The following is a 114984-nucleotide window of genomic DNA, read 5'->3' as shown; positions in this document are numbered from 1 at the left end:
TATCGCTATAATTTCTGCGTGTTTTAGTCTATTGCGTTAGATTTCGGTATTGTCGATGCTTTGAGGGGGTTATTATTATTGTTTTGACTTAAGAACAGTAGGTTAGGGGTAAATCACGACGTATATTGCGAATATTGCCATGAACACGTCAGAAATGAATTATTGCATTTAATGCTATCCATGACGTTAATATTCGCAGTTAATTAATTTCATGGTGTTGTCAGTTTGTGTCAATTATCTTTTCGGCCGTTTACAGAAGACGGTAAATATAAACCGAATTTAAACGGAAATGCGATAATTATGATAAATATTGCGAGGAGCGATCACACTTTAAATTTATGTTAATTATGTTGCCGGGCTGAAATTCGCCCGGCCGTTAGAGAAGCATTATTTTCTTGTTGCGTACCAGCAGAGCAACGACCCGGCGCAGACCATCAGCGCGCCTTGCCAGAACGAGAATGAGAGGGGCGAACTCAGCACTGCGGCGGCAAGCGCGGCGGAGAGGACAGGGGTAAAATAGGATACGGCAGCGAGTACCGTGACGTTACCGTGAAGGATGCCAATATTCCATGCGGCGTAACCAAATCCAAGCGCAATACCGCACATGACCAGTTTCACGACCACCGGAAGCGTGAACACCATCTCGGGCTGATCGCTCAGGAAATATTTCACCCACAGGCTCAGCGCGGTCAGTAAAACAAACAGGGTAATGCCGTTTTGTCCTTTCGCAAATTTGCTGGTGACCGTGCAGTAGGCGGCCCAGATAAATGCCCCGGCAAACGCCAGCGCGTAGCTCAGCGGGCTGGAGACGATATTGCGGGTTATTTCATCGAGATGTAAACCCTGTTCACCGCCCAATACCCAGCATACGCCCAGCAATGAGACGGCTAAGCCGGGGATCACCCACAGGGTCGATTTCTGCCCGTTGAACAAGATGGCAAACACAATGGTCAGGCTTGGCCAAAGGTAATTGACCATGCCCACTTCAATAGCCTGCGATCGCGTGGCGGCATAACCCAGCGACAGCGCCAGGCATATTTCGTAGCTGACAAATAAAACGCTGCCGGCAATAAGATAGCGGGGTGAAAACCGCCTGATATCAGGAAATCCTACCGTCACCAGACACAGTAATCCGCTCAGCGTGTAGATCATTGCCGCACCGCCTACCGGGCCGAGTCCCTCACTCACGCTGCGAATAAGGCCGACCATGGTGCTCCATAACAGTATTGCCGCCAGCCCAATAAGCGTTGCTCTCTTTCTGTCCATTACTTCGCCATTGCAATAAAAATCAGAGGAAAAATGTATCGCATTCATCCTGACGCTGTCGCCAATTATTCTCTTAAACCGTTAATCAAAAAGGAGTATTTAAAGGTTCCGGGGGTGACTATTAAGGGGGTGAAGGCAGATGACCTTGATTTGACGCAAAAAAAACAGGGGCTTTGCTGTTAGTTTGCGGCGCGAAGTCTTATATGAAAACGAGGACAACAATGGACGTCAGCCGCAGACAATTTTTTAAAATCTGCGCGGGCGGTATGGCCGGAACAACGGCAGCCATGCTGGGATTTGCTCCCAAAATGGCGCTGGCTCAGGCACGCAACTATAAGCTGCTGCGCGCAAAAGAGATCCGTAACACCTGCACATACTGCTCCGTAGGTTGTGGGCTTTTAATGTATAGCCTGGGCGATGGCGCGAAGAACGCCAGAGAAGCGATTTACCATATTGAAGGGGATCCGGATCATCCGGTGAGCCGCGGAGCGCTTTGCCCGAAAGGGGCGGGGCTGCTGGACTACGTTCACAGCGAAAACCGCCTGCGCTACCCGGAATACCGCGCGCCGGGTTCCGACAAGTGGCAGCGTATTTCCTGGGATGAGGCCTTCTCCCGTATTGCCAAATTAATGAAAGCCGACCGCGACGCCAACTTTATTGAAAAGAACGCCCAGGGCGTAACGGTTAACCGCTGGCTTTCCACCGGGATGCTGTGCGCGTCTGCGGCGAGTAATGAAACCGGCATGCTGACGCAAAAATTTGTGCGCTCTCTCGGCATGCTGGCGGTAGACAACCAGGCGCGCGTCTGACACGGACCAACGGTAGCAAGTCTTGCTCCAACATTTGGTCGCGGTGCGATGACCAACCACTGGGTTGATATCAAAAACGCTAACGTCGTGGTGGTGATGGGCGGTAACGCCGCGGAAGCCCATCCGGTGGGGTTCCGCTGGGCGATGGAAGCGAAAAACAACAACGATGCGACGCTTATCGTCGTCGATCCGCGCTTTACGCGTACGGCATCGGTGGCCGATATCTATGCGCCGATCCGCTCCGGTACGGACATTACGTTCCTGTCCGGCGTGCTGCTGTACCTGATCGAAAACAACAAAATTAACGCGGAATACGTTAAGCACTACACCAACGCGAACCTGCTGGTGCGGGATGATTTTGCCTTCGATGACGGGCTGTTTAGCGGCTATGACGCCGAAAAACGCCAGTACGATAAAACGTCCTGGAACTATCAGTTCGATGAAAACGGCTATGCGCTGCGTGATGAAACCCTGACGCACCCGCGCTGCGTGTGGAACCTGCTGAAACAGCACGTTTCCCGCTATACGCCGGAGGTGGTGGAAAACATCTGCGGCACGCCGAAAGCGGACTTCCTGAAGGTGTGTGAAGTGCTGGCCTCCACCAGCGCCGCCGACAGAACCACGACGTTCCTGTACGCGCTGGGCTGGACGCAGCACACCGTCGGCGCGCAGAACATCCGCACCATGGCGATGATCCAGCTGCTGCTCGGCAACATGGGCATGGCGGGGGGCGGCGTAAACGCGCTGCGCGGGCACTCCAACATTCAGGGGCTGACCGACCTCGGTCTGCTCTCCACCAGCCTGCCGGGCTACCTGACGCTGCCGTCGGAAAAGCAGGCCGACCTGCAAACGTATCTTGAGGCCAATACGCCGAAAGCGACGCTGCCGGACCAGGTGAACTACTGGAGCAACTATCCGAAGTTCTACGTCAGCCTGATGAAATCCTTCTACGGCGACGCGGCGCAGAAGGAGAACGACTGGGGCTTTGAGTGGCTGCCGAAGTGGGACCAGGCTTACGACGTCATCAAGTACTTCAACATGATGGATAAGGGCGACGTCACGGGGTATATCTGCCAGGGCTTTAACCCGGTGGCCTCCTTCCCGGACAAGAACAAAGTCGTTCGCAGCCTGAGCAAGCTGAAGTACATGGTGGTTATCGATCCGCTGGTGACCGAAACGTCCACCTTCTGGCAGAACCATGGGGAATCAAACGATGTCGATCCGGCGTCGATTCAGACCGAAGTGTTCCGCCTGCCGTCCACCTGCTTTGCGGAAGAGGACGGTTCTATTGCCAACTCCGGCCGCTGGCTGCAGTGGCACTGGAAAGGCCAGGATGCGCCGGGCGAAGCGCGTAACGACGGCGAAATCCTGGCCGGGATTTACCATCGCCTGCGCGAAATGTACCGCACCGAAGGCGGCAAGGGCGCTGAGCCGCTGCTGAAGATGGGCTGGAGCTACAGGCAGCCTGACCATCCTGAGTCAGAGGAAGTAGCCAAAGAGAACAACGGCGTGGCGCTGGCGGATCTCTATGACGCCAGCGGCAACCTGGTGGCGAAGAAAGGCCAGCTGCTGAACAGCTTCGCGCTGCTGCGCGATGACGGCACGACGGCGTCGTCATGCTGGATCTACACCGGCAGCTGGACGGAGCAGGGCAACCAGATGGCCAACCGCGACAACGCCGACCCGTCCGGGCTGGGCAATACGCTGGGCTGGGCATGGGCGTGGCCGCTGAACCGTCGCGTGCTGTACAACCGCGCGTCTGCAGACGTAAACGGTAAGCCGTGGGATCCGAAACGCATGCTGATCCAGTGGAACGGGGCGAAGTGGGCGGGGAACGATATCCCGGACTACAACACCGCCGCGCCGGGCAGCAACACCGGGCCATTCATCATGCAGCCGGAAGGGCTGGGACGCCTGTTTGCCCTCAACAAGCTGGCGGAAGGGCCGTTCCCGGAACACTACGAGCCGATGGAAACGCCGCTGGGCACCAACCCGCTGCATCCAAACGTGATCTCCAGCCCGGTAGTGCGTATTTACGAAGACGACGTCCTGCGCTTAGGCAAAAAGGACAAGTTCCCGTACGTAGGGACGACCTATCGCCTGACCGAGCATTTCCATACCTGGACCAAGCACGCGCGGCTTAACGCCATCGCGCAGCCGGAACAGTTTGTGGAGATCAGCGAGACGCTGGCGAAGGCGAAAGGCATCGCCAACGGCGACCGCGTGAAGGTAAGCAGCAAGCGCGGCTTTATTCGCGCGGTGGCGGTGGTGACGCGTCGTCTCCAAAGCCTGAACGTGCACGGCCAGCAGGTGGAAACCGTCGGGATCCCGCTGCACTGGGGCTTTGAGGGCGTGGCGCAGAAAGGCTACATCGCCAACACCCTGACGCCAAACGTCGGCGATTCCAACTCGCAAACGCCGGAGTACAAGGCGTTTCTGGTCAACATCGAGAAAGCGTAAGGAGCGATTAAATGGCGATGGAAACACAAGACGTTATCAAACGCTCCGCGACCAACCCGATTACCCCCGCGCCCCGCGCGCGGGACTACAAGGCAGAGGTCGCCAAGCTTATCGACGTCTCCTCCTGCGTGGGCTGTAAGGCCTGCCAGGTGGCCTGCTCGGAGTGGAACGATATCCGCGACGAGGTGGGGCACTGCGTGGGGGTCTACGACAATCCGGCGGATCTGAGCGCCAAATCCTGGACGGTGATGCGCTTTAGCGAAACCGACCAGAACGGCAGGCTGGAATGGCTCATCCGTAAAGACGGCTGTATGCACTGTGAAGATCCGGGCTGCCTGAAGGCGTGCCCGTCTGCCGGCGCAATTATCCAGTACGCCAACGGGATCGTCGACTTCCAGCAGGACAACTGTATCGGCTGCGGATACTGCATCGCGGGCTGTCCGTTTAATATCCCGCGCCTCAATAAAGAGGATAACCGGGTATATAAATGCACCCTGTGCGTGGACCGCGTCAGCGTCGGGCAGGAGCCTGCGTGCGTGAAAACCTGTCCGACCGGGGCGATCCACTTCGGCACCAAAAAAGAGATGCTGGACGTGGCGCAACAGCGCGTGGACAAGCTGAAAGCGCGCGGCTACGAGAATGCGGGCATTTATAACCCGCAGGGCGTGGGCGGTACGCACGTGATGTATGTGCTGCACCATAACGACCAGCCGGAGCTGTACCACAACCTGCCGAAGGATCCGGCGATCGATACCTCCATCAACCTGTGGAAAGGGGCGCTTAAGCCGCTCTCGGCGGCGGGCTTTATCGCCACCTTTGCCGGACTGATTTACCACTACATTGGGATCGGGCCAAACAAAGAGGTGGATGAGGACGAGGAGGAGCATCATGAGTAAGTCGAAAACGATCGTGCGCACGAAGTTTGTTGACCGCGCCTGTCACTGGACGGTCGTGATTTGCTTCTTCCTGGTGGCGGTGTCGGGGATTTCGTTCTTCTTCCCGACGCTGCAGTGGCTGACCGAAACCTTCGGCACGCCGCAGATGGGGCGCATTCTGCACCCGTTCTTCGGCGTGCTGATTTTCGTGGTGCTGATGTTTATGTTCGTGCGCTTTGTCCATCACAACATCCCGGACAAGCAGGATATCCCGTGGGTGAAAGGGATCGTCGAAGTCCTGAAGGGCAACGAGCATAAGGTCGCGAAGGTGGGAAAATACAACGCCGGGCAGAAGATGATGTTCTGGACCATCATGAGCATGATTTTTGTGCTTCTGGTGACCGGCGTGATTATCTGGCGTCCGTATTTTGCGCACTATTTTCCGATTCAGGTGATTCGCTACGCGCTGCTGATCCACGCCACCTCGGCCATCATTCTGATCCACGCCATCCTGATCCATATGTATATGGCGTTCTGGGTAAAGGGATCGATTAAAGGGATGATTGAAGGGAAGGTGAGCCGCCGCTGGGCGCAGAAACACCACCCACGCTGGTATCGTGATGTGGAACGACTGGAAGCGAAACAGGAAAGCACGGAAGGAATGAAGTAAGACCTGCGCCGTCGGCTTTGCCCGGCGGCGCTGAGTTTGCGCAGACAGGGCAAATGCCTGACCGGCTGGCGTCATGTATTAGTCAATAAACGATCAACTGCCGCTATAACGTCATGACGTGCGTTGCGTAAGTTACAAGCAAAGTCTTTAGGATTTATTTTGTTATTGTTAAGGTTGGTTATCATTGGCGAATAAATCAGAAATGTTTCAAAATCGATATTTACGCCTGGAGCCAGATGGCTCTGCCATAACGGTAATTTATTATTTCTCGCGAGCGGCACAATGACGCGCGTGGCAAGATCATCATAACAATCATCCTGAATGAGCATATAATAGGGAAGCTTATCCCGGGTGGCCGCAGATGTATTTCGGAAAACATTAAATTGTCTCAGCATTAAAGCACCCTGAAAAACTCATCATCAGTAATGGTTCCATGTTTTTCGACAAACTCATTCATTGAGCGGATAAATGAACGATCCGCTTCTGATGACTGACGCGGGTCAGCGGAGTCTGGTGCGGTGTTGCTCGACGGTTTTGCCGATTTTATGCGTTGGGAGGGTGTGTGCTCTGCTGGGTATGTCATAGTATCTCCTTTGTTGGTGCGGTCATTATCAACCGCAGCCAACAAAAAACAATACCGTATCCCCTGGTAATCTACATTCTGCGAGGCGTATTCCAGTAATTTCAGAACCGCTCCTCCACATACCGGAACGGATATTTTGTGGGTTTGACTTTACCAATTTTACGTTTCGGTAAATCCACTTTTTCGACGTGAATTTCTTTATAGGGGATTTGGGTGAGCAGGTGAGAAATAATATTCAGACGCACGCGTTTTTTATCTTCTGAACGCGCTACAAACCACGGCGCCCAGGCGGTATCTGTCGCTTCAAACATGGCGTCGCGCGCGAGAGTATACTCGTCCCACAAGTTAAAGGACTTAATATCCATCGGCGATAGCTTCCATATTTTACGACCATCGTTAATACGGTCGCGCAGGCGGCGCTCCTGCTCTTTAGGCGTGACCTCCAGCCAGTACTTCAGCAGGATAATCCCGGCATCCACCATCGCTTTTTCCATCACCGGCGCACCATCAAGAAACTTCTCAACCTGCTCGGGGGTGCAGAATCCCATTACCCGCTCGACACCCGCGCGGTTGTACCAGCTGCGGTCGAAAATGACGATCTCCCCGGCGGCAGGCAGATGGGGAACATAACGCTGAAAATAGAGCTGGGTTTTCTCTTTCTCGGTGGGTGCAGGGAGGGCAACAACGCGAAACACGCGAGGGCTGACGCGTTCGGTGATCGCTTTAATGGTGCCGCCTTTACCCGCTCCGTCGCGTCCTTCAAAAACAATACACACCTTTAGCCCTTTGGCGACGACCCACTGCTGGAGCTTAACCAGTTCAACGTGGAGGCGACGTAGCTCTTGTTCGTACTCTTTGGTCTTTAACGGAGCATTCTTTACGACATCAACAGCGACACTGGTTTTCTTTTTGCTTCCCATGATGGTCATCCTCAGATTGTCCGGCGCGGAAAAAAGCGAGGCCGCACTATGAAGTGTAATCCACCTGAATTAATGGATTAACCTGCCAGCCAACGGATTTGAACTGGCTCACCATACAAGATTATTCAATAATGTCCGTCGCGTGTGATTAACCAGTGGTTGAAGTATGAAAAAGACAATTTTTTCGTTGGCGCTTGGCACATTTGGCCTGGGAATGGCCGAATTTGGCATTATGGGCGTGTTAACCGAGCTGGCACATGACACCGGTATTTCGATTCCCTCCGCCGGGAATATGATCTCGTTTTATGCGTTCGGCGTAGTGATTGGCGCCCCGATTGTGGCGCTGTTCTCAGGCAAGTTTTCGTTAAAGACCACGCTGCTGTTTCTGGTGGCGATGTCCGCTGTCGGCAATGCCCTGTTCACGTTTTCCACGTCCTATTTATGGCTGGCGGTGGGGCGGCTGATTTCCGGCTTTCCGCACGGGGCTATTTTTGGCGTCGGGGCGATTATCCTGTCTAAAATTGCGCCTCCGGGTAAGGTGACGGTCGCGGTGGCTGGGATGATCGCCGGCATGACCGTGGCCAACCTGATGGGCGTTCCGCTGGGGACCTGGCTCGGGCACCAGTTTAGCTGGCGCTATACCTTTTTTCTGATTGCCGTGTTCGATGCGCTGGTGATCCTTTCGGTTCTGCTCTGGGTGCCGGACATCCGCGACACATCAGAAATCAAATTAACCGAGCAGTTCCACTTTCTGAAAAAACCAGAACCCTGGCTTATCTTTGCCGCCACCATGTTTGGCAACGCCGGGGTGTTCGCGTGGTTCAGCTTCGTTAAGCCGTTTATGGTCAACGTCTCCGGTTATTCAGAAGGGATGATGACGGCCATCATGATGCTGATGGGGCTTGGCATGGTGTTGGGCAATCTGCTGAGCGGTAAGCTCTCGGGGCGTTTTAGCCCTCTGCGCATTGCGGCCACCACCGACATGGTGATTGTCGCCTCGCTGCTGCTGCTTTTCGCCTTTGGTGAACTGAAAACGGCCTCGCTGATCATGGGCTTTATCTGCTGTGCCGGGCTGTTCGCGCTCTCTGCGCCGCTACAAATTCTGCTTCTGCAAAATGCGAAGGGCGGTGAGATGCTGGGGGCGGCAGGGGGACAGATGGCGTTTAATCTCGGCAGTGCGATTGGCGCGTACTTTGGCGGGATGACGATCGTCCTCGGCTTTAGCTGGCGTTACGTCACGCTGCCGGCGGCAATACTCTCTTTCTCAGCCATGAGTGCACTGCTGATCTACGGTCACCTGCGGGCCAGACGGGCTCAGGCTAACGCTCGCGCGCTAGCCTGACAGGCTTCAGGCAAGCCAGGGCTCACCCAGGGTCAGCATCAGGCGGTTGGCCCAGGCGAAGAACGCGGCGGACTGCACCAGATCGAGCTGCGCTAAGGTATCCAGCCCCTCTTTTTCCAGCGCGGCCAGGTGCAGCGGCGTGGCGGCAGGCGGCGTGACCGACAGCGCCGCCGCAAAATCGATTTCCGCCTGCCAGCGTGCGGATTGCCCCTCGCTCAGGGACCGCCCCGACCGCACGGCCAGCAGGGCTTCTACCGCCGCGTCATCCTTTGACAGCTGGCTGGCTTTACGCGCATGGACAGATGCGCAGTAAATGCAGCCGTTGATTTTACTGGCGACCGTTGCGGCCAGCTCGCGCTCGGCGCGCGGCAATCCCCCCGATGTATAAAAAATGCCTTTATCCGTTAACGTGCGCTGTTCAAGCACCGGCAGGTTGCGCGCCAGCAGGCGGAAGTACTCGGAATCGGTATGGCCAAATTTCGCCAGGATGGCAACCTCATCGTCACGGAAATCCGCCAGCGGTTTGGCCGCTATCCACGGTTCCCATCCCAGCTCCTGCTGGGTGAACGCGACGGGGGCCGCCTTTCCGGTGACCGTTGTTGCGGTCGTGTGCCAGATGCCTGCCGCCACCGGCGCATCGCTTTTGGCGACGGGCCTGTCATTCAGCAGCCGCAGCCCGGTGATGAGTCGGCTCTGGAAGCTCACAAACGCAATAAGCTGCGCCAGGGTAACAATGCCTTCCTTGCTCCATCCCGCCTGGGTCAGCGCCTTTAACGCTGCGGGCGTCGCTTCGACGGGGGAGAACGTCAGCAGGCGCGCGAAGTTCAGCGCCGGGGTCAGGCGTTCTGAGGTGGGATCGGCCAGGCCAAACCCCGCATAGTGCGCGGCCAGCGCCTCCGCGCTGTGCCACCTGGCGACTTTTGCCGCCACGGCGAAGCGCTCGTCGAGTGCAAAATCAGCATTCTGCTGGCTAAAGAGAATTTCGTAGCTGCCCTGCGCGTGGCGCGTGGCGGCATCACGCGTGGCGCGCGCCTCTGCCAGAGGGGAACCGGGTTTAATTTCCGCCAGCTCGGCGAGAATGTCCTGACTTAACGACATAGGTGTCTCCTCAAAGGATGTGGGGGGCAATACGTTCGGCGATCAGTTCGATGGACCGCAGCGTGTCGCGATGCGAGGGTTCGACCGAATGGACCTGGAATGAGATATCCGTGGCGCGCCTGAGAATGGAATCAGCATTCAGCGAATGCAGCACCGTGTCGGGCGAACCAATATGCGCGTCAAACTGGCGGCGATAATCGGTGACGTTGTCACCTTTAACCACGTGCCCGGCAGCGCGATGCTGCTGGGCCTGTTTCGTGAGGCCCGGCGTTGCGACCCTGAGCGCATAGTCGTCGCTGTCGGCGACGAACGCCGTACGGGAGGCCAGAATGCGCGGTGCGATGCCCGCAGGCAGCGCCTCAAGGTAGGCATCCACAATCGGGTTCTGGATCTCGTCGAGCGTTAAATCCAGCCGATCTGCCGGGCGCGGCTGCGTGCGGGAGAGCATTAAACCGTGTCCGGCCCGGGCGGCGCGAACGGCTCCGTCAACAGAGAAGGTGGCAATCCAGATACGGTCGGCCAGCTGTGGCGCAGGCGGGTAAAGGTGGTTATCCGGATGGGTAAGCGAATCCCCGCGCCAGGCGCTTTGGATCACATGCAAATGGTCAGCAAACGCCGCGCCGCGCTCCTCGAACGTCAGTCCGAACGGCAGAAATGAGGTCGGTGTGCCGCCCGAACCAAAACCGACCTCAAGACGGCCATCGGCGAGTAAATCGAGCACGGCGGCATCTTCCGCGACGCGCAGCGGGTTTTCCATCGGCAGGGTGATGATGGCCGTGCCCAGCCGGATGGTTTCGGTATGCGCGGCTACGTGCGCCAGAAACAGCAGCGGCGACGGCAGGCCGCCTTCACTTTCGTGGAAGTGGTGCTGGGCAATCCAGGCGCTGTCAAAACCGTGGCGTTCGGCGTGGCGGATCTGTTCAGTTGCCAGACGATAGCGCTCCTTCGGCGCAGCGTCGTCAAGCAGGCGGGTGAAAAATCCCAGGCGTTTTCGCGTCATGCGAACTCCTCCGTAGCGGGTGAAAAATGGGGAATGGCGTCAATCAACTCGCGGGTATAGTCGTTCTGCGGCGACGCGAATAAAGTTCCGACGTCGCCCTGTTCGACCACCTGACCGCCGCGCAGCACCGTGACGCTGTGGGCGATCCGGCGGACGGTTGACAGATCGTGCGTGATAAAGAGGTAGGTCAATCCCAGCTGCTGCTGCAGCTGCTGAAGCAGAGCCAGGATCTGCGCCTGTACGGTGACGTCCAGCGCGGAGGTGGCTTCGTCCAGCACCAGAATGGTCGGCTCCAGGATCAGCGCCCGGGCAATGGCAACGCGCTGGCGCTGTCCGCCTGAAAGCTCCCGGGCGGTGCGGGTCAGGAATTCGACGGGCAGGGCAACCCGCTGCGCCACCGTCTCCACCCGGAGCTTTCGCTGCGCCTTACTGAGTCGAGAAAAGTTCTTCAGGGGCTCCTCGATGATCTCGAACAGCGTCTGTCGCGGGTCGAGAGAGGCAAACGGGTTCTGGTAGACGAACTGGATCTTCTGGCGCAGCTGACGGCGGGCCTCGCGGCTGAGCGTGGTGGCATCAATATCATCAATGATGACCTGTCCGCTGTCGGCCTGTTCAAAACCCAGCAAAATACGGGCGAGGGTGGTTTTCCCGGAGCCGGATTCACCGACCAGCGCATGCGTGCTGCCGCGCCTGACGTCAAACGTCACCCGATCCAGCGCCTGAAGCTGATGACCTTTGCCCAGGGAGAATTGCTTGCTGATGGCGCGGGCGCGAATGGCCGGCGACGCGAGCGGGCGACCGGCTACCGGGGCGATGGTCAGGCGCTGGCCCTGGAGATCGCTCAAGAGCTGGCGGGTGTAGGCGTGCTGCGGCGTGCGGACGATATCGCCGGTGTTGCCCTGTTCCTGAACCTCGCCATCGCGAAACACCAGCAGCCTGTCCGCGCGCTGTGCGGCCAGCGCCAGATCGTGGGTGACAAACAGAACGGCGGTACCCGACTCCCGGCGCAGGATATCCAGCAGATCGAGAATACGTTTTTGCACCGTAACATCCAGCGCGCTGGTGGGCTCATCGGCAACGATCACGTCCGGACGCAGGGCAATGGCGATGGCAATCAGCACGCGCTGTTTCATCCCGCCGGAGAGCTGATGGGGATACTGCGTCATGCGCTGTTCGGGGTGGCTCAGGCCGACCTTTGTCAGCAGGGCGAGCACCTGCTCGTCGCGCTCGGCGCGGGTCACCTTCTGGTGGAGCTGAACGATCTCTCCGACCTGCGCCCCGATGGTCTTCACCGGGTTGAGCGAATTGCCCGGATCCTGCGGTACCAGGCTAATTCGCGCCCCGCGAAGGGTATCGAGGCGCTTCGCGGACCATCGGCTAATCTCCTCCCCGTTGAGCGATATTTTTCCCGCATCACGCCGGGCGTTATCGGCCAGCAGGCCAATGATCGCCTGCGCCGTGGTCGTCTTGCCGGATCCGGATTCGCCGACGAACGCCAGCATTTCCCCTCGTCCGAGCGTGAAGCTGACGTTATGCACCACCTCTCGCCACTGGCGAGCGGAACGGTAGCTAATCGTCAAATTTTCCACTGAGAGAACGGTCATTAGCGACCTCCGCTGAACTGTTGGCTGATGCGGTTGGTGGCCAGCACCACGGCGATGACGACCACGCCGGGGAAGGTGGTGAGCCACCAGGCGGTAGAGAGATAGTTACGACCTTCGGCAATCAGTAAGCCCCATTCCGGCACCGGCGGCGGGGTGCCGTAGCCGAGAAAGCTCAGCGTGGAGAGCGCCAGGATGGCCTGACCAAACTGCAGCGTGGCAAAGGCCAGGACGGCGGTTAACGCGTTGGGCAGGATGTGTCGCCACAGCACGGCGAAAAACGTCCCGCCGCTGCCGAACGCCGCTTCGACATAATCCGTATGGCGGATACGCACGACTTCACCGCGCGCGAGGCGGGCGAAGCTGGCAATGGAGGCAACGCCGACGGCAATCGCGGCGTTAACGGTGCCAAAACCGAGCAGAATAATCACCGTCAGCGAGAGCAGCAGAGACGGGATGGAGAGCAACACGTCGACGAAGCGCATCAGCAGAGACTCGACGCGCCCGGCGAACGCTCCGGCAATCACCCCTAAGCCGGTGCCGACCACCAGCCCCATCGTCACGGCGGCCAGCGCCGCGCTCAGGGAATGGGAGGCGCCATATACGATACGCGTGTAAACATCGCGGCCAAGCTGATCGGTCCCGAGCCAGTGACCGGCCTGCGGTGCCAGGCGCTGTGCCCCGGCGATGCCCTCAATCGGGCTGTAGTGGGTTAACAGGCCGGGCGCTACGGCGGCAAAAGCGGCGAGAATAATCACCCCCCATGCCAGCCACAGTCCCGGCTGCCATTCCACTCCCTGCCAGGCAGGAACGCGTTTTCGCGCGGCGGCAGCGTAATCGACCAGACTCATGATGCACCTCCGGTAACGGTTTGCAGACGGGGATCCAGCAGCGGCATCAGCAGATCCACCAGCAGATTGATCAGGACAAAACCGAGGGCGGAAATCATCACTACCGCCTGAAGTACGGCGATATCCTGGTTATTCACCGCCTGCTGGGTCAGCTGTCCGAGCCCGCTGCGGCCAAAAACGGTTTCGGTGATCAGCGCCCCGGCAATCAGCTCGCCCAGCAGCAGCCCGGCAATGTTCAGGACCGGCAGCAGGGCGTTGCCGGTCACGTGACGCCACAGGACGGCGGTTTCACTCAGCCCTTTGGCACGGGCGACGGCGACAAAAGGCTGCGTCGCCACCTGGTCCAGACTGCGCATCAGAATTTGCGCCAGCGGGGCGGAGATCGGGATCGCGACGGTCACGATCGGCAGGATCAGCCCCTGCAGCGGCGTCGGGTTAATCACCGGGATCAGCCGCAGCTGAAAAGAAAAGAGCTGGATGAGGGCAATCCCCAGCCAGAACGTCGGTAAGGAGATAAACAGGACCGGCAGAGACTGAAGGGTATTGCTCAGCCAGCGCAGACCCGGCAGACGCGATGCAAAGGCCAGCGCAAAGGCCAGCAGGACCGCGAGTACAAACGCGGGCAGGGCGAGGCTCAGGGTATCCGGCAGATTGCTGGCAATCAGCTCGCTGACCGGCACGCCGGCCTGTAGCGAATAGCCGAAATCCCCGCGCAGCATTGCCAGCAGCGTGTGGCCGTATTGCTGCCACAGCGGGCTGTCCGCGCCGTAGGCCACGCGCATCTCCTCGATTTGCGCCGGGCTTAAGCCCAGGTCCGGGTTCTGAAATTTAATCAGCACCGCGTCGCCCGGCAGCACCTGGAGCAACACGAACGAGAGGGTAAAGGCGGCCCACAGTACCAGCAGCCCGTGCCCAAAGCGTTGAAGAAGTGCGTGGCGCATCGTCAGCTCCTCAGTGTTTCTCAATCCACGCGCCGTAGAACGACGGGCGGCCTACCGCTTCAAAATTGACGCCTTTCAGCCACGGCGCACCGGCAAAGACCTGCGGCTCTTCGAAAATCGGAATGACGTAGGCGTTATCCAGCAGGTAGCGCTGGGCGTCCCCCGCCAACTGCAGGCGTTTTTGCGGGTCGACCTCAGCCGAAATGTTCACCAGCAGCGCATTCAGCCTGTCGTCACGGAAGTTTTTGACCTTGTCGCTGGATCCGCCTTTTTGCAGCAGCGCGTCGCGGTTAGCCGGGTAGAACATGCTTTTCACCACGTCCGGATCGGCGCGGCCCACTTCGGAGACGGTTAACGGGGTTTTCAGCGGGTCAAGGTTATCCAGCGTGCGGCTGCCTGCGTCTCCGGCTTTGACGCTCAGCGCCACGCCCACCTGGCGCCACTGCTGGGCAACCAGCTGCAGCACCTCTTTGTTTTGCGGCTGCGGCAGGGATTCATACACCGTCAGCGCCAGACGTTGGCCGTCTTTGGCGCGGATCCCGTCGCCGCCTGCTTTCCAGCCCGCCTCGTCCAGCAGCTGGTTGGCTTTTGCCGGGTCAAAGGTCAATTTGTCGCTGAGATCGACAAAGCCTGCGGCGGAACCGGCAATCACGGACTTCGCCTGCGGATAGTTGGCCGAGAAGAGGGTCTCGACCACCTGTTTTGCATTGGTGGCATGCAGCAGCGCCTGGCGAACGCGAATATCGGAGACCAGCGGGTTATCCGGGCGGAAGCTGATGCTGTCGTTCACCCCGCGCGTCGGGGCGGCGTAGATCTTATAGCCCTGATCGGTCGCCTGCTTTTCGTCATACGCCTGCACCTGGCGAATAAAGTCGGCCTGACCGGCCAGCAGGGCGCCCACGCGCACGCTGTCTTCCTGGGTCACGATAAACTTGATGCCATCGAGATTGGCTGGCCCCTGCTGCGCCAGATTTTTCGGCCCCCACTGGTAGTCTTTGCGCGCTTCGAGCGTCACTTCACGACCCAGCTTCTCGTCCTTCACCACAAACGGGCCGGAACCAATGATGTGGCGGGCATCTCCCAGCTCTTCGAAGTTGCGCTTCAGCGTGCTGAGCGAGACCAGACCCGAGCCAATGGTGGCGGTGCCCTGCAGGAACCCCGGCGACGGTTTTTTGAAGTAGAACTTCACGGTCAGCGGGTCGATGACTTCGCTGCGATCGTAGTTATTGATCACTTCTGACACCGGCAGGCGCTGCGCCTTATTGCCTGAACCGTAGGTATCAAAGTTTTTCGCCACGGCGTTGGCGTCCAGCGGCGTGCCGTCGGAGAAGGTGATGCCGGAACGAAGCTTAAAGGTGTATTCGGTTTTATCGGCGTTGGTGGTCCAGCTTTCGGCCACCCAGGGTTCCACCTGCAGCGTTTTTGGGTTCTGCCACGTCAGTTTGTCGGTGATTTGATTCAGAATGCCGCCGTTCGGGTAAAAGCCACCGGCAGGCGGATAGAGGTTGGTGTGCGCCTGTTGCTCCAGATAAATCAGCGTGCCGCCTTTGACGGGCGCATCTGCGGCCCAGGCTGCGGTTGTCGCCAGAATCAGCGCCGTCAGCAGTGGCAGACGAAATGGGGTTTGCATGGTGAATTCCTTTGTTATCTTCTTGTTAGCGTCGGATTCATCATCGGGCGCGGGGGAAAACAAGGGAACAAAGGAATTAAGATAAGGATTGCCGGAAAATGGCTATAAAAAAACCGCCCCAGCGAGGAGCGGTAATGAAAGATGAACGATTATGAACGTAGGTCGATCACCATACGGCCGCGGATCTGGCCCTGTTCCATCTCTTTAAAGATGGCGTTGATGTCCTCGATTGGACGCATCGTGACTTTCGGCACCACCTTACCTTCAGCGGCGAACTGGAAGGCTTCCTGCAGATCCTGACGGGTGCCGACCAGCGAACCCACCACCTGGATGCCGTCCAGCACCAGACGCGGAATGTCGAGGCTCATCGCTTCCGGCGGCAGGCCAACGGCGACCACGCGGCCACCGGCACGCACGGCGTCAACGGCGGAGTTAAAGGCGGCTTTTGCGACGGCAGTAACGACTGCGGCATGCGCGCCGCCGGTTTTCTCCTGCACAATTTTCGCGGCGTCTTCGCTGCGGGAGTTGATGGTTAAATCTGCACCCATGCTGGCAGCCAGCTTCAGCTGTTCGTCGTTAACGTCGAGAGCGATGACTTTGGCGTTAAAGACGTTTTTGGCGTACTGCAGCGCGAGGTTGCCCAGCCCGCCCAGACCGTAAATCGCGATCCACTGGCCTGGTTTGATTCCGGACACCTTCACCGCTTTGTAGGTGGTAACGCCGGCGCAGGTGATGCTGCTGGCCGCAGCGGATTCCAGACCGTCCGGCACTTTTACGGCGTAATCCGCGGTGACGATGCACTCTTCCGCCATGCCGCCGTCAACGGAGTAACCGGCGTTTTTCACGTCGCGGCACAGGGTTTCGTTGCCGGTATTACAGTATTCGCAGTGGCCACAGCCTTCAAAAAACCAGGCCACGCTTGCGCGGTCGCCGACTTTCAGCGACTTCACGCCGGGGCCGACTTCTTTTACGATACCAATCCCTTCGTGGCCCAGGATAACCCCAGTTTTATCGCCGAAATCACCGTTCTTCACGTGGAGATCGGTATGGCATACGCCACAGCATTCCATCTTCAGCAGGGCTTCCCCGTGCTTTAGCGGGCGTAAGGTTTTTTCGGTGATATTGACCTGATGATCCTGAGTGACAACAGCAGCCTTCATGTGTATCTCCTTGTTCATGATGAGTATCTGCATAGCAGGTGTAATACCCCTCAAGGATTAGTGGTTTGGCGCTGTAATGCAAGGCAACGGCAACATAATGTCATTATTTAATCCATTTTCAGAATAAGAATACGGCGTTCCTCTAATAATTTAGGGGGAAAATACTGGCCCGACGAGAGACTCGCCGGGCGCAGACTTACAGCTGTGCCTCTATCTCCTCAATCTCTTTACGCCATTGCGCCTGCAGCTGCGGCTTTTGATGCTTCGGCTTACGCGCCAGATCGTCTTCCAGCAGCGCTTCCAGCGCGACCAGCCGTTCGAGCAGATCGTCATACGGCGAGGGTTGAACCGTCGCCGCGTCGATGGCGGGCGCGGTGGATGTCGCCAGCCCCGCGCTTTCACGCAGGCGCTCAAACACCGCTTCTGCATCGTGCCACTCGCTCAGCTTTCCCTCTTCAATCAGCCAGAAACGGTTGCAGCTTTGGCTAATTAACTGACGGTCGTGGCTGACCAGCAGAACGCCGCCTTCAAACTGCTGAAGGGTTTGCGCCAGCGCCTCTTTGCCTTCCATGTCGAGGTGGTTGGTCGGCTCATCCAGCATCAGCAGGCTGTAGCGGGCAAGCGTCAGGCCAACGAACAGCAGGCGCGAGCGCTCGCCGCCGCTGAGCGTGCTGACCGTTTGCCCGTGACGCGCCCACGGGAAACCCGCGCTTATCAGCGCCATTTTGCGGTTCTGCGGATCCGGCGCGAAAGGCTCCAGCGCGTCGAGCAGCGTGGCGTTGTCCGCAAGCTGGTGAAGCGTCTGGTCGTAATAGCCTGGCGACACGCGCGGATGGATTTTCAACCCGCTGTCTGTGGTCTCATCGGCAAACTGTTGCCAGATAAGCCTCATCAGCGACGATTTGCCGCAGCCGTTACGACCGACAATCGCCACGCGATCGCCGCTTTTTAGCCGCGCCATTTCGATGCTGAACAACGCCGGCAGGCCAGGTGCAGGAGGCACGTCGAGATTTTCCATTTCCAGCAAACGGTCGGCCCGCAGCGCGTCGCCGCGCAGGGTTAACGTCCACGGGCTGCCTGCCGTGAGCGCCGTCTGGCTCTCCTTCAGCCGTTCGACCTGTTTTTCCATCTGTTTGGCTTTGCGGGCAAGATCTTCGTTGTCGTAAACCTTGCCCCAGGTCGCCAGCCGCTTCGCGCTGGCGGACACGCGGTCGATCTCCTTTTGCTCCGCCTTGTGGCGCTGCGCGTCGCTTTCATCCTTTGCTTCAAGCGCCTTGCGGGCGGCCGTGCAGGGAAGGGCGAAGTAGTGCAGCGTTTTATCGCGCAGGATCCAGCTGCCGTTAGTGACGGCATCCAGCAGCTGTCGGTCGTGCGAGACCAGCACGAAGCTGCCTGACCAGTTCTGCAGAAAGTGTTCCAGCCAGAGCATGGTCGGCAAATCAAGGTGGTTGCTGGGTTCATCGAGCAGGAGCAGATCCGGCTCGTGAATCAGGGCCCGCGCCAGCAGCAGGCGCGTGTGCTGTCCGCCGCTCAGCGTGGCGGATTGCAGCGCCATATCCTGCGGCGTGAAGCCCATGCCTGCCAGCAGCGTTTCGGCTTTCCAGCGCAGGCTATCGCGCTCGGCTAAAGGCAGCTGTGCGAGTACGGCATCCAGCATGGTCAACGGGAAAATGGCGTCCGGGAGATGTTGCTCCACGCGCGCCATCAGGCAGTGCCCGGCCAGCGCGACCGTTCCGGCGGCGGGGGAGTCAGTGCCGTCCAGCACCTTCAGCAGCGTGCTTTTGCCGCAACCGTTGTCGCCCAGCAGGCCAATGCGGTCGCCTTTTTTCAGCGTAAAGGAGAGTGAGTCGAAGAGCGTGCCAAACGCCGTATCAACGCGTAAAGATTGTGCAGTGAGTAAAGTGCTCATTGTTGCTTACCCAAGAGTTACAGGCATGTTTATGCCTCGTCAAACATCGCTGACGATAACTCAGTAAGCCCGAGAGAAGGGATTTCAGGGGTTGGTGTCTTCGCTCAAGCAGAAGTTATCGCAGCACGATACCGATAACGCTTGAGCTGGTGCGATCACCAAATGTATGTGAAACATTGAAAATTTCACAGTACAGCATAATTGGCCTCCTTATATATTCAGTAGGTTAATGGATGAAGGGAGTGTAGCGGGGGGAAAGGAGTTTGGCTAGTGGGGGGCGAATCTAATTCCCTCTCCCTTTGGGAGAGGGTTAGGGTGAGGGGAACATACGGCTGTAGTGGTCATTCCGTTCACTTTATGTTCCTTGCTACTCTGTAACGACATGACCTGTGAACGTGCCAGGGTGGCTCAGTCGCCACCACCCTGGCGACCCGGGCTCCCGGCGGTAAATCGCCGCTTCGCGGTGCCCTCGGCTTATTCCTTCCGGCTTATCGGGGATGGGCTGAGGTAACATCCCTGTAAAGCCCGCCCTCTCGGCGCATCCCTGCGCCTCGCCCCGGCCTGCAGGAAACGCCTCGGCGATTTACAGCCGGACCAGGGCGTGGCTGCAAGTTAATCATTTCGCTTCGAGAATCTGAATCGCTACTGGTTAATGAATTTATTGAAAGTCCCTCTCCCGAAGGGAGAGGGACCGGTCGGAGCGGATTAAATCGAGGTACGACGATAGCTGCGGTATTCAGGTTTCCAGAAGTTGTCGTCGATGGCCTGCTGCAGCGCGTCGGCAGAGGTTTTCACCGCCACGCCCTGCTGCTGCGCCATTTTACCTACCGCAAACGCGATAGCGCGCGACACCTTGTGAATGTCTTTCAGCTCCGGCAGCACCAGCCCTTCACCGTTGTTGACCAGCGGCGAGTAGCCCGCGAGGGTTTCGCTCGCCGACATCAGCATCTCATCGGTAATGCGGGACGCGCCGGAGGCGATCACGCCCAGCCCAATGCCCGGGAAGATGTAAGAGTTGTTGCACTGGGCGATCGGATAGGTTTTATCCTTCCACACCACCGGGTCGAACGGGCTGCCGGTCGCGACCAGCGCGTTACCTTCGGTCCAGGCGATGATGTCCTGAGGCGTCGCTTCCACGCGGGAGGTCGGGTTGGAAAGCGGCATCACGATAGGGCGTTCGCAGTGCTTGTGCATCTCGCGAATGATCTCTTCGGTGAAGAGGCCAGTTTGCCCGGAAACGCCGATCAGAATATCCGGCTTCACGTTGCGCACCACGTCCAGCAGGGAAAGGACTTCGTTGTCGGTATCCCAGTTTTTCAGGTTATCGCGCTTCTGCACCAGCTTGTTCTGGAACGGCAGCAGGTTCGGCATAGCGTCGGTCAGCAGGCCGAAACGGTCAACCATAAAGACGCGGGAGCGGGCCAGCTCTTCGCTTAAGCCTTCGCGCTGCGTCTGGGCGATGATCTGCTCGGCGATACCACAGCCCGCAGAGCCTGCGCCCAGGAAGACGATTTTCTGGTAGCTCAGCTGGCTGCCGGCTGCGCGGCTGGCAGCGATAAGCGTACCCACGGTCACGGCCGCGGTACCCTGGATGTCGTCGTTAAAGGAGCAGATCTCATCGCGATAGCGGTTCAGCAGCGGCATCGCGTTTTTCTGCGCGAAGTCTTCAAACTGCAGCAGAACGTCCGGCCAGCGGTGCTTCACGGCCTGAATGAAATCGTCGACAAACTGATAGTACTCGTCGTCGGTAATGCGCGGATGGCGCCAGCCCATATAGAGCGGATCGTTGAGCAACTGCTGGTTGTTGGTCCCGACGTCCAGCACCACCGGCAGGGTATACGCCGGGCTGATGCCGCCGCAGGCGGTGTAGAGAGAGAGTTTACCGATTGGGATCCCCATCCCGCCAATGCCCTGGTCGCCGAGGCCGAGAATACGTTCGCCGTCGGTCACCACAATCACTTTGATATTGTGGTTTGGCACGTTCTGCAGAATATCGTCCATGTTGTGACGGTTCTGATAGGAGATGAATACCCCGCGTGAACGACGGTAGATCTCTGAGAAACGCTCGCAGGCCGCACCCACCGTCGGGGTGTAGATCACCGGCATCATCTCTTCGAGATGGTTCTGCACCAGGCGATAGAAGAGGGTTTCATTGGTGTCCTGAATGTTGCGCAGGTAGATGTGCTTGTCGATTTCGGTTTTGAAACCCTGATACTGGATCCACGCGCGCTCCGCCTGTTCTTCAATGGTTTCAACCACTTCGGGCAGTAAACCCAGCAGGTTAAAGCTGCTGCGCTCTTCCATGCTGAAGGCGCTGCCTTTGTTGAGCAGGGGGAATTCGAGTAAAACCGGTCCGGCGTATGGGATGTATAAGGAACGATGTTTTTTCAGTTTGTTGTCCATGTCACTCACTCTTTTTATGAAGATCCGTCCCTGACACTGCTGTTTGTCATCTTTCTGGCCTGTGCGATGGGGTGCGGTCAGGCGGTATTATAAAGGAGCTAAATATTAATTACCGCAACACATAAACAAAAACACCATCGGGATTACCGATGGTGTTCTGGATCTCAGTCTGGAACTTACTTGCCGGCGTGGCGTTTTCTGCCGGTGGCGTGAGTGACCTGCGTTTCGTGGTCGCCTTCAATCACCACTTTACGCTGATTTGAAAGCTTGTAATTCAGTCCCAGAATATGGCGTGCCTGACGGTTCGATTTCATGTTAACTCCTCAATCCTGTTGATAGTTTTAAGGACCAGTTTGCTCACGCAAACGAAATGTAACCCCTTAGGTTGCAGATCCAGCTTAGCAGGTTTTTACAAGGGTGCGTTTTGCCCGCTGACGACGTAGTTAATAGTCTGCTGGTAGATGTCACTGAGGATGTCATTATCCGTGGATTCCACCCACTTGGTCAGTTCCATCAAAATGTCATCTTCAGTCACAGCACCGTGCTCGGCGTGAAGACCCTGCGCAATCGCGTTAACGAGTTCAGGTTGTGCTGCTGCAGTATTAGCCGGGTAATAAGTAAACATGCTGCCTCCGTGTCGTTGTCTGTTTAATGGTACGGCTCGCAAAAAATTTAATTCATAAACAGAATGGCAAATATTTTCCCGGTTGTGGTTCAGATTCATCTTAGAAATAAAAATGACATAAGTGCATGCTTTTATGCGCTTTTAAAAGGTGTGGCTATATCGACGGGTAACGGCGGGGATATTTTGGTGGAGCTCCTGCTATCGCGGAAATATAGCAGGAGCCGTTTTTAAATTACCACTTCATTTCGCCAGTATTCACTTTGGCGCTTAATTCCAGCGAGCTTTCATCCGCCAGGCCCGGATACTGTTTTTTCAGGGTGCTGATAACGCCTGCGGAATCTTTATGCTCGGCTAAAGCCTTTTCAAAGCGCTGCAGATAGTCGCGGGTAAATTCAATCGCGCCAGTGCCCGCTGGTGGGGTGCCCAGATAGTGGCCCGGGATCACGCGTTCAGGTTTGTGCGCGGCCATATTCTCCAGCGTTTCCTGCCACTGCTTGCGGCTTTCCGGCGTCTGGGTGTCTGCCGTCCAGACGTGAATACCCCAGGCTACCCCGGTGCCGCCGAGGATCGTTTTTGCTGACGGGATCCACACATAGGCCGCGTAGCTGTCCGGCTGTTCGATGTCGATCTTTTCCCCGTCAACCATGAACGTGGTGGAGGCAAGCACCTGCGGGACGACCAGCTCCGTTGGCGCGCCGTCCTTCATCTGCGGCCCCCAGAAGGCGAGCTTGGCGTCTTTGGTGGCTTTAATATGGTCAACCACATGCTGCGTGGCCACCACTTTGGCATTCGGGAAGGCTTTGACCAGAGGCTGCAGGCCAAAATAGAAATCCGGATCGCCGGAGGTGATCACAATCTTGTTCAGGGTTTTACCGCTGCGGCGAATTTTCTCTACCAGCGCTTCGCCATCCTTCACGCTGAACTGCGCGTCAAACAGCACCGCCTCTTTCGGGCCGGAAACCAGCGTGGAGGAGACCGGGAAAATGCCTTTTTCCTGCGGGTTATAGGTATCAATGGTTAACGGCGCGGCAAAAACCGCAGGAGTGAAAAGGGTGGAAAGCAGGGCAAGGTGAGTGAATTTCATGCTGTTGTCTCTGTTGTTCAGGAATGTCTCTATTGTACGGATATTCTCATTTGCCAGAATTCCTGAAACAAGACATGCTTAGTTTCATAAATCGAGCAAATGGAGCTTATATGGATCGCGTTATCGCCGCTCAGGTCTACAACCGGATATGCGAGCTGGGCAGTTTGAGCGCGGCGGCCCGCGCGTTGGGCATTTCCCGACCGATGGTGAGCCGCTACCTTGAACAAATGGAGAAGTGGGCGGGAACGCGGCTGGTAAACCGCTCCACGCGCAAGCTGACGCTGACCGCGGCAGGGGAAAAGGTGCTGCAAAAAACGCGGACGCTCTCGCAGATTTCGCAGGAAATCGAGGGCCAGTCGGAGAAAGATCTGCCGTCCGGCACGCTGCGGGTGGCCTGCGCCCATTTTACCGCCATGCACCTGATTGCGCCGGTCCTGCCTGAGCTGCTCTCGCGCTACCCGCAGCTGCGCATCGAGCTGGACGTGAATAATCACCCGGTCAGCCTGGTGGGAGAGCGCATTGACGTCGCCGTGCGCATTACCGACAACCCCGAACCCGGCATGATTGCCCGCCGGCTGGGTGAGTGTCGCTCGGTGCTTTGCGCCTCGCCGGCGTATCTGGCACAGCACGGTATCCCCGTCAGCCCTGAAGAATTAGCGCAGCACAACTGTCTGCACTACAGCTTTTTTGCCGGGCAGTCCTGGCACTTTCTGACGCCGGAAGGGGAAAGCCTGAGCGTGGCCGTCAGCGGCAACCTGAGCGCCAGCATCTCTTCGCTGTTGATGGACGCGGCGATTAAGCACTGCGGTATCGCCATGCTGCCGGAGCGCGAAGCGTCTGCCGCGCTTGAACAGGGATTACTGGTGCCGGTGCTGGAGGCGCTTGAACCGAAACCGCTTGCCATCCATGGCATTTATCAGTCCCGGGAATACCAGCCTGCCGCGCTGCGCGTGTTCCTTGACGAACTGTCGCGCTACCTGGCATAAGAAGGGATTACTTCGCCTTTAGCCAGGGAGACGTCGTGCTCCAGAAAATAATATCGGCACCGAGATAACTTTCGCCGAAGCGGACAAATTCCGCTTTGGTGAACGGTTTTCCGGTCTGAGGATCCTTATAGGTCAGGGTCGGCTCCTGAACCGCCATGGCGATGAGCGGCAGCGTCTGTTTATTTTTATGGAAGAAGGGATAGGCATTCTTCATGTGGGCCTTGCGGTTGGGAACAATGTCCGGCCCACCCAGGCCGACGTTGTTGGCGCTGGCATACGCAAACAGACGCCCCATGTAGTTGTGGTCGTTATCCCATTCGCACGGCCAGAAGTTCACGTACTGCACCACGTGTGATTTCTGAAAAGCCTTTCGCGCAAAGGCCAGGTTTTCCATTTCACCCGCGAAATAGCCGTCGCAGGTAAACCCGACGGGCGGATTTTTTTCGTCGAGATCAATGGCGGTTTCGGGCAGGTTTACCCCATACACCTCGCCATCAAAGCGTTTCGCGAGGGCGGCCAGCAGTGCCTGGTAGCGCTGGCGCACGGCGGGATCCCACTGACGCGCCACCCATCCTGAACCGACCGGCTTGCCTTCGCCGGGGTTATCGAACTGCGGCGCAATCCCGCCACCGTATTGTGTGTCGCGCATGAGATAGTCCGGCACGTATCGGGCGTCCGGCTCAAAGAAACGGTCCTGGATTTGAATAAATAGCTTTTTTCCGGCGGCCTTAACGCGCGCCAGATCCTGTTCAATCCGCGAGAAGTCATAGCTGTCCTTCTCGGGTTCCAGCAGGCGCCAGTTGTAAACGATCTGCACGCCGCCGATATCGCTTCGCGCAACAAGCGGGAACGCCGCGTCGAGATCGCCCGAGCTGGTATAGATAAAGTTCTCCGGCGTTTTCGCCAGTGAAGAGAGCGACAGAGCCAGCGTGGTCACGGCAATGGCCATCCTGATTTTTAGCGCCATATCATTATCCTTTTTGTTGGTACAGCAGGTGAAAGTCCTGGAATTGTCTGTGTTCCAGGGTGGGTCAGATGCGTAGTCTATACTTAACCCTTTGTAAGCCAAAAGGAGAGCAAGAATGACTATTCATAAGCACGGTTCGGCACACTGGTCTGGCGACATTAAGCGCGGAAAAGGAACGGTTTCCACCGAGAGCGGCGTTCTCAATCAGCAGCCTTATGGTTTCAATACCCGCTTTGAGGGCGAAAAGGGGACCAACCCCGAAGAGCTGATTGGCGCGGCACATGCGGCCTGCTTCTCAATGGCGCTGTCGCTGATGCTCGGTGAAGCGGGCTATACCGCCGATTCCATTGATACCACCGCGGACGTCGCTCTGGATAAAACCGACGGCGGCTTTGCCATCACTAAGGTTGCCCTGAAAAGCAAGGTGACCGTTCCCGGCATCGCCCCGCAGCAGTTCGACGGCATTATTCAGAAAGCAAAAGCGGGCTGTCCGGTCTCGCAGCTCCTGAAAGCTGAGATTACGCTGGACTATAAGCTCAATTAAGCCCCAGCCGGGTTTGCGCCCGGCTATCCCTTTAGCGCGGCGGGGAACACCTCCGCCAGCCAGGCAATAAACACCTTCAGGCGGTGCGTCAAATGCCGGTTCTGCGGGTAAACCACATGAAACGGATACGCGGCAGGGCGCCAGTCGCCCAGGATCGCCGCCAGCGTGCCCGCCTGTAAATACGACTTTGCCGAATACTCAAAGGTCTGAACGATCCCCAGCCCCGCCGCGGCAGCCGCCAGATGGGCATTACTTTCATTGACCCCGAGATAGTGCGGAATGTTGATTTCCAGCGCCTCGCCGTTCTGCCGGAAGCGAAACGGAAACGGCCGTCCGGTGACGGGCGAGAGATAGCTAATCAGCTTGTGGCCGTTGCGCAGCTCCTGCGGATAGGCCGGGACGCCGTGATTTTTCAGGTAACCCGGCGTCGCGCAGGTGACCATCTCAGCGTTGCCAATATGACGGGCGATGAGGGTTGAGTCGTCCAGCGGCCCGCCGCGGATCACGCAGTCTACGTTACCGCTGATGAGATCGACCGGCCGGTCGGCCACGCCTAGGTCGATGCGGATCTCCGGGTAGCGCCGCATAAAGTCCGGCAGCAGGGGGATGAGCACGTCCCGGGCGGTGGAGCCGCCCACGTCAACCCGCAAATGCCCTTTTGGCGTCGCGCGGGAAACGCGAAACGAGGTGTCGATATCTTCGATATCAATCAGCACCCTGAGCGCTTTTTCATAGTATTCCATCCCTTCAGGCGTCGCGACCACCCGGCGAGTGGTCCGGTGCAGAAGGCGTATCTCAAGGTGCGACTCAAGCGATTTAACCAGCTTGCTCAGCGTGGCGATCGGCATATTCAGCGAGTCCGCCGCGCGGGTAAAACTGCCGGACTCCACGACCCGCGTAAAGGCGCGCATTGCCATGAGCTGGTCCATGATGACCTCGGATTATTTCTGTTTGTGAATAGTCATTTTCATTTTTGCCCGTTTTTCACTAATGCCGCAAGGGCTAAAGTTTGTCCAACGCAAACCCAACAAAAGGTAAATGACATGAACACGACTCTCTCAGGAAAAATTGCACTGGTCAGCGGCGGCAGCACCGGTATTGGTCTTGCCACGGCGCAGGAGCTGGCGGCGCAGGGCGCGAAGGTCTACATCACCGGCCGTCGTCAGGCCGAACTGGACGCCGCGGTAGCAGAGATTGCTTCTGACGCCGTGGGCATTCGCGCGGACGTTTCAAAGCTTGCCGATCTGGATGAGGTTTATGCCCGGATAGCCAAAGATGAAGGCCGTCTTGATATCCTGTTCGCCAATGCCGGTGGCGGCGATATGCTGCCGCTGGGCGCGATCACCGAAGAGCAGTTTGACCGGATTTTTGGCACCAACGTGCGCGGAGTGCTGTTCACGGTGCAGAAGGCGCTGCCGCTGCTGTCCGCCGGATCGTCGATTATTCTGACCGGATCGACGGTGTCCATTAAAGGGACGGCAAACTTCAGCGTCTACAGCGCCAGCAAGGCCGCCGTGCGCAACTTTGCCCGCTCCTGGGCGCTGGATTTGCAGGGCCGCGGGATCCGCGTCAACGTGGTGAGCCCGGGCCCGATCAAAACGCCAGGTCTCGGCGATCTGGTGCCGGAAGAACATCGTCAGGGGCTGTACGACGCGCTGGCCGCGCAGGTACCGCTGGGGCGTTTAGGCGCGCCGGGTGAGGTGGGGAAAGCGGTGGCGTTTCTGGCCTCCGACGCGGCCAGCTTTATTAACGCCACCGAGCTGTTCGTGGACGGCGGGATGGCCCAAATTTAACCCAGACTGCGCCAGCAGCGCACGTTACGGCCCTCGCGTGAGGGCTGTAGCGGCTGCGGCTGTTCACACTCCTGCGCTGCCATCGGACAACGGTCGCGGAAAAAACAGCCTTCGGGCAGATGACGGTTGCCGGGAAGCTCCGTTTTGCGCAACGCCAGATTTTCATCCAGCGGTTCACCGGTGCGGGGAACCGAGTCGAGCAGCAGACGGGTATAGGGATGGCGCGGCTCGCCAAGCACCTGCGCGGCGCTGCCCAGCTCCACTATTTGCCCGAGGTACATCACCGCCACCCGGTCGCTCATGTGTCTGACCACCGAGACGTTATGCGAAATTAACACGTAGGTCAGATTACGCTGCTGCTGCAGGTTCACCAGCAGGTTGAGGATTTGCGCCTGCACGGAGATATCCAGCGCGCTGGTGGGTTCATCAAGCACGATAATATCGGGGTCGGAGGAGAGCGCCCGGGCGATGGCGATGCGCTGGCGCTGCCCGCCGGAGAAGGCGTGCGGAAGCCTGTCGAGATATTCCGGGCGAATGCCCACCTGCAGCGCCAGATCCTCCGCCAGCTGACGGCGCACGCGCTCGCTGCTGCGTTTTTGCACCCATACCGGCTCGGTGATGATGCGCCAGACCGGCAATCGCGGGTCGAGGGAGGAGAGCGGATCCTGAAACACCATCTGCATGCCGCCCGCGTGGTGCGCCCGCTGGCACGCGCCGGTGCTGGGCTTAAGCATGCCCATCAGCAGCTGGGCCAGCGTGCTTTTCCCGCAGCCGGACTCACCGACAATGCCCAGCGTTTCCCCGCGACGGATCTGGAGATCGAGCCCGTTGAGGGCATGGACCTGTTCCGTTACGCGGCCCAGCCAGTTTTTGCGCGCCGCAAAGTTCACGTGCACGCTATCCAGTTCCAGCAGTACATCAGACATGGTGTTTCTCCCGTTGTGGATACCAGCAGGCAGCCTGTTGGCCTTCTGCGCCATTGGGCTGTAAGCGCGGCGTTTCGCTGCATTTCGCCCCAGCGGCAAAGCAGCGCTCGCGGAAGGCGCAACCCTGCGGAAGCTGGCTGAGGTTGGGCACCGTGCCGGGAATGGCGGGAAGCAGGTCGCGCGGCTGGCCGTTTTCCGGGGCGCACCGCAGCAGGCCGATGGAATAGGGATGCACGGGGCGGTGGATCAGCGTTTGCGTGGCACCGCTCTCGATCACGCTGCCCGCATACATCACGTACATTCTGTCGCAAAGCTGCGACACCACGGCCATATCATGGCTGATAAACAACACCGAGGTACCGCTGGCCCGCGCCTTATGCTTCAGCAATCGCAGCACCTGGAGCTGGACGGTAACGTCCAGCGCGGTGGTCGGTTCGTCGGCGATGATCAGCTCCGGCTCGCAGGAGAAGGCAAGGGCGATCATCACCCGCTGACGCATGCCGCCGGAGAGTTCAAACGGATAACGCTCCATGACCTGCTTCGCGTCCGGGATTTGCATCTCTTCCAGCAGGGTAATCGCCTTCTGCTGCGCCTCGCGCCGCGAAAGCGGCTGATGCTGGCGGATCACCTCCACCATCTGTTTGCCAATCCGCCGCGTCGGGTTGAGGGCGGTCATGGGCTCCTGAAAAATCATCGCCACTCGTGCACCGCGCCACTGGCGAAGCTGCTTCTCGGACGCCGTCAGGACGTTTTCACCGAGTAACTTCACCTGACCGTGATGAATGCGGTAGCTCCCTTCCGGCAGCAGCCGCATGGCGAGCATGGCGGTCACGGATTTACCCGACCCCGACTCGCCCACCACGCCGACAATTTCCCCCCTGCCGATCTCCAGCGAGACGTGATTCAGCGCGTGGACCTCACCGCGAAAAACCGGGAAGCTCAGGTGCAGGTCCTCAATACGTAATACCGGTTCGGTCATTACTGTTTTCCTCCCGACTTCGGATCCAGCAGATCGCGGATACCGTCGCCAAACAGGTTAAAGCCCACGGCGGTAATTAAAATCGCCGCACCGGGAAAGGCGCAGTACCACCACTGGTCCAGGACGTAGTTACGGCCCACGGCCACCATCGCGCCCCATTCGGCGGTCGGCTGCTGCGCACCCAGGCCGATAAACCCCAGCGTGGCGGCCATCAGAATGGCGCTGCCAATATCCAGCGAAGCCTGCACAATCAGCGGCGGAAGGGCGTTGCGCAGGATATGCCAGCGGATCAAATGCCAGCGGGACGCGCCGAACGTGCGGGCGGCCTGAACGTAGGTAAACTGGCGCACCACCAGGGTTTGCCCGCGCGCCAGGCGGACGTAAAACGGGATGCGGACAATCGCAATCGCCAGCATGGCGTTGAACAGGCTCGGTCCGAGCGCGGCGGCCAGCGCCATGGTCAGCACCAGGGAAGGAATGGATAGCATGATATCCATCACCCGCATGATGATGGCGTCGCCGCGCCCGCCCAGTACGCCGGAAAAACAGCCCAGCAGTGAGCCAATGCCGCCCGCAATCGCCACCACCGCCAGCCCGGCGGTAATCGACTGCTGGCTGCCCGTCAGCACGCGGCTGAACAGGTCGCGTCCCACCTCGTCGGTACCAAACCAGTGTTGTGCAGACGGCGCCTGCAGGCGGGCGGTCAAATCCAGCGCGTTCGGGTCATGCGGAACGATCCACGGCGAAGCCACCATCAGGAAGAGCATCGCAATCATAATGACGCCGCCAACGATCGTGAGCGGGCTTTGACGCAGCATCCAGAACAGCTTTGCCCAGTTGATGCGTTGTCCGGCGGTTTTAGCCGGGACGGGCGTTTCCTGCGTTAACATCATTCGGCACCTCCGCGCCCGATTCGCGGGTCAATCCACAGGTAAAGCAGATCGACCACCAGATTAACCAGCACGTAGGCCAGCGAAACGACGACGGCAAAGCCCATCACGGCAGGGAAATCGAGCGCCTGAATGGACGTCACCACCCACGCGCCCATGCCCGGCCAGGCAAAGACGGTTTCGGTCAGCACGGCGCCGTAAAGCAGATCGCCCAGCGCCAGCCCGAGCACGGTAATGGACGGGATCATCGCATTCGGCAGGGCGTAGCGCAGGACGATGTACCAGCCGGGCAGGCCGCTGGCGCGCGCGGTGCGGATGTAATCCTCGCTAAGCTGCTCCAGCATCGCCGAACGGACCTGGCGCGCCACGATCCCCAGGTGAACAAACGCCAGCGTCAGCGAGGGTAAAATCAGGTGCTGAAGCGCGTTGAAAAAGACCTCACCGTTGCCCTCCAGCAGCGCGTCCAGCAGATAAAAGCCGGTGACGTGCGTCGGCGGATCGAGCCAGTCGTCCAGCCTGCCGCCGCCCGGCAGGATCTGCAGGTGCCCGTAGAACAGCACGATGACGCCCAGCCCGAGCCAGAAGGCCGGCGTGGAGATCCCGGTCATCGCCATTAAACGCACCAGGTGATCCAGCCAGCGGTTGCGGTACACCGCCGACAAAATCCCCAGCGGCACGCCGATGACCAGCGCCAGCAGCAGAGAACAAAAGGCCAGCTCCAGCGTGGCGGGGAAAAAGGCCTTCAGGTCTTCCGCGACCGGGCGTCCGGTACGGATGGACGTGCCTAAATCACCGTGGGCCAGAGCGTCCACGTAGCGGCCAAACTGCACATACAGGGGCTGGTCCAGCCCTAACTGCTGGCGGATGTTCTGCACGATTTCGTCGCTGGCGCGGTCGCCGGCCAGCAGACGGGCCGGATCGCCGGGGATCAGGTGTGAAATAATAAAGGTGATAATACAGACACCGGCCACCACCAGGATTAACCCCCAGCAGCGCTGGCGCACTATGCTCCAGAACGTCATACGCTTTCCCCCGGCGAGAACCGTTATTTGCTCATGGTGGCGATGTTGAACACCTGCTCGAGCATCGGATTAAAGGTGAAGCCTTTGACCTCTTTGTTCATCGCCAGCTGGTAGTTTTTCTGGAACAGATAAACGTAGGCCGCCTCGTCGATAACCACCTTCTGCGCCTGCTGGTAATCTTTGGTGCGTTCCGCCTGGTCGGTGGTTTTCAGCGCGGCCTGCAGCAGCGAATCAACCTCTTTGTTCTCATAGAACGAGCGGTTGCCCGGCAGCCCTTTTTTGTCCGATTCGAACCAGTAGTTCATGAACATGTACGGGTCGGCAAAATCCGGGCTCCAGTTGCCGATGGCAATGTCGTAATCGCCTTTTCCGACGCGGTCGCGCATGGTGGCGTTGGCCAGTTTTTCCAGCTTGACGCTAATGCCGATCTTGCCGAGGCTGGCCTGAGTGGAGAGGGCGATAGGCTCCCAGTTCGGATCGTTGTCCGAATAGAGGAAGGTCAGGCTGGCGGGTTTGTCTTTGACCTTCTCCAGCGCGGCTTTAGCTTTGGCCTCGTCAAAGCTGTACTGCATTGCCGTGGCATCAAAGCCCCACATGCCTTCCGGGATCGGGCCGCGCATCTGCTTGCCGTTGCCGCTCAGAATACCTTTCACCATCCCCTGGTAATCCGTAGCCCAGGAGATGGCCCGGCGTAAATCCACCTGATTGAGCGGCGCTTTGCTGTTGTTGAGATAGAGGTAAGTCACGCGCAGGGACGGGTATTCCGCGACGGCGACTTTACCTTCCTGCTTCAGGGCCGCAAGCTGATCGACCGGCAGGGAGTCGGCAATGTCCAGATCGCCGCGGGAAAGCTGCAGTCGGCGCGAGGCGCTCTCACCGATAATTTTCACCGATACGCGCTTAAAGTGCGGCTTTTCACCCTGCCAGTGGGGGTTAGGCACCAGGATCAGCTGCTGGCCTTTCTGCCAGCTTTTCAGCATAAACGGCCCGGAACCGGCGGTGTTTTGCGCCAGAAAACCGCGAGCATCGTCTGCCGCGTTGGCCTTCAGCACCGCCGGGTTAATGATGGACGCCCCGTCGTTTGCCAGCGTGTAGAGGAACGGTGCGAAAGGCTGGCTGAGGGTGAACTTCACCGTATGGTCATCGACGGCATCAATTTTCAGGTCTTTCGGGAAGGCTTCAGACGGCCCCTGGCCGAGCTTCAGCAGGCGCTGAAAGGAGAGCTTTACCGCCTCGGCGGTGACCGGCGTGCCGTCGGAAAATTTCGCGTTATCCGCCAGGGTAAAGGTCCACTCTTTCTGGTCTTCAGACGCCTTCCAGCCCGTCGACAGATCGCCTTCCACCTCGGTAGAGCCTGGCTTGTACTTGACCAGACGCTGGTAGGACGGATAGGTGACGGTCCAGTCGTTGTTATCAATGGTGATGGCAGGATCGAGCGTTTGCGGGTCGGCGGCTTTACCGATCGCCAGCATATCTTTCGGGACGGCAGCCAGCGCCAGCGGTGCGATCAGGGTCAGCGTGGCGGCGATCAGCGTCGAGAGAAGCGATGTTTTCATGGCAGTGCTCCAGGTTTAGAGAGAAGTGTGCGTCAGGGGAAAACAGGCAAAACGGTCGTCAAGCAGCGGGTAGCTGGCGGCGTTCGGCAGTTCGAAGTGCCACCATTCGCTGCTGATACCCACAAAACCACCGCCGAACATGATGGCGTTCAACAGCAGACGGTTGCGCTGGGCGTGCGGCGGCACGGAGGGGTGATACGGATGCGAGCGGTCGTGCATTTCGTCAAAACCGGCCCCCATATCCAGCACGGCGTTATGTTCATCCATCAGGGTGACGTCGATGGCCGTACCGCGGCTGTGATTGGAGCCAATCGCGACGTCGACCACGTATTCCGGGTTCGGGCAGGCATCCCACAGCTGAGCCTGCGCCTGCTGCGGCCGATAGGCGTCGTACACCACCAGCTTCAGCCCGGCCAGCGAGGCAATGCTGATGGCTTTTGCCAGCGCGGTGGCCGCGTCGGTATGCAGCAGGCACAGCGCCTCCTGATAGATCGGGCGGCCGGTGATGTTGTCGGCGGTGGCGTACTTCAGATCGATATGCAGCGTGGGAAACGTCTTCGCCACATCAATCAGTTCACTCTCTTCGGGCATAGCTCCGCTCCTTTAGCGTTCGAATTGACCAAACTCTTGTTGTAATTGCCGGTTTACCGCCAGACGCGCCGGGAGCGTCTCACCCAGCGCCTCCACCACGCCCGACAGCAGCAGGTTGAACAGACAGCTCACGGGGGCAAGTGAATCCCAGAAGTGACCGGTATCGGTTTTCACCTGCAGTAAATCCATCGGGTAATCCCGCGCCCACGGGCACCAGATATCGGTGATTAAGGCCAGCGGAATGCCTTTCTCGCTGGCGACGCGGCAGTACTGGCGGGCCATCGCGGAGTAGGTGCGCGTATCGGTCAGCACGACGTACGGATGCGAAAAGCCCGAGTTAAGAGATTCCACCCAGCTGCCGGAAGCGCCTTCCGAATAGCTCACGCGCGGGCGGAGGTACTCGAGGTGGCTGAAGAAGGCGTTGGCAATCCCGCGCGTGGACTGGATCCCCAGCACAAACACCGCGTCGGCGTGGGCGAGGTTGTGTACCACCTGACGGAAGGCGTCCGTTTGCGCCAGCTGGTACACCTGCGTGATGGCATCCACTTCCAGCGACAGGGCGTGCTGAAGGCGGCTGGAAAGGGGGCGCTGCTGCTGCCAGGAGTCCAGCCGCTCGTTCATACCCCAGGGCTGATACGGATCGCGCAGGCTCTTTTTGGCATCTTCCAGGTTGCGATACCCCAGCTTGCGCAGGAAGCGTCCGACGGTAATTCCGCTGGTCCCGCTCGCCTGACCGATGCTCTCCGCCGTTTCAAACGGGATTTGCGCAGCGTGCGCCAGCAGCCAGCTTCCGACCCGCTTTTCGCTGGGCGTGAGCTGGCTGAACGTCGCTTCGATACGGCTCAACATCTCAGGTTTCGTCGTCATACCGCCTCGCTGTTAACAGGCTGTCAATGGCCGATTTCTTGTTACCTTGTTAACAATGCATGACGCGTGCCATGTTCACAGGGCGGGTGAAACCCGCTGTGCAGTAAACTTCATGCAATATTTGTTTAACCAATGATCAACATTTGTGCAGCGTAGTTCACTTTTGGTGCACTGTCTGACGCGGCAGGTATGAATTTGGTGAATACGTCAGTCCGTTCACATTTTTGATAAGATAGATGTACTTTGAATATAAAAGGGATCCCGGCATGGCAAATCTGCCCTGGCGAGTCAGCGTGCGCCTGATGGCGCTTGCAAAGAAAATAGGGATGGTCGTAGGGATCGTGCTGGTCGTCCTGCTGGCGGTGCGGGTCTATCTCTCGCAGAAGGGACCGGAACTGCACCTGTGGCATACCTGGCGGGCCGATGAGATGTCCGTGCGCGAGATGGATAACGCCGATTTTGCCCGGTATATCGCCCGGGAAAACGCCATTTTCGCCGATCTTGATAATACGGTGACGGCGAAAACAGAGGGCGAGGAACGCACGCCGTTAAACCGCTATTATCGCCAGAGCCTGGTATGGCCGGGACAGTTTACGCCCGATGCCAACCGCTCCTTTGTGCTGATGCCTGCCGGAAAGCCGCGCGGCGCGGTAGTGCTGCTGCACGGTCTGACGGACTCGCCTTACAGCGTCCGGCGGCTTGCCGTGAACTATCAACAGCACGGCTTTGTGGCCGTGGTCCCGCGCCTGCCCGGGCACGGCACCGCGCCCGGCGCGCTGACGGACGTCGACTGGGAGATGTGGCTCGCGGCGACGCGTCTTGCGGTGCGGGAAGCCACGCGTCTGGCGGGCGAGGCTGCGCCTCTGCATCTGGTGGGCTACTCCAACGGCGGGGCGCTGGCGATGAAATACGCCCTCGATGCGCTGGACGCGCCTGCGCTGCGTAAACCGCAGCAGGTGATACTGCTCTCACCGATGATCGGCGTGACGGCCTTTGCGCGCTTTGCCGGTTTCGCCGGGTTACCGGCGCTGCTGCCGGCGTTTGCCAAAGCGGCGTGGCTGAATATCTCTCCGGAATATAACCCGTACAAATATAACTCGTTCCCGGTGAACGCCGCCCGCCAGTCATGGCTTTTGACGAAGGCCCTGCAGGAGCAAATCGGCCGCGAGGCGCGGGAGAACAGGCTGGCGAATTTGCCGCCGATCCTGGCGTTCCAGTCGGTCATGGATTCCACGGTCAGCACCCGCGCGGTGGTGACCGGCCTATTTGACCAGCTTCCGGCAAACGGCAGCGAGCTGGTGGTGTTTGACATCAATCAGGCAGCCAGCTTCCGTCCGCTGTTCAAACCGTCGTCGTGGACGGCAACCTCGGCGCTGCTGCCGGTTGCGCAGAGGCGTTACGGTGTCACCATTATTACCAATGCGGACGCACACAGCTTCTCGACGGTGGCGAAAATCACTCCGGCAGGCAGCACCCGGGAGACGGTCGTGCCGCTTGCGCAGTCCTGGCCGCAGGATGTCTATTCCCTGTCGCACGTTGCGGTGCCGTTCCCGCCGGATGACGATCTCTATGGCCGTGAGCCTCGGGTGAAAAACCGCTACGGTATCAGCCTGGGGACGATTGCGCTCTGGGGCGAAACGTCCGTGTTGAGCGTCGGAAAAGAGGCGCTGATGCGGGTCACCTCGAACCCGTTTTACGACTACATGCAGGGGCGGATAGACAGCCGAATTGGCAGCGGGGAAAAGTAACGTTCCCCTGCGGTGTGAATATGTTAGGTCGCATTGATTAAGTATGTTAAATAGTAGCTTCAAGGCACCTCTCTTTCTCATCGGAACCCATTTTTGTGCTGACGACTCTGATTTACCGAAGCCAGTTGAATTTATCCCGCCCCTCCACCGAGCTGCGGGAACTGGTGGAGCGCGCCCGGATCCGCAATGCCAGTCTGAATATCACCGGGGTTCTGCTCGCAAAAGGCAGCGACGTGCTGCAAATACTCGAAGGGTCGGAAGAGAGCGTGCTTAAGCTGTTCCATAAAATCCGTGACGACAAGCGGCACAGTGGAGTGGTAGAGCTGATGCGGGACTATGGCCCGCGCAGGCGCTTCGAAAACGTCGGTATGCTGCTGTTCGATCTGCAGACGCAGTCACCGAAAGAGGTGCTGCAGTCGGTTCTGAATTACAGCAAGCTGGACAGCTATCTCACATCCGATGACCGGGTGTTCAAATTTATCCAGACGTTTATCACGGGTAAACGTCCGGCCCTGTCGGGCGCACGCTACGTACCTGAAAAATGGACGCTTTCACCCGAGGTGTTGCCCTTTGGCGAACACCTGGGGCTGATGGCCAACCAAACCTGTCAGTTTGCGCTCCAGCCCATTGTTGAGCCCTCGGAAGGGAAGATCAGTTCGCTTGAAGCCCTTATTCGCGGCAACGACGGCGGCAGCCCGGAGCATTTCTTCAGCGCCCTCGACCCGGACAAAATCTACGAAGTCGATCTCCAGACGAAAGCGTATGCCTTTGCTCTCGCGGAAAAGCTGGGCATTGGCAGCCATAAGATTGCGGTAAACCTGCTGCCGATGTCGCTGGTGAATGTCCCCAACGCCGTGGAATTTCTGGTCAGCGAGATAAAAAAACATGGCCTTCAGCCGGAGCAGGTAGTCATTGAAGTGACGGAAAACGAGATGATCTCCGGCTTCAACCAGTTCAATAGCGCCATCAAGCAGCTTCGCGGTGAGGGGATTGGCCTGGCGATCGATGATTTCGGTTCCGGCTATGCCGGTCTTTCGCTGCTGACCCGCTTTCAGCCGGACAAAATTAAGATCGACCGGGAGATAGTTAGCGATATCCACCTCAGCGGCCCGAAGCAGGCGATTGTGCGCTCCATCGTCAGCTGTTGCTCCGATCTGGAAATTACCCTGGTGGCCGAAGGGATCGAGAAGATAGAGGAGTGGTGCTGGCTCGAGTCTGCCGGGATCCGGCGTTTCCAGGGCTTTCTGTTTGCCCGCCCGCAGCTTAATGGCGTCGGTGATATTCACTGGCCGCATCTGGTGCGTTAGCCAATTTTCCTCCCGCGTTATTTCCCCTTCGTCCTGCCTGTGCTTAAATAGCTAAAACGGTTTAACATGGTTTAGCTAAGAGGATCACATGAAAAAAATCTGGGTACTTGGCGATGCGGTGGTGGATTTGCTGCCCGATGGAGAAGGCAGATTGCTGCAGTGTCCCGGCGGCGCACCGGCAAACGTTGCGGTCGGTATTGCCCGGCTGGGCGGCCAGAGCGCCTTTATCGGCAGGGTTGGCGACGATCCCTTCGGGCGCTTTATGGCGAAAACTCTCGCTGACGAAAAGGTTGACGTGAAGTCTATGCGCCTTGACCCGGCGCACCGCACCTCAACGGTGGTGGTCGATCTGGATGACCAGGGCGAACGCTCGTTTACCTTTATGGTGCGCCCGAGCGCCGATTTGTTTCTCGAATCCGCCGATCTGCCGACATTCAGCGCGGGGGAATGGCTACACATCTGTTCCATCGCATTAAGCGCAGAGCCGAGCCGTTCTGCGACGTTTGAGGCGATGGCCGCCATTCGCGAGGCGGGCGGTTACGTCAGCTTCGACCCCAATATTCGCCCGGATCTCTGGCCGGATGAGAACGCGCTGCGTCGCTGCCTGGAACAGGCCCTGCAGAGCGCCGACGTGGTGAAACTCTCCGTCGAAGAGCTGGCGTTTTTAACCGGAAATGTCGAGGTAAACGTCGGTCTGGACGCGCTGATGGCGCGCTGTCCGGCACGTCTGGTGCTGGTCACCCAGGGAAAAGAGGGGGTGATCGCCTGGCATGATGGCACCGTAAAACACTATCCTGCAACGCCCGTCGAGTGTGTCGATACCACCGGCGCGGGCGATGCCTTCGTGGCGGGGCTGCTCTACGGGCTGGCCGCCGGGCAGGACCTGACGCCGGTCATCGCCTTAGCCCAGCGCTGCGGCGCATTAGCCACCACGGCCAAAGGGGCAATGACCGCATTGCCGTGGCAGCACGATCTGTAATTCCTTCCTTCACTGGCCGCCATCCGGCGGCCTGAATTGTTGCCTCGATCACACTTACTAAAACGGTTTAGCAAAAAAGATTGCCGATCCAAAATTCAGAGGTTTAGTATCAGCAACCTAAACCGGTTTAGCAATTTAGCACGTTTAATGACTTCTTTTAGGGATGCGACAAAATGTATAAAAAACGCAGACTTGCCGTGATGATAGGCATGCTGGCCGGAAGTACCTCTGTTTTTGCCCAGACGGATATGACAAGTATCGAAGCGCGTCTTGCCGCGATGGAGCAGCGCCTCCAGGCGGCGGAAACGCGTGCGCAGGTGGCTGAGAAACGCGCCACGGATGCGGAACAAAAAACGCAGCAGCTGGTGGCCGCGCAGCAGCAGACGCAAACGACAGCCCAGGCGGTGGCGCAGCGCACCACAGCGCTGGAGAAGAAGGCGGATCAAAGCAGCGGGTTTGAGTTCCACGGCTACGCCCGTTCGGGCCTTCTGATGAACGATGCGGCCTCCAGCAGCAAAAGCGGTCCTTATCTGACCCCGGCCGGAGAAACCGGCGGCGCGGTAGGGCGTCTGGGTAACGAAGCCGACACCTACGTCGAGCTGAACCTGGAGCACAAGCAAACTCTGGATAACGGGGCGACTACGCGCTTTAAAGCGATGCTGGCCGACGGGCAGAGAACCTATAACGACTGGTCAGCCGATACCAGCGATCTCAATATTCGCCAGGCCTTCGCGGAGCTGGGCAACCTGCCTGATTTTACCGGCGCGCTGAAGGGCAGCACCTTCTGGGCGGGTAAACGCTTCGACCGCGACAACTTTGATATTCACTGGCTGGACTCCGACGTGGTGTTCCTGGCCGGTACCGGCGGCGGCGTCTACGACGTGAAATGGAACGAGTCGCTGCGCAGCAACTTCTCCATCTACGGCCGCAACTTCGGCAGCGTGGAGCAGACCGACAATAACGTTCAGAACTATATCCTCAGCATGAACCACTTCGCCGGACCGTTCCAGCTGATGGTGAGCGGCCTGCGGGCGAAGGATAACGACGACCGTAAAGACACCAACGGCGATCTCATCAAAACCGACGCCGCCAATACCGGCGTTCATGCACTGGTCGGGTTGCACAACGAGAGCTTCTACGGCCTGCGGGAAGGGACAGCCAAAACGGCGCTGCTGTACGGTCACGGGCTGGGTGCGGAAGTGAAAAGCATCGGTTCCGACGGCGCGCTGCTGTCTGAGGCGGATACCTGGCGCTTCGCAAGTTACGGTGTCACGCCAGTCGGCGGCGGCTGGAGCGTTGCGCCCGCCGTACTGGCGCAGAGCAGTAAAGATCGCTACGTCAGGGGCGATAGCTATGAGTGGGTGACGCTTAACACCCGCCTGATTAAAGAAGTGACGCAGAACTTCGCCCTGGCGTTTGAGGGAAGCTATCAGTACATGGATTTAAATCCGGAAGGCTATAAGGACCGCAACGCCGTCAACGGCAGTTTCTACAAGCTGACCTTTGCGCCGACGTTAAAAGCGAGCAAAATCGGCGATTTCTTCAGCCGTCCGGAGCTGCGCCTGTTTGCCACCTGGATGGACTGGAGCAGCAAACTGGATCATTACGCCAGCGATGATGCCTTTGGCAGCAGCGGCTTCAACGCCGGCGGGGAATGGAACTTTGGGGTCCAGATGGAAACCTGGTTTTAACCCATCACGCTCCCGCCCGGCGGGAGCGTTTCGCACATCATAAAAAGAAGTCAGGCAGAGGTATCTATGGATTTTAATCAAATCGCCCGCGAGCTTATTCCGCTGCTCGGTGGCAAGGAAAATATCGCCAGCGCGGCGCACTGCGCAACGCGTCTTCGTCTGGTGCTGGTTGATGACGCGCTTGCCGATCAGCAGGCGATCGGCAAGGTCGACGGCGTAAAAGGCTGTTTTCGTAACGCCGGACAGATGCAGGTGATTTTTGGCACGGGCGTGGTCAACAAGGTCTACGCCGCGTTTATTCAGGCGGCGGGGATTAGCGAATCCAGCAAGTCTGAGGCCGCGGACCTGGCGGCGCGCAAGCTGAACCCGTTCCAGCGCATTGCCCGTCTGCTCTCAAATATCTTTGTGCCGATCATTCCCGCGATTGTGGCATCCGGCCTGCTGATGGGCCTGCTCGGCATGGTGAAAACCTACGGCTGGGTCAATGCGGATAACGCCATCTACATCATGCTGGACATGTGCAGCTCCGCGGCGTTTATCATTCTGCCTATTCTGATCGGCTTTACCGCCGCGCGGGAATTTGGCGGTAACCCGTATCTCGGCGCGACGCTGGGCGGCATTCTGACCCACCCGGCGCTGACCAACGCCTGGGGCGTGGCGTCCGGCTTCCACACCATGAACTTCTTCGGCCTTGAGATTGCGATGATTGGCTATCAGGGCACGGTGTTCCCGGTGCTGCTGGCCGTCTGGTTTATGAGCATCGTGGAGAAAAACCTGCGCCGCGCTATCCCGGACGCGTTAGACCTGATCCTGACGCCGTTCCTCACCGTCGTTATCTCCGGCTTTATCGCCTTGCTGATTATCGGCCCGGCGGGGCGCGCGCTGGGCGACGGCATCTCCTTTATCCTGAGCACGTTAATTGAACACGCGGGCTGGCTGGCCGGGCTGCTGTTCGGCGGGCTTTACTCGGTGATTGTGATCACCGGTATTCACCACAGCTTCCACGCGATCGAAGCCGGGCTGCTGGGCAACCCGTCGATTGGCGTGAACTTCCTGCTGCCGATCTGGGCCATGGCGAACGTGGCGCAGGGCGGCGCCTGTCTGGCGGTGTGGTTCAAAACCAAAGATGCCAAAATCAAAGCCATTACCTTACCGTCGGCGTTCTCTGCGATGCTGGGCATCACCGAAGCGGCCATTTTTGGTATCAACCTGCGCTTTGTTAAGCCGTTTATCGCCGCGCTGATTGGCGGCGCTGTGGGCGGGGCCTGGGTGGTCTCAGTCCATGTGTACATGACCGCCGTTGGTTTGACCGCTATTCCGGGCATGGCCATCGTGCAGGCCAGCTCGCTGCTCAACTATATTATCGGTATGGTGATTGCCTTCGGCGTGGCGTTTACCGTCTCACTGCTGCTGAAATATAAAACGGACTCTGAATAATGACGTTACCTTCCCGCTGGCCTGCGATCCTGCAGGCCGTTATGAAAGGTCAGCCGCGGGCGCTTGCGGATAGCCACTATCCGCAGTGGCACCCCGCGCCGGTGACGGGGCTGATGAACGATCCCAACGGGTTTATCTGGTTTGCCGGCCGCTACCACCTGTTCTATCAGTGGAACCCGCTGGACTGCGAGCATCGGTTTAAATGCTGGGGGCACTGGAGCTCTGCGGACCTGGTGCACTGGCAGCATGAGCCGCTGGCGCTGATGCCGGATGAAGAGTATGACCGCAACGGCTGCTACTCCGGTAGCGCCGTGGATAACGATGGCGTTTTAACACTGTGCTATACCGGCAACGTCAAGTTCGATGACGGCAGCCGCACCGCCTGGCAGTGCCTCGCAGTGGAACAGCCGGACGGGACCTTTACGAAGCTGGGGCCGGTGCTGGCGCTGCCGGAAGGCTATACCGGCCACGTGCGCGACCCGAAGGTGTGGCAGCACGACGGGATGTGGTACATGGTGCTCGGCGCGCAGGATCTGCAAAAGCGCGGCAAGGTGCTGCTGTTTAAGTCAGCCGATTTGCACGCCTGGGCGTCCTGCGGTGAGATCGCCGGTCACGGGGTTAACGGCCTGACGGACGCGGGTTATATGTGGGAGTGTCCGGACCTGTTTGCCCTCGACGGAACGCACATCTTAATCAGCTGTCCGCAGGGGCTGGCGCGCGAGCCGCATCGCTATCTCAACACCTATCCGGCGACCTGGATGAGCGGGGCGTTTGACTATGCAAACGCCGCGTTCGATCACGGCGACCTGCACGAGCTGGACGCGGGCTTTGAGTTTTACGCTCCGCAAACGACGCTGGCGGAAGACGGCCGACGCATTCTGATCGGCTGGATGGGCGTACCGGACGGGGAAGAGATGCTTCAGCCAACCCGGGCGCACGGCTGGATGCATCAGATGACCTGCCCGCGCGAATTACGCTATCGCGACGGCAGGCTCTGGCAGACCCCGGCGCGCGAGCTGGCGGCGCTGCGTGAAGATGAGCAGCGCTGGCAGGGGCGCGCCAGCGAGGCGCCGGACCTGGACGCGACGCGCCTGGAGTTTGAGCTGGGCGCATCGCAGGTGAATGTCGATTTTGGCGGCGCGCTGCGTCTTACGGTCGATGAGCAGGGCATACGTCTTGAACGCGCGAGCCTGAAAACCGGTGAAACGCTGACCCGCTACTGGCAGGGCGACGTCACTCATTTACGCGTTCTCTGCGACCGCTCCAGCGTTGAAATCTTCATCAATCACGGTGAAGGGGTGATGAGCAGCCGCTATTTTCCTGACCATCCGGCCCGGGTGCGATTCGAAGGTGCGTCCGATATCACATTACGCTACTGGTCGCTGCGCGCCTGCATGATAGAATGAGGGTTTTGGCAGCCGGATCTAAGTCGTTGTGAGAAAAACAAAACGCGTCACCATTAAAGACATCGCGGAGCTGGCGGGTGTGTCAAAAGCCACCGCCAGCCTGGTCCTGAACGGGCGCAGCAAAGAGCTTCGCGTGGCGGAAGAGACGCGCGAGCGCGTGCTGGCGATTGCAAAAGAGCACCACTATCAGCCCAGCATTCACGCCCGGTCGCTGCGCGATAACCGCAGCCACACCATTGGTCTGGTGGTTCCGGAGATCACAAACTACGGTTTTGCCGTGTTTTCTCACGAGCTGGAAACGCTATGCCGCGAGGCGGGCGTTCAGCTGCTGATCTCCTGCAGCGATGAAAACCCGGGCCAGGAGACGGTGGTGGTGAACAACATGGTGGCGCGTCAGGTTGACGGGCTGATTGTGGCCTCCAGCATGCTTAACGATGCGGACTACCACAAGCTGAGCGAACAGCTGCCCGTTGTCCTGTTTGACCGCCACATCAACGACAGCGCGCTGCCGCTGGTGATCACCGATTCCATTACCCCGACGGCGGAACTGGTGGCCGACATTGCGCGCCAGCATCCTGATGAATTCTACTTCCTCGGCGGCCAGCCGCGCCTTTCTCCGACGCGCGACCGCCTGGAAGGGTTTAAGCAAGGTCTGCGAGAGGCCGGCGTGGAGCTGCGCCCCGAGTGGATCATTCACGGCAACTATCACCCGAGCTCCGGTTACGAGATGTTTGCTGAACTCTGCGCCCGTCTGGGGCGTCCGCCGAAAGCGCTGTTCGCCGCCGCCTGCGGGCTGCTGGAAGGGGTGCTGCGCTATATGGGCCAGCACAACCTGTTGCAAAGTGATATCAGGTTAGCCAGTTTTGACGATCATTATCTCTACGATTCGCTGACGATCCCGGTGGATACCATTCGTCAGGATAACCGCCAGCTGGCGTGGCACTGCTTTGATTTGATTAGCAAATTGATCGAAGGGGAGACGCCGCAGCCGTTGCAGCGCAAGCTCAATGCCACCCTGCAGCGACGCTATAAGCCAGCGAAATAGCCCGGTTCGATACTTCAATAACTTTAATTAATTTAAGTTTTGGAATGGCCGATAACCATAAGGAATAATTCTCCTTGAGGTATTGGTTTATGTCGTTGAAAAAGTCGTCCCTGATCGTCCTGTTCTCGCTGCTTTTCTTCTTTGTTGTCAGCACTGTGACCAGCGTTGGCCTCATCATTAAAAGTAATAATTCCCTGGATAACGTCAACAAAGAGATCCAGGTTGTGCTGTCCATTATTGACCCCATCAACCATAGCCGTACGCTGCGCGTGCGGGTGATGGAGTATGTGAAGATGGTGGAAGCGGGCAACTCGGCAGACGGAGCTGCAAAGCTAACCGCCGTGAAGGAGGCGCTGACCAAAGCGGACCACGCCTTTGCGGCCTTTATGGCTTCGCCGCGTCTGACGGATGAAGCGCCGCTGGTGACTGCCTATCAGGATGCCTGGCAAAACTACCGCAACCAGGGGCTGGCGCCGCTGATCGATGCCGCCGAGGCGCACGATGTCGCCAAATTTAACGCCCTGATCCCGGAAGTCTCCCGCCTCGACCGCCAGTACGAGATCGTTCTCGACCAGGTCCTTTCCGTCCACCAGAAATATGCCAAAAGCCTGAACGAAGATGCGAGCAGTAACTTCGTCTCAGGCCTGGCGATCATTGCCGCTATTGCCAGCCTGTTTGTGGTGGTGATTGTCGCCGTCAGCGTGCTGATGAAGCGCTTTGTCTTTGCGCCGGTTAACCTGGCGCGCGAGCACTGCAGCCAGATTGCGGCGGGCAAGCTGGACGTTCCGGTGCCGGTCAAGGGGAGCGCACATAACGAAATCGATCATCTTATGAGCTCAATGGAGCAGATGCGTCAGGCGCTGCTGGCGACCATCGCCCAGGTGCGCGATGCGAGCCATACCGTAACGCATGCGGCGCAGGAGATTGCCTCCGGAAATATCGACCTGGCGTCACGTACCGAGCAGCAGGCTTCCGCGTTGACCCAGACGGCAGCGAGCATGGAAGAGCTGAGCGCGACGGTGGCGAACAATACCGACAACGTTTACCAGGCAGGGAAACTGGTGCAGGACGCGGTGAAAAATGCCCACACAGGTGAAGCGGTGACCCGTGAAGTGATCGACACGATGAACACCATCGCGGCGAACTCGAAGCGCATCGAGGACATTACCAGCGTGATTAACAGCATCGCCTTCCAGACCAACATCCTGGCGCTGAACGCGGCGGTAGAAGCGGCGCGCGCGGGAACGCAGGGCCGCGGCTTTGCGGTCGTGGCCAGCGAAGTGCGCACCCTAGCGCAGAAAAGCGCGGTGGCGGCTAAGGACATCGAGAACCTGATTGCGCAGTCGGTCTCGAGCGTGAAAAACGGCGCGGAGCTGGTCAGCCGCTCGGGCGAGGTGATTGACTCGATTATTTCGTCGGTGAATAAAGTGAATACGCTTATGGAGCAGATCTCCGTCGCCTCCGAAGAGCAGAGCCGCGGGATCAGCCAGGTCGGCCAGGCGGTGACCGAGATGGATGGCGTGACCCAGCAGAACGCCGCGCTGGTGCAGCAGTCCGCTGCGGCAGCTGCATCCCTGGAAGAGCAGGCGCAGCAGCTTTCGCGGAGTATTTCGAGTTTTAGTTTGCCGGTGCAGGCTTGATTGTATGAGGGGGGCTCCGCAGGGAGCCTTTTATCTACTTAATGTGCGAAACTTTCCAAGTTGCTTTCCCATGAGGTCAGCCTGTAGACCTAATAGGACTGTTTTAATACCATTTATTATATTTCACATAAATAAAAGAAATAGCAATCACCCAAACGACGCTGAGTAAAGCAGCATAGTCCGGTATAAACCGGATAAAAAAATATATCCCAAGTACAATAAGTAACGCTGGCACCAGGTAAAAAAACGACTTCAAAAGCCATAAGATTGCTTGCTTCATTTTCGCAGTATCTCGTACAAAGCGTCACCTATCACTTGCTCGTTATTATCTCCGGAGTTTACCTGGTAGATAATTTCAGACATTTGCGGCTCGATTAAGAAATATAACATCTCAATATTTTCTTTATAAAGTGCCTGGTAGTACTGAGGATCCTGGAATTTGAGTCGATTAGCCGCAGATGCCGCTACCTGAGCCTTTGAGTAAAGTGTTGCACCATTAACGAACCAAGTCGAGAATGAGTTCACAAGCCTGATATGATTTTGCTTAAAATCCCTGCTGTTGATGATCAGATTCGCAAGGGTAAAGGAGAGGGCTAACTTGCTGGCTTTAGCAGAGGCATGCTCGGCAGCTTTACCCAATAAGTTATGGATATTAGTAATCAGGTCTTTACTCTTTTGTTCGCCCAGCCTATTAAGAGTTTTCCTAAAATAAATTTCAACCATGTCCAAAGTGACATCTTTTCTGTTGTAAATTTCACCTAAGGCAAGGACTAAGCGTTTATCTTCGCGCCACGTATCACGGCAAGCGTTACGATAATACTCGTCTGGCATCAGGCATGCACCGTAGCTAACCAGGCGCTGCGCTCCCTGTTTCACCTTTTCCAGAGTTGCCATATGGTCTTCATGCATGTCTCGAAGCGAGTTTGTTAGTGCAATAGCTAACCGTTTATTCGACTGCATTTTTAGTTGCAAATAGTTTTGTGCCATTTTATATAACCTTGCAGTATCATTAACTTATTATCATTGATCATGTTTGAGAAAGGGGCAACATCGAAAATGGGAAAGCGCAAGAGTGCTTTGGTTTATGTCCTGACCGTCATTATATTTTTGCTTATTATTCCTGAGATCATTTTGCGTGTATGCACGTCCGAGCAACTTGGCCGTATCAGCGACTTCACCAGTTTAGGTGGCTTGTTAAATCCACTATTATCCTTGCTCATCTTCCTGGCACTGGTGTCAATCATACTGGCCGTTATTGCTATCGCACTGGCTAAGCGAATTCTTCGTACGAGATGATTTGCCTGCAAGCGACTCATAGCGCCCGCCAGCCGTTATCGCTATGAGTCCAAAATCGTCAGCCCAAAAATTTTTATTCCCCCAGCAATATTTCCCTCCCTCATCCGTCTACCTCATCACAAGCCATAATCAGTTACTGTAAACGAGGTAAACACCATGAGAGATTTTGATATGCACGACAGAGGTCATGGGCGCGGATTCGGTCGCCACCGTATGGGCAAGGGCTTAGTCATCGGCGCGGTGATTTTCATCGTGCTCGGCCTGGTGGTGATGACCCTGTGGAATGCCTTGCTCCCGGCGATTCTCGGCGTGAAGGCCATTGGCTTCTGGCAGGCGCTGGGCATTCTGGTGCTGAGCCGCATTCTGTTTGGCGGGCTGGGTTTCCGTCCGGGGATGTTTGGCGCGCACCGCCGGATGCACGAGCGCTGGATGAACATGACGCCCGAACAGCGCGAGGCGTTTATTCAGCAGCGTCGCGAAGGGTTTGGTCGCCACGGTCGCGGCCACTGCGGCTGGCACGGTCATCGTGACGATAAGCGCGAAGACGCCACGCCAAAAGCGCCGGAAGCAGAGTGAGCGAAATGAAAGCCGGGGAGGCGGGCGGATCCATGCTGATGTCGGCGCTCAATGCCTGCCGCGCCCGGCTGACAGCCTTCATTCGCGGACGGACGTCCGTTCGCGATGATGCCGACGACATTTTGCAGGAAGTCACCTATCAGCTGATGAAAGTGGAGCAGCCGGTCGAAAACGTCGCCGCCTGGCTGTTCCGCGCGGCGCGTAACGAGATGACCGACCGGGCGCGTAAAAAGCGCGAGGTCTCACTTTCCGGCTACTTTACGGGCGAAGACGAAGAGGGTTTCCCCGAGGACGAGCTGGCCGAAACCCTGTTCGGCGTGCCGCACACGCCGGAAGAGGAGTATCTCAAAACGCTGCTGTGGGAAGAGCTGGGGCAGGCGCTGTCTGAACTGCCGCCGCCGCAGCGAGAGGTGTTTGAAAAGACCGAACTCCACGGCTACAGCATTAAAATGCTGGCAGAGGAGACGGGCGCAAGCGAACAGGCTCTGTTATCCCGCAAGCACAAGGCGGTGCTGTTTCTGCGCACGCGGCTGCGGGACGTCTACGACGCGCTGACGGGCGAATAGCGGCGACAGACAAAACCTTACACTTCCGGCACTTGTAGATTCATCACTATCGTTTATGATCGGGGCGTCTTGTTACTCTGGAACGTTATGCGCAACCGTCAGCTCCTCGGAAAATGGCTTTTGATCGTCACCTGTCTCGCGATGGCGCTTTGCCTCGTGCAGCGTGCGGTGATGCTTAACCATTTTTTACAGGGACTGGATCCGCAGATTTCACTGAGTGCAGATGCCCCGGCTCAAAGCAGCAACACTGAACAGCCCGGCCCGTCGCCCTGTCAGCTGGGCGCACACTCGCTGCTTTGCGCCCAGCCGCTGTTCTTCGACGGCGCGCTGCCGGCCATTATCATCTTCTTCGCGCTGCTGCAGCTGCTGACGCAGGGGCGGGCATTGGCTCCTGCAGAACAGCCCGTTCAGGCACCGCCTCCCCGAATACACCTTAAAAACTGCGTTTTCCGTGAATGAAAATCATCGTCCTCACACGATAATTTTCACTGTTCACGGAGTAAAACATGGTTAACCTCTTCAGGGGATTCGTCTTCCTGTGGCTGTCCTGCATCGGCATTGCCCATGCGGCGGACACAGGCTGGCTGGTTTCCCCCCAAAACGATCACGCCCGCATCCGCTTTCAGGCGGAGAGGGAGCAAACGCACGTTAAAGGCCTGCTCACCGTTGAGCTAAAGCCCGGCTGGAAAACCTACTGGCGATCGCCGGGCGAGGGCGGCGTCGCGCCGAAAATCAGCTGGCCGGAGGGCGTAACGGATAGCTGGTCCTGGCCGGTCCCGTCGCGCTTCGATATCTCCGGCATGACCACGCAGGGCTATCACGACAAGGTCACTATCCCGATTACGCTCGACGGAGTGAAGGGCGACACGCTCGACGGGACGCTCACGCTTTCCACGTGCAGTAACGTCTGTCTGCTGACGGACTACCCTTTGCACCTCGATTTTACCCAGCCGGTAGATGAGGGCTTCAGCAGCGAGTTCGAGCAGGCGATGCGCGCCGTGCCCGGTACGTCAGGCGTATCCAGGGATCTCTCCGCCTGGCTCGCTGGCGACAAGCTGGTGATTACCGGTACGACGGACGGGAAGTGGGATAATCCGGGGATCTACTTTGACCCGCTGGAGGGTGACATTCTTCCCGGCGAGCCGGTCATCAAACACGACGGCAATACCCTTCGGGTGACGGTACCCGTGACCGACGAATGGGGAGACAAGCCCGCCTCGCTGGAGGGCAAGAGGCTGTCGTTTGTGCTGACCAGCGGCGGCAATGCGCAGCAAACCACCATGAGCGTTGGCGCGACGCCTGCTGCACCTTCTGCACCTGAAGGGACGGGCAAAATGGTGCTCTTTGCGCTGCTGGGCGGGCTTATCCTCAACCTGATGCCCTGCGTGCTGCCGGTCATGGGCATGAAGCTTAACAGCATCCTGCAGGCGGGTTCGGACAGGCGCGCGATCAGGCTGCGCTTTCTGGCCACCAGCGCCGGGATCCTCACCTCCTTTATGCTGCTGGCGGGGATGGTGACCGCGCTGAAGCTGGCCGGGGCGTCGCTGGGGTGGGGCATTCAGTTCCAGAACCCGTGGTTTATCGGTCTGATGGTCGCCGTCACCTTCCTGTTTGCGCTGAACCTGTTTGGCGCGTTTGAGATGCTGCTGCCTTCCGCCGCCACGGGACGGCTGGCGACGGCAGGGGGATCGGGGATTGGCGGCAGCTTCTGCGAAGGGATGTTCGCCACGCTGCTTGCCACGCCATGCTCCGCGCCGTTCCTCGGTACGGCGGTCGCCTTTGCCCTTGGCGCGCCGCTGCACTCGCTGTGGCTGATCTTCCTGATGCTCGGCGTGGGCATGAGCCTGCCGTGGCTGTTTGTCGCCCTGGTGCCGAAAACGGCCATGCTGCTGCCGAAACCCGGCCGCTGGATGAACACGCTAAAAGTCGTTCTGGGCCTGATGATGCTCGCCTCCAGCCTCTGGCTGGCAACATTGTTGAGCGTGCATCTGGGCGAGGCGGTCAGCCAGATTGTGATGCTGGTGCTCATCGCCGTCGCGCTCGCGCTGTTCGCGCTGAAGGGGCAAAAATCCTCACCGCTGTTCTGGTTCGTGGTGATCGCGCTGTCGGCGTTTGGTGGGTATCAGGCGCGCGGGCTGCTTAACGCGCCGCCTGCCGCTCCGGCACAAAATGCTGCGCAGACCATCCCGTGGCAGCCGCTCAGCGAGGAGGCCATCCAGCAGGCGCTGGTGCAGGGAAAACGGGTGTTTGTGGATATCTCGGCGGACTGGTGCGTGACCTGCAAAGTTAACGAGCATCGGGTGCTGAATCAGCCGGACGTTATTGCCGCGCTGCGCCAGCCGGACGTGGTGGCCCTGCGCGGAGACTGGAGCCAGCCGTCCGCGTTTATCGCCGATTTTCTGGCGAAGCGAAACCGTTACGCCATTCCGTTTAACGCAGCGTATGGCCCCGGTCTGCCTGAGGGGGAAATCCTCTCGCCGCTGCTGGACAAGCGCACTCTGATCGCCACCCTGAACAACGCAAAAGGCTAACTGTGTTATGAAAAAATTCCTTATTACGCTTCTGCTCCTGCTGGCGCCGGTTCAGGCGTTCGCTGCCCAGCCGCTAACGCTGGACCAGGAGCAGCGTGCGCAGAAGATGGTGTATGATTTTCTGTTTAACGATCCAAACTCCCCGCGCATCGGCGCGAAAAACCCAAAGCTCACCCTGGTGGTGTTTACCGACTACAACTGTCCGTACTGTAAAAAATTCGATCCGTATCTGGAGAAGATCGTCGAAAAACACCCGGACGTGGCGGTAGTCTTTAAGTTTTTACCTTTCCGCTCGGAAAGTTCGCTAACCGCCGCGCGCGATGCGTTAACGCTCTGGCGTCAGGAGCCCCGGCAGTTTATGAAGCTGAACCACACCCTGATGGCGAAAAAGGGCTACCACGATGACGCCAGCATTCAGGAGGCGCAGAAGCGGGCGGGCGTGAGCGTCGCGACGCCGGATGAGGAGAGCCTGATGACGATCAAGCGCAGCCTGATCGTCGCGGAAAAAATGGGGATCCAGGGCACGCCCGCCACGCTCATCGGCGAGGGACTGCTGCCCGGCTGGGTGCCGTTTGAACAGTTCGACGAAATGGTCAGTGACGCACTGAAAAACCGCTAACCTGAAGGGGGCGGAATGCCCCCGACAAACCGGAGAGGGAAATGAAAAAATTACTGTTACTTTCAGCGCTGGCGACGTCAGGGCTGGCGCAGGCGGCTGAAGCCATACCGGACGTGGTGAAGCACTTCGGCGAGCAGCAGAACATTAAAATCATCAAGAAGCTGGATGCGCCCGGCGGCGCGCCTGCCTGGCTGGGGCAGTATCAGGACATGGGCGTGACGCTCTTTTTAACGCCGGACGGCAAGCACGTCATCTCAGGCTATCTGTACGATGACAAAGGAAAAAACCTCAGCGAGGGCTATTTCCAGAAAGAGATCTACGCCCCGATGGGACGCGAGATGTGGAAGAACCTCAACGCGGCGCATCCCCTGAAGGAAGGGGCGGATAACGCCCCGCGTAAGGTCTTTGTTTTCGCCGATCCGTTCTGTCCGTACTGCAAGCAGTTCTGGGCCGAAGCGCAGCCGTGGGTGAAGGCGGGCAAGGTGCAGCTCAACACGCTGCTGGTGGCGTTTCTCAACCCCAACAGCGGACGTAACGCCTCGGCGATTCTGAATGCGAAAGATCCGGTTTCGGCCTGGCGCGAATACGAGCTTTCAGGTGGCAAAAAATTACCGAAGCCAGAGGGCGAGGCTTCCCGCGAAACGGTAGCGATCCTGCAGAAGCACCAGACGCTGATGGACAGCCTGGGCGCTAACGCCACGCCGGCCATTTACTATCTGAATGCGGAAAATGAGCTGCAGCAGGTGGTCGGTATGCCGGATGCGCAGCAGCTTGAGGCGATGTTCGGGCCGAAGCCGTAAAAAAACAGGCAGAAACGGGGCGTTTCTGCCTGATGGCATTTAGCTTCCCCAGCGTCCTTTCAGGTAGTTCACCGCCTGCTGGGTCTGCGGCTGGTTCAGGTAATCTTCCCGGAACAGGATGGTGCCGTTGACGTTGGGCAGCGAATCGTTGAGATCGAGCTGCTTTTTCAGCTCCGGCACGCCGCCCTGAACCGTCCAGTCCGGCTCGTTTCTCGACGGCTCGCCCACCTTGTAGAACGCAATGCCGATATACAGGCGAGTGTGGGTTGGCTTCACGACGTCGGCCCACCATTTGGTCAGCACGTCGTAGCGCGCGGCATCCCGGGAGAAGGGCCAGTAAATCTGCGGAGCGATGTAGTCGAGCAGGCCCTGCTGAACCCACTGCCGCGTATCGGCGTAGGACTCATCGTAGGCCGCAGCGCCACGGGTGTCCGAGCCTGCCGGGTCAAAGGAGCGGTTACGCCACACGCCCGCCGGGCTGACGCCAAACTCAACGTCGGGCCTGGTCTGTTTAATCGCGCGGGAAACCTGGACGATCAGCTGCTGCGTGTTGTGTCTACGCCAGTCAGCCTTTGAGGCAAATCCCTGACCGTACTGCCGCCAGGTCTGTGCGTCATTGAGCGCTGAACCAGGCGTTTCGGTATAGAAGTAATCGTCAAACTGCACGCCGTCTACCGCGTAGTTCGCCACCACTTCGGTCACCACTTTGGTTATCCAGTCGCGCACTTCCGGAATGCCGGGGTCGAGCACAAAACGGTCGCCCGAGATGCGCACCCACTCAGGGTGCTGGACATAGACGCTGGACGGGGTCTGATAGGCGGTCCGGTTCAGGGCGGCGATGGTGGACGGTTTGGTGTTGGTCGACACGCGGTACGGGTTGAACCAGGCATGCACTTTCATGCCGCGCTTGTGCGCTTCATCCAGCATAAACTGCAGCGGATCGTATCCCGGATACTCGCCGATGTTGCCCGTCAGCATATCCGACCACGGCAAAATTTTTGATGACCAGAGGGCCGTGCTGTCCGGCTTCACCTGGAAAAACACCGTGTTAATGCCGAGGCGCTTAAGGTTGTCGAGCTTGCTTGTCAGCGCCTGCTTCTGCATCGCGATGCGCTGGTCCGCGCTGCGGCCGTTCACCGAGGCTACCGGCGGCCAGTCGAGACGCGAGACGGTCGCCAGCCAGATCCCGCGCATCGGCTCGTTTGCCTGCTGCGTCGGTTTGCTCGCGGTGGGAAGAGGAGTAACCAGTGATTTCGGCGGTTTGGAGGAGCAGCTCACAAGTAAAAGCGCGCAGGCAGCCAGCGCACCAATCCGTTTTACGTGTCGCGTCATTTGCGTATTAGCTCTTGATAATCCGACTGTTGGCCCAGGGATTAAACGCGGGCGCCGCCTGTTCTGTGCTTACCTCATCGTTGAGGGAGTCCAGATACAGGGCTTCCACTTCCGCGCGCGCCCACGGGGTGCGGCGCAGAAATTTCAGGCTCGATTTAACGCTGGGATCTTTTCTGAAACAGTTAATTTTGATTCGGTCGCCCAGTTCGCTCCAGCCGTATTTTGCCACCAGGGCATTGACCATCATCTCCAGCGTTACGCCATGCAAAGGATCTTTGGAAATATGTGCAGTCATAGGTGTCCGGATGTCTCAATGTTTGTGGGGGCAGGGTTTCCGGTGAAAGGGTACAAGAAAGCAGGGGAAGCGGCAATAATATCAAGATCCCCCCTTTTTTGGGCATTAGTTCTCTTCTAACTATTTGTATAATCAATAGAGTAACAATGAAAAACAGGTATACCGATGACGCATAATCAGGTGCTGGGAATCGATCTCGGGACAACGAACAGCGCGGTCAGCGTTTGGCTTGAGGGGCGGCCAGTGCTGGTTACGAATAAAATTGGTGAGGTTCTGACCCCTTCAGTCGTGGGTCTTGATGATGACGGCAATATCCTGACAGGCCGTCCTGCCCGGGATCGTTTACAAACTCACCCGCATCTCACGCAGGCGAGCTTTAAGCGTTTCATGGGGACAGACATCCAGCTTCCGCTTGGGCTAAGGCAATTTCGTGCGGAGGAGTTATCTGCTCTGCTGCTTCGCCAGTTGAAAGAGGATGCTGAAGCCTGGCTTGGCCAGGCTATATCCGATGCGATCATCACCGTTCCGGCTTATTTTAATGATGTACAACGACGGGCGGTAAAAAATGCTGCCAGCCTGGCCGGCCTGAATGCCATCCGCCTTTTAAACGAACCTACCGCAGCTTCTCTTGCTTTTGGGTTACTGGAAAACAGAGAACAAAAATATCTCACTTTCGATCTTGGCGGTGGGACATTCGATGTATCCATTATTGATATGTTTGAGGGCGTGGTGGAAGTCCGTGCCAGCAGCGGAGACGTACGCTTAGGTGGAGATGATTTTTCGGATGCCATTCTGCAATGGATGTTGCAACAACACCCGGCTCTAAAAGCAGCCCCCGATACGGTGAGGGCCGAGCTGCTGGCGAAAGCCGAAAGCATGAAACTGACGCTTAGCCAGCATGCACAGGCCGAGGTCACTCTATGCTGGAATGATACGGAGTGGCGATGGTTAATGAATGAAGAGCAATTTGCCCAGTGCTGCAAACCGCTTTTAAATCGGCTTCAACATCCTGTTCAGCAGGCGCTCAATGATGCGCGTTTCTCCGTGCGCGATCTGGACCATATCCTTCTGGTGGGAGGGGCGACGCGCATGCCACTCGTCCGCCAGACTGTCGCGCGACTTTTTGGTCGCTTCCCACGTCACGATCTTCATCCCGACGAAGCCGTAGCCCTTGGTGCTGGCGTTCAGGCCGGTATGGTCATGTCTGATGTCGCCGTGGAGGATATCATTCTCACGGACGTGATGCCTTTTTCTCTGGGTGTTGAAGTTGCCAGGCGGAGTTCGGAGCGTCTTGAGACGGGATTTTTCCTGCCACTCATCGAACGAAATACCTTTCTACCCGTGAGTAAGATGGAGACAGTCAATACCGTTGAAGATAATCAACGCACTGTATTGCTGAAGATCTACCAGGGGGAGGCGCGCAAAGTTCGCGATAATATTTTTCTGGGTGAAATGAGTATTGATGTCCCACCTGCACCGGCGGGAGAGGTCTCTCTGGATGTCCGCTTTACCTATACCCTCGATGGTTTGCTGGAAGTCGAATGTCAGTGTCAGGGAAACCCCGCCATCTCAAGACGGATTATTGAAAAAGTGCCGGGGCAGATGAGCGATGAACAAATTGCCGAAAGTCTGCAAAAGCTCGCCGCACTCAAAATCCACCCTCGCGATCGTAAGGAAAACGTCGCGCTGTTGGCTCGCTGTTCGCGACTCTATGAACGGCTGCTGGGGGACGAGCGAGCCTGCATTGACCGGCTTACAACAGAATTTGAGTGGGCTCTTGAGAGTCAGGAGCCGCAGCGGATTGAACGTTCTGCACGAGAGGTTGAACTTTTTCTCAATAGCTACGAAGGGGTCAGGTAGATGAGCATCTGGCAAACTCTTGATATTGCTCCTACAGAGGATGAATCGGAAATTCGGCGAGCCTACGCACGCCAGTTAAAAAAGAATCGTCCTGATACCGACCCCACTGGTTACCAACGCCTACGGGAAGCCTTTGACGATGCAAAACGGTTAGCAAAGGAAGGCAAAGAGAAGGATCCACAACGTGTTTTAGTCGATGAACCAGCGGCCATGGTTGATCGTCAGGAAGAAACTGACGAACGCGTGACCGTTTTCTTACCAGAGCGCGAAGCGTTATATACGGAACAGGAAATATCTGCTCTGGCTTATAAGCTCGTCAACGAAGAAATATCCGGCATTGCTTCTCTCAAGCATCTCTCCGCCCGTATTAACGGGCGAGGAAGTCTTGAACAACAACGGCTTTTCAGTCAACGTCTTGCCGCAGCACTGGCTGAACAGGCTGGATTAACTGAAGCGCAACTTGATATCGTGGCGGAAATGCTGAACTGGCGGATACATGATTACGACTTTAGCCATATCATCCCGCTTTACCTTCAACACGCCATTAATCATCAGATCCGCCAAACTGAAATCCTCCGAGCCTGGCAGAAAATGGAGGCGGAAGGGAAGCAGGGATCATGGCGGGAGAGGCTGGCTATTAAGCTGCTCAGAAGTGAACGACCGAACGTACCTTTTTGGATACGATTATTGCCGGGTTTGATTGAAACTATGGCAACACGATATCAATACGTACTGCAATCTTTTCCGGAAATCCTCCCCCGGCTCAATCCTTTTATTCTGCAGTTCCTGCAGAGAGCACGATTAGGCCTCACATCGGCGGGTCTTTTCTTATTGGCATTCTGGGGTTTTCTTTTCAGCGCTATTTTACCCTCCACTGGGGGTATTACCCTCGTCAGTACCATTACAATTGCAACGCTTATTTTCTACCTTTACGTCAGCGATATGGTGTTGATAAGCGCCCATTCCAGACCCAGATTGCTCAGCGCTTTTTTAGGCATTGAGTTCCTGCTTTCACTCATTATTATTCAGTGGTTCTTTGGCGGACTCTATTTTGCTGCTCTTTCGGCCATTACTACACCCGGTCTGGGGCCACCACTCCTGATGACGGCGATCTTTTTGCTGCTGTCGGCGATAGCCGTATGGGCAGTGTGGCCGAATCGAAAAGTACCGGCGATCCGCTTGCCCGGAATTATCATGAGCAGGCTCTTTTCCAGTCCATGGCGGCTCCTTGAGGTGATGAATTTCGCCTGGTATAGCTTTATCTGGCTTTTCATTCATTACTTTATTTGTGCTGCGGTTATGGCGGCGCTGATTAATCAGTTTAGTGAGAGATGAATTAAATATGACGCTCTCATAATAAAAGGTCACCCGGCTTAAGCCAGAGTGACCTTATTAAATTTTCAGCTATTTATTTCTTATCAGCGAACAGCTCCGGCGCCCACGGACGCGGATCCACCTCCATAAACGGCGCGCGCTCGAAGCGGTCCTTCAGCGCCCACGGCACCGTGCAGTCGAAGATGGTCTTGCAGGAGATGCCGTTTGCGCGAATTGAGGTGCTGTAATCCGGCGACTGGGACGGATCCAGCTGGTGGCCGCGGATCCCCGGAATATTGGTGATGCTGACATCGCCCTGCATGCGGGTGGTCATCGCCCACAGGATGTCGTCGCTGTCGAAAATATCCACGTCTTCGTCGACAAGAATGATGTTCTTCAGCTCCGAATAGGTGGCTAAGGCAATGAGCGCCGCCTGTCCCTGACGGCCTTCGTCTGACGGCTGGCGTTTTTTCACCTGCAGGATCCCGAGGAATTTACCGCCGCCCGCGGTATGCGCATAGACGTTTTGCAGGAAGCCCGGAATCGCCTCTTCAACGGCATTGCGAATGCTGGCTTCCGTCGGTAAACCGGCCAGGGTGGTATGCTCTTCTCCCGGTCCTACCAGCGTTTGCAGGATCGCGTGGTTTCGCATGGTCACGGCTTTCACTTTGATCACGGGCAGGGACGGGTTCGCCTCGCCGCAGTAGCCCGGAAACTCCGGCATCGCGTGGCCGGTATTGGTGTGCTGATCTTCTCTTACGCGCACGCCCGGAAGCAGTTCGCCCTCGATGATGATTTCCGCCCGCGCGATCGCTTTCTCTTTTACCGCCACGCCCTGCACCAGTTCGACCGGCTGCTGGCGCAGCGCCCCGGCGACGCCCAGCTCGTTGTAGCCAAACGGCGTGGTGGGCGCCTCAAAGCACGCGCCGATATAGATGGCGGGATCGAGCCCCATATTGATCGTCACCGGCAGCGGTTTTCCGGCCTCTTCCGCCTTTTTGCGGAAGACTTCGATATGCCGACCGGCGGCAAGGAACATGGAAAGCTCGTCGCGCTCCTGAACGCAGAGGCGGTGGATGGTGACATCCGTCAGCGAACTGTCTTCCGGATCGCTCGCCAGCACCAGCCCCAGACAGAAGAACGGGCCCGCATCAATCGGCGTGTTTGTGGGGGCCGGAAGAAGCTTGCGCAGGTCGAAGTCGGGGTCGTCAGCGTAGAAAACCTGTTCCTGGCAGGGCGCCTGCGAGGCCGGAACGACAACCGGCGCAACCGGCTTTTTCACCGCCTGGCCGACGTGTTTTGCGAGTTCAGAGGGCTCGCAGCCCAGAAGGAGCGCCGCACGCTCGCGGCTGGCGTGCATGCCCACCAGGATGCGGGAGCCCGGATAGCCTTTCACGCTGTTGAACATCATGGCCGGGCCAGTACGGGTGGGACGTTTTACCGTGCCGCCCGCGCCGATATGGCGGTAGACTCCCGCCAGCTCCGCGTTGGGATCGACCGGATAATCGGTTTCAAGATACTGCCCTTCGTGGCGCTGAAGCAGGGCGATGGCGCTGCGGAGATCGTTGATCGGGTTTTCCATATTTTCCTCCCTCGTTTGAATACCTCCATTTTTATGGCAATGACCAATAGCATCAATTGCATCATTACTGCTAAATTGATAAGTAAATTCATATCAAAAAAGGAAGCGTTCCGTGCAGTTTCGTCAGATGCGCCATTTCATCGTCGTGGCCGAAGAGCTCCACATGCACCGGGCCGCTGAGCGTCTGAACATGGCGCAACCGGCCCTGAGCCAGCAGATAAAGGCGCTGGAAGAACGTTTAGGCGTCACGCTCTTTAGCCGGGCGAACCGCCGCTTAACCCTGACGCCCGCAGGTGAAGCGTTTCTGGTGAAAGCCAGACTCGCCATCTCTCTGACCGAGCAGGCGGTTCTCGACGCCAGGCAAACGGCACGGGGCGAGCAGGGGGTATTAAACCTGGGGTGCGTGTCGAGCGCGATGTTCGACGGCAGGCTGCCCGCCGCGCTGCGCCAGATGCATACGCGCTGGCCGGCCATTACCATGTCGCTGGTGACGGGAAACGTGCAGACGCTCTACGCGGCCGTGCAGAGCAACCAGCTCGATGTGGCCATTATCCGGGCGCCGCTGCCGTCGCTGCCTGACGATCTGCAAAGCCGCCCGTTCACGTCAGAGAAAACGGTACTTGCGCTGTATCGTCAGCATCCGCTGGCGGGATCTTCCGCGCTGACGCTTTCGTCGGTGAAGGACGAAAAATGGATCTCCCTGCGCGACCCGGAGGGAATGGGGCTGGAACAGTACTTTTATGACGCCTGCAGCGGGGCGGGCTTTCAGCCGGACGTGGTGCAAAACGCGACCGACGTGCCCACCGTGATAAGCCTGGTCTCGGCGGGGTTTGGGCTGGCGCTGCTGCCCGCGTCGGCAAAGGCGGTGAGCGTTGAGAACGTGGTTTACGTGGACATCCTCGACCGGCTGCGGGAAAGCGAGCTGACGCTGGTTTGCCACCGGATTATTCGCTCAGAAGTGCTTAAAAAATTCCTGATTACCCTCGATCATACCTGACGCCCGGCGGCCTGCAGCAGCTGCTCGCGCAGCCAGGCATTTGCCGGATCCTGGCTGTTTTTCGGGTGCCAGTACATGTAGATGGTAATCGGCTGGAGCGGCAGCGGCGGCGCAAAGAGATCCAGCGTGCCGGCAAACTGTTTGAGCATCCGTTCCGGCAGGGTGCACACCAGGTCGGTACCGGCAACAAGCGCAGGCGCCATGGCGTAGCTCTGCGTGGACATCGCGACGTGCCGCTGGTAGCCCAGCCCGGCCAGGGTTTGATCGACAAAGCCGGTAAACGGATCTCCCGCCGATGACACCACCAGATGAGAAAGCGCGCAGTAGCTTTCCAGGTCTAACGCTCCGGTCCCGCGCGGATGGCCTTTACGCTGGGCGGTGGCAAACGTATCGTCGAGCAGTTTGCGTCTCACCCAGCCGTCATGGGCACCCGCGCTCACGCCGATGTAGATATCCACATCACCGTTTTCAAGCTGCTGCGGCAGTTCGGACATCTGTGGCAGGGCGAAGCGCAGGCGAATACCTGGAGCTTCGGTACCCACCTGGTTAAGCAGCCCGGTGCCCAGCATCAGCGCCGGGTTTTCGTGCAGCGCGATAACAAAGGTCTGGGTGCTGGTCTGGGCATCAAACGTGGAAGGAGAAAACATCGCGCTGATGCCGCGCAGCACGCTCTCTACCTGCGGCTTAAGCGCTTCCGCTCGCGGCGTGGGTAGCACCCCACGTCCATGTGGCGAGGGAATAAACAGCGGTTCGCCAAACAGCGTTCGCAGACGCGCGAGACGGGCGGACAGCGCGGGCTGGCTGATGCCCAGCCGCGCGGCCGCATGGGTGATATTCCTGTCCTGAAGCAGGGCGTCTAGGGTCAGGAGCAGGTCGATGTCCATGTCAGAGACGGGCGTCATTTTATTTCGCGCTGCCGGCGTCCCGGTTGGTATAGGTCACAGGGACCCAGGCATAGCCGCCGTTTTCGCCTTTGGTGACGTACCCGATACCCGGGAACGGCAGATGTGGCGCGGCAACCAAGTCTTTATTTTTCACAAAGTCCGCAAACGCGTGTTCGCGCACGCCTGCCGCTTTGTTCTGATCTTCATCGTAGGTAATGGTCACGTCAGGCTGCGGGAACTGTACCGCCGCGGCATGAATGATGTCGCCGACAAAGGTGATCTTCTCGCCGTTGCTCGTCAGCGTGTAGAAGGCTGAACCCGGCGTATGGCCGGGATGAACCGTGCCGGTCAGCCCCGGGAGAATCTCAGATGTGCCGCTAAACGGCACCACTTTACCGGCGTCAAGATAGGGTTTTAAGGTCTTCTGCGCGACGTCAAAGTAGTTCTTGCCGTAGCCGGTTTTTTTCTGATTCTCGTCGTTAAAGAAAAAGTCGACGTCCGGTTTGCCAACGAAAACGCGCGCGTTGCTGAACACCACCTTGCCGTCTTTCACCAGGCCGCCCGCGTGATCGGAGTGGGCGTGGGTCAGCAGGACTTCAGTAATGTCCTCGGGTTTAATCCCCTGGGTGGCGAGGCTCTCAATCAGACGTCCGCCGTTGCCGGGGCCAAAGAGCTGGCCTGAGCCCGTATCCACCAGAATTTTATGTCCGGGCATCGCAATCAGGAACGCGTTAATGGATACCTCAGGCGGGTTGGTCTGGAAATTTTTCGCGAGCAGCGCATCGATTTTTTGCGGCGTTGTCCGGCGCAGCAGCTTGTGCAGATCCTGCGCGACGGTCCCGTCGGTAAACGAGGTGACCAGAACGTCGCCGACCTGAACGCTGTATCCGCCCGCCGGTTGTTTAACGACGTGCTGGGGCGTCTCTGCCGACGCCTGCAGCGCAGGGTAGAAAAGCAATGAACTGGAAATCAACGTAGAAAGAGCAAGTTTTTTCACGGTAAGCATACGAGTCTCCTTTGAAAGCGCTCATCTTACTTCTTCGTAAAATTATAAGAACCTGCCCAGAAATGATAGGACCTATAAACGCAGTGGATAGCACAGCGCAGAAGCCGGGTGGCGATGCTGCCTTTCCCGGCCCGTAAAACCTTATTTTTTCAGCGGTGCGTTCCAGCTGTCCGGCGTGGCTTTGGACCAGGAGCCATAAGCGGCATTTGGCAGCACAATCCAGTCGTTTCCGAAGTGTTCCGCGCTGGCCTCAACCAGCTCACGCTGCTGTTCGCTAGGTTTTTTGTTTTTAAACTGCACGGCGAAATCCGGCAGGCTGTCGCCAAACAGCATCACGATCTGCTGCTTTTTGAGGATGCTCTGGCGACGCTCTTCCTTGCTGACCGTGTCCAGAAGCACGCTTTCATCGGACACCTGCGGAAGTCCCAGGGCTGTTAACGTCCTGAGCGTATCGGCTTTATTTTCCTGCATACGGTCCGAAACATAATAGATACGGACCTTGCTTTGATTCACATGGTCAAGAAACGCCTTCGCGCCCGGAATTAAGCCGGGTTTACCCTGTTTTTCCCAGTCGCTCCAGGTGTCCCATTTTGTATAGTCGTGACACTGCTCGGTGTCGCGCACCAGCAGAGGGGTGTTATCCAGCACCGTTTCATCCAGGTCCATTACCACGGCGTAATTTTCAGGCGTTTTCAGCTCTTTTAACTTCTCGTTGAAACGCTCGGTGGCAAACCGATACGTCTGCAGCTGAAGAGCCACGATCTCTGCCGATTTCTGCTGATAGCGCAGCGCCATTTCGTACGCTTTGGGTTCACACAGCTCGCCCCCGGCGGCCGTCGCCGCGGCCGTTGCACTCAAAACAGGTAATGCCAGCAGTAATACCTTAGCCATTGAATTCACACTTTTTTCCTCAACACCATGGTTAAAATCCCGAAAGCGTAATGAAATTCAATGACAGAAATATGACCGTGATATGGCAATGTATTTCCGCTAGACCTGCATGATTGAATGTAAGCGAAGTTGCACAATGCAATATTTGAAATAATGAGCGGATTCGGAGGGCAATGATTTAAAAAGGATCCTAACTAGATCCTTTTGGATAGATGCATTATCATTTCATTCGACGTAACTTCTCATAATCGGGAACTCTGCCACTGATGTTCTCAGAACTACCATCCGGATATGTTGCAAGAACTTTTCCACGAGATGAACCTGATGCTTCAAGTTTTACAACCTTATTTAAATATATAATGGGCTCAATCTTTATGACTCTACTGTTTGTAACTTTATAATATCTATTCCATTTATTGTATCTTTCATCCCCAGCAAAAAGGTCTAGATCCATTTCTTTAATTGAGCGATATACATATTCCATTGGGAAAAATTCAGTTTTAAAAAATAGATCACCACTTACAGGGGTAGGTTTTCCTTTCCCAAACGCATTGCTGTACCCCTCCTCATCAAAATCGAATACATAGTTTGCAGGTGTAATATCTTTCCCTTTAGCCAGCGCAGAAGTTCTGGCCAACTGTATTCCGACCCTGATACCACTAAGCGTCCAGCGACACTTTGTACCGCCATCAAGCGCAATACGGATCTGACGAACACCATCATCATTGGCTGGACTGAGATCCATCTGCATGGGGTACAGTCCCCTTTCCGTACTCTCATGTGATTCCGTCGAGGGATCGTATATTTTCCGTCGGCATGTCTCAGAGCGATAAAGCACATCCAGCGGCAATACCTCCGTCTCAGCTGGCAGTTTCACCGCTACCGTTACCCATTCAGAACTGGCTGGGGGGCTAAGAGTATATTCCGGGTGACTGGCGCAGCCGCTCAGGGGCAACAGTGTCAGAAGTGGCAACAGTCCTGCCAGTGATTTAGCGTGTCGATTCAACTTCTTCCTCCGCAACTGATTTAAAACGGGTCAGGGCATTCTCACCGCCCGGCAGTTTAAGGGTAACCGTCAGCGAACTGCCCACCATATCCTGCAGGGCCAGGAACATCCGGTTTCGCTTCAGTTCCTCTGGTGGGCTGCCTGCCCCGTAATCCGCCATTTGCTGCCGGAAATCCTCCCGGTACTCTTTCCGGCTCAGCTTCAGCTCCGGCCATGCCGATTCCAGAAGCTGGTTGTTCAGGAACGGCAGATACTCACTCGCCATCGAGTGCTGGCCCGGACTGGTCATATGGTCAAAATTCGGATTGGTGTTACGGGGAAAAACTTTCTGAATATCTGCGGCCGGGAACTCGCGCACAAACGCCACCTGTGCCTCTTTTGCCTCCGTGTTTTCAGCCTCAGACAGCGACGGGACAAGGAACAGTTTAACTTTGTGCATATCGCTGGAGCTGAGGCGGCGGCAGGTATGATTGTTCATCGTTTTACATTCCAGCCAGGTGCGGGTCTGTGTGGCGCGGAAGAAAACCACCGGGCTGCCGTGATGCCAGTAATGCTCACCGATATAGGCCCCCGCCATCTGCCTCGGCAGCTCGGCCGTCAGTGTCCAGAAAAAGCCCAGCGTGGCACCGAGAGGGCCAAACTTACCGTACAGCCAGTTATCAAGATTGGCATCAAACGGCACGCTGGGAATGGTGTCGCTGTCGTTGACGTGTCGGTAGTGGGTGAGCTGATACAGGTTACCCACAGCATCGGCGGTGAAGGTCCGGGGCATCCCGTAGGTGTAGAGTATTGGCGAAAATCCCTTCATCTCCGCCGCATAGGTCATCCCCAGAGCCCCTCCCAGACTGTGCCCGGTGATAAACAGTTTTTTTCCGCCATCAGTTATTCTTTTAATTTCTTTAAATTGATCTCTAAACCGCTCCTTCGCCAGCTGGTATGCCTCCAGAAAGCCGCCATGAATACGACCGGCCTTAGTCAGCTCAGCCGGGCATAGTTGCGGGGAGAACCAGCCGTCGGTGAGCCAGTCCGGGACTTCCTGCGTTCCCCGCCATGCCACGATCACATGGGCCGCATTTTCCACGTAAAAAAGCTGGGTACTGTCGAGCAGTGAGCGGGCGGGAGCTATGTCACTTAAGCGGGATGAGTCCAGAAATTCAGCAGTGATGTATCGCTCACGGAACGGTACATCAACAACAAGCGCGTAAGGAAACGACGGAAATTCTTCATATCTCGGCGTCGTGGACAAATCCAGGCACTTTTCCATGAAAAATGGCTTAATCACCGTATTCCCACCTTTCGCATAGGCCATATCAGCCATCACGCCAAGGTTATAGCCATTTGCCAGCGAATAGTCTTTCGTGTCATGCAGCACCAGTGACCATGCCCGGAAAGGACAGATTTCGATAACATGCCGCTTCTCCAGCGTCTCCCGGCTGATTTTCGTGCCTTGCAGCGATACTCCATGCGGAAAGTGAAACCGGGGAGGCTCTTTACCCGTCCATTCAGGGATATCGGGCATCCGGTCACACAACTCACCGATGGTCACATAATGGTGGTCATAGCCGTGCTGCTCCGCGCTAATCTGCACGTTTGAACGCCATTTCGGATCGCGCGTTTCAGGCCGGAAAATATTATTACTCACCGGCTGGCTGTTTGGATTGCGGCTGATACCCAGCGGGCGCAGCTCCATCTCGTCGGCCAGCTGCTGGCCGTCTGTTTTTACGTCAACGCTAATCCAGTACAGGTCGTCGAAGCGCACCAGACCCTGACTGTCGGTGACAGCGGCGGGCGGGTTCGGCGGCGGCGTCGGATCGAAGTGGTTGTCACCTCCCCGTCTCAAGAGCGCCAGCTCCGCCTCCGTTGCCAGCTGATGGTATTCGAGCTGTACCTTCAGACCGGAAACCGGGTTGTTGTTCTCATCCACGAACTGCAGTTCCAGCCAGTGCATCCGCTGCTTGCCACAGGCGACCTCTTTATACTTCATTTTGTGACTCAGGCAGGTCACTGTTGTGTTGTCTTTCGCATCCATCATGCATTTAAATCCCTTTTTATTGCATGGTTTAATTTCGGGCAATCATACACCTGAAGGCATTCTACCCCGCATCCTGAGGGAGTACATAAACGTAAGATTTTGTAAGGTGGAACAATTTAACGTATTGACTGGCTGCGTTTAGCCAGAAAATAAACAGATACTGTATTTTTCAGCATCGTTTCCGCTAGACCAGCATGTAATACCAGAACAGGGCGACTTCGTCTTTTTCCGGTAAGGCGTTGTAGAGATAACGATCGTATCCGCCCAGGGTAAACCCGTAGTTGCGGTAAAACAGACAGGCAGAAACGTTCACATTTTGTGTTTCAAGCCGTAATCCCGGCGCGTTTACGCTGCGGGCCCACACGTGCGCGGCGGCCATTAATTTTTGCGCGGCGCCGGTTCTGCGTTTCGTGCGCTCCACGGCAATGTAATCCACCGAGATAAACTTATTCCAGCCGATTGACGCGGTAATAAATCCCGCAATTTCCCCGTCATCCGTTTCGGCAATAAGAAATATGGCGTCCGGATTAACGCAGTGGTTTTCAAGGGTTTGGATGTCGAGCTCGTAGGTTTTAATCCAGGGTTCGGCGACGGCTTCGATATGCAAATCGCAGTGGATAAAGGGCTCTCGCGCAATGTGGCTAATGGTGAAAGAAAAGTCACAGCATTCAAGGCGCGTGAGGTCGGTACTGAGTCCTTTTCGAATCTGCATAGTATTCCCGGTAGTGAGTTATTTCATAAAGAATAGACGAAGCGGTTAAATTCGCTGGCCTAACACACTTTTAATCCTGAACTAAGCTTGTACTTCGTTCCGCGTAAAATGTGGGTCATTCGAGGACAATGAATGGAATTCAGGACATTTCAAAAGCAGTGGGGTGCTGAGTTTATTTCCGATGACGTTGTACGTTTTCGCGTCTGGGCAGAAGGACAGAAAGAACTTACGCTACGTCTGGCGGCCGCCGACGTGCCGATGACGGCAGCTGGCGACGGCTGGTTTCAGGCAGACGTACCCGGCGTCACGCACGGTGCAGAATATCAATTTGTTCTGCAGGACGGCATGACGGTGCCCGATCCCGCATCGCGCGCGCAAAAAGGCGACGTTAACGGCCCCTCCATCGTTATCGATCCCCAACGCTATCAGCCGGTCAACCGGGACTGGGCAGGGCGGCCGTGGGAAGATACGGTTATCTACGAGCTGCACATCGGCACGTTTACCCCGGAGGGCACCTTCCGGGCCGCCATCGACAAGCTGCCGTATCTGGCAGAGCTCGGTATTACCCAGCTTGAAGTGATGCCCGTCTCTCAGTTTGGCGGAACCCGCGGCTGGGGGTATGACGGCGTGCTGCTGTACGCCCCGCACTCTGCCTACGGTACGCCGGAGGATTTCCACGCGTTTATTGGCGCCGCGCACGGGCTGGGGCTTTCCGTGGTGCTGGATATCGTGCTTAACCACTTCGGCCCCGAGGGGAACTATCTGCCCCTGCTGTCGCCCGCGTTTTTTGATGCACAGCGGATGACGCCGTGGGGCAACGGAATTGCTTACGAACGCGAGCCGGTGAGGCAGTACATCACCGATGCGCCACTCTACTGGCTGACGGAGTATCGTCTGGACGGCCTGCGCTTTGACGCCATCGACCAGATTAAAGACAGCGCGGAGATGCACATTCTGGAGGAGATTGCCGCAAAAATCCGCGAGGCGATCCCGCACCGCCACGTTCACCTGACCACGGAAGACAGCCGCAACGTGATTTTCCTGCACCCGCGCGATGAACAGGGCAACACGCCGCTGTTCACCGCCGAGTGGAATGATGACTTCCACAACGCCGCCCACGTGTTTGCCACCGGCGAGACGCACGCGTACTACCAGGATTTTGCCTTTGAGCCGGAGAAAAAGTTCGCCCGGGCGCTGGCGGAAGGCTTTGTCTACCAGGGCGAGATTTCGCTGCAAACCGGCGAATCCCGCGGGGTGGAGTGCCAGACGCAGCCGCCGCAGTTCTTCGTCGATTTTATTCAGAACCACGATCAGACCGGGAATCGCGCCCAGGGCGAGCGTCTTATCACCCTGGCCGGTGTCGACAAGACGCGGGTGCTGCTTGCCGCGCTGCTGCTTTCCCCCCATATCCCGCTGCTGTTTATGGGAGAGGAGTTTGGGGAAACGCACCCGTTCCTGTTTTTCACCGATTTTAACGGCGATCTGGCAAAGGCGGTGCGGGAAGGGCGCGCAAAAGAGTTTACCGGCCATGCCGGGCACGATGAAACCGTCCCGGATCCGAACGACCTGAACACGTTTATCCGTTCAAAACTCGACTGGAATAAGATTGCCTCCGACGAAGGCAAAACGTGGCTGCGCTTCACGCGCCACCTGCTGACGCTGCGTCATCGCCATATCGTTCCGCTTCTGCGTCATGGCGGCGCCGTTGAGGGCAAAGTAATCAAGACCGCGCCCGGCATGGTGGCGGTGAGCTGGCATTTCCCGTCGGGGACGCTCTCTCTGGCGCTGAATATCGGTAGTAAGCCCGTCGTGCTGCCCGATCTCGCGGGTGAGACGCGCTTTGCCTGGCCGGAAGTCACTGACGTTTTACCGCCGAACGGTATTGTCGTTCGCTTTGCTGATGGAGAAGCATCGTTATGATCCCTTCCGCCACGTACCGTATTCAGTTCCGTAATGGCATGACCTTCGACCGCGTTGCGGCGCTGGTGCCTTACCTGAAAGATCTCGGCATCAGCCATCTCTACGCGTCGCCCGTATTTACCGCCACAGCGGGTTCCACCCACGGCTATGACGTGACCAACCCGAATGAAATTGACCCCGCGATCGGCGGACGAGACGGTTTCGACCGCATGGTGGCGGCGCTTAAGCAGGCCGGCATGGGGCTGATTCTGGATATTGTCCCGAACCATATGTCCACCTCGCTGGAAAATGCCTGGTGGCGGGACGTGATTGAATACGGCCAGCAGAGCCGCTATTTCCGCTATTTCGATATCGACGGGTCGCGCCCGCTAACGCTGCCGTTCCTCGGCGACACCTTTGAGGCGGAGCTGGAGAAGGGTGCGATCGCCCTTAAACGTGACCCTGTCACGAACAAGGTCGCGCTGGTTTACTACGACGCCGAGTATCCGCTCAACCCCGGCACGTACAGCGAGGATAAGAGCATAGCTGAGCTGCATGAAGCGCAAAGCTGGCGGCTGATGTCCTGGCGGGAAGCGCCGAAGCAGCTCTCGTGGCGGCGCTTCTTTGAGATCACCGGGCTGGTCGGCGTTCGGGTTGAAGACGACGCGGTCTTCGACGATACGCACCGGCTGATCCTGGAGCTGGTTCACGCGGGCGTGGTGGACGGCCTGCGAATCGACCACGTCGACGGCCTGGCCGATCCGCTGGGGTATCTGCAGCACCTGCGGGAGAAAACCGGGCCCGACTGCTACATCACGGTTGAAAAAATCCTCGCGAAGGGAGAACAGCTCCCCGCCGACTGGCCGGTATCCGGCACCACCGGCTACGAGTTTATCGCCTCGCTGGCGGAAGTGCTGGTCGACGACGATAACCTGTCGCGCCTGGAGACCATCCACGACGAAACGCTGGGAATAGCGGTCGATCGCCACGCGGAACTGCGCGATGCCAAGGGCCTGATGACCGATCGCAATTTTGAGGGTGAATTCACCACGCTGCTTAACCTTGCTGACGATCTGGCCCGCCGCAATGAGGTTGCGCTACCGCGCGAGGAGATCCGCCACGCGCTGCGCGAGCTGCTTATCGCCTTTCCGGTCTACCGCACCTACGGCACCCGGGAGGGATTAACCCCGTCGGACGTGGCGCTGCTTAACCGCGTGGTCGCCGGCGTGGAGACGTCTGAAGCGGCGCTGAGCCTGATTGTGCGCATTCTCACCGGCGACCTGCCGGAAGATTGCCGCGAGTCCGCCGCGCTGTTCAGAACCCGCTTCCAGCAGCTTACCGGGCCGCTGATGGCGAAGTCCGTTGAAGACACGCTGTTCTTCCGCCACAACCTCGAGCTGGCGCTCAATGAAGTGGGCGCCGACCCGACGCCGCGCGCGTTTTCATTATCCCGCTTCCACCAGGAGATGCGCATTCGTCTCGCCCGACAGCCCGACGCGCTGCTGGGCACCTCCACGCACGATACCAAGCGCGGGGAAGACGCTCGGGCGCGTCTCTACACCCTGACGGAAGCGCCGGAACGCTGGGGGGGAAATCTGGCCCGCTGGCGACAGATGAACCAGACTCAGGTGCGTTTTCTCAATGACGGTACCGCGCCGAACGCTGCCGATACCTGGATGATCTATCAGGCGCTGGCGGGCGTCTGGCCCGCCACGCTGTCTCCGGACGACGCTGAAGGGCTTGCATCACTGGAAGCGCGTTTTATCGGCTTCCTCGAGAAAGCGCTGCGCGAGGCAAAACAGCGCACCGACTGGATCGACAGCAACGAGAGCTATGAGAGCGTGGTGCTGAGCTACGCGCGGCACCTGCTTTCGCCGGACAACGCGCTGTTCCTGCAGGATTTTAGCGAGGCGATGCAGCCCTTTATCCGCGCCGGGTTGATGAACAGCCTCAGCCAGACGGTAATCAAGCTGACGGCTCCCGGCGTGCCGGATATCTATCAGGGCAGCGAGGCGCTCAACTTTAGCCTCGTCGACCCGGATAACCGACGGGAGCCGGACTTCAACGCGCTGGTGCACAACCTCAGCGCGGCGGATGCCACGGTATTTGATAACCCGGCCTGCTGGCGAGACGGGCGCGTTAAGCAGTTCGTCACCGCCACGCTGCTGCGGCTGCGTCCGCATTACGACGCGCTTTTCCGCTACGGCGACTGGCTGCCGCTTAAGGTCACCGGCGAGCGCGAGGAGAACCTGATTGTCTATGCCCGCGTTAAGGACGAGGAGGCGCTGATTGTCGCCGTACCGCGTCTGGTTTTTGATGTCACCGATAATCATCAGCTGTGGGTCAATACCAGGGTCGCGATACCGGAAGAACTGGCCGGGAAACGCTATCGGGATCTGTTCAGCGGTGAGAGCCGCATTCTGCAAGAGACGCTGGATTTAACGTCAGAAAAGGGATGTGTACTGGTTCTGCTTACCTGCGAATAATCGTGGAGAACGAAAATGGCAAAGGATACTACGTTTGAAATTCGGGCCGGTCATGGCCAGCAGTTGGGGGCGAATTATGACGGGAAGGGCGTCAACTTCGCGCTGTTCTCCGCTCACGCCGAGCGGGTGGAACTCTGTCTGTTTGACCCGTCCGGGAAAAACGAAATCGCCCGGCTGGAACTGCCGGAATATACCCATGAGGTCTGGCACGGCTATGTGCCGGACCTGAAGCCCGGCGCGCTGTACGGCTATCGCGTCTACGGCCCTTACGATCCGGAAAACGGCCACCGCTTTAACCCGCACAAGCTGCTTATCGACCCTTACGCCCGAGAACTGGTGGGCGATATCGACTGGAACGATGCCCATTTCGGCTATGAGCTGGGGCATGACGAGTTAGATTTAAGCTTTGACACGCGCGACAGCGCGCCGTTCACGCCGAAATGCAAGGTCATCGACCCGAACGCCTTTGACTGGCAGGACAACAGCCGGCCAAACGTGCCCTGGCCGCATACCGTCGTCTATGAGAGCCACGTGAAGGGCTTTACCCAGATGAACCCGGCCATCCCGCAGGAGCTGCGCGGCACGTTTGAGGGGATGGGACACAAAGCCTCGGTCGACTACATCAAGAGTCTTGGCATCACCTCGGTGGAGCTTCTGCCGGTTCACTGGTTCCCGGACGACCAGCATCTGCTCGATCGCGGCCTGAAGAACTTCTGGGGCTATAACACCCTCGGCTTTTTTGCTCCGGCGTCGCGCTACTACGGCCCGGCGGGGATCCAGGGCTTTCGCGACATGGTGCGCGCGTATCACGATGCGGGCATCGAGGTGATTCTGGACGTGGTGTACAACCATACGGCGGAAGGAAATGAGCTTGGCCCGACGCTTTCGTTTAAGGGGATTGATAACTACAGCTATTACCGCACCCTGCCGGACCAGCACCGGTACTACATCAACGACACCGGGACGGGAAACACGGTCAACACCTCGCACCCACGCGTGCTGCAGATGGTGATGGATTCGCTGCGCTACTGGGCGGAATCGATGCATATTGACGGTTTTCGTTTCGACCTGGGGACGATACTGGGCCGCGAGCCGGAAGGATTTGACCCGCGCGGCGGTTTCTTCGACGCCATGACTCAGGATCCGGTGTTATCAAGACTTAAGCTGATTGGTGAACCCTGGGACATCGGTCCCGGCGGGTATCAGGTTGGCGGTTTCCCGCCGGGCTGGGGTGAGTGGAACGACAAATACCGCGATACCGTACGCGAGTACTGGAAGGGCGATAACGTCTCCAACGACTTTGCCGCACGGCTGCTGGGATCCGGGGATCTGTACGACCTGCGCGGGCGTCGTCCGTGGGCCAGCGTCAACTTCATTACCGCTCACGACGGCTTTACGCTGAATGACCTGGTGTCGTACAACGAGAAGCACAACGCCGACAACGGCGAGGATAATAACGACGGGCATAATGACAATCGCTCGTACAACTATGGCGAAGAAGGGCCGACGGAGAACCCGGATATTATTGCTACCCGCGAGCGGCAGAAGCGTAATTTCCTGACCACGCTGCTGTTTTCCCACGGCACGCCGATGCTGCTGGCGGGGGACGAGTTTGGCCGCACGCAGAAGGGTAATAACAACGGTTACTGCCAGGACAGCGAGATCTCGTGGATCGACTGGAACGGGATAACCGAAAACGACGCTGCGCTGCGCGAGTTTACCCGACGGCTCATTGCGCTTCGCGCATCGCAGCCGTTATTGCGGCGTGAAAGCTGGCGCGACGGGCTGGAGATCCGCTGGTTCAATGCCGGCGGCGGCCCGCAGCAGGCCGAGCAGTGGGATGAAGGCTCGACGCTCGGCGTCTCCATCAGCAGGCCGGATCTCAGGCAGGAGGACGGCATCTGGCACGACGTGCTGATGCTGTTCAACCCGTTTGAAGGGACCGTGCCGTTCCAGATCCCGCAGTTTGGCGAAGGGGGATGGGTGCTGGAGCTGTCTACGGCAGAGAACGCTGCCGCCGGGACAGCATTCACCGAAACCGTAGAGTACGAACTGGCCGGACGCAGTATTACTCTCTTCAGACGTCCTTAGCCCTAGAGTGATGCCGCCGCGCGGGCGGCGGTGTCATACAGGGAGGAGATCGTGCGTAACAGCTGCGCGGTCTCGCCAATCGACTTCCCGGCAATGCCGCTCTCCGCGTGGATTGCGATCAGACACGCCTCCCGCACGTCCCGGTACTTCATGCACAACGCTTTCCCTTCCTCGGTAGTCGAGAAAAAGAGCTCTTTGCCCGCTTTCTCGCTCGTCACGTAGCCCGCTTTGACCAGCTTTTTCAGGGCGTAGGTCACCACGTGGGTATCTTCCACGTTAAGAACGAAACAGATATCGGCCAGCTTTTTCTTGCGGTCGCGGTGGTTTACGTGATGCAGCAGCGAGACGTCAAATGCGCCCATATCGGGCTCGCCGGCTGCGGTCATGCAGCGCACCATCCATTTATTGAACGCGTTGCTGGTCATGATCAGCGCGTACTCCAGCTCTGACAGTTCCGCGCAGCGCTCGGACACCAGGTGGCGGGACGAGACGATCCGGCCGTCGTTGATATCGTCGTGAGGGGGGGTAGCACTCTTTTCCGAGGTCATAACGTTCCTTAGCCAGAAATGTAAACTCATCGATAAAATAAGAACATTTTATTGATAATTTGTTTACATGTTTTTGAGGTTCAGATATAGCTTTTTAGCGCAGGTTTTCCGAAACCTGTCGAAAAACACAACATCGCTCGCCGCAAAATAAAAAAATAGCCGTCGGCGCGCAACGCTCACTTTGGATAGGGTAAACGTTATGGACGGTACTACGCTGTTGCCGCTGATCGGGATACCGATCGTGGTTATTGGTTTTGCACTGCGCTTCAACCCGCTGCTGGTGGTCGTGGTGGCGGGGCTGGCGACGGGTCTGCTGGTCGGTATGGATTTCGGGATGCTGCTGGAGACCTTTGGCGAAAAGTTCGTGAATAGCCGATCCCTGGCGACCTTCATTCTGATCCTGCCGGTGATTGGTCTGCTGGAATATTACGGGCTCAAGGAGCGTGCCCAGGCCTGGGTGGCGAAGATCGCCAGCGCGACCTCGGCGCGTATTCTGATGCTCTATTTTGTCGCCCGTGAAGGCACCGCCGCGCTGGGGCTGATGTCGCTGGGCGGTCATGCCCAGACGGTGCGTCCGCTGCTGGCGCCGATGGCCGAAGGGGCGGCGCTAAACGAATACGGCGAGCTGCCGCAGCACATCCGCGACAAAATCAAAGCCCATGCCGCCGCGTGCGACAACATTGCGGTCTTCTTTGGGGAAGATATCTTCATTGCCTTCGGCGCGGTGCTGCTGATCGACGCGTTCCTGAAAGAGAATGGCATTCAGGGCATCGAACCGCTGCATATTGGCCTTTGGGCCATCCCAACCGCCATTGCGGCATTAGTTATTCATATGACGCGCCTGCTGCGTCTGGATGCCAGCATCCGTCGCGACGTCATGGCCTGGCGCGCGGAGCAGAGCACGCGGGAGGCCGCGCAATGATGACGCTTATCACCATTAACCGCGTGTACTACCTGATCGGCTTCGTCGTGATGCTGCTGGTTGTGATGACCCTGCGCGATCGCGCCAATCCGAAGCGTTTTACCACCGCGCTGTTCTGGTTCTTATTTGGCGGGATCTTCCTGTTCGGTGACCTGATGGTGCAGGAGCTGGGGAAATCGCTGGCGTACCGAATCATTGGCGGGGGCGTTATCGCTATCGCGCTGCTGGCGGGCTTTGGTCTGGTCGGGAAAGGGCACTATAAAATGTCGACCGAAGACGAACGTCTCGCGTCGTCAAACCGCCTTAAAAACTGGCTGTTCCTGCCCGCGCTGATGATCCCGGTGGTGACGGTTATCGGGACGCTGTTCCTGAAGGGCGTGTCGGTTGGCGGCGTGTTCCTGCTCGATCAGAAACAGCTTACCCTGGCGGCGCTGTGCGTGGCCTGCGTCGCGGCGATCCTCACCGGATGGTGGCTGACCAAAGGCACGCCGCTGCACGCCATTCGCCAGTCTCGCCGTCTTGTCGACACCATCGGCTGGGCGGTGATCCTGCCGCAGATGCTGGCCATGCTCGGCGGCGTGTTCGTGGCGGCCAATACCGGTGACTCGGTGCAGAAGGTGGTGAGCCTGTTCGTTAATCCGGATAACCGCTTTATGCTGGTGGTGATTTACTGCGTGGGGATGGCGCTGTTTACCATGATCATGGGGAATGCGTTTGCGGCCTTCCCGGTGCTGAGCGCGGGGATCGCCTTGCCGTTTCTGATTAATGTGCATCACGGCAACCCGGCGCCGCTGCTGGCGATTGGCATGTACGCGGGCTACTGCGGCACGCTGATGACGCCGATGGCCGCTAACTTCAACATTGTTCCCGCCGCGCTGCTGGAGCTGAAAGATAAATATCAGGTGATCAAGATCCAGATCCCGACCGCGTTAACCCTGCTGGTGGTGAACGTGTTCCTCATGTATTTCCTCGTGTTTCGCTAAGGAGCTGTTATGGAATTAACGCAACATCAGGCTGACGCGTTTGCCCGCATGCCTTTGACCTATTTGCGCCAGGAATACCCGAACCACATCATGCACCTGCTGAATGATGATGGTGACGTTCTGCCGCCGCGCGAACTGCACCCCATTTTCTACGGCTGTTTCGACTGGCACTCGGCGGTGCACGGCTACTGGCTGCTGCTGCGCTGCGTGCGCCTCTACCCGGAGCTGCCGAGCCGGGACGCGATCGTCGCGCTTGTCGACGAGCACCTGACGGAAGAGAACGTGGCGAAGGAGCTGGCCTATTTCACCGCGCCGTTCCGCGCCTCGTTTGAGCGCCCGTATGGCTACGGCTGGCTGCTGGCGCTGGCCCAGGAGCTAAAGCAGTCTTCGCTGCCGCAGGCCGCAGGCTGGTATCAAACGCTGGAGCCGTTAACCCAGGATATTCGCGACAGGCTGGTGGATTATCTCAGCAAGCTCACCTATCCGATCCGCGTCGGGACGCACTACAACACGGCGTTTGCCCTCGCGCTTGGGTTGGACTACGCCCGAGCAGTAGAAGATAGCGCGCTTGAGCAGGCGATTGTCACGGCGGCGGAGCGGTTTTATCTCGCCGACACGCGCTATCCGGCCCACTACGAGCCCGGCGGTGATGAGTATATTTCCGGCGCGCTGACGGAAGCGCTGCTGATGAGCAAAGTGTTGGAGGACTTCCCGGCCTGGTTTGACGCGTTTCTCCCGGAGGCGGGCACCATTGCGGCGCTGATGAACCCGGCGGAAGTGAGCGACCGTACCGACCCGAAAATTGCCCATCTCGATGGGTTAAACCTCAGCCGCGCCTGGTGCATGAAGCACATTGCCAGAGCGCTTCCCGCAAACCATCCGGCGCAGCAGGCGCTGCGCGAGGCGGTGACGAAACACCTGTCGGCAAGCGTTGAGCATGTTGTCGGCAGCCACTACAGCGGCGGGCACTGGCTGGCGAGCTTTGCGCTGCTGGCGCTGGAGTAAACGAACGCGCCGTCTTTCTTGCCGGGTGGCGCTGCGCTTACCCGGCCTACATTGTGCAAAGCTTCCTTGTAGGCCCGTGCAAGCGTAGCGCCGCCGGGCGAATCAGGCTGATGCCCGAGCTGCAGGCGCAGCCTAAATTTCTTTATTTTTAATGCGATTAATATCTTAATCGGTTATTTTTCCGTCATTTGTCTCGAAACAGATATCTTTTTTACTATCGCAAAAGTGTACGATACGTGATCATATATCCATGTTAAAAGAATGGTTAATATGGCTGTTATACCTTTGTTACCAAAAGAAGGAATCGCGCTTGCATTAGCAAACATGAGGATTGCAAGAGCGCATGGTATGAGTAGAAATATGGCTATTCCTACAACCTATCTTTGGTTTTATCAAAAAGTAAGAAATAAGGGGCCATGGGATTACAAGCAGGGACACCCTGAGTTAGCGAACTTTGGTAACTTCAATTATGGTTCGGCTGGCTATGCTGCCGGGATACCATCAGTAACGTTATTGATGGGGGCAGGATGGGCGCAGGAAAGAGCTAAAACCTCCAAAAAGAAATGGGGGCACTGGTATCAAAAACCGCCATATGGGGATGATCCTCACGATCAGTTTTGGATAAGTCAAGGGATTGAATATGCAAAGAAACACGGTTATTAAACGGCTTCATTATTTACTCACAACGATTTTATTGATCATTGTTTGCGGGTTTCTGACATATCAATATTATTTTAATGCACCTCCTCACGATAGCTTTGTCAGCAAACAGAAACTATCTGATACCGTCACACTGTACATAACAAAGTATGATGACGGAGGAGCTACGGTGTCGGATGTTTACCGCTTCTATTTAGATAAAGACAGCAGCGGGAACATTATGAAGGCCCTTAAAGAACGCTCGCCGTTCCTTGAAGCCAATACAAGCAATGTTACAGCTTCTGCTTATGGGAACACGGTAAATATAAAAATCACAGGTAAGGTTTATTCATTCACTAATTCGGATCTGTTCTATGCAGATGGTGTAGCGATCATGCCTGTAATTAACCTCATAGCAAATGGAATAAGAGATTAATTAGCATAAGGAGTTTTAGAAATGGCTGTACCAGTACACCTCTTTTTGAAAGACGATGGTGGAACAATGATCCGTGGCGGTTCTGATGTTGCAGACCGTGAAGGAAGCATAGAGCTTAGAGATCTGATCCATAACCTGAGCATTCCAACAGATGAGGCAACAGGTAAACTTACAGGTACAAGGCAACACTCAGCTTTCAGTTTAACAAAAGCAATTGATTCATCTTCACCCTATCTATACAAAGCAGTGGCTACAGGTCAAACGCTTCAAAGTGCTGAATTAAAGTTCTATCACATCAATGATGCTGGTCAGGAAGTGGAATACTTCAATATTCTTATGGAAGGTGTGAAAGTCATTTCAATAACTCCAGTTATGCATGATACAAGAGATTGTCCCGGTACTGGTCACCTGGAAAATGTATCTTTGCGATACGCAAAAATCACATGGAAAATCCTGGACGGAAATATTCAATACACTGATGCGTGGAATGAACGCCTTACAGCGTAGGCGTTATAAACGAGCAGCGCCGAAAGGCGCTGCAACAGTTTACGCTGATGCCCGAACCGCAGGGCGCAGCCGACTCACGCTAAACAACACCGATCCCGTTGAGGCGATGACGGCTATCCACAGCGCAAAATGCACGGCCCGGTCATGGTCTGATTCGGTCGTTGCAAGCAGCACGCCCACCGCGGCGGCGCCGAGACACTGGCCGAATGTCCTCACAATCGACAACACGCCGGAGGCATAGCTGGCATATTCCCGCGCCACGTTAGAGAGCATCTCCCGGTTATTGGGGCTCTGGAAGCAGCCAAACCCAATCCCGCAAACCAGACTGCGCAGGCAGATATTCCATGCGGATGGGCTGTCCGGCAACGTCGCCAGCAGGACCAATCCACCGACAAAAATCATCAGCCCGATTGTCGAGATCAGGGGCGCGGAAATCGTATCTGCCCAGCGCCCCGCGTGCGGCGCGATCAGCACGATGCCAATCGGCCACGGGGTGAACAGCAGCGCGGAGACCACCGGGCTGTAGCCATACACGCTCTGAAACAGAAACGGCAGCGCGACAAAGGTGATGCCCTGACTGATAAACGAGGCTAGCGAGGTCAGGGCTGCGAGGGTAAAGCGTCCGTTTTTGAACATGACGGGCGGCAGTATGGGACTTCGCGCGCGCCGAATCCGCCAGATAAAGGCGAGGGCGCTGACCAGCGCGAGCAGCCCCCAGCCCGTGGCCGCCTGGTTGATATTTTGCGTCACGTGCTGAAGGCTGTCGGCCAGCATGATTGCTGAACCTAACAGCACGGCGGAGAGCACGGCGCCCGGCGCGTCAAAGGGCGAGCGGTCAACGGCCGTTTCCCGCGGCAAGGCCCGCCACGCCAGCAGCAGGGCGACGCTGCCCGGAACAATGTTAATGGCGAACAGCCACTGCCAGCTCAGCGCGTCCAGTATGGTTCCGCCCAGCACGGGGGCAATCGCCGTGCTGGAGGCGATAAGCAGGGCGTGCAGCCCCAGAATTCGGCCAAGCAGTCGACCCGGAAAAACGGATCGCAGGATCGCCGGGGCGATACTCAGGGTGGCCGCGCCGCCGATGCCCTGCAGAATACGCATGCCGGTTAACATTTCCGGCGTCGCTGCCAGCGCGCAGCCGAGCGAGGTGAGCGTAAAGGTGGCAAGCCCAACAAGAAACACCGGGCGATAGCCCACGCGCGCCGCCAGCGCCGCGAAGATGGCTAACGTCATTGCCGCTGAAAGCAGGTAACCGTTGGAGAACCAGACCGCAACGTTTGCGGGTACCTGCATCGCCCTTGCCATGGAGGGCAGCGCGATGTTGATCATGGTGCCGTCAAAGACGCCCATCAGCGTGGTGGTCATGACGGCGGCCATGACCCGGGCGCGTTCATGACCGGGTAAGCCTTCATCGCCGGGCAGGTTTGAAAAAAACGTCATCGTCGTTACTCCGCATAAGAATAGTGATGACGAAACTATAAGCATGCGGTATACAGGGCGGAAGACGCATCAGTTGCATTTAATCGTTGCATATAACGCCTTATCTTAGGAGTCACTGTGTCCGATCCTGACTTTAACCTTCTGGTTGCGCTCGACGTTCTGCTGGCCGAAGCCAGCGTGGCGGGCGCGGCGCGACGTTTGAACCTCAGCACCTCCGCCATGAGCCGCACCCTGAGCAGGCTGCGGGAGGTGACCGGCGATCCTATTCTTGTGCGGGCCGGTCGCCATATGGTGCTGACGCCCTGGGGAGAAGCCACGCGGGACCGCGCCAGAACTGCCGTGCATGAGGCGAGGGCAGTGCTACAGCCCTCCACCGACGCGCTGAAGGTTGAAAGTCTCGAGCGGCTGTTCACCATCAGAGCCAACGACGGTTTTGTGGTGGCGTTTGGGCCACTGCTGATTGCGGCGGTGGCGAGCGTTGCCCCCGGGGTGTGCATCCGCTTCTCGCCGAAACCTGAAAAAACCTCGCGCTATTTGCGTGAGGGGCTGGTCGACCTGGAGATCGGCGTGCAAAGCAATATGGGGCCGGAAATACGGCTGCAACGGCTCTTTCAGGATCGGTTTGTTGGCGCGGTGCGTAAGGGACATCCGCTGTCATTACGGCCTGACGTCAGTCTTGACGATTATGTCGCGTGGGGTCATGTGGTGGCCTCACCGGACGGATCGCTACACGGGTTTGTCGATGACGCGCTGGCGGAACGGGGGATGAAACGCAAGGTCGCCAGCGTGGTGCCCGGATTTCCAACGGCGCTATCCGTGGCGCTGGCGTCCGATCTGATTGCCATGGTGCCGGCGCTGTACCTGCTCAATCAGCCGATGAACGAGCGCGTACACGTCTTTGAACTGCCGTTTAAAACCCGGACCATTACGGTGTCACAGATGTGGCATCCGCGCATGGAAAGGGACCCGGGACATCGATGGCTCAGGGAAAAAGTACTGGAAGTGTGTCGGGCCGTGCGCTGACGCTCAGGCCACTTTTCCCGGCACGATGAAGATGAAGCGCGTCGATGCCGCATCCGATTCCACGCGGACTTTTCCGTGGTGCGCCGAGACGATGGACTTCACGATGGCAAGCCCGATCCCGCTGCCTTCGCCTTTGCGCTGCCTTGACGGATCGACGCGATAGAAACGGTCAAACAGCTTTGGCAGATGCTCTTGCGGGATCGGCGTACCGGGATTTTCTATCATCAGTTCAACGTCGTTATCCTGTTCTCTGATGGAAACCGTCACCGCTTTTCCTGCTGGCGTATAGCGCAGGGCATTGGAGAGCAGATTATTCATTGCTCTCCGGAACATCTGCGGATCGCCTTCTATCAGGCAGGGCATCCCGTTAAATTTCAGCGTAACGTTGCGTTCTTCCGCCCAGGCTTCGAAGAAATCGAAGACTTTCATGACCTCCGCACTTAAATCAAACATCACCCGGTCAGGGACGAGCTGATTATTATCCGCCTGCGCCAGGAAAAGCATGTCGCTGACCATCCGGGTCATCCGGTTGTACTCTTCAAGGCTGGAGTACAGAACGTCTTCCAGCTCTTTCTGCGAGCGGTTCTGGCTCAGCGCGATTTCCGTTTGCGTCACCAGGTTGGTGATGGGGGTTCTGATTTCATGCGCGATATCGGCGGAAAAATTCGCCTGACGGGTAAAGACATCTTCAATCTTTTCGATCATATGGTTGAAGGAGATGACCAGCTGTTCCAGCTCAACGGGCACGCGGGACGGCTCCAGCCGCGCGTCGAGGTTTTCTGAAGTGATATTTTTAATGGCGTTGCTGACGTTACGCAGGGGCAAATGACCCTGACGAACCGCGATGCGAATGACAAGAATAATCAGCAGGCTGATCGCCGCGGCAATCGCCAGGAGATTCTTTTTCAGCGCCTCAAGGTAGTGCAGATGAAAATTGATGGAGAGCCCGATCAGCATCACGTAGCCCTGCGTTTTGCCCTGCAGCGTCGCCGTGCCTGAAGAGGCGATAATCCGGTACGTTTCCATTTTCATGTCGGACCCGGCGTGCATGTTTGCGGCAGGGTCTTCAACCGTCCAGAGAAACACATCCTGCGCGCGGCGGTGTTCGCTGAAGTCCGCCGCGTTCATCGCAGGGCGCAGTGCTGCCCCTTGCGCCGAGCTGAACAGGATATTGCCCTGCGGATCCAGGAGCAGGACGGCCACATTGCGGTAGCTGGCGATAGACTCTTTGATTTTACTGATTTTCTTTTGGTCAGGATCGACCGGAGACTGCAGGATGCGGTGCATCGCGGTGCTGATTTGCTGCAGGTCGCTGACATCCTGCTCGGCGAAGTGCTTTTCAACGGAATGCAGCATAAACCAGGTAAAGGCGAAAAAGGCCAGTATCGTGGAGAGACTGATAAAAAAGGTCAGCCGCAGGGCAAGCGAAAAAGGGCGCCCGGGAAGCTTAACGCGCATCCGGCACCTCCAGCATATAGCCTACGCCGCGCACCGTCTGGATCAGCTTAGGTTCAAAATCGTTATCGATTTTCGCGCGAAGCCGCTTTACCGCCACGTCAATTGCGTTTGTGTCGCTGTCAAAATTCATGTCCCACACCTGGGAGGCAATCAGGGAGCGGGGTAGCACCTCTCCCTGATGACGCAGGAAAAACTCCAGCAGGCTGAACTCTTTGCTGGTTAACGAGATGCGGCTTCCGGCCCGGCTTACCTTTCTCGACACGAGGTCAACCGTCAGGTCCGCCACCTGAAGCTGGCTTTCCGCGATCACCGTATTTCCGCGTCTCAACAGCGTCCTCACCCGGGCGAGTAGCTCGGCAAAAGCGAATGGCTTAATCAGATAGTCATCCGCGCCCAGCTCAAGCCCTTTAACCCGGTGTTCAATCGTGCCGAGAGCCGTGAGTAACAGGATGGGCATCCCTTTTCCCGCAGAGCGGAGCATGCGGACAATGTCCCAGCCGTTCACATCGGGCAGCATGATATCCAGAATCAGCAGATCGTATTCAGCGGTCATGGCGAGATGGTAGCCGTTCAGGCCATTATCCGCGTGGTCCACCACAAATCCTGCTTCAGTCAGCCCCTTACTCAGGTACTCACCGGTTTTCATTTCGTCTTCGACGATCAGTATTTTCATCGTGCTCCCCTGACTGGCTGCTGATGACATTCTAGTGAGCGTACCGCCGTTAACAATGACTTACGCTAAAAATGACAACATTGTCATTATCCTGTCACCCGTCAAACAGGATGCGTTGCGTAGAGTAGCCCTAAAACTACTCTGGACTTTATTTGAACCGTTATGTTCCTGTTAAAACGACTAAGCATCAGTACGGTATTTATTCTGGCAGGCTGCGTCTCGCTGGCCCCGGAGTACCAGCGGCCGGAGGCACCTGTCCCCCGGCAGTTTTCGCTCTCCCGTAACGGCCTGACGCCCGCGGCGGCAGGGTATCAGGATACCGGCTGGCGCAACTTTTTCGTCGCCCCTCAGGTTGCCGGGCTGATTACGGAGGCCCTGAAGAACAATCGCGATCTGAAAATGGCCGCCCTGAAGGTCGAAGAGGCCCGGGCGCAGTTCAACGTGACGGATGCGGATCGCTACCCTCAGCTGAATGCCTCCTCGGGCATCACGTACAGCGGCGGGCTGAAAAGTGACAAACCCACCGCGCAGCAGTACGACGCGGGCCTTGCGCTTAGCTATGAACTCGATTTCTTCGGCAAGCTAAAGAACATGAGCGAGGCCGACCGACAAAACTATTTCGCGAGCGAAGAGGCCCGTCGCACGGTGCATATCCTGCTCGTCTCTAACGTTTCCCAGAGCTATTTCAACCAGCAGCTGGCGTATAAACAGCTGCGTATCGCGCAGGATACGCTGAACAATTACCGGCAGTCTTATGCGTTCGTTGAGCAGCAGCTGGTGACGGGCAGTACGAACGTCCTGGCGCTGGAACAGGCCCGGGGACAGATCGAAAACACGCAGGCAGAGATTGCCAAAAGAGAGGGGGAGCTGGCGCAGGCCAATAACGCCCTGCAGCTGGTCCTCGGCACGTATCGCGCGCTGCCGGGTGACGGCGGCATGAACGCCAGCGACGTTGTGCCGGTAAAACTGCCTCCTCATCTTTCCTCCGAGATACTGCTGCAGCGCCCGGATATTATGGAGGCGGAGTATCAGCTTAAAGCGGCCGATGCGAATATCGGTGCGGCGCGCGCCGCCTTTTTCCCGTCTATTTCCCTGACCAGCGGGCTTTCAACGGGCAGCACGGAGTTGTCCAGCCTCTTTACGTCCGGGAGCGGGATGTGGAATTTTATTCCTAAAATAGACATTCCCATTTTTAATGCGGGCAGAAATAAGGCCAATCTGAAGCTGGCCGAAATTCGCCAGCAGCAGTCGGTGGTTAATTACGAGCAAAAAATTCAGTCCGCCTTTAAACAGGTTGCCGACGCGCTCGCGCTGCGGGACAGCATTAACCAGCAGCTTGCTGCACAACAGCGGTATCTGGATTCGCTCCGCATCACGCTTCAACGTGCCAGAGGGTTATATTCCAGCGGCGCGGTCAGCTATATCGAGGTGCTTGACGCGGAGCGTTCTCTTTTCTCTACCCAGCAAAATATTCTCGACCTTATTTATGCCCGGCAGGTTAATGAAATTAATCTCTTCACCGCGCTCGGCGGCGGTTGGGTCGAATAATCTTATTTAATTAAACAGGAAAATAACCATGCGCAATTCACTTAAGGCCGTTGTATTTGGTGCAATCTCCATTGTGTTTTCTGCCGGCCTCCAGGCTGAGGTTCATCAGCACGAGATGATGAGTGCTGCCAGCGAAGGGACCTCAGAGCAGCTCATCACGGGAACCGGCATCGTGAAGGACATTGATCTCACGAATAAAAAAGTCACGATTTCCCATGAAGCGATCCCGGAAATTGGCTGGCCCGCGATGACCATGCGTTTTACCTTTATTCAGGCCGACGAGAGTATTAATGCCTTAAAAATCGGTAACCACGTGAATTTCTCGTTTGTTCAGCAGGGCAATCTCTCTTTACTCAAGAGCATTAAATAGCGAGACGCGGCATGGCCTCAGTAAAAATAAAATATGCCGCCGTGATAGCCAGCAGCCTTATTGCGGGAGGGCTGATATCGGTGACGGCATGGCAGGCGATTCATTCATCTGAAAAAACAGAAAATAGCGCACCAGAAAGAAAGGTGCTTTTCTGGTATGACCCAATGAAGCCAGACGTTAAATTCGATAAGCCCGGCAAATCGCCGTTTATGGATATGGATCTGGTACCGAAATATGCGGATGAAAACGCCAATAAAAGCAGTGCCGGTATCCGTATTGATCCGACGCAGGTTCAGAACCTGGGATTAAAAACGCAAAAGGTGACGCGCGGAACGCTGAATTATGCCCAGACGATCCCGGCCAACGTCAGCTATAACGACTATCAGTTTGTCATTGTGCAGGCGCGCGCGGAGGGCTTTGTGGAAAAAGTGTACCCGCTGACGACGGGCGATAAGGTGAAGAAAGGCACGCCGCTCGTTGATATAACCATTCCTGACTGGGTAGAGGCGCAGAGCGAGTTTCTGCTGTTATCCGGTACCGGCGGAACGCCGACGCAAATCAAAGGGGTTCTGGAACGGCTTCGGCTGGCGGGTATGCCGGATGAGGATATTCAGAGGCTGCGTGCGACCCGTACTATTCAGACCCGGTTTACCATCAGGGCGCCGATCGACGGAGCGATCACGGCCTTTGATCTGCGTACCGGCATGAATATTTCCAAAGATAAGGTGGTGGCGCAAATTCAGGGGATGGATCCGGTCTGGATCGGCGCGGCAGTGCCTGAATCCATTGCTTATCTGCTGAAAGAGACCTCGCAGTTTGCTGTTTCGATACCGGCTTATCCGGATAAATCCTTCCCGGTTGAAAAATGGAGTCTTCTGCCGAGCGCGGATCCAACCACCCGTACGCTGCAGGTGCGCCTGCAGGTCTCTAACAGGGATGAGCTGCTGAAACCAGGCATGAACGCGTACCTGAAGCTGAATACTCAAAGCCAGGAAATGCTGCTGATCCCTTCCCAGGCCGTTATCGATACCGGTAAAGAACAGCGCGTGATTACCGTCGATGCGGACGGGAATTTTGTACCTAAAAGGATCCACGTTCTGCATGAATCTCAGCAGCAGTCCGGCATTGGTAGCGGACTGGAGGAAGGGGAGTCGGTAGTGGTCAGCGGTCTGTTCCTGATTGACTCGGAGGCCAATATTACCGGCGCGCTGGAGCGCATGCGTCACGCTGAAGCCGCTGACGACGCGCATTCTGGCCATTAAGGAGACGATGATGATTGAATGGATTATCCGGCGGTCGGTCGCCAACCGTTTCCTGGTCATGATGGGGGCGCTGTTCCTCAGCGTCTGGGGCACATGGACGATTATTAACACGCCAGTCGATGCCTTGCCCGACCTCTCTGACGTTCAGGTGATTATCAAAACCAGCTATCCCGGCCAGGCCCCGCAGATTGTTGAAAACCAGGTCACCTATCCACTGACGACCACCATGCTGTCGGTTCCCGGCGCAAAGACCGTGCGCGGTTTTTCGCAGTTTGGCGATTCATACGTGTACGTTATTTTTGAAGACGGCACCGATTTGTACTGGGCCCGTTCGCGCGTGCTGGAGTATCTGAACCAGGTTCAGGGCAAGCTGCCTGCCGGCGTGAGCTCTGAAATCGGTCCTGATGCCACCGGCGTGGGCTGGATATTTGAGTATGCGCTGGTGGATCGCAGCGGAAAACACGATCTCGCAGAGTTGCGCTCGCTGCAGGACTGGTTCCTGAAATTTGAATTGAAAACCATCCCGAACGTGGCTGAAGTGGCCTCCGTCGGCGGCGTGGTAAAGCAGTATCAGATCCAGGTCAATCCGTTAAAGCTGGCTCAGTACGGCATTAGCCTGCCGGAGGTTAAGCAGGCCCTTGAGTCGTCTAACCAGGAGGCGGGGGGATCGTCAGTTGAAATGGCGGAAGCGGAGTATATGGTCCGGGCCAGCGGCTATCTGCAGACGATGGATGATTTCAATAACATTGTCCTGAAAGCCGGGGAGAACGGGGTACCGATTTATCTTCGCGATGTCGCCCGCGTACAAACGGGGCCGGAAATGCGCCGCGGCATTGCCGAATTAAACGGGCAGGGGGAAGTTGCGGGCGGCGTGGTGATCCTGCGTTCGGGCAAAAATGCGCGTGAAGTCATCACGGCGGTGAAAGATAAGCTGGAGACGCTGAAGGCCAGCCTGCCGGAAGGCGTTGAGATTGTGACTACCTACGATCGCAGCCAGCTCATCGATCGGGCAATCGACAACCTGAGTTCCAAGCTGCTCGAAGAGTTTATCGTGGTGGCCATCGTCTGTGCACTGTTCCTGTGGCACGTCCGCTCTGCGCTGGTCGCGATTATCTCTCTGCCGCTTGGCCTGTGTATTGCCTTTATCGTCATGCATTTCCAGGGGCTGAACGCCAACATTATGTCGCTGGGAGGCATTGCCATTGCCGTTGGCGCGATGGTGGATGCCGCCATCGTCATGATTGAAAACGCGCACAAACGGCTGGAGGAGTGGGATCTCCAGCATCCGGGAGAGCAGATTGATAACGCCACGCGCTGGAAGGTGATCACCAACGCCTCTGTCGAGGTTGGCCCCGCGCTGTTTATCAGCCTGCTGATTATCACCCTGTCCTTCATTCCCATCTTTACTCTTGAGGGGCAGGAAGGGCGGCTGTTTGGTCCGCTGGCTTTCACCAAAACGTACTCCATGGCGGGTGCGGCTGCGCTGGCTATAATCGTTATCCCCATCCTGATGGGGTTCTGGATCCGGGGTAAGATTCCCGCTGAGACCAGTAACCCGTTGAACAGGCTACTGATTAAAGCCTACCATCCGCTACTGATTAAGGTGCTACGCTGGCCAAAAACAACCCTGCTGGTTGCGGCCTTGTCCATCTTCACGGTGATCTGGCCTCTCAGCCAGGTGGGCGGCGAGTTCCTGCCGAAGATCAACGAAGGCGATCTGCTGTATATGCCGTCAACATTGCCGGGCGTTTCTCCGGCAGAAGCGGCCGCACTGTTGCAGACCACGGACAAGTTAATCAAAACCGTGCCAGAAGTGGCCTCCGTTTTTGGTAAAACGGGTAAGGCTGAGACCGCAACGGATTCCGCTCCGCTCGAAATGGTGGAAACCACCATCCAGCTCAAACCTGAGAATGAGTGGCGGCCCGGAATGACGATTGACAAGATTATTGACGAGCTCGACAAGACCGTTCGATTGCCCGGCCTGGCGAACCTCTGGGTTCCGCCTATTCGTAACCGCATCGATATGCTTTCGACCGGGATCAAAAGCCCCATCGGCATCAAGGTGTCGGGTACCGTTCTGTCGGATATCGACGCCACGGCGCAGAGCATCGAGGCGGTAGCCAAAACGGTGCCGGGCGTGGTGTCTGCCCTGGCTGAACGTCTGGAGGGCGGGCGCTACATTGACGTTGATATCAACCGGGAAAAAGCCTCGCGCTACGGGATGACGGTGGGCGATGTGCAGCTGTTCGTCTCATCAGCCATCGGCGGGGCGACGGTGGGAGAAACGGTGGAAGGCGTCGCCCGGTACCCGATTAATATCCGCTATCCCCAGGACTACCGGAACAGCCCGAACGCGTTGAAGCAAATGCCGATCCTGACGCCGATGAAACAGCAGATCACGCTGGGCGATATGGCGGATATCAACGTGGTTTCCGGCCCCACGATGCTGAAAACGGAGAATGCCCGGCCTGCGAGCTGGATTTATATTGATGCCCGCGGCAGGGATATGGTGTCGGTGGTGAACGACATTAAGACGGCCATCAGTCAGAACGTAAAGCTGAGGCCGGGTACCAGCGTGTCATTCTCCGGGCAGTTTGAGCTGCTCGAACACGCCAACAAGAAACTGAAGCTGATGGTGCCGATGACGGTGATGATCATCTTCATTCTGCTGTATCTGGCGTTCCGCCGCGTGGATGAAGCGCTGCTGATCCTGATGAGCCTGCCGTTCGCCCTGGTCGGGGGAATATGGTTCCTCTACTGGCAGGGCTTCCATATGTCTGTGGCAACCGGCACCGGCTTTATCGCTCTGGCCGGGGTGGCGGCAGAATTTGGCGTAGTCATGCTGATGTATTTGCGTCATGCCGTTGAGGCGCATCCGGCGTTGTCCCATCGGGACACGTTCACCGAACAGGGGCTTGATGACGCCCTTTACCATGGCGCCGTGCTGCGCGTGCGGCCAAAGGCCATGACCGTCGCGGTGATTATTGCCGGCCTGCTGCCCATTCTTTGGGGAACGGGGGCAGGGTCAGAGGTCATGAGTCGGATAGCGGCGCCGATGATTGGCGGGATGATCACGGCGCCGCTGTTATCGCTGTTTATTATTCCTGCGGCGTACAAGTTAATCTGGCTGCGCAGGTATAAAAAATCCTAAAAAAACCCGCCAGCGATGGCGGGTTTTTTACGGGATGAACGCTTAGCGCGCTGTTTTAGCACGCGTCTGGCTGAGAAGCTTGCGCCAGGCACGATTATGCAGAGTAAACAGCAGCATCTTATAGAAGGCGGTGGAAAGGATACAGCTGCCGCTAAGCAGTAGCATGCCGATACTCACTAGCGCCGCGGTCAGACTGACGCCCGGAGCTGCGCTACCGCTCAGCGCGACCAGCAGATAGGCTGCTGTTAATACCAGGCTTATCACCGCCAGCGTAAGGTGTAACCGCACGGCGCGCATGCTGCCTTTGCCAATCATAAACATCGTCACGCCGTTAAGGCCAGCGAACAGAAGGGCGATCAGGACAACCCATACGAATACGTGTTCCGCTGGCTGGTCGAGTCCGGCGAGTACGCCATACCCCAGCCACAGCTGAGGAATAGCGAAACTGACAATCACCCCGAGGGTACTGATCGCCGCTGGAATACCCATGGTGTGTAGACCTACAGGTTTGCCCATTTCGTCAGCCAACTCAGTTTTTAGCTGTTGCAGCTGTGTCGGGGAGGCATTGCTTATGCTGGTAGCCACCTCGTTACAGCGTTGCAGGCGGCGGTGAAAAACTTTAACCATTTGAATACTCAGCGTTTAGTTAGGCGAAAATGACTGCAACAGACCGACTACATAGCGCCCGGACTGGACGGTGTTTTGAGGATTGCGGATCGTCCCCGTGAGTGAACTGCCCACAAAGGCCGATGCGTTGTTCACGGCACTCATCAGCTCACGTTGCAGTGATTTTTGTAATGATTCGCTGGGGAAACGTTTCGGGTAGACGCCTGCGCGGATCGCTGCCTTCACGCCGGCGCTGGAAATACCTGGATTCTGCGCTTTGATGATCTCTTCCGTGATGCGCTTACGCTCAGCACGACTGAGGCTTTGGAACCAGGCGGTAACTTTACTTGAGGATGCCGCTTTCATCAGCTTGTACGTTTCTAAAGTACTTCGCAGTGCGGTTCCTGCCGCAGCCAGCGAAATGACATCTAAAACCGTCGTGGTAGCTACATACCAGTCCTGGCTGTCGAGCCAGGCAACATCGGAACCATGATCGTTATGAATAGCCAGCAGACGGCCCGCGCCAATCATGCATTGTGCGCCAGTTGCCAGCGTACCGGACAGGCTAATCGCGGCAATCACACCGGACCCGCCAGCGGTAAAAGGCACTGCCGCACCGGCACCAAACGCCATAACAAGCGTAACAAGCATCGCGCCACAGGCAAAACCGGTTGAAGTAATTTCCGTAGCAAGTGAGGGAGTCGTTAGCGTCGCCACCACAGCTTTTTCTGCACTAATTTCCTTAGCATCCGGAATTTTACTGATTACCACATGGCTGACGGTGCTCTGATTCACATCTGCAATGCGGCGTGAAGGGCGTACAAGCCAGCGTTGTTTGCCATCATCAAAAATGATGCCGACATTGTAAAAATTACGCGTGCAGTCGAGTTGGGCGGCCAGCTTTTTAAAATCGATATCAGTACCCGCCTGAAGGCCTAAGCTACGCGAGAGGTCATAACCGGGGAGGGTGGTGTCAGGCGACTGTTGACCGGGTAAGTTCATCAGAGAGCTCCTTCATTCCGTGAGGACAATTAGACAGCAAGGTAATTAATAAAAAGAATTTATGATTCGAACATTAAGACTTAGATAATAGCAGCGTTAACTCAGCGATCAAATCATAAAGATGTTCCTTAAAGGTCCAAGTCAGAGAGGGGTATCGACCCGTTACTAGTATTGTTAACGGAGCATGGTGCCAGACATCTCATCAACGAAATTGGTCATTTGATGGAGCATGTTCATGACGGGATGGTAGTCTGTATACACCTTCATTGAGTTTCGATGTCCATAACCAACTCCGATGTCCTTCATGAATTTTCCGCTGATGACTTACATTAAGGAAATTTCTCCGCGTCCAATCCTGTTCATTCATGGCGAAAAAGCGCATTTGCTTTACTTCTTCAGAACGGCTTATGAAGCGGCAAATCAGCCAAAAGAGCTGCTGATTGTTAAAGATGCCACGCATGTCGATTTATATGATCGTATGGATAAGATCCCGTTCGATAACATCACGGCATTCTTCAATAAATATCTTAATAAAAGATAACTTCCTCAGTAACCGATGCAGTGATCCAAAGGTTACTGCATTGATGTGAGAGGGAAGGCAGCTATGAGGGGGTTGACTGAACGGTTTATGGCTTATTCTCTGATGTCCATATTACATTTAACATAATATACATTATGCGCACCAACGAGGAGTCAGAAGAAATCTGGCATCTTATGGACACGTTGGGCCTGGATGCTGATGTCCTCTGATAGTGTCTTCTCACGTGCTGCTATCGTCACGCTGATCATCTCACAGTGCTTGGCTTACCGTTTTGCCCTGTTGATATAAGCCAGTAAACCATCAGCAAGAAAATCAAACACCGTTTTGCAGGCCTGACTGTGGCGTAAATCCTCATGCATCACCAGCCAGGTGTCCAGATGAAACGCAAAGAAATCAGGCATTATCCTCTGCAACGGCGGAGAAAAATCTGCCAGTTGAACCTGACACATACCGATACCGGCCCCTGCGCGTATAAGGTTTAATTGGGCAATATCACTGTCGGTCCGTACGGTAAACAGATCGCGGTTTAGCTGTGGGTATTGTTTATTTTGCGGGCGGGTGACTTTTTTGGTTCCCTCACAGGCAACAACTGGAATTCAAAACTGATCGCCTTTTTAGGTCATGAACCGCAGACCCCTCTTACCGAGGCCGTGCGTTCTACACTAGCGGGCCTGGGCTGTATTTAACATAACCTGCACGTTTAGAAAGGGTTGAAAAATGTCTGATATACTTCAGCTTTTGAAAACGCTGTCGTAAGCAAATGGAAAGAGGAAGAAAAATGCGAAGTCTCCTGACTAAAGGAATTTGTCTTGCGTTAGCGCTGTCGGCCGCCGGGACGGCTCAGGCCGCTAAGAAAGAGATCCATGACGACAAGCTCACCGGGATAACCATTTTCGCTCAAAAAGAGTCTCAGGGAAGCCAATGGGACAGTACAACGGGCGAAGCAAAATATATGGTTAGCTACAAGGTTACGCTTGATAACGCGTCGGGTAAAAGTATTGAGCCGGGCAAAGATAATAAAATGTGTTTCTTCCTGTTTGATAAAAACGGGAAAACATTTATGAGCACCGGCATTGAGCTTGAAATGTTGAAAAAATACAACCCGCGGGACAACAGAACCGGATTGGTCTATTTTTCCAGCTCAAACCCTGACGTTTTAAATATGCCATTTGTCCGCTTCGGCATCGGAAAAGACTGCATAAATTGATGACTGTCACATTGACACGTTATTTCGTATGGTCGCCCCACTCTCCTTCTATACTGGTTATTTCTCCATCTCATAAAGGAAGGAACCATGTTCGATCATGTGAAATTCGGCGTCAGTGATTATGAAAAAAGTAAAACCTTCTTCCTCCATGCGCTTAAGCCGCTTGGTGTAGAACTCATCGATGAGGGCACGCCAGACTACGGTGTCGAAATGAGTTCAGGCGATGTTTCGCTCTGTCTTTTTCAGACAAATGAAAAACCTGCCCTTTTGCATCTGGCGTTTGTAGCCAACACGCGCCAGCAGGTCGATGAATTTTACCATGCCGCCCTGCGCGCCGGCGGACGTGATAACGGCGGGCCGGGGGTGAGGTCATACGGTGAAAATTACTATGCCGCGTTTGTCATCTCGCCCGATGGCCACAATATTGAGGCTGTGTGCCATGCGCCGGAGGGCGCGTAGCACAAGGCTTTTTCAGTCACTCTCCGAGGTCAACACGACGGAGACCCCTTTTTCCAATACCGCGCGGATCCAGTCCCGATCGGTATTGTCTTCAACGACGATGGTGTTCACCGATGACACATCGCCAATCACAAACGAAGACGCTGTGTTGACCTTTTCCGGAGAAGCCAGGACGACCGTCTCCGCGGCTCTGCCGGAAAATGCACGTTTGATGCACGCTTCTTCGAAATCGCCGGTTGTCAGCCCCGCCTCAGGATGGATCCCGGTCACGCCCATAAAAAACAGATCTGCATGAATATTTTCGATGCCTTCGATCGCTGCAGCGCCGACCGCAACAATGGAGTGTTTATACAAGCGACCGCCGATCAGAATCACCTCGATGGACGGATGATCCACAAGCCCCAGGGCGATGCTAGGGCTGTGCGTAACCACCGTGATGCGCAGGTCTGGAGGGAAAAACGTAATCAGCTCCGAAGTTGTCGTGCCGCCGTCAACGATCACCACCTGCCCTGATGAAATCAGCTGTGCCCCTTTCCGGGCGACCCTCTTTTTTGCATCCATCTTCACGGATTGCCGTTCGGCAAAGGGAGCAATAGCAGAAGATGACGGCAGCGCGCCGCCGTGAACCCGCTGTAAACGCCCTTCTGCCGCCAGCTCGCGTAAATCACGCCGAATGGTGTCTTCAGAGACGTCAAAGAGCATGCTGAGTGCTTTTGACTGGACCTGACCTTCTGCGCCGAGCTTTTCGAGGATCAATTTTTTTCGCTGACTGGTGAGCATCATGAATTCCTGATGTTGCATGTTTTATCTTGAAAGTGCACGATAATGCTGTTTATGATAATTACTCTACGTAAGGAGGAACAAACGTGCAATCAAAACGTGCAGATGTGCGCATCATTGACAGTGAAACCCTGTCAGATAACTGGTACAACCTTAAAAAATACACCTTCGACCTGCAGCGCCGTGACGGCGAATGGCAAAGACAGCAACGGGAGGTCTACGACCGTGGCAACGGCGCGACTCTTCTTCTCTACAACCGTGAGGAAAAAACGGTGATCCTGACGCGCCAGTTCCGATTTCCCGTCTTTATCAACGGCCATGAGGACGATTTAATCGAAGCCGCGGCGGGACTGCTGGACAACATGGATCCCGAAAGCCGCATAAAAGCAGAAGCGGAAGAAGAGACAGGGTTTCAGGTTTCGAGCGTGCAGAAAATCTTTGAAGCCTATATGAGCCCGGGCTCCGTCACGGAAAAACTCTATTTTTATCTTGCCGAGTATCAGCCGAAAGACAGAACCGGCGCAGGCGGCGGGATCAAGGCTGAGGGAGAAGATATCGACGTGCTGGAAATGACGCTCGAAGAGGCATTACGCGGCATTGAAACAGGCAAGATTGTCGACGGTAAAACCATCATGCTGCTTTATCATATTGCTCTTAAAGGCATTATGTAGACTGCTGGTTAAAATCCTGATTTTGAATCTGGGTCGGTACGATTGTCCATTACTCAAATGTAAAGCGGAAAACCTCCTAAATTTTGCAGCCTACTATATTTAGTGAACTATTTCGGGATTTGACAAAATCTTCAAAAATTCGCCGAGTCATCTGCATTTACCATTAGAAATGCCACACGTTGGCCAGGCTACCAGTTGAGGTAGCCTGTCTTATCTGTTGGCTGGATTAAAATGCGACTCGCTACAGATAACGAAGCATATTATACTTGCTCCTCCACTCGAACAGGAGGCAAGCAACTCACGTGAAGGATACATATTACAACGACATAGCGATCAATACGCTAATTCAGAGTGAGCTGGACGCGTTTTTTGAGGATTTCAAAGGGATCGTCTTCGCCTACGCCATTATGAACAAGAAAGATCCTTCCCAGATGCGGATAATCAATAACAGCCCCGAGTGGTTTGATATCTACCTCGACAGGAAATATCAGTTCATTGACCCTGTTATCATTCGGGCTTTGCGCTGTGTTGAAGATTTTTTCTGGGAAAGTGATGTCATTCTGTCGGATGGTTATAACCTGACGCGCATTTTCAACGAAAGCGTCCAGTATGATATCTACCAGGGACAGACTTTTCCTCTGCATGACTATCTGAATAATCTTGTCGTCTTATCCGTCATCAGTCCTAAGCATTCTGGTATTGATATAGAAAAATATCGGCCACAATTTCTAAGCTTCCTTGTTCAACTGCATCAGAAGACACTCAATCTGTATAGCCAGCATCAACAGAAAAAGAATGTTTTTCTGTCGCCACGTGAGCGACAAATCCTTAAATGGGTCAGCGCCGGGAAAACCTACGCAGAAATTTCTGTTATTTTGTCTATTGCTGAACGCACCGTTAAGTTCCATATGGGAAATGTAATGAAAAAGCTCGGTGTGAATAATGCCAGACACGCAATAAAGCTTGGAACAGAACTACGTTTACTGGACGACTGAGCCTCAGCCACTGGTTATAAGTGGCGTAAATGCTCCAGCATTTCGCGAAGCCAGTGACTGGATTTATCTTTGCTAATAATGTCTTCAATAATGCTGATGCTGGCAGGCATATAAATATAGTAAATAACCTCCCCTTTTTCAGAAACACCGCGTTGAATAACTTCAACTTTCCAGTTCGCATGGCGAAATATGGCATACATACCGCGACTGGCGACTGCGTACATTCCATGGTATTTTTGCTTTATGCAATACATATTCATCGCAAGAAACAATGCCTTACTGGCGGGCACGCCCTGCAGACTTGCGGAGTCTCGCGTTTCTTTATCTAAAAATAAACGGCTAATTTCACAGCAGGGAACATCTGCCGGGAAAATAATGGCTTCGTCAAAATAATTGTGAAATATTTCGCTTATCATCGTCGGATGCGTCGAGTTAATGAATCGTGCGCCGCATAACAACTGTCCCTCATACATACCCAGCAAGTATGTCGTGTTTGGGTTGTCAAACCGATCCTTTTCCATATCTTCAACGCATTCAACTTTCCAGTCGAGTCGGTCCCGAAAGGTTTTTCTCCTGAGTCGGAAGAGTTCGCGGGCTAATGCTGACGGTAAATCATCGTAATCATGCAAAAAAAACTCAATAACAGAATTCATTGCTCTTATTCCTGATAATAACACCTGAAACTATTATCCCCTGTCTTTTAGGACAGCTTTCATTGTGCATGGTATTCCTTATACTTAAAAAGTACCCGGCCACTAAGTCCTCGTGAAACTCACCACTAAGTCCTCGTGAAACTCAGTGGCCAGGAGGTCAAAGACCTACGAAACACCAGGGATATATCCATTCATGATTATCTAATATTTATAGTTTCGGGTACAGAGCGTAAGAAGCACTTAGCCGATAAAATATTAAAAAACGATAATCATAAAATAATTACAATTAAAGTGTTGCCCCTTAAGTATTTAAGGGGTAATATTTCCTTTTTCTATTTTTTCTCCTATTATCTCTGTTCTTAATGCTGTGCTACTCTTGCAGAAGCATGCTAAACGGAGAATCAAAATGGCCGACTGGAATCCCTCTCTTTATCTGCAGTACGGCGCGGAAAGAACGCGTCCTGCCGCTGAACTGCTCGCCAGAATTCCTCTGGATGAGGTCTCCACCATCGCTGATTTAGGCTGCGGGCCGGGAAACAGCACCGCGCTGTTGAAGCATCGCTGGCCTTCGGCACGCGTTACCGGGGTCGACAACTCCCCTGCAATGCTCGAGGAAGCAAGAGCCGCATTGCCTGACTGCCATTTTGTTGAGGCCGATATCCGCCAGTACAAGCCTGGCCAACCGCTGAACCTGATTTATGCCAACGCTTCGCTGCAATGGGTTCCTGACCATTACGATCTCCTGCCTCATCTCGTTTCTTTACTCACGCTTAACGGCGTATTAGCAATCCAGATGCCTGACAACTGGCTTGAACCTACTCATGTGGCGATGCGCGAAGTGGCGCTGGAACAAGACTACCCTGACCGCGGCCGCGAACCTCTCCCGGGTGTGCATGCCTACTACGATATCTTGTCCGAGGCGGGCTGTGACGTGGATATCTGGCGGACAACCTATTTCCATAAAATGAGCTCGCACCAGGCCATTATTGACTGGGTAAGCGCCACCGGCTTGCGCCCGTGGCTCCAGGAACTGAACGAGAGCGAGCAGAAACGTTACCTGAAACGCTACCATGAACTGCTGGAAGAGCAGTATCCGCTCCAGGAAAATGGGCAGATACTGCTCGCTTTTCCGCGGCTGTTTATCGTGGCGCAACGCCAGCCCTGACGGGTTATGACCGGGCTTCTTTCAGCAGCTGCTGAATGACCTTTTCCTGTTGCGCATAATCTCCTTCGCCAAAGGCGGTATAGCGTAGCTGGCCTTTGGCATCGAAATAGTAATGCGCTGGCCAGTACTGGTTCCCGAAAGCGTTCCAGATTTGATAGTTATTATCAGTCACCACCCGGTACGGCAACTGCCATTTATTTACCGCGTTTTTCACCGAGGCGAGCGGTTTTTCCCAGGGATATTCCGGCGTGTGAACCCCAATCACGACCAGCCCCTGCGACTGATACTTCGTGGCCCAGTCCCGCACGTGCGGGAGCGTATGCTGACAGTTAATGCAATCCCAGGTCCAGAAATCAATCAAGACCACCTTCCCTCGCAAGGATTCAGACGTGACAGGGTCACCGTTAATCCACCCTGTCCCCCCGCTTAATGAAGGCAGCTGGCTGCTGGGCTCTGTCATCACGACCGGCTGGAGCTTCACCGGCGCGGCTGTGGGTTTCGCCAGCGTCAGGAGTGTTGTCTCCAGACGGTCCGCAACGCCGTTTGCTCCTGTCAGAAGCGAAGTCATTCCCGTCGCGTTAAATACGACAGCCGCCAGCATCGCCACGCCCGCCCCCTGCCGCAGCTTTTCCATCAGCGCCGATTTTGCTCTTAACGGCGCCATCAGCGTGCGGCCTCCTGAAACGAGCAGGCTCAGCATTAGCGCGCATCCGCTGCCGTAGGCCGCCAGCAGTGCGCCCGTCGTAATTGCCGAATTGCCCGCGATATTAATGCTGAAAATGGCGCCCAGTATGGGACCGGCGCAGGGAGACCAGAGCAGCCCCACCGCAAGCCCGGCCAGAAAAGCCGATGCCAGACCGCGCGTTTGCCCGCTTCGGGTGTTCAGGACATTTCCCGCGCTGACGGCCGGACCCGCAATACGCTGGGCGAATGACGGAAAAATTAAGGCCAGCGCGGCCGTGGCCAGAATAACGAGAGCGATCCAGCGCCCGACGATGGTTGCCTCTGCTATCCACTCGCTGGCGACGGTGACGGCCATCGCCACCAGGGTGAACATCACGATCATCCCCGCCAGCAGGGCCAGAATATGTCGTCGCTGTCCCTGAAAACCGGCGAAAAGGAGTGGGATAACCGGGAGCGTACATGGACTGAGCAGGCTTATCATCCCGCCCAGAAAAGCGATTACCAGAAACATAGACACCTCACAATACAAGTCCTGCGACGCTGCAGTGAGGCTATTTCATCGTGCGGATGTGTTCAGGATATGTGTAAAAACGCAGATTTTGTCTGGCTCTGTATCACCCGGGCCGGGAGATACAAAGCCGTACAATTAACGGCGCGGTAGCGTAATGGAGACATCCAGTCCGCCTCCGGCCCGGTTCGTCAGGTTGAGCTTTCCTTCCAGCTGAGCGGTGAGCTGCGCGGCAATCGCCAGTCCGAGTCCTGTTCCGCCGGTATCGCGGTTGCGCGATGTTTCCACCCGGTAAAACGGCTGTAATACCGCCTCAAGCTCGTCATCGGGTATTCCCGGTCCGCCGTCAGTGATATGAATCACCACCTCTTCGGAAGACGAATTATCAATGGCAATAACGGCATACCCACCGAACTTAAGGGCGTTATCCAGCAGGTTGGTCATCACCCGACGAAGCGCCTGCGGACGCGTAACGATCGGCAAGCGGGTATCGTTTGCCTGAAGCTGCACGTTTTTACCGATGTCCTGATAATCGCAGGCGATGCTGTTGACCCAGGCGTTCAGCTCCAGCTTCAGCGGGGTCTCTTCCAGGGATTCTGATGACCGGGCATACGCTATACCCTCGCGAACAAGACGCGTCATGCTATCGAGATCGTTCAGGAGCTTGTCGCGAAGTTCAGGTTCCCCTGCCATCTCGACGCGCAGCTTCATGCGGGTAATCGGCGTCTGAAGATCGTGAGAAATGGACGCCAGGATCTGCGCGCGCTCCCGGAGATAAGACTGAATGCGCGCCTGCATCGCGTTGAAGGCATGCGCTGCACGCTTCACCTCAAGCGGCCCTTTCTCCGTCATCGGCGTGCTGGCCGCCGGATCCAGCGAATCCACCGCGCGGGTAAATTGTGAAAAAGGCCGCACCACCTGCCGCACGGCAATCCAGCCGCACGCAGCCAGCAACAGCAGCTGCAGGATCAGCACTACGGGCAGCCAACTGGCGACCGGCGGCATGCGTGGGATCAGGTCAATGGTCAGCGGCGCGCCGTCGCGTAACGTCAGATGCGCCTGGATGTGTGAAACGGCACCGGGAACGGCGGTGAAGCTGAGCGGGTACTGTGTCGCAAGCGTCGCTTTTAAGGTTCGGATGGCGTCCTGCGAACGCTTATCCGTCGGCGCGTTGCCGGGCTCCCCCGGCCCCAGAATATAACGGTAGTTGCCCCGTTCGAGACGCGGAAGCCAGGCTGCGCGCTCGCTGGCCGGTAAGCGGTCTAAAATGGCGACGCTGGTTGCGACGTCGTTTTCCAGATTACCGAGCATCACCGTTCTGGCGCTGTGCATTCGTTCAATCATGACCAGCGTCAGGCTCAGGGCGTTGGCCAGCAGCAGGCCGGACAGCACGACGAGCAGCAAGCGGGCCAGCAGCGAGCGTGGCCAGAGCGTCATTCGTTAGCCTCTTTGATGGTGACCGGCATAGTAAAAACGTAGCCCTCGCTGCGCACGGTCTTGATATAGGCGGGCGTGCGGGCATCTTCATTCAGGCGCTGGCGGACCCGGCTAACCAGCAGATCGATAGAACGTTCAAACAGCTCGGCGTCTCGCCCCTGCGTCAGGTTGAGCAGCTGATCGCGGGTCAGCACCCGTTGAGGATGGTCAAGGAACACGCGCAGCAGGCGATACTCCGCCCCGCTGAGCGCGACGATCACCCCTTCCGGATCGATTAAGTGACGGGCAACGGTATCGAGCTGCCATTCACCGAACATCACCAGCCGCCCGGCTTCTGTCACCTGCAAATTGGGCGGCATCGTGCGAAAACGCCGTAAAATCGCTTTGATACGCGCCAGCAGTTCCCGGGCGACAAACGGCTTCACCACGTAGTCATCCGCGCCCATCTCCAGACCCAGGATCCTGTCCGTCTCCTCGTTGCGCGCCGTCAGCATCAGAATGGGCAGATCTTTGTATTTCCCGACGCGTAGCTCTCGACATAACGTAAGCCCGTCGTCGCCGGGCATCATGACATCCAGCACAACCAGGTCGATATGCTGTTTATCCAGCACGACGCGCATCTCTTTGCCGTTGGCCGCGCCCGTCGCGCGATAGCCAGACTTAACGAGATAATCGACAATCAGTTCACGAATATCCCTGTCGTCATCGACGACAAGGATATGATCAATATGCTCCACCGAAATCTCCAGACCGAAGGGTAACGTACTGAAAATAGCACATTTCAGAGCTTGTCCGCGTCAACGACGGCCTTGACGAAATCCTGCGGATCTTCCTGAGGCGGATTGTGCCCCACGTTTGCCCCGAAGGTGCGGTGCTCATATTTACCGGTAAATTTACCCGCGTAAGCCTGCGGAGCCGGATGCGGCGCACCGTTGTTCCCACCTTCGATGGTGATCGTTGGAACGGTGATATTCGGCAGCGTAGCGAGTTTTTGCTCGTAGCTATCGTATTTACGCTCGCCTTTTTCCAGCCCTAAACGCCAGCGATAGTTGCTGAGCGTCACCGCGACGTGATCCGGGTTATCGAGGGATTTGGCGCTGGCGTTGAAGACAGCATCGCTAAATTTCCAGTCAGGCGAGGCCTGAGACCAGATCAAACGGGCGAAGTCATGCGTGTTTTTGGCATAGCCTTCAGCACCGCGCGCGGTGGCGAAATAGAACTGATACCACCACTGCTGCTCCGCTTTTGGCGGCAGCGGCTGTTTGCCAATCTGCTGACTGCTGATGAGATACCCGCTCACCGACACCAGTGACTTAACGCGCTCTGGCCACAGCGCCGCAACGATATCCGCCGTACGAGCACCCCAGTCATATCCTGCAAATACCGCCTGCTTAATATTCAGGGCATCCATCAGGTTCACAATATCCTTCGCCATGGCTGAAGGCTGGCCGTTGCGCGGCGTTTTGGCAGACAGGAAGCGCGTGGTGCCGTAGCCGCGCAGAGAAGGCACAATCACCCGATAGCCTTTTGCCGCCAGCGCGGGCGCGACGTCAGCGTAGCTGTGAATATCGTAAGGCCAGCCGTGCAGTAAAATAACCGGCTGGCCGTTTTTCGGGCCGATGTCGACATAACCGACATTCAGATCGCCGGCGTTAATTTGCTGCGGATGATCAAAGGCTGCCGCGAAATTTGTGCCGGTGACTTCAGCCTGACAGGACATCACGGTGCCAAGAGAAACGGTCAGTGCGAGAGTTGAGTACGCGAGCTTGCTAAACATGTTGGTATCTCCGGTTGAGTACAGTTCACGGGGATATAACAACACGGCAATGTATAGCGGATATGTGCGAAAGCGGGTTTATTGCAAGCCTGTGTATGTACCAGCGATGCAGATACAGTGTGATACAAACCCAGGCCTTGTCACCTTAAAGGGTGATGCGATAGCGGACGTAATCGTCAGCTTGACCGTATTTGTCATAAAGTTTGCGCGCCGGGTTGTTCTCCCGGGTGACCCAGTACAGTTTTGACCACCCTTCGCGTTTGCCTTCCTCAATCAGAGCATCAATGAGCGCCTTACCGGCTCCCGCCCCGCGTTCGTCGGCATCAACAAACAGATCTTCCAGGTAGCAAACGGGGGCCGTTGACCAGGTTCCTTCGTGCAGAATGCACATCGCGAAACCGATGACCTTTTTATCCGTTTCTACCACGCGGCAAAACATCGAGGAATGCGCTGAGAGCGCCCTTTCCCATGTCGATGCGGTGACGGATTCCTCGAGGTAACAATCATAAAAATGGGTATAGCCATCCCACAGCGGTCGCCATTGGGAATAATCGTCTTCACGTAGAGGTCTTACCGTGACAGCCATGTGTTCCTCACATTACAAGTCGATCGCCATTTCAAAACAGCGTAAATCAGCCCCTGCCATACGCGAGTGATGATAGTTTTCGCGCAGCGTGACAAACCCCAGCTTCTGATAAAACGACTGGGCATTAGGGGTTGCATCCAGCCTCAGGCGGGTTATCCCCCGGCTACGGGCTTCATTTTTGAGCGCCTCGATAATTCGGGTCGCCATGCCTTTACCGAATGCCGCGGGCAAGGTGAATATCGCCTCCAGACAGTGGGTATCCAGATCCAGATAGCCGGTCGCCGCAACGTCGCCCGTTTCATCTTCCACCACGTAAAAAGGGTATTCAATGACCATCTGCCGATAGTGTTCGGGCATGAGATCCGGCGTCCAGCGCGCAATGACGTCGGCGTCGTAACTGGTTTTACAGCCGTGACGAATCGCCTGATTGCGAATATTCCAGAGTATTTCGGCTTCCTGTGGGTTGGCCCGTCTTAATGTCATGCTGACCTCTGCAATTGTTAGTAGTATGTGAAAAGAGCTCGCTGGGATAGAGTGCCGTAAAGATGAAAATACCAGAACGCAAACAAAAGCATAACGCTTAAATATGGAGATCCGCGGATGACGATACCGACGCTCACGACAGAACGCTTATTGCTAAAACCGCTGGTTGCCGAAGATGCGGCCCAGATACAAAAGCGTTATCCGCGCTGGGAGATCGTCCGCTATATGGTCTCTTCCGTGCCCTGGCCCTACCCGGATAACGGCGCGGAAAACTATGTCAACAACGTGGCGCTGCCGGATATGGCAAAAGGGATCGCCTGGTTCTGGAGCATCCGTCGTCGCGAGGTGCCGGATGAGTTGATGGGTATTATCTGTTTGTATGACGTCGAAGATAACAACCGTGGATTCTGGTTGGCCCCGGAGTTTCAGGGCCAGGGATACATGCGCGAGGCCAGCATTGCCGCGACGGATTACTGGTTCAATACGCTAAACAAACCCGTATTACGCGCCCCGAAAGCCACCGCCAACAGCCGCTCCCGGCGTATTTCAGACAGTAGCGGCATGCGGCTTATCAGGACGGAAAAGAAAGCCTACGTCAGCGGCATGCTGGATTCCGAACTGTGGGAGATCACCCGCGACGAGTGGAACGCCCGTCAGGTCAGCTGATAATACTTATCCGGCATCAGCCTTTCAGGAATGTTCTCTTCATCGTTCATCTGCAGCAGATCGCGTTCCATCATGTTGCAGATGGCGTCCAGCGGCAGATCGTTATCTTCTGTGCCGAACGGGTCTTCCAGCTCTTCTGCCAGGGTGTCCAGCGAGATAAAGGTGTAGGAGATCAGCGCCGAGACAAACGGCGTCATGTAGTGCAGATCTACAACCAGCGCGAACGGCAGCATGATGCAGAACAGATAGACCGTGCGGTGCAAAATCAGCGTATAGGCAAACGGCACCGGCGTAGTCGCAATGCGCTCGCAGCCGGAGAGGACGATGGACATATCGTTCAGACGGTTGTTAAGGCTGTGGAACAGGATGTCTGAAAGCTGCCCGTTACGCCGCCGCACGGCCAGCCACTCCCCCATGATCAGTAAAATGCGGTTCGCCGGCGAGTTGGCGCTCATCACGTGACGTAAATCGTCCGGAGCAAGATAGCGAGAGAGCTGTTCGGCGTTCAGGTCCCGGCGGAGGGTCATGCGCAGGCAGTTGGCAAAAGCTATCTGCAGGCGGACAAATTCCCCCAGGTGCTTATCGTCAGGCAAGGTGTTTTTCACCTCGCGAAACAGCGAGCGTGCCGCTATCATCAACTGCCCCCAAAGCAGGCGAGCCTCAACGTAGCGCGAATAACAGGCGTTGTTTCTGAAACCGAGAAAGATAGCGATCGCCACGCCGAGAATGCTAAATGGCGCCACGGTAAATTTGATGCCCAGCGAGGTATACCACGGCAGCATCAGGATAACGGCGATTGAAAGCAGGAAGTTCAGCAGCAGTCGGGTGTAAATTTTGGGAAGTACCGAGCCGTGCCAGACAAAAATCAGTTGTAGCCAGTGCTGTTTAGGACGAACAATCATAGTGAGTTTCAGGAAGGAAAAGAGCGTGGCTATTAAACGTGATCTCCCTCACGGTTGCAAGCATGTTAACGGGACATTGAATTTTATGACCTGCTTAGCGATAACCGCACGGTGCTGCATGCGGTTTTAAAAAAAGAGCATATAGTATGTTGTAACTAAAATAAGATGTAATTAAACCCGGCCGAAGCCGGGTAACGTCATTAGCAAAGGGGGTTCACCGCTGCGCGCATTCCCTTCAGGAGAATGGCGTCAAGATCCAGGGTCACCTGGTCGACAAGCCCGGTGTTCTGCGTGAGATCCTGTTCCCAGTGCTCGCTCACGCTCAGTACGGACTGCACCAGCTCACGGGTGCTCAACTGCTGGTCGCGATGCTGTGCCCACAGCTGCTGATAACGTTCCAGCCAGAATGCATCATCCTGCACCGGATAGTTCTCCCCGTTACGCTCCCCGCGGTAAAACGCTATCAGTGCAGCCAGCGCGAACGTCAGACGTGCAGGCAATTGTCCGCTTGCGTTCTGCCCTGCCAGCAGCTGCGGCAGGATGCGGGTGCGATATTTGGTCATACCGTTAAGCGCGATGGAAAGCAGCTGGTGTCTGATGTAAGGGTTGCGAAAACGCCCTGTTACCGCGCTGGCAAAAGATTCCAGCTCGTCACGCGGCAGATCGAGAACCGGAATGATCTCCTGATAAATCGCTTTTTCGACAAACGCGCAGATCTCTGCATCATTCATCGCCTCGCCTACCGTCTCTAACCCAGCCTGGAATGCCACCGGCACCAGCGCCGTATGCGCGCCGTTCAGGATAGCGACTTTGCGCTCTTTGTACGGCCTGATGTCGTTGACTATCAGCACATTCAATGGGTATTTATCCAGACGAAGTTCCTGAGCAAGGGATGCCGGCCCCTGGATAACGAACAGATAGAAATGTTCAGCCGTATCCAGGAAACCATCGTGATAACCCAGCTCAGCCTCCAGCGTGGCCGCTTCGTCGCGCGGATAACCGGTCACGATACGGTCAACCAGCGTCGAGCAGAAGCTGTTTGCCTCGTTAAGCCACTGGATAAAGGCGGCAGGCAGCGCCCACTCCCGGGCATAACGCAGGACAAGTTCACGCAGCGCATCACCGTTGTAGTCAATCAGCTCGCACGGAATGATGATCCAGCCTTTATCCGCTGCACCGTTGAAGTGGCTATAACGCTCAAACAGCAGTCGCGTCAGCTTCGCCGGGTAGCTCACCGCAGGGGCATCGGCGAATCGGTCACCCGCGTGGTAGCTGATACCCGCTTCGGTGGTGTTCGAGAAAACAAAGCGCATGTCCGGATTGTGCGCCAGTTTCAGGAACGCATCATACTGGCCGTAGACGTCGATCTCCCGGTTAACCGAGCGGATAAGACGGCTCTCACTCACCGCTTCACCCTGCCCGTTCAGGCCGCGAATGATAGTGGTATAGAGACCATCCTGAGTGTTCAGCGACGGCGGGAAGTCGCTCTGAATAGGACGGACGATAACCACACCGGCGTTAAGATCGGTATGTTCATTTAGCAGGTCAATTTGCCAGTCAACAAACGCACGCAGGAAGTTGCCTTCACCAAACTGAATAATGCGTTCCGGGTATTGAGCACCGGGAAAATCACGACGGTTGAGCGTGTTCACAAGAGGGTTCCTTTATGATTAGTCATACAGCCTGATAAGATTGGTCCGATAACTTATCAAAACTTAACGACCAGAAACCCTGTTTTGATCAATCCACAGCGTAGTTGTACAAAATAATCATAAGAACTTATAGAACACGGACGTGGCCGTCATGGCGCCGTCCGGCATCAGGGCATAGCGCGGGATCTCCCCCACCTTTTGCCAGCCGGCACGCTGGTAGAACGTCTCGGCGCCGCTGCCGGTGGAGGTATCGAGCACCAGAACCGAAATATCTCTGGCCCGGGCCTCCGCTTCAAGCGCTTCCATCAAGGCCATCGCGGCACCTTTGCGGCGGGCTTTCTCGTGAACCAGCAGCTTCGCCACATCGGCGCGATGCGGCTGGTTTTCCGGCTGGTCGACGATCAGCTGCACCGTACCGATGACGCCGTCCTGCGGGTCGACACAGGCCAGCACCAGACGCTCGTTGCGCCCTACGCTTTCAGCGATGCCGCGCCAGAACGAACGAGCCTTATCCAGACTAAAGGGAAGCATAAAGCTGACGGATGCCCCGCCGTTCACACAGTTTTCGAGGATCCCGGCCAGCGCATCAAGATGGGTGAGAATGTCGTCTCGGGTGAGGTTTTTGATTTGCAGTGAGGTATTCATTGTTTTTCCTTACGTTGAATACCGTCACTGTGCATTTAACATCTTCTTAACGCAAACGGATCGGACATACGCTTTTGTTATGTTACCGGGAGCGCTGTCGCTGCTGTTTCATGGCATACATCTTTTCATCGGCCTCTTTTAACCACTGCTGCAGGTCGTTGCCGTTATGATCGAATTCACTGAGCCCCCACGAGAAATGGAGCGACCAGGGATGTAGCTTGCGGGCGTTATAGTTTTCTACCTGCTCGGCAAGATACTGCATGGCAATCCAGGCGCCCTGCTCATCCGTATCCGCGAACAGCACGGCGAACTCGTCCCCGCCAAAACGAACCAGCAGATCCGCTTCGCGGAAAGAGGCGCGCATCAGCTGCGCCATCGCTTTCAGCGCCTTATCCCCCTCTTCATGCCCGAAGCGATCGTTAATTTCCTTAAAGCGATCCAAATCCAGCCAGCCGAGCGTGAGCGGCTCAGCGCGACGCCGGGCAACGGAAAGCGTGAACCGCACGAGCTGATTAAAGCCCCGACGGTTGAATAACCCGGTTAATTCATCCGTGGTCGCCGCGCTGATGGCAGCAAATTCGTCTTCCGCCAGCGCGCCAAGGTCCCCCAGCACGGCGAGGTCGGCGGCAGAAAACTCGCGGGGGGCGTAATCAATTAGGCACAGCGAGCCAACGCTTGCGCCGTCGCGCAGGCGCAGCGGGAAGCCCGCGTAAAAACGCACGCGAGGCTCACCGGCCACCAGTGGGTTATCCGCAAAGCGATCGTCCTGAAGCATATCCCCCACCACCAGCGGCGCTTCGGTGAGGATCGTATGCCCGCAAAATGAGATATTACGCGGAACGCTGCCGGGCGCCTGACCGTCAGCCGACTTCACGATTAGCGAATGCTCATCAATGAGATTGACCATCGCCAGCGGCACCTGGAAGAAGCGTTTTGCCAGACGCGTTAAGCGGTCAAACGCCGGGGAACTGTCGATCTCAAGCAGACCTGATTCTCGTAGCGAGTTGAGTCTGTCTGTTTCATTTTCAGGGGTTGCAGGTGCTTTCATAATGTCTCCTGACGTAAAGCGTTACTAAAAGCGTAGCTTAAACAGAGACATTGTCAGTGTTCTGACATCCTGTTAAGCCGCTTACTATTCACGTCAATGCCTTATGACGATTAACGCAGCTATGTTTCACTCCCGGAGGGCGCGGCAATCTGCTCGTCCGCCACCCGGGCGCTGGTACGGTTTCGACCCGCTTTTTTGGAACGATAGAGATGATCGTCCGCTTCGGCCATGAGCTTGTTGAAGACCTCGGTCAGCTGCCAGGACTCGGCCTTTCCGCTGCCGAGGCCAATGCTGACCGTCAGATAGAGCGTCTGGTGACGCCATGTAAAAGGATGGCCGGCAACGGTGGATCGGATACGTTCAGCCAGTTCAAAACCGTGCTGCGCGTCGCCTGAATTGACCACCACGGCGAACTCTTCCCCGCCCATGCGCGCCACCATGCCGTTTTCGCCAACCACCTGCTGAACCTGTCGGGCAAACGACGCCAGCACGCGGTCTCCGCACTCGTGGCCGTAGTTATCATTAATGCTTTTAAAGTAATCAATATCCAGCAGCATGACGGTCAGAAAACGCGTGTGCCGGTACGTCTCTTCATGCTTTAACGCCTCGTAAAGCCCGGAACGCGAGTAGACGTGCGTTAAAAAGTCATAATCCGCCCTCAGCGAAACCTGACGGATCAGGGAATTAATCGCCGCCATGCTGACGGAAACCATCACCGGGCAGATCGCCATCGTGGCGATCCCCAGCCGGGCTGAAAACATCATTGGCGTCGTAAACGGCGTCGCCACGGCAATATTAATGATCGAGTTGGCGACCAGAATGATTTCAGTGGCCCCCGTGATAAACGTCAGCAGACAGGTCGCAAGCAACGAGTAGCGAACCGCACACCAGATAAGCGCAGGCAGAGGAAACGAGAGGCTCCCCGCTCCGCCAATCACCACCGACGCGATCACCGAGACGATCAGCGCAATTACCGGCAGCAGCTGCTCCAGACGGAGCCTGAGTTCACGCCCGGGCATACGCAACGTGAGCATACAGGGCACAACAAGCACGCCGGTTGAGAACTGCTCGCTAAACCAGTCGGCAAATAGCGGCCAGAAAGTATGACTGTCAATCCCGACCGACCCTACCGCGCCGAGCAAGGCGCAAAGCAGCGCGGCAATCAGACAGTAGTTAAACAGGCGTAGCGCGTTAAGCGGATCGGGGGTTTTCTTCATCAGCCGCTTGTCGCGCTGAACCAGCACGGCGACGACGACGATAAAGATCATGTTTGACAGGTTGATCACCACGGAGGCCATACCCCAGTTGGTCGTAACCGCGTCGTACAACAGCATCGCGACATAACATACCGCGTAGTAATGCAGGCGATTCAGGTAAACATAGCGGGCGAATATCCCTGCCATGACGCCATTCAGCGGCCAGAACAGCGACAGGGCCTCAACGAGCCGTAATTCCGCGCCCACAAAATAGAATAAGGTGGTGAGGATGAAGATCGTCGCTGCATTTCGCAGCGGCGTATCAACCTGGAACGGCCTGAAAGCGGTAAGAGCAGAACGCATTAAATATCATTCCATATGAAAGCTTATGGCAATTATTGCGGTCGTCAGCATGATCGGGACTAACTTGGGATGCATCTATAACACAAATACCACGGGAGCATAACTCGTCAAATTTAGGCGTTCATCTGCAGCACCAGCCAGTGGTGGATGACGCTGACGATATAATTTTGTTGCGGCGCCGTGAGCGTTACGCCCTGTGGAATGTTATGCCATTTTGCCAGACAGCCCCGGCAACAGGTGGCGGTGGCATGCTGGGCGATAAACACCGGATGACCGCGCATGGGCGTCTGCTTACCGTCGTTTGCGGGGTGCGCGGGCGCAAGGCGCTTTTCGACAAAATCCGCGGCGTGCCGATCAATGGTTTCGGGGCCTTTGTCCCAGCAGTACTGTCGTTCCTTATCGCCCAGGCGAAAGCGCGAGCGAAATGTCGATCGCGCCAGGCGGGAAAAGAGAGGATCCAGATCGGACATCAGTATACGGAACGTCCCAGGCGCTGGGTCAGTTTCTCCAGAACCGCCACGCCGGCAAGCGAATTTCCCGTTTCATCCAGTTCCGGGCTCCAGACGGCTATCGCCATTTCATGCGGCACAATCGCCACGACCCCGCCGCCGACGCCCGATTTAGCCGGAAGCCCAACGCGCCAGGCAAACTCGCCGGCGTTTTGATACATCCCGCTCGTGGCCATCAGCGCGTTAACCTGCCGGGCCTGAAGCGGAGAAACCACCTCCTGATCGAGATGCGGCGCGTGCCCCTGGTGCGCAAGGAACAGGAACGTCTGGGCCAGCTCAACGCAGCTCATTTTCAGGGCGCAGTAATGGAAGTAGTTTTGCAGCACGGTCGCCACGTCGTTGTGGAAATTACCGAAGGATTTCATCAGCCACGCGATAGCCGCGTTACGGGCGGAGTGTTCAAACTCCGAGCGTGCCACCACCGCATCATAGGCAATATCGTCAACGCCCGAGAGCTGGCGAACAATCTCCAGCATTCGCTGGCGCGGTGCGCTGAGGCGACTTTGCAGCATATCGCAGACCACCAGCGCCCCGGCATTGATAAAGGGATTTCGCGGTTTACCCTGTTCAATCTCGAGCTGAAGCAGCGAGTTAAAAGGCTGGCCGGAAGGATCTTTACCGACACGCTGCCAGATCTCTTCTTCTTCATACTGGCGCATCGCCGCAACCAGACTAAGCACTTTCGAAATGGACTGAATGGAAAAACGCTCAGCCGCATCGCCTGCCTGGTATCGCTGTCCGTCAATGGTACAGATAGCAATCCCCAGCTTGTTCCCGCTCACCGAGGCAAGGGCCGGAATATAGTCGGCAACCTTCCCCTTTCCAATTAACGGACGAACCTGCGCCAGAATCTCGTCCAACATCTCATTATGGATGACCGCAGCCACACTTTGCTCCTTGCCCTCAGGCTAAAACGGGCTGCGAGTATAACAGAGGCTTATGTATTGCGTCAGGCGCTAAGACGAAAACGCGAAACGGCCTGCAATAAAAGATCGGATTGCTTTTGCAGCCGCTCAGAGGCATCCGAGGCGTCTAAGACCAGCAGGTCCGTCTGACGGGAGACCTGATTCAGCGCCTGAAGCTGGCGCGTCATCTGGTGAATACTGTCTCCCTGGCTGAGCGTGGCGGTTGAGATCTCATTAAGCAAACTGCTTAAATTGCCCACCAGGCCGGTGACCTGCTGCAGATTCTCTTCCATCAGGGTAACGGCGCGGGAACCGTCTTCAATGCCCTGCAGCGAGCGGTTAATAAGCTCCTGAATGGTCTGCGTCGAGTGGCTGCTTTTTCTGGCCAGAAGCCCGACTTCCCGGGCGACGACGGCAAAGCCGCGCCCCTGGTTTCCGGCATGGGCCGCCTCGATGGCGGCATTCAGCGCCAGGATGTTGGTCTGAAACGCCACGCTGTCGATCATCGCCACGATCCCGCGCATCTCAGAAGATCGGTCGACGATCGCCTGCATGGACGCATTCACGGTCGACATCATCCGGTCGCCGCCCACGGCCGCCTGACGCGCCTCATCGGCCCGCGAGCTGGCGAGCCTGGCATAGCCGGTATTCCCTTCCACATGGCTTTCCAGCGCCGCGATATGCGCCGTCACATCCTCAAGCTCTTTCGCCTGGCGCGCTGACTGCTGATACAGCTTCTGGTTACCCTGCACAAGGGAGTCAATGTTCTCCACCATCGTCGCGGTGGCATGGCTGACCTGCGTCACCAGCTGCTGCAGACCGTGCTGCATCGTCGCAATACTGTCGCTAAGCTGACCTATCTCCCGGTTAAAGCGCATGACGGTCGGCGGCGTGCCGGAGAGATCCCCTGCCGCCAGCCGGTTAATATGCGCAATCAACCGACGCAGCGGCGTAATCACCCATCTGGACATGCCGAACCAGACGACAACCGCGATGGCGAGCAGCAGCACCGGCGCAAACAGGAACAACGTTTGCAGGCCGGAGAGCTGCGCCATTAGGCTCTGACGCCCCTGCATGGCCTGCTTCTCGCTTGCCTGCTGATAGCGCGCATAGTTGTCGTTAAAATCAGACTGAAACGCCTGAGCCGGTACGGCAAAAAACGCGTCGATGGTGTTGGTCTTAATCAGACCTTCAGCCTGCTCGTTGATCGCGCCGTAAAAAAGCTGATAGCTGTTCACCAGGGCGTCGTCTTTCGGCGGATTCAGCGCCAGCCAGGCCTTCCACGCCTGCTGAGAAACCGCCAGCGCCTTTTGCGCATCGTCCATCAGGCTGTGCCAGCTCCCGTCGGAGCCGGTCTCTTTATCCTGCATAAACCAGACGCCGGAGCGGTTAAGCAGGTCGCTTGCCGCCAGCAGGGAAACGCGGGCCAGATCCAGCTTGCTCTGCTGCTGCCAGGCCAGCAGGTTTTGCTGCTCGTTGCGCTGGGCGTCGTTCAGGGAGGCGTTAAGCAGGAATGAGGAGGAGAGCTGCAGCGCGGAGAAAAGGCCAATAATGCAAAAGATACCCGTCAGCAGGCCAAAGTGACGAGGGGTGAGACGCTGCGCAATACGACAAAAAATTTGCGTTAGGTTCATAATTATCTTCATTAACAATGCGTTAGACGCGAGCGAGTCTACGAAATGAAAATGACAGAACCATTGCAGATAAATGACAACGGCCCTCGTGGTGAGGGCCGAAATCACAGGCGGGCAATAAATTACACGCGATCCTTCCAGACCGTCTGCACGTTGCAGAACTCGTGCAAACCAAAGTGGGAAAGCTCGCGGCCAAAGCCGCTTTTCTTCACGCCGCCGAAAGCCACGCGCGCGTCGCTGGCGCTAAAGCCGTTGATAAACACCCCGCCGCACTCCAGTTCGCGGGAGAATTTATCCGCAAGCGCCGCGTCAGCGGTAAAGACGGTGGCGGACAGGCCAAAGTCGCTGTCGTTGGCAAGCGTCAGGGCGTGCGCCGCGTCTTTCGCAACAGTAATGGCCGCGACCGGACCAAACAGTTCCTGGCGGAACGCCGTCATCGACGGGGTGACGTTGGCCAGCACGGTTGGCGCGTAGTAATTGCCCTCTCCGCTGATTTTCTCTCCGCCCAGCAGCAGCGTTGCCCCTTCGGCCAGGGTGGCCTGCACCTGCTGATGCAACTCATCGCGCAGGTCATAACGCGCCATCGGGCCCAGGTAGTTCTCTTCTGCTTCCGGCGCGCCCATCTTTAACGCGGCGACGGCGTCGACGAAGCGGCGGGTAAAGGTATCCGCAATCCCCTCTTCCACAATGAAGCGTTTGGCCGCCGCGCACACCTGCCCGGTATTCTGGTAGCGCCCCGCCACCGCCGCCTTCACGGCGAGATCCAGGTCGGCATCGTTAAGTACGATAAACGGGTCGGAGCCGCCCAGCTCAAGAACGCATTTTTTCAGCGCGGCTCCTGCCTGCGCGCCAATGGCCGCACCGGCACGCACGCTGCCGGTGACGGTCACGGCCGCAATACGGCGATCGTTAATCGCCAGGCTTACGCCGTCATTGGTGGCGTTAACCCAGCCGAATACGCCTTCAGGGAAACCGGCATCCGCAAAGATCTGCCCAATAAGTTCCGCAGAGCCGAGCACGTTTGGCGCATGCTTAAGCAGATAGCTGTTACCTGCCAGCAGAATGGGCACCGCGCCGCGCAGCACCTGCCAGAGCGGGAAGTTCCATGGCATTACCGCGAGAATCGGTCCCAGAGGACGGTATTCAATAACCGCGTTGTGGTTTTCCACCAGCGTAGGCTCCGCACGCAGCATCGCCGGGCCGTGCCCGGCATACCAGTCGCACAGAGCTGCTGATTTTGCCACTTCCGCCCGCGCCTGCAGGATGGGTTTCCCCATTTCACGGGAGATCGTCTGCGCCATCTCTTCCGCGCGGTTTCGCAGCGCGGCGCCGAGATCCAGGAGCTTCTGCGCCCGGTGGGACACACTTTCGCGTCGCCACTGGCGATACCCCGCGTCAGACTGAGCAATCGCGCGTTCAACCTCTTCCGGTGTCGCCCAGGGATACGCAGCGAGGGTTTCTCCCGTTGCCGGGTTAACGGACAGGGCATGTGTAGCAGATGAATATTTCATGATGTTCTCCACGCATTTCGGTTGATTCATTGTGGCTCACTCTGCTATTTCTTAAAAATGAATAATACTAACCACCTTATTCACGAAACGAGAATGCTATGGACCTAACCCAGCTTGAAATGTTTAACGCCGTTGCGCTGACGGGCAGCATCACCCAGGCGGCGCAGAAGGTGCATCGCGTGCCGTCTAACCTAACGACCCGCATCCGCCAGCTGGAAGCCGATCTTGGCGTTGAGCTGTTTATTCGTGAGAACCAGCGTTTGCGCCTATCTCCCGCCGGACATAACTTCCTGCGCTACAGCAGGCAGATCCTCGCCCTGGTGGATGAAGCGCGCATGGTCGTCGCGGGTGATGAGCCGCAGGGGCTATTTGCCCTCGGCGCGCTGGAAAGCACCGCCGCGGTGCGCATTCCCGAAACGCTGGCGCAGTTTAACCAGCGCTATCCGCGCATCCAGTTTGCCCTTTCTACCGGGCCATCCGGGACGATGATTGATGGCGTGCTGGAGGGAACCCTCAGCGCCGCCTTTGTCGACGGGCCGCTGTCGCACCCGGAGCTGGAGGGGATGCCGGTCTACCGGGAAGAGATGATGCTGGTCACGCCTGCCGGGCACGCCGAGGTCGCCCGCGCCACGCAGGTTAGCGGCAGCGACGTTTACGCTTTTCGCGCGAACTGCTCGTACCGTCGACATCTGGAAAGCTGGTTTCATGCGGACAGAGCCACGCCCGGCCGCATTCATGAGATGGAGTCCTATCACGGCATGCTCGCCTGCGTCATTGCGGGCGCGGGCATCGCGCTGATGCCGCGCTCGATGCTGGAGAGTATGCCGGGACATCATCAGGTTGAAGCCTGGCCGCTGGCGGAAAACTGGCGCTGGCTTACAACCTGGCTGGTGTGGCGGCGCGGAGCGATGACCCGCCAGCTGGAAGCTTTTATAGCGCTGCTAAACGAACGTCTTCAACCAGCGCCTTCTCCATAAACAGGCTGAGCGGATCGTCAGCGTACGGGGCAAACGCCGGACGCAAATCGTACCCGCACTGCTCGTACAGGCGAACCGCGGCGCGCTGTTTGATGCCCGTCTCCAGCCTTACCGTGTGGCAATGGCGGCTCAGGGCTTCATCTTCCAGGGCGGCCAGCAGCGTCTCGCCGAGATGCTGCCCGCGATGGGCCGGATCGATATAGACCCGCTTCATCTCCCCCGTTCCGTCGCCGTTGAGCACGATGGCTCCGCAGCCTACGGCGTGCAGCTGCTGGTCACGAATGACCATCAGGATCAGCGAGGCTTCCGGCAGCGCGGACAGGTCGAGCAGATGATTGCTTTCGGCGGGATAGAGTTCGCTCTGATAGCGGTCAAGCGCCGCGATCAGGTTGAGAATGTCCGGATGACGTGCAGATTCAGAGGTAATGGAATACATGGCAGGCTCCTTGCTGTTTTTATATCAACATAGCTCAGGCCTGCCGGGGTGGTTCATAGTATTAACTTATAGCGCGTCACTCAGCTAGCGCAGGAAAATTCGCCCTTTCAGATACAGCGTAGCCTGGCCGCCAATCAGCACGCGGTCGCCCTTCAGCTCGCAGCGCAGATCCCCGCCACGGTATGACACCTGGCGGGCATTGAGTGACGTTTTGCCCAGCTTTTCGCTCCAGTAAGGGATCAGCATGCTATGGGCGGATCCGGTGACCGGATCCTCCGGCACCCCTTCGCCAGGGCAGAAGAAGCGGCTGACGAAGTCATATTCTTCTCCCGGCGCCGTCACGCAGACCATTTTATCCAGCGGAAGCATGGCCCCAATATCCGGCGTTAACGCTTCCACCTGCTGCTGGCTCTCCAGCACCACCATGTAATCGCGTCCGACGCGCACCTCTTTCGCCTCCGTGATGCCCAGCGCGCTAAACAGCACCTCAGGTGGGTTTTCGACGACTTCCGTCGACCACGCGGGGAAGTTCAGCGTCAGCCAGTCGCCGCTGCGCTTGACGGTCAGCTCGCCCACGAAGCGCGTGGTGAAGGTGATTTCGGTATGCGGATAATCAAGGTATTCGAAAATGACGTGCGATGCGGC

106 protein-coding genes and 2 pseudogenes (1 of these 108 running past the window's edge) are annotated in these 114984 nt (G+C 56.8%); 47 read left to right on the top strand and 61 right to left on the bottom strand.

Annotated features, from left to right (window positions below):
• Window positions 1-387: 387 nt before the first annotated feature.
• Window positions 388-1266, bottom strand: a complete 879-nt coding sequence (yddG, locus tag HB664_RS14415; protein WP_033145645.1) for an aromatic amino acid DMT transporter YddG — start codon at window positions 1264-1266, stop codon at window positions 388-390.
• A gap of 221 nt (window positions 1267-1487) precedes the next feature.
• Between yddG and fdnG the strand changes: the two genes are divergently transcribed.
• The 3 genes from fdnG to fdnI are packed head-to-tail and all read left to right on the top strand — an operon-like array spanning window position 1488 to window position 6080.
• Window positions 1488-4535 carry a formate dehydrogenase-N subunit alpha gene (fdnG, locus tag HB664_RS14410; RefSeq protein WP_219940834.1) on the top strand — a complete coding sequence of 1016 codons (3048 nt, stop codon included), beginning with the start codon at window positions 1488-1490 and terminating at the stop codon, window positions 4533-4535.
• A gap of 11 nt (window positions 4536-4546) precedes the next feature.
• The gene (gene fdxH / locus HB664_RS14405) at window positions 4547-5431 is read left to right on the top strand and encodes a formate dehydrogenase subunit beta (RefSeq protein ID WP_045888248.1); all 885 of its coding nucleotides are present in this window, start codon (window positions 4547-4549) and stop codon (window positions 5429-5431) included.
• Entirely contained in the window at window positions 5424-6080 is a 657-nt protein-coding gene (fdnI, locus tag HB664_RS14400; RefSeq protein WP_126786925.1) for a formate dehydrogenase-N subunit gamma, read from the top strand. Before fdxH ends, fdnI begins: the two co-directional genes overlap by 8 nt.
• 71 nt (window positions 6081-6151) lie before the next feature.
• Here the strand turns inward: fdnI and HB664_RS14395 are convergent, their stop codons facing one another.
• The 3 genes from HB664_RS14395 to ppk2 form a co-directional block, all read right to left on the bottom strand.
• A complete protein-coding gene (locus tag HB664_RS14395) occupies window positions 6152-6475 on the bottom strand; it encodes a CcdB family protein (RefSeq protein ID WP_196354331.1) in 324 nt (107 codons plus the stop codon).
• A complete protein-coding gene (locus HB664_RS14390) occupies window positions 6475-6663 on the bottom strand; it encodes a hypothetical protein (protein ID WP_219939684.1) in 189 nt (62 codons plus the stop codon). Before HB664_RS14390 ends, HB664_RS14395 begins: the two co-directional genes overlap by 1 nt.
• A gap of 101 nt (window positions 6664-6764) precedes the next feature.
• Window positions 6765-7583, bottom strand: coding sequence for a polyphosphate kinase 2 (gene ppk2, locus HB664_RS14385; RefSeq protein ID WP_033145639.1), 819 nt, complete (start codon window positions 7581-7583; stop codon window positions 6765-6767).
• Between the two features lie 166 nt (window positions 7584-7749).
• On the opposite strand from ppk2, the gene araJ reads away from it, so the two are divergent.
• Entirely contained in the window at window positions 7750-8925 is a 1176-nt protein-coding gene (gene araJ / locus HB664_RS14380; protein WP_219939683.1) for an MFS transporter AraJ, read from the top strand.
• 6 nt (window positions 8926-8931) lie between these two features.
• Here araJ and HB664_RS14375 read toward each other — a convergent pair whose 3' ends face one another.
• From HB664_RS14375 to HB664_RS14320, 12 genes are all read right to left on the bottom strand, one after another.
• Window positions 8932-10023 (bottom strand): alkylhydroperoxidase domain protein, encoded by a 1092-nt coding sequence (locus tag HB664_RS14375; protein WP_219939682.1) that lies wholly within the window; start codon window positions 10021-10023, stop codon window positions 8932-8934.
• 10 nt (window positions 10024-10033) lie between these two features.
• Complete coding sequence (locus HB664_RS14370; RefSeq protein WP_126327653.1) at window positions 10034-11023, bottom strand: putative FMN-dependent luciferase-like monooxygenase; 990 nt, start codon at window positions 11021-11023, stop codon at window positions 10034-10036.
• On the bottom strand, window positions 11020-12627 hold the full coding sequence (locus tag HB664_RS14365) for an ABC transporter ATP-binding protein (RefSeq protein WP_219939681.1): 1608 nt from the start codon (window positions 12625-12627) through the stop codon (window positions 11020-11022). The genes HB664_RS14370 and HB664_RS14365 overlap by 4 nt, the downstream gene beginning before the upstream one ends.
• Window positions 12627-13475 (bottom strand): ABC transporter permease, encoded by an 849-nt coding sequence (locus HB664_RS14360; RefSeq protein WP_047060936.1) that lies wholly within the window; start codon window positions 13473-13475, stop codon window positions 12627-12629. Before HB664_RS14360 ends, HB664_RS14365 begins: the two co-directional genes overlap by 1 nt.
• The gene (locus HB664_RS14355) at window positions 13472-14416 is read right to left on the bottom strand and encodes an ABC transporter permease (protein WP_024909556.1); all 945 of its coding nucleotides are present in this window, start codon (window positions 14414-14416) and stop codon (window positions 13472-13474) included. The genes HB664_RS14360 and HB664_RS14355 overlap by 4 nt, the downstream gene beginning before the upstream one ends.
• Window positions 14417-14426: 10 nt before the next feature.
• The gene (locus tag HB664_RS14350; protein ID WP_219939680.1) at window positions 14427-16046 is read right to left on the bottom strand and encodes a TIGR04028 family ABC transporter substrate-binding protein; all 1620 of its coding nucleotides are present in this window, start codon (window positions 16044-16046) and stop codon (window positions 14427-14429) included.
• A gap of 149 nt (window positions 16047-16195) precedes the next feature.
• The gene (adhP, locus tag HB664_RS14345; protein ID WP_033145630.1) at window positions 16196-17206 is read right to left on the bottom strand and encodes an alcohol dehydrogenase AdhP; all 1011 of its coding nucleotides are present in this window, start codon (window positions 17204-17206) and stop codon (window positions 16196-16198) included.
• A 196-nt stretch (window positions 17207-17402) separates the two neighbouring features.
• Window positions 17403-19115 carry an ABC-F family ATP-binding cassette domain-containing protein gene (locus HB664_RS14340; protein WP_219939679.1) on the bottom strand — a complete coding sequence of 571 codons (1713 nt, stop codon included), beginning with the start codon at window positions 19113-19115 and terminating at the stop codon, window positions 17403-17405.
• A 705-nt stretch (window positions 19116-19820) separates the two neighbouring features.
• Window positions 19821-21518, bottom strand: coding sequence for an NAD-dependent malic enzyme (locus tag HB664_RS14335; RefSeq protein WP_039262819.1), 1698 nt, complete (start codon window positions 21516-21518; stop codon window positions 19821-19823).
• Between the two features lie 176 nt (window positions 21519-21694).
• Window positions 21695-21832, bottom strand: coding sequence for a stationary-phase-induced ribosome-associated protein (gene sra / locus HB664_RS14330; RefSeq protein ID WP_008501714.1), 138 nt, complete (start codon window positions 21830-21832; stop codon window positions 21695-21697).
• A gap of 95 nt (window positions 21833-21927) precedes the next feature.
• Window positions 21928-22143, bottom strand: a complete 216-nt coding sequence (gene bdm, locus HB664_RS14325; protein WP_013096534.1) for a biofilm-dependent modulation protein — start codon at window positions 22141-22143, stop codon at window positions 21928-21930.
• 232 nt (window positions 22144-22375) lie between these two features.
• A complete protein-coding gene (locus tag HB664_RS14320; protein ID WP_219939678.1) occupies window positions 22376-23227 on the bottom strand; it encodes a Vmh family MBL fold metallo-hydrolase in 852 nt (283 codons plus the stop codon).
• Window positions 23228-23337: 110 nt separating this feature from the next.
• On the opposite strand from HB664_RS14320, the gene HB664_RS14315 reads away from it, so the two are divergent.
• Window positions 23338-24213, top strand: a complete 876-nt coding sequence (locus HB664_RS14315; protein WP_063409232.1) for a LysR family transcriptional regulator — start codon at window positions 23338-23340, stop codon at window positions 24211-24213.
• Window positions 24214-24220: 7 nt separating this feature from the next.
• Here HB664_RS14315 and HB664_RS14310 read toward each other — a convergent pair whose 3' ends face one another.
• Window positions 24221-25180, bottom strand: a complete 960-nt coding sequence (locus tag HB664_RS14310; RefSeq protein ID WP_219939677.1) for a hypothetical protein — start codon at window positions 25178-25180, stop codon at window positions 24221-24223.
• 115 nt (window positions 25181-25295) lie between these two features.
• On the opposite strand from HB664_RS14310, the gene HB664_RS14305 reads away from it, so the two are divergent.
• On the top strand, window positions 25296-25724 hold the full coding sequence (locus HB664_RS14305) for an OsmC family protein (protein WP_219939676.1): 429 nt from the start codon (window positions 25296-25298) through the stop codon (window positions 25722-25724).
• Between the two features lie 23 nt (window positions 25725-25747).
• Here HB664_RS14305 and HB664_RS14300 read toward each other — a convergent pair whose 3' ends face one another.
• Window positions 25748-26653, bottom strand: coding sequence for a LysR family transcriptional regulator (locus tag HB664_RS14300; protein ID WP_210867168.1), 906 nt, complete (start codon window positions 26651-26653; stop codon window positions 25748-25750).
• A gap of 114 nt (window positions 26654-26767) precedes the next feature.
• Between HB664_RS14300 and HB664_RS14295 the strand changes: the two genes are divergently transcribed.
• The gene (locus HB664_RS14295; RefSeq protein WP_219939675.1) at window positions 26768-27517 is read left to right on the top strand and encodes an SDR family NAD(P)-dependent oxidoreductase; all 750 of its coding nucleotides are present in this window, start codon (window positions 26768-26770) and stop codon (window positions 27515-27517) included.
• Here the strand turns inward: HB664_RS14295 and HB664_RS14290 are convergent.
• From HB664_RS14290 to HB664_RS14260, 7 genes are read right to left on the bottom strand one after another with little or no spacing between them, the layout of a single operon-like run.
• Window positions 27514-28443, bottom strand: a complete 930-nt coding sequence (locus tag HB664_RS14290; RefSeq protein WP_219939674.1) for an ABC transporter ATP-binding protein — start codon at window positions 28441-28443, stop codon at window positions 27514-27516. The genes HB664_RS14295 and HB664_RS14290 overlap by 4 nt on opposite strands.
• Window positions 28436-29422, bottom strand: coding sequence for an ABC transporter ATP-binding protein (locus tag HB664_RS14285; RefSeq protein ID WP_096151085.1), 987 nt, complete (start codon window positions 29420-29422; stop codon window positions 28436-28438). The genes HB664_RS14290 and HB664_RS14285 overlap by 8 nt, the downstream gene beginning before the upstream one ends.
• Window positions 29422-30315, bottom strand: coding sequence for a D,D-dipeptide ABC transporter permease (gene ddpC, locus HB664_RS14280; RefSeq protein WP_029740902.1), 894 nt, complete (start codon window positions 30313-30315; stop codon window positions 29422-29424). The genes HB664_RS14285 and ddpC overlap by 1 nt, the downstream gene beginning before the upstream one ends.
• A complete protein-coding gene (locus tag HB664_RS14275) occupies window positions 30312-31334 on the bottom strand; it encodes an ABC transporter permease (RefSeq protein WP_033145620.1) in 1023 nt (340 codons plus the stop codon). The genes ddpC and HB664_RS14275 overlap by 4 nt, the downstream gene beginning before the upstream one ends.
• Before the next feature lie 23 nt (window positions 31335-31357).
• Window positions 31358-32890 (bottom strand): ABC transporter substrate-binding protein, encoded by a 1533-nt coding sequence (locus tag HB664_RS14270; RefSeq protein WP_219939673.1) that lies wholly within the window; start codon window positions 32888-32890, stop codon window positions 31358-31360.
• Window positions 32891-32905: 15 nt separating this feature from the next.
• Complete coding sequence (ddpX, locus tag HB664_RS14265) at window positions 32906-33481, bottom strand: D-alanyl-D-alanine dipeptidase (RefSeq protein WP_023311885.1); 576 nt, start codon at window positions 33479-33481, stop codon at window positions 32906-32908.
• 12 nt (window positions 33482-33493) lie between these two features.
• Window positions 33494-34348 (bottom strand): MurR/RpiR family transcriptional regulator, encoded by an 855-nt coding sequence (locus HB664_RS14260; RefSeq protein ID WP_196354343.1) that lies wholly within the window; start codon window positions 34346-34348, stop codon window positions 33494-33496.
• 266 nt (window positions 34349-34614) lie between these two features.
• Here HB664_RS14260 and HB664_RS14255 point away from each other — a divergent pair, with 266 nt between their 5' ends.
• The 8 genes from HB664_RS14255 (at window position 34615) to HB664_RS14220 (ending at window position 45601) form a co-directional block, all read left to right on the top strand.
• A complete protein-coding gene (locus HB664_RS14255) occupies window positions 34615-36096 on the top strand; it encodes a carboxylesterase (RefSeq protein WP_219939672.1) in 1482 nt (493 codons plus the stop codon).
• A gap of 95 nt (window positions 36097-36191) precedes the next feature.
• Complete coding sequence (locus HB664_RS14250) at window positions 36192-37403, top strand: diguanylate phosphodiesterase (protein WP_219939671.1); 1212 nt, start codon at window positions 36192-36194, stop codon at window positions 37401-37403.
• 88 nt (window positions 37404-37491) lie between these two features.
• Window positions 37492-38382: an aminoimidazole riboside kinase gene (locus HB664_RS14245; RefSeq protein WP_219939670.1), complete on the top strand. Its 891-nt coding sequence runs from the start codon at window positions 37492-37494 to the stop codon at window positions 38380-38382.
• Window positions 38383-38555: 173 nt separating this feature from the next.
• Complete coding sequence (locus HB664_RS14240; protein WP_219939669.1) at window positions 38556-40073, top strand: carbohydrate porin; 1518 nt, start codon at window positions 38556-38558, stop codon at window positions 40071-40073.
• 66 nt (window positions 40074-40139) lie between these two features.
• Complete coding sequence (locus HB664_RS14235; RefSeq protein ID WP_048974816.1) at window positions 40140-41510, top strand: sucrose-specific PTS transporter subunit IIBC; 1371 nt, start codon at window positions 40140-40142, stop codon at window positions 41508-41510.
• The gene (locus HB664_RS14230) at window positions 41510-42916 is read left to right on the top strand and encodes a sucrose-6-phosphate hydrolase (protein WP_094935021.1); all 1407 of its coding nucleotides are present in this window, start codon (window positions 41510-41512) and stop codon (window positions 42914-42916) included. Before HB664_RS14235 ends, HB664_RS14230 begins: the two co-directional genes overlap by 1 nt.
• Before the next feature lie 28 nt (window positions 42917-42944).
• Window positions 42945-43961, top strand: coding sequence for a LacI family DNA-binding transcriptional regulator (locus tag HB664_RS14225; RefSeq protein ID WP_047174371.1), 1017 nt, complete (start codon window positions 42945-42947; stop codon window positions 43959-43961).
• A gap of 89 nt (window positions 43962-44050) precedes the next feature.
• A complete protein-coding gene (locus HB664_RS14220; RefSeq protein WP_219939668.1) occupies window positions 44051-45601 on the top strand; it encodes a methyl-accepting chemotaxis protein in 1551 nt (516 codons plus the stop codon).
• Between the two features lie 276 nt (window positions 45602-45877).
• Here HB664_RS14220 and HB664_RS14215 read toward each other — a convergent pair whose 3' ends face one another.
• The gene (locus HB664_RS14215) at window positions 45878-46588 is read right to left on the bottom strand and encodes a hypothetical protein (protein ID WP_219939667.1); all 711 of its coding nucleotides are present in this window, start codon (window positions 46586-46588) and stop codon (window positions 45878-45880) included.
• Window positions 46589-46657: 69 nt separating this feature from the next.
• Between HB664_RS14215 and HB664_RS14210 the strand changes: the two genes are divergently transcribed.
• The 7 genes from HB664_RS14210 to dsbG all read left to right on the top strand — a co-directional run bounded on the left by HB664_RS14210 (window position 46658) and on the right by dsbG (window position 51989).
• The gene (locus HB664_RS14210; protein WP_219939666.1) at window positions 46658-46897 is read left to right on the top strand and encodes a hypothetical protein; all 240 of its coding nucleotides are present in this window, start codon (window positions 46658-46660) and stop codon (window positions 46895-46897) included.
• Between the two features lie 156 nt (window positions 46898-47053).
• Complete coding sequence (locus HB664_RS14205; RefSeq protein ID WP_096151076.1) at window positions 47054-47473, top strand: hypothetical protein; 420 nt, start codon at window positions 47054-47056, stop codon at window positions 47471-47473.
• A gap of 5 nt (window positions 47474-47478) precedes the next feature.
• Complete coding sequence (locus HB664_RS14200) at window positions 47479-48039, top strand: RNA polymerase sigma factor (protein WP_080277788.1); 561 nt, start codon at window positions 47479-47481, stop codon at window positions 48037-48039.
• Between the two features lie 87 nt (window positions 48040-48126).
• A complete protein-coding gene (locus HB664_RS14195) occupies window positions 48127-48498 on the top strand; it encodes a hypothetical protein (protein WP_219939665.1) in 372 nt (123 codons plus the stop codon).
• A gap of 47 nt (window positions 48499-48545) precedes the next feature.
• Window positions 48546-50570: a protein-disulfide reductase DsbD gene (locus HB664_RS14190; protein ID WP_219939664.1), complete on the top strand. Its 2025-nt coding sequence runs from the start codon at window positions 48546-48548 to the stop codon at window positions 50568-50570.
• A gap of 7 nt (window positions 50571-50577) precedes the next feature.
• Window positions 50578-51189, top strand: a complete 612-nt coding sequence (locus HB664_RS14185; protein WP_219939663.1) for a DsbA family protein — start codon at window positions 50578-50580, stop codon at window positions 51187-51189.
• 41 nt (window positions 51190-51230) lie between these two features.
• Window positions 51231-51989 carry a thiol:disulfide interchange protein DsbG gene (gene dsbG, locus HB664_RS14180; RefSeq protein ID WP_219939662.1) on the top strand — a complete coding sequence of 253 codons (759 nt, stop codon included), beginning with the start codon at window positions 51231-51233 and terminating at the stop codon, window positions 51987-51989.
• A 39-nt stretch (window positions 51990-52028) separates the two neighbouring features.
• Here dsbG and HB664_RS14175 read toward each other — a convergent pair whose 3' ends face one another.
• Window positions 52029-53321, bottom strand: a complete 1293-nt coding sequence (locus tag HB664_RS14175; protein ID WP_182072947.1) for a glycoside hydrolase family 10 protein — start codon at window positions 53319-53321, stop codon at window positions 52029-52031.
• A 7-nt stretch (window positions 53322-53328) separates the two neighbouring features.
• Complete coding sequence (locus tag HB664_RS14170; protein WP_033145603.1) at window positions 53329-53616, bottom strand: VF530 family DNA-binding protein; 288 nt, start codon at window positions 53614-53616, stop codon at window positions 53329-53331.
• 165 nt (window positions 53617-53781) lie between these two features.
• Between HB664_RS14170 and HB664_RS14165 the strand changes: the two genes are divergently transcribed.
• Both HB664_RS14165 and HB664_RS14160 read left to right on the top strand, forming a co-directional pair.
• Window positions 53782-55476: an Hsp70 family protein gene (locus tag HB664_RS14165; RefSeq protein ID WP_143346982.1), complete on the top strand. Its 1695-nt coding sequence runs from the start codon at window positions 53782-53784 to the stop codon at window positions 55474-55476.
• Window positions 55477-56811 (top strand): J domain-containing protein, encoded by a 1335-nt coding sequence (locus tag HB664_RS14160; RefSeq protein WP_219939661.1) that lies wholly within the window; start codon window positions 55477-55479, stop codon window positions 56809-56811.
• Between the two features lie 73 nt (window positions 56812-56884).
• Here HB664_RS14160 and HB664_RS14155 read toward each other — a convergent pair whose 3' ends face one another.
• The gene (locus HB664_RS14155; protein ID WP_047060908.1) at window positions 56885-58372 is read right to left on the bottom strand and encodes a UbiD family decarboxylase; all 1488 of its coding nucleotides are present in this window, start codon (window positions 58370-58372) and stop codon (window positions 56885-56887) included.
• Window positions 58373-58484: 112 nt separating this feature from the next.
• Between HB664_RS14155 and HB664_RS14150 the strand changes: the two genes are divergently transcribed.
• A complete protein-coding gene (locus HB664_RS14150; protein ID WP_033145589.1) occupies window positions 58485-59369 on the top strand; it encodes a LysR substrate-binding domain-containing protein in 885 nt (294 codons plus the stop codon).
• Here HB664_RS14150 and HB664_RS14145 read toward each other — a convergent pair.
• From HB664_RS14145 to HB664_RS14120, 6 genes are all read right to left on the bottom strand, one after another.
• Window positions 59360-60271, bottom strand: coding sequence for a LysR family transcriptional regulator (locus HB664_RS14145; RefSeq protein WP_219939660.1), 912 nt, complete (start codon window positions 60269-60271; stop codon window positions 59360-59362). The two genes, HB664_RS14150 and HB664_RS14145, sit on opposite strands and share 10 nt — an antisense overlap.
• Window position 60272: 1 nt before the next feature.
• Window positions 60273-61259 carry an MBL fold metallo-hydrolase gene (locus HB664_RS14140; RefSeq protein WP_058840932.1) on the bottom strand — a complete coding sequence of 329 codons (987 nt, stop codon included), beginning with the start codon at window positions 61257-61259 and terminating at the stop codon, window positions 60273-60275.
• Between the two features lie 141 nt (window positions 61260-61400).
• A complete protein-coding gene (locus HB664_RS14135; protein WP_375156339.1) occupies window positions 61401-62150 on the bottom strand; it encodes a 5'-nucleotidase, lipoprotein e(P4) family in 750 nt (249 codons plus the stop codon).
• A 220-nt stretch (window positions 62151-62370) separates the two neighbouring features.
• Window positions 62371-62901: a hypothetical protein gene (locus HB664_RS14130; protein WP_058840930.1), complete on the bottom strand. Its 531-nt coding sequence runs from the start codon at window positions 62899-62901 to the stop codon at window positions 62371-62373.
• A gap of 238 nt (window positions 62902-63139) precedes the next feature.
• Window positions 63140-65188 carry a lipase family protein gene (locus tag HB664_RS14125; RefSeq protein ID WP_258235799.1) on the bottom strand — a complete coding sequence of 683 codons (2049 nt, stop codon included), beginning with the start codon at window positions 65186-65188 and terminating at the stop codon, window positions 63140-63142.
• Between the two features lie 184 nt (window positions 65189-65372).
• Window positions 65373-65900: a GNAT family N-acetyltransferase gene (locus HB664_RS14120; protein WP_096151067.1), complete on the bottom strand. Its 528-nt coding sequence runs from the start codon at window positions 65898-65900 to the stop codon at window positions 65373-65375.
• A gap of 132 nt (window positions 65901-66032) precedes the next feature.
• Here HB664_RS14120 and treZ point away from each other — a divergent pair, with 132 nt between their 5' ends.
• From treZ to glgX, 3 genes are read left to right on the top strand one after another with little or no spacing between them, the layout of a single operon-like run.
• On the top strand, window positions 66033-67820 hold the full coding sequence (gene treZ / locus HB664_RS14115; RefSeq protein ID WP_219939658.1) for a malto-oligosyltrehalose trehalohydrolase: 1788 nt from the start codon (window positions 66033-66035) through the stop codon (window positions 67818-67820).
• Complete coding sequence (treY, locus tag HB664_RS14110; protein ID WP_219939657.1) at window positions 67817-70285, top strand: malto-oligosyltrehalose synthase; 2469 nt, start codon at window positions 67817-67819, stop codon at window positions 70283-70285. The genes treZ and treY overlap by 4 nt, the downstream gene beginning before the upstream one ends.
• 15 nt (window positions 70286-70300) lie before the next feature.
• Window positions 70301-72376 carry a glycogen debranching protein GlgX gene (glgX, locus tag HB664_RS14105; protein ID WP_219939656.1) on the top strand — a complete coding sequence of 692 codons (2076 nt, stop codon included), beginning with the start codon at window positions 70301-70303 and terminating at the stop codon, window positions 72374-72376.
• Between the two features lie 2 nt (window positions 72377-72378).
• On the opposite strand, the gene HB664_RS14100 is transcribed toward glgX, so the two are convergent.
• Entirely contained in the window at window positions 72379-72924 is a 546-nt protein-coding gene (locus HB664_RS14100) for a winged helix DNA-binding protein (protein WP_039262429.1), read from the bottom strand.
• A gap of 199 nt (window positions 72925-73123) precedes the next feature.
• Between HB664_RS14100 and HB664_RS14095 the strand changes: the two genes are divergently transcribed.
• The 6 genes from HB664_RS14095 (at window position 73124) to HB664_RS14070 (ending at window position 77416) form a co-directional block, all read left to right on the top strand.
• The gene (locus HB664_RS14095; RefSeq protein ID WP_039262430.1) at window positions 73124-73846 is read left to right on the top strand and encodes a DUF969 domain-containing protein; all 723 of its coding nucleotides are present in this window, start codon (window positions 73124-73126) and stop codon (window positions 73844-73846) included.
• Complete coding sequence (locus tag HB664_RS14090) at window positions 73843-74829, top strand: DUF979 domain-containing protein (RefSeq protein ID WP_033145579.1); 987 nt, start codon at window positions 73843-73845, stop codon at window positions 74827-74829. The genes HB664_RS14095 and HB664_RS14090 overlap by 4 nt, the downstream gene beginning before the upstream one ends.
• Before the next feature lie 9 nt (window positions 74830-74838).
• On the top strand, window positions 74839-75834 hold the full coding sequence (locus HB664_RS14085; RefSeq protein WP_219939655.1) for a DUF2891 domain-containing protein: 996 nt from the start codon (window positions 74839-74841) through the stop codon (window positions 75832-75834).
• A 270-nt stretch (window positions 75835-76104) separates the two neighbouring features.
• Window positions 76105-76497, top strand: coding sequence for a polymorphic toxin type 44 domain-containing protein (locus tag HB664_RS14080; RefSeq protein ID WP_219939654.1), 393 nt, complete (start codon window positions 76105-76107; stop codon window positions 76495-76497).
• A complete protein-coding gene (locus tag HB664_RS14075; protein ID WP_047060899.1) occupies window positions 76475-76909 on the top strand; it encodes a hypothetical protein in 435 nt (144 codons plus the stop codon). Before HB664_RS14080 ends, HB664_RS14075 begins: the two co-directional genes overlap by 23 nt.
• Before the next feature lie 21 nt (window positions 76910-76930).
• Window positions 76931-77416, top strand: a complete 486-nt coding sequence (locus tag HB664_RS14070) for a type VI secretion system tube protein TssD (protein ID WP_048981333.1) — start codon at window positions 76931-76933, stop codon at window positions 77414-77416.
• Window positions 77417-77455: 39 nt separating this feature from the next.
• On the opposite strand, the gene HB664_RS14065 is transcribed toward HB664_RS14070, so the two are convergent.
• Window positions 77456-78856 carry an MFS transporter gene (locus tag HB664_RS14065; RefSeq protein ID WP_219939653.1) on the bottom strand — a complete coding sequence of 467 codons (1401 nt, stop codon included), beginning with the start codon at window positions 78854-78856 and terminating at the stop codon, window positions 77456-77458.
• Between the two features lie 117 nt (window positions 78857-78973).
• Between HB664_RS14065 and HB664_RS14060 the strand changes: the two genes are divergently transcribed.
• Window positions 78974-79879, top strand: coding sequence for a LysR family transcriptional regulator (locus HB664_RS14060; protein WP_219939652.1), 906 nt, complete (start codon window positions 78974-78976; stop codon window positions 79877-79879).
• Window positions 79880-79882: 3 nt separating this feature from the next.
• Here the strand turns inward: HB664_RS14060 and HB664_RS14055 are convergent, their stop codons facing one another.
• Both HB664_RS14055 and HB664_RS14050 read right to left on the bottom strand, forming a co-directional pair.
• On the bottom strand, window positions 79883-81337 hold the full coding sequence (locus HB664_RS14055; protein WP_219939651.1) for a Cu(+)/Ag(+) sensor histidine kinase: 1455 nt from the start codon (window positions 81335-81337) through the stop codon (window positions 79883-79885).
• Window positions 81327-82010, bottom strand: coding sequence for a copper/silver response regulator transcription factor (locus HB664_RS14050; protein ID WP_039262437.1), 684 nt, complete (start codon window positions 82008-82010; stop codon window positions 81327-81329). The genes HB664_RS14055 and HB664_RS14050 overlap by 11 nt, the downstream gene beginning before the upstream one ends.
• Window positions 82011-82172: 162 nt before the next feature.
• Between HB664_RS14050 and HB664_RS14045 the strand changes: the two genes are divergently transcribed.
• From HB664_RS14045 to silA, 4 genes are read left to right on the top strand one after another with little or no spacing between them, the layout of a single operon-like run.
• Complete coding sequence (locus tag HB664_RS14045; protein ID WP_219939650.1) at window positions 82173-83558, top strand: efflux transporter outer membrane subunit; 1386 nt, start codon at window positions 82173-82175, stop codon at window positions 83556-83558.
• A gap of 28 nt (window positions 83559-83586) precedes the next feature.
• Entirely contained in the window at window positions 83587-83928 is a 342-nt protein-coding gene (gene cusF / locus HB664_RS14040; protein ID WP_045888224.1) for a cation efflux system protein CusF, read from the top strand.
• 11 nt (window positions 83929-83939) lie between these two features.
• The gene (locus tag HB664_RS14035; RefSeq protein WP_219939649.1) at window positions 83940-85190 is read left to right on the top strand and encodes an efflux RND transporter periplasmic adaptor subunit; all 1251 of its coding nucleotides are present in this window, start codon (window positions 83940-83942) and stop codon (window positions 85188-85190) included.
• A gap of 10 nt (window positions 85191-85200) precedes the next feature.
• Entirely contained in the window at window positions 85201-88341 is a 3141-nt protein-coding gene (gene silA / locus HB664_RS14030) for a Cu(+)/Ag(+) efflux RND transporter permease subunit SilA (protein WP_219940832.1), read from the top strand.
• 42 nt (window positions 88342-88383) lie between these two features.
• On the opposite strand, the gene HB664_RS14025 is transcribed toward silA, so the two are convergent.
• Together HB664_RS14025 and HB664_RS14020 are read right to left on the bottom strand one after the other, a co-directional pair.
• A complete protein-coding gene (locus tag HB664_RS14025; protein ID WP_219939648.1) occupies window positions 88384-88968 on the bottom strand; it encodes a hypothetical protein in 585 nt (194 codons plus the stop codon).
• A gap of 15 nt (window positions 88969-88983) precedes the next feature.
• Complete coding sequence (locus HB664_RS14020) at window positions 88984-89949, bottom strand: hypothetical protein (RefSeq protein WP_023311817.1); 966 nt, start codon at window positions 89947-89949, stop codon at window positions 88984-88986.
• Between the two features lie 289 nt (window positions 89950-90238).
• On the opposite strand from HB664_RS14020, the pseudogene HB664_RS14015 reads away from it, so the two are divergent.
• A pseudogene (locus HB664_RS14015) lies at window positions 90239-90490 on the top strand (alpha/beta hydrolase); the annotation flags it as partial.
• Between the two features lie 263 nt (window positions 90491-90753).
• Here the strand turns inward: HB664_RS14015 and HB664_RS14010 are convergent.
• A pseudogene (locus tag HB664_RS14010) lies at window positions 90754-91035 on the bottom strand (LysR family transcriptional regulator); the annotation flags it as partial.
• A gap of 233 nt (window positions 91036-91268) precedes the next feature.
• Here HB664_RS14010 and HB664_RS14005 point away from each other — a divergent pair.
• Window positions 91269-91697, top strand: coding sequence for a DUF4354 family protein (locus HB664_RS14005; RefSeq protein WP_048981345.1), 429 nt, complete (start codon window positions 91269-91271; stop codon window positions 91695-91697).
• Window positions 91698-91784: 87 nt separating this feature from the next.
• Complete coding sequence (locus tag HB664_RS14000; protein ID WP_219939646.1) at window positions 91785-92156, top strand: VOC family protein; 372 nt, start codon at window positions 91785-91787, stop codon at window positions 92154-92156.
• A gap of 12 nt (window positions 92157-92168) precedes the next feature.
• Here the strand turns inward: HB664_RS14000 and HB664_RS13995 are convergent, their stop codons facing one another.
• On the bottom strand, window positions 92169-92936 hold the full coding sequence (locus HB664_RS13995; RefSeq protein WP_219940831.1) for a DeoR/GlpR family DNA-binding transcription regulator: 768 nt from the start codon (window positions 92934-92936) through the stop codon (window positions 92169-92171).
• An 86-nt stretch (window positions 92937-93022) separates the two neighbouring features.
• On the opposite strand from HB664_RS13995, the gene HB664_RS13990 reads away from it, so the two are divergent.
• Together HB664_RS13990 and HB664_RS13985 are read left to right on the top strand one after the other, a co-directional pair.
• Window positions 93023-93607 carry a GDP-mannose pyrophosphatase gene (locus HB664_RS13990; protein ID WP_219939645.1) on the top strand — a complete coding sequence of 195 codons (585 nt, stop codon included), beginning with the start codon at window positions 93023-93025 and terminating at the stop codon, window positions 93605-93607.
• A gap of 302 nt (window positions 93608-93909) precedes the next feature.
• Window positions 93910-94602, top strand: a complete 693-nt coding sequence (locus tag HB664_RS13985) for a LuxR family transcriptional regulator (protein WP_023311808.1) — start codon at window positions 93910-93912, stop codon at window positions 94600-94602.
• A 14-nt stretch (window positions 94603-94616) separates the two neighbouring features.
• Here HB664_RS13985 and HB664_RS13980 read toward each other — a convergent pair whose 3' ends face one another.
• Window positions 94617-95255: an acyl-homoserine-lactone synthase gene (locus HB664_RS13980; RefSeq protein ID WP_064672508.1), complete on the bottom strand. Its 639-nt coding sequence runs from the start codon at window positions 95253-95255 to the stop codon at window positions 94617-94619.
• A gap of 406 nt (window positions 95256-95661) precedes the next feature.
• Between HB664_RS13980 and tam the strand changes: the two genes are divergently transcribed.
• Entirely contained in the window at window positions 95662-96420 is a 759-nt protein-coding gene (tam, locus tag HB664_RS13975) for a trans-aconitate 2-methyltransferase (RefSeq protein WP_219939644.1), read from the top strand.
• Window positions 96421-96424: 4 nt separating this feature from the next.
• Here the strand turns inward: tam and HB664_RS13970 are convergent, their stop codons facing one another.
• The 6 genes from HB664_RS13970 to HB664_RS13945 form a co-directional block, all read right to left on the bottom strand.
• A complete protein-coding gene (locus HB664_RS13970) occupies window positions 96425-97615 on the bottom strand; it encodes a cytochrome c biogenesis protein/redoxin (protein WP_219939643.1) in 1191 nt (396 codons plus the stop codon).
• Window positions 97616-97750: 135 nt separating this feature from the next.
• Window positions 97751-99049 (bottom strand): ATP-binding protein, encoded by a 1299-nt coding sequence (locus tag HB664_RS13965; RefSeq protein WP_219939642.1) that lies wholly within the window; start codon window positions 99047-99049, stop codon window positions 97751-97753.
• On the bottom strand, window positions 99046-99786 hold the full coding sequence (locus HB664_RS13960) for a response regulator (RefSeq protein ID WP_033145553.1): 741 nt from the start codon (window positions 99784-99786) through the stop codon (window positions 99046-99048). The genes HB664_RS13965 and HB664_RS13960 overlap by 4 nt, the downstream gene beginning before the upstream one ends.
• Before the next feature lie 44 nt (window positions 99787-99830).
• A complete protein-coding gene (locus tag HB664_RS13955) occupies window positions 99831-100826 on the bottom strand; it encodes an alpha/beta fold hydrolase (protein WP_219939641.1) in 996 nt (331 codons plus the stop codon).
• A gap of 145 nt (window positions 100827-100971) precedes the next feature.
• Window positions 100972-101412, bottom strand: a complete 441-nt coding sequence (locus HB664_RS13950; protein ID WP_182931996.1) for a GNAT family N-acetyltransferase — start codon at window positions 101410-101412, stop codon at window positions 100972-100974.
• A gap of 12 nt (window positions 101413-101424) precedes the next feature.
• Window positions 101425-101895 carry a GNAT family N-acetyltransferase gene (locus HB664_RS13945; protein ID WP_045888368.1) on the bottom strand — a complete coding sequence of 157 codons (471 nt, stop codon included), beginning with the start codon at window positions 101893-101895 and terminating at the stop codon, window positions 101425-101427.
• A gap of 117 nt (window positions 101896-102012) precedes the next feature.
• On the opposite strand from HB664_RS13945, the gene HB664_RS13940 reads away from it, so the two are divergent.
• Window positions 102013-102561: a GNAT family N-acetyltransferase gene (locus tag HB664_RS13940; RefSeq protein ID WP_033145547.1), complete on the top strand. Its 549-nt coding sequence runs from the start codon at window positions 102013-102015 to the stop codon at window positions 102559-102561.
• On the opposite strand, the gene HB664_RS13935 is transcribed toward HB664_RS13940, so the two are convergent.
• The 9 genes from HB664_RS13935 to sad form a co-directional block, all read right to left on the bottom strand.
• Window positions 102549-103463, bottom strand: coding sequence for a bestrophin family protein (locus HB664_RS13935; protein ID WP_033145546.1), 915 nt, complete (start codon window positions 103461-103463; stop codon window positions 102549-102551). The two genes, HB664_RS13940 and HB664_RS13935, sit on opposite strands and share 13 nt — an antisense overlap.
• 200 nt (window positions 103464-103663) lie before the next feature.
• Entirely contained in the window at window positions 103664-105115 is a 1452-nt protein-coding gene (locus HB664_RS13930; RefSeq protein ID WP_219939640.1) for a tagaturonate reductase, read from the bottom strand.
• Window positions 105116-105232: 117 nt separating this feature from the next.
• Window positions 105233-105760, bottom strand: coding sequence for a GNAT family N-acetyltransferase (locus HB664_RS13925; protein WP_033145544.1), 528 nt, complete (start codon window positions 105758-105760; stop codon window positions 105233-105235).
• A gap of 82 nt (window positions 105761-105842) precedes the next feature.
• Window positions 105843-106808 (bottom strand): sensor domain-containing diguanylate cyclase, encoded by a 966-nt coding sequence (locus HB664_RS13920; protein ID WP_039262472.1) that lies wholly within the window; start codon window positions 106806-106808, stop codon window positions 105843-105845.
• Between the two features lie 119 nt (window positions 106809-106927).
• Window positions 106928-108367: a GGDEF domain-containing protein gene (locus tag HB664_RS13915; RefSeq protein WP_219939639.1), complete on the bottom strand. Its 1440-nt coding sequence runs from the start codon at window positions 108365-108367 to the stop codon at window positions 106928-106930.
• A 113-nt stretch (window positions 108368-108480) separates the two neighbouring features.
• Window positions 108481-108837 carry a DUF4186 domain-containing protein gene (locus HB664_RS13910; RefSeq protein WP_047060875.1) on the bottom strand — a complete coding sequence of 119 codons (357 nt, stop codon included), beginning with the start codon at window positions 108835-108837 and terminating at the stop codon, window positions 108481-108483.
• Window positions 108837-109739: a glutaminase B gene (gene glsB, locus HB664_RS13905; RefSeq protein ID WP_198922118.1), complete on the bottom strand. Its 903-nt coding sequence runs from the start codon at window positions 109737-109739 to the stop codon at window positions 108837-108839. Before glsB ends, HB664_RS13910 begins: the two co-directional genes overlap by 1 nt.
• Before the next feature lie 86 nt (window positions 109740-109825).
• Window positions 109826-111415, bottom strand: coding sequence for a methyl-accepting chemotaxis protein (locus tag HB664_RS13900; protein ID WP_219939638.1), 1590 nt, complete (start codon window positions 111413-111415; stop codon window positions 109826-109828).
• 122 nt (window positions 111416-111537) lie between these two features.
• Window positions 111538-112926, bottom strand: coding sequence for a succinate-semialdehyde dehydrogenase (gene sad, locus HB664_RS13895; RefSeq protein WP_219939637.1), 1389 nt, complete (start codon window positions 112924-112926; stop codon window positions 111538-111540).
• Window positions 112927-113024: 98 nt separating this feature from the next.
• Here sad and HB664_RS13890 point away from each other — a divergent pair, with 98 nt between their 5' ends.
• Window positions 113025-113903: a LysR family transcriptional regulator gene (locus HB664_RS13890; protein WP_033145537.1), complete on the top strand. Its 879-nt coding sequence runs from the start codon at window positions 113025-113027 to the stop codon at window positions 113901-113903.
• Here HB664_RS13890 and HB664_RS13885 read toward each other — a convergent pair.
• Together HB664_RS13885 and HB664_RS13880 are read right to left on the bottom strand one after the other, a co-directional pair.
• A complete protein-coding gene (locus HB664_RS13885) occupies window positions 113857-114339 on the bottom strand; it encodes a GNAT family N-acetyltransferase (protein WP_029741250.1) in 483 nt (160 codons plus the stop codon). The two genes, HB664_RS13890 and HB664_RS13885, sit on opposite strands and share 47 nt — an antisense overlap.
• A gap of 84 nt (window positions 114340-114423) precedes the next feature.
• Window positions 114424-114984 carry the 3' portion of a PhzF family phenazine biosynthesis protein gene (locus HB664_RS13880; protein WP_063441495.1) on the bottom strand. It continues 231 nt past the right edge of the window, so the window shows 561 of its 792 coding nt (coding positions 232-792); its start codon lies off the right edge, out of view; the stop codon is at window positions 114424-114426.

Source organism: Enterobacter sp. DNB-S2 (assembly GCF_019443845.1).
Classification (GTDB): Bacteria; Pseudomonadota; Gammaproteobacteria; order Enterobacterales; family Enterobacteriaceae; genus Enterobacter; species Enterobacter asburiae_B.
The sequence above is the reverse complement of the archived record's forward strand: the minus strand, read 5'-3'. Positions and strand labels throughout refer to the sequence as shown.

Bases quoted from the DNA above. Each gene is read 5' to 3' on its own strand.
- HB664_RS14260 (WP_196354343.1), bottom strand. From the start codon at position 34,348: ATGACGACGAAACCTGAGATGTTGAGCCGTATCGAAGCGACGTTCAGC.
- HB664_RS14005 (WP_048981345.1), top strand. From the start codon at position 91,269: ATGCGAAGTCTCCTGACTAAAGGAATTTGTCTTGCGTTAGCGCTGTCG.
- HB664_RS14370 (WP_126327653.1), bottom strand. From the start codon at position 11,023: ATGACGCGAAAACGCCTGGGATTTTTCACCCGCCTGCTTGACGACGCT.
- fdnI (WP_126786925.1), top strand. From the start codon at position 5,424: ATGAGTAAGTCGAAAACGATCGTGCGCACGAAGTTTGTTGACCGCGCC.
- HB664_RS14220 (WP_219939668.1), top strand. From the start codon at position 44,051: ATGTCGTTGAAAAAGTCGTCCCTGATCGTCCTGTTCTCGCTGCTTTTC.
- HB664_RS14275 (WP_033145620.1), bottom strand. From the start codon at position 31,334: ATGACGTTCTGGAGCATAGTGCGCCAGCGCTGCTGGGGGTTAATCCTG.
- HB664_RS13920 (WP_039262472.1), bottom strand. From the start codon at position 106,808: ATGAAAGCACCTGCAACCCCTGAAAATGAAACAGACAGACTCAACTCG.
- HB664_RS14390 (WP_219939684.1), bottom strand. From the start codon at position 6,663: ATGACATACCCAGCAGAGCACACACCCTCCCAACGCATAAAATCGGCA.
- HB664_RS14075 (WP_047060899.1), top strand. From the start codon at position 76,475: ATGCAAAGAAACACGGTTATTAAACGGCTTCATTATTTACTCACAACG.
- HB664_RS14200 (WP_080277788.1), top strand. From the start codon at position 47,479: ATGAAAGCCGGGGAGGCGGGCGGATCCATGCTGATGTCGGCGCTCAAT.
- tam (WP_219939644.1), top strand. From the start codon at position 95,662: ATGGCCGACTGGAATCCCTCTCTTTATCTGCAGTACGGCGCGGAAAGA.
- HB664_RS14310 (WP_219939677.1), bottom strand. From the start codon at position 25,180: ATGGCGCTAAAAATCAGGATGGCCATTGCCGTGACCACGCTGGCTCTG.
- HB664_RS13965 (WP_219939642.1), bottom strand. From the start codon at position 99,049: ATGACGCTCTGGCCACGCTCGCTGCTGGCCCGCTTGCTGCTCGTCGTG.
- HB664_RS14245 (WP_219939670.1), top strand. From the start codon at position 37,492: ATGAAAAAAATCTGGGTACTTGGCGATGCGGTGGTGGATTTGCTGCCC.
- adhP (WP_033145630.1), bottom strand. From the start codon at position 17,206: ATGAAGGCTGCTGTTGTCACTCAGGATCATCAGGTCAATATCACCGAA.
- HB664_RS14215 (WP_219939667.1), bottom strand. From the start codon at position 46,588: ATGGCACAAAACTATTTGCAACTAAAAATGCAGTCGAATAAACGGTTA.
- HB664_RS14055 (WP_219939651.1), bottom strand. From the start codon at position 81,337: ATGCGCGTTAAGCTTCCCGGGCGCCCTTTTTCGCTTGCCCTGCGGCTG.
- HB664_RS14270 (WP_219939673.1), bottom strand. From the start codon at position 32,890: ATGAAAACATCGCTTCTCTCGACGCTGATCGCCGCCACGCTGACCCTG.
- HB664_RS14190 (WP_219939664.1), top strand. From the start codon at position 48,546: ATGGTTAACCTCTTCAGGGGATTCGTCTTCCTGTGGCTGTCCTGCATC.
- HB664_RS14355 (WP_024909556.1), bottom strand. From the start codon at position 14,416: ATGCGCCACGCACTTCTTCAACGCTTTGGGCACGGGCTGCTGGTACTG.
- ddpC (WP_029740902.1), bottom strand. From the start codon at position 30,315: ATGATGTTAACGCAGGAAACGCCCGTCCCGGCTAAAACCGCCGGACAA.
- HB664_RS14000 (WP_219939646.1), top strand. From the start codon at position 91,785: ATGTTCGATCATGTGAAATTCGGCGTCAGTGATTATGAAAAAAGTAAA.
- HB664_RS14065 (WP_219939653.1), bottom strand. From the start codon at position 78,856: ATGACGTTTTTTTCAAACCTGCCCGGCGATGAAGGCTTACCCGGTCAT.
- cusF (WP_045888224.1), top strand. From the start codon at position 83,587: ATGCGCAATTCACTTAAGGCCGTTGTATTTGGTGCAATCTCCATTGTG.
- HB664_RS14255 (WP_219939672.1), top strand. From the start codon at position 34,615: ATGGCAAATCTGCCCTGGCGAGTCAGCGTGCGCCTGATGGCGCTTGCA.
- HB664_RS14020 (WP_023311817.1), bottom strand. From the start codon at position 89,949: ATGAACTTACCCGGTCAACAGTCGCCTGACACCACCCTCCCCGGTTAT.
- HB664_RS14095 (WP_039262430.1), top strand. From the start codon at position 73,124: ATGGACGGTACTACGCTGTTGCCGCTGATCGGGATACCGATCGTGGTT.
- HB664_RS14235 (WP_048974816.1), top strand. From the start codon at position 40,140: ATGGATTTTAATCAAATCGCCCGCGAGCTTATTCCGCTGCTCGGTGGC.
- HB664_RS14170 (WP_033145603.1), bottom strand. From the start codon at position 53,616: ATGACTGCACATATTTCCAAAGATCCTTTGCATGGCGTAACGCTGGAG.
- HB664_RS13955 (WP_219939641.1), bottom strand. From the start codon at position 100,826: ATGTTTAGCAAGCTCGCGTACTCAACTCTCGCACTGACCGTTTCTCTT.
- HB664_RS13925 (WP_033145544.1), bottom strand. From the start codon at position 105,760: ATGAATACCTCACTGCAAATCAAAAACCTCACCCGAGACGACATTCTC.
- HB664_RS13940 (WP_033145547.1), top strand. From the start codon at position 102,013: ATGACGATACCGACGCTCACGACAGAACGCTTATTGCTAAAACCGCTG.
- HB664_RS14130 (WP_058840930.1), bottom strand. From the start codon at position 62,901: ATGCAGATGGATCTCAGTCCAGCCAATGATGATGGTGTTCGTCAGATC.
- HB664_RS13910 (WP_047060875.1), bottom strand. From the start codon at position 108,837: ATGTCCGATCTGGATCCTCTCTTTTCCCGCCTGGCGCGATCGACATTT.
- HB664_RS14195 (WP_219939665.1), top strand. From the start codon at position 48,127: ATGCGCAACCGTCAGCTCCTCGGAAAATGGCTTTTGATCGTCACCTGT.
- HB664_RS14365 (WP_219939681.1), bottom strand. From the start codon at position 12,627: ATGACCGTTCTCTCAGTGGAAAATTTGACGATTAGCTACCGTTCCGCT.
- HB664_RS13890 (WP_033145537.1), top strand. From the start codon at position 113,025: ATGGACCTAACCCAGCTTGAAATGTTTAACGCCGTTGCGCTGACGGGC.
- HB664_RS13950 (WP_182931996.1), bottom strand. From the start codon at position 101,412: ATGGCTGTCACGGTAAGACCTCTACGTGAAGACGATTATTCCCAATGG.
- HB664_RS13915 (WP_219939639.1), bottom strand. From the start codon at position 108,367: ATGCGTTCTGCTCTTACCGCTTTCAGGCCGTTCCAGGTTGATACGCCG.
- HB664_RS14165 (WP_143346982.1), top strand. From the start codon at position 53,782: ATGACGCATAATCAGGTGCTGGGAATCGATCTCGGGACAACGAACAGC.
- HB664_RS14135 (WP_375156339.1), bottom strand. From the start codon at position 62,150: ATGGCTAAGGTATTACTGCTGGCATTACCTGTTTTGAGTGCAACGGCC.
- HB664_RS13935 (WP_033145546.1), bottom strand. From the start codon at position 103,463: ATGATTGTTCGTCCTAAACAGCACTGGCTACAACTGATTTTTGTCTGG.
- HB664_RS14320 (WP_219939678.1), bottom strand. From the start codon at position 23,227: ATGAAATTCACTCACCTTGCCCTGCTTTCCACCCTTTTCACTCCTGCG.
- treZ (WP_219939658.1), top strand. From the start codon at position 66,033: ATGGAATTCAGGACATTTCAAAAGCAGTGGGGTGCTGAGTTTATTTCC.
- HB664_RS14175 (WP_182072947.1), bottom strand. From the start codon at position 53,321: ATGACGCGACACGTAAAACGGATTGGTGCGCTGGCTGCCTGCGCGCTT.
- HB664_RS14335 (WP_039262819.1), bottom strand. From the start codon at position 21,518: ATGGACAACAAACTGAAAAAACATCGTTCCTTATACATCCCATACGCC.
- glsB (WP_198922118.1), bottom strand. From the start codon at position 109,739: ATGTTGGACGAGATTCTGGCGCAGGTTCGTCCGTTAATTGGAAAGGGG.
- HB664_RS13980 (WP_064672508.1), bottom strand. From the start codon at position 95,255: ATGAATTCTGTTATTGAGTTTTTTTTGCATGATTACGATGATTTACCG.
- HB664_RS14305 (WP_219939676.1), top strand. From the start codon at position 25,296: ATGACTATTCATAAGCACGGTTCGGCACACTGGTCTGGCGACATTAAG.
- ppk2 (WP_033145639.1), bottom strand. From the start codon at position 7,583: ATGGGAAGCAAAAAGAAAACCAGTGTCGCTGTTGATGTCGTAAAGAAT.
- HB664_RS14100 (WP_039262429.1), bottom strand. From the start codon at position 72,924: ATGACCTCGGAAAAGAGTGCTACCCCCCCTCACGACGATATCAACGAC.
- HB664_RS14120 (WP_096151067.1), bottom strand. From the start codon at position 65,900: ATGCAGATTCGAAAAGGACTCAGTACCGACCTCACGCGCCTTGAATGC.
- HB664_RS14090 (WP_033145579.1), top strand. From the start codon at position 73,843: ATGATGACGCTTATCACCATTAACCGCGTGTACTACCTGATCGGCTTC.
- HB664_RS14210 (WP_219939666.1), top strand. From the start codon at position 46,658: ATGGGAAAGCGCAAGAGTGCTTTGGTTTATGTCCTGACCGTCATTATA.
- HB664_RS13885 (WP_029741250.1), bottom strand. From the start codon at position 114,339: ATGTATTCCATTACCTCTGAATCTGCACGTCATCCGGACATTCTCAAC.
- HB664_RS14050 (WP_039262437.1), bottom strand. From the start codon at position 82,010: ATGAAAATACTGATCGTCGAAGACGAAATGAAAACCGGTGAGTACCTG.
- HB664_RS14340 (WP_219939679.1), bottom strand. From the start codon at position 19,115: ATGAGCACTTTACTCACTGCACAATCTTTACGCGTTGATACGGCGTTT.
- HB664_RS14080 (WP_219939654.1), top strand. From the start codon at position 76,105: ATGGCTGTTATACCTTTGTTACCAAAAGAAGGAATCGCGCTTGCATTA.
- ddpX (WP_023311885.1), bottom strand. From the start codon at position 33,481: ATGCCCGAAGAGAGTGAACTGATTGATGTGGCGAAGACGTTTCCCACG.
- HB664_RS14295 (WP_219939675.1), top strand. From the start codon at position 26,768: ATGAACACGACTCTCTCAGGAAAAATTGCACTGGTCAGCGGCGGCAGC.
- HB664_RS14085 (WP_219939655.1), top strand. From the start codon at position 74,839: ATGGAATTAACGCAACATCAGGCTGACGCGTTTGCCCGCATGCCTTTG.
- HB664_RS14360 (WP_047060936.1), bottom strand. From the start codon at position 13,475: ATGAGTCTGGTCGATTACGCTGCCGCCGCGCGAAAACGCGTTCCTGCC.
- HB664_RS14140 (WP_058840932.1), bottom strand. From the start codon at position 61,259: ATGCTTACCGTGAAAAAACTTGCTCTTTCTACGTTGATTTCCAGTTCA.
- HB664_RS14375 (WP_219939682.1), bottom strand. From the start codon at position 10,023: ATGTCGTTAAGTCAGGACATTCTCGCCGAGCTGGCGGAAATTAAACCC.
- HB664_RS14285 (WP_096151085.1), bottom strand. From the start codon at position 29,422: ATGACCGAACCGGTATTACGTATTGAGGACCTGCACCTGAGCTTCCCG.
- araJ (WP_219939683.1), top strand. From the start codon at position 7,750: ATGAAAAAGACAATTTTTTCGTTGGCGCTTGGCACATTTGGCCTGGGA.
- HB664_RS14185 (WP_219939663.1), top strand. From the start codon at position 50,578: ATGAAAAAATTCCTTATTACGCTTCTGCTCCTGCTGGCGCCGGTTCAG.
- HB664_RS14230 (WP_094935021.1), top strand. From the start codon at position 41,510: ATGACGTTACCTTCCCGCTGGCCTGCGATCCTGCAGGCCGTTATGAAA.
- HB664_RS14125 (WP_258235799.1), bottom strand. From the start codon at position 65,188: ATGATGGATGCGAAAGACAACACAACAGTGACCTGCCTGAGTCACAAA.
- HB664_RS14155 (WP_047060908.1), bottom strand. From the start codon at position 58,372: ATGGAAAACCCGATCAACGATCTCCGCAGCGCCATCGCCCTGCTTCAG.
- yddG (WP_033145645.1), bottom strand. From the start codon at position 1,266: ATGGACAGAAAGAGAGCAACGCTTATTGGGCTGGCGGCAATACTGTTA.
- HB664_RS14300 (WP_210867168.1), bottom strand. From the start codon at position 26,653: ATGGACCAGCTCATGGCAATGCGCGCCTTTACGCGGGTCGTGGAGTCC.
- HB664_RS14045 (WP_219939650.1), top strand. From the start codon at position 82,173: ATGTTCCTGTTAAAACGACTAAGCATCAGTACGGTATTTATTCTGGCA.
- dsbG (WP_219939662.1), top strand. From the start codon at position 51,231: ATGAAAAAATTACTGTTACTTTCAGCGCTGGCGACGTCAGGGCTGGCG.
- HB664_RS14350 (WP_219939680.1), bottom strand. From the start codon at position 16,046: ATGCAAACCCCATTTCGTCTGCCACTGCTGACGGCGCTGATTCTGGCG.
- HB664_RS14240 (WP_219939669.1), top strand. From the start codon at position 38,556: ATGTATAAAAAACGCAGACTTGCCGTGATGATAGGCATGCTGGCCGGA.
- treY (WP_219939657.1), top strand. From the start codon at position 67,817: ATGATCCCTTCCGCCACGTACCGTATTCAGTTCCGTAATGGCATGACC.
- fdxH (WP_045888248.1), top strand. From the start codon at position 4,547: ATGGCGATGGAAACACAAGACGTTATCAAACGCTCCGCGACCAACCCG.
- HB664_RS13900 (WP_219939638.1), bottom strand. From the start codon at position 111,415: ATGAACCTAACGCAAATTTTTTGTCGTATTGCGCAGCGTCTCACCCCT.
- HB664_RS14035 (WP_219939649.1), top strand. From the start codon at position 83,940: ATGGCCTCAGTAAAAATAAAATATGCCGCCGTGATAGCCAGCAGCCTT.
- HB664_RS14395 (WP_196354331.1), bottom strand. From the start codon at position 6,475: ATGCTGAGACAATTTAATGTTTTCCGAAATACATCTGCGGCCACCCGG.
- HB664_RS14205 (WP_096151076.1), top strand. From the start codon at position 47,054: ATGAGAGATTTTGATATGCACGACAGAGGTCATGGGCGCGGATTCGGT.
- glgX (WP_219939656.1), top strand. From the start codon at position 70,301: ATGGCAAAGGATACTACGTTTGAAATTCGGGCCGGTCATGGCCAGCAG.
- HB664_RS14160 (WP_219939661.1), top strand. From the start codon at position 55,477: ATGAGCATCTGGCAAACTCTTGATATTGCTCCTACAGAGGATGAATCG.
- HB664_RS13970 (WP_219939643.1), bottom strand. From the start codon at position 97,615: ATGTTTCTGGTAATCGCTTTTCTGGGCGGGATGATAAGCCTGCTCAGT.
- sad (WP_219939637.1), bottom strand. From the start codon at position 112,926: ATGAAATATTCATCTGCTACACATGCCCTGTCCGTTAACCCGGCAACG.
- HB664_RS14290 (WP_219939674.1), bottom strand. From the start codon at position 28,443: ATGTCTGATGTACTGCTGGAACTGGATAGCGTGCACGTGAACTTTGCG.
- HB664_RS14025 (WP_219939648.1), bottom strand. From the start codon at position 88,968: ATGGTTAAAGTTTTTCACCGCCGCCTGCAACGCTGTAACGAGGTGGCT.
- HB664_RS14145 (WP_219939660.1), bottom strand. From the start codon at position 60,271: ATGACGCCCGTCTCTGACATGGACATCGACCTGCTCCTGACCCTAGAC.
- HB664_RS13995 (WP_219940831.1), bottom strand. From the start codon at position 92,936: ATGCTCACCAGTCAGCGAAAAAAATTGATCCTCGAAAAGCTCGGCGCA.
- HB664_RS14315 (WP_063409232.1), top strand. From the start codon at position 23,338: ATGGATCGCGTTATCGCCGCTCAGGTCTACAACCGGATATGCGAGCTG.
- sra (WP_008501714.1), bottom strand. From the start codon at position 21,832: ATGAAATCGAACCGTCAGGCACGCCATATTCTGGGACTGAATTACAAG.
- HB664_RS14070 (WP_048981333.1), top strand. From the start codon at position 76,931: ATGGCTGTACCAGTACACCTCTTTTTGAAAGACGATGGTGGAACAATG.
- silA (WP_219940832.1), top strand. From the start codon at position 85,201: ATGATTGAATGGATTATCCGGCGGTCGGTCGCCAACCGTTTCCTGGTC.
- bdm (WP_013096534.1), bottom strand. From the start codon at position 22,143: ATGTTTACTTATTACCCGGCTAATACTGCAGCAGCACAACCTGAACTC.
- HB664_RS13945 (WP_045888368.1), bottom strand. From the start codon at position 101,895: ATGACATTAAGACGGGCCAACCCACAGGAAGCCGAAATACTCTGGAAT.